Origin of the sequence: Kluyvera sp. CHPC 1.251, assembly GCF_036759945.1 — a bacterium.
In the GTDB taxonomy this organism is placed as follows: domain Bacteria; phylum Pseudomonadota; class Gammaproteobacteria; order Enterobacterales; family Enterobacteriaceae; genus Kluyvera; species Kluyvera sichuanensis.
In genome coordinates, this window is the sequence record NZ_JAPKIC010000003.1 from 114227 (window position 1) to 228542 (window position 114316).

The 114316-nt window shown below is 55.0% G+C and carries 105 protein-coding genes and 2 tRNA genes (1 of these 107 only partly in view); 49 read left to right on the forward strand and 58 right to left on the reverse strand.

Translation table 11 applies throughout. The annotated features are described in order from the left end of the window. The 4 genes from V6940_RS07345 to V6940_RS07360 form a co-directional block, all read right to left on the reverse strand. Positions 1-225, reverse strand: the beginning of a protein-coding gene (locus tag V6940_RS07345; RefSeq protein ID WP_333495395.1) for an efflux transporter outer membrane subunit. Its footprint begins 1140 nt before the window's first position; 225 of the gene's 1365 nt are visible here — the first part of the coding sequence; its start codon is at positions 223-225; its stop codon lies off the left edge, out of view. 3 nt (positions 226-228) lie between these two features. Further along, a complete protein-coding gene (locus tag V6940_RS07350) occupies positions 229-3336 on the reverse strand; it encodes an efflux RND transporter permease subunit (protein ID WP_333495396.1) in 3108 nt (1035 codons plus the stop codon). Beyond that, entirely contained in the window at positions 3336-4457 is a 1122-nt protein-coding gene (locus V6940_RS07355; protein ID WP_333495397.1) for an efflux RND transporter periplasmic adaptor subunit, read from the reverse strand. Before V6940_RS07355 ends, V6940_RS07350 begins: the two co-directional genes overlap by 1 nt. Before the next feature lie 136 nt (positions 4458-4593). Beyond that, positions 4594-5163 carry a TetR/AcrR family transcriptional regulator gene (locus V6940_RS07360; protein ID WP_333495398.1) on the reverse strand — a complete coding sequence of 190 codons (570 nt, stop codon included), beginning with the start codon at positions 5161-5163 and terminating at the stop codon, positions 4594-4596. Between the two features lie 193 nt (positions 5164-5356). Here V6940_RS07360 and V6940_RS07365 point away from each other — a divergent pair, with 193 nt between their 5' ends. Beyond that, entirely contained in the window at positions 5357-5773 is a 417-nt protein-coding gene (locus V6940_RS07365) for a GNAT family N-acetyltransferase (protein ID WP_333495399.1), read from the forward strand. Between the two features lie 81 nt (positions 5774-5854). Here V6940_RS07365 and V6940_RS07370 read toward each other — a convergent pair whose 3' ends face one another. Next, a complete protein-coding gene (locus V6940_RS07370; protein ID WP_333495619.1) occupies positions 5855-7369 on the reverse strand; it encodes an MDR family MFS transporter in 1515 nt (504 codons plus the stop codon). Positions 7370-7448: 79 nt separating this feature from the next. On the opposite strand from V6940_RS07370, the gene V6940_RS07375 reads away from it, so the two are divergent. Beyond that, complete coding sequence (locus V6940_RS07375; protein ID WP_333495400.1) at positions 7449-8099, forward strand: TetR/AcrR family transcriptional regulator; 651 nt, start codon at positions 7449-7451, stop codon at positions 8097-8099. Positions 8100-8171: 72 nt separating this feature from the next. On the opposite strand, the gene V6940_RS07380 is transcribed toward V6940_RS07375, so the two are convergent. The 4 genes from V6940_RS07380 to V6940_RS07395 all read right to left on the reverse strand — a co-directional run bounded on the left by V6940_RS07380 (position 8172) and on the right by V6940_RS07395 (position 14678). Further along, positions 8172-9566, reverse strand: a complete 1395-nt coding sequence (locus V6940_RS07380; RefSeq protein WP_333495401.1) for a glycoside hydrolase family 1 protein — start codon at positions 9564-9566, stop codon at positions 8172-8174. Positions 9567-9633: 67 nt separating this feature from the next. Continuing rightward, positions 9634-11826, reverse strand: coding sequence for a CBM35 domain-containing protein (locus V6940_RS07385; RefSeq protein WP_333495402.1), 2193 nt, complete (start codon positions 11824-11826; stop codon positions 9634-9636). A gap of 11 nt (positions 11827-11837) precedes the next feature. Then, positions 11838-13172, reverse strand: a complete 1335-nt coding sequence (locus V6940_RS07390) for a maltoporin (RefSeq protein ID WP_185667529.1) — start codon at positions 13170-13172, stop codon at positions 11838-11840. 246 nt (positions 13173-13418) lie between these two features. Beyond that, positions 13419-14678 (reverse strand): PTS sugar transporter subunit IIC, encoded by a 1260-nt coding sequence (locus V6940_RS07395; RefSeq protein ID WP_333495403.1) that lies wholly within the window; start codon positions 14676-14678, stop codon positions 13419-13421. A gap of 176 nt (positions 14679-14854) precedes the next feature. On the opposite strand from V6940_RS07395, the gene V6940_RS07400 reads away from it, so the two are divergent. The 7 genes from V6940_RS07400 (at position 14855) to V6940_RS07430 (ending at position 19971) form a co-directional block, all read left to right on the forward strand. Then, positions 14855-15169: a PTS sugar transporter subunit IIB gene (locus V6940_RS07400; protein ID WP_333495404.1), complete on the forward strand. Its 315-nt coding sequence runs from the start codon at positions 14855-14857 to the stop codon at positions 15167-15169. Positions 15170-15179: 10 nt separating this feature from the next. Beyond that, positions 15180-16505 carry a PTS sugar transporter subunit IIC gene (locus tag V6940_RS07405; protein ID WP_333495405.1) on the forward strand — a complete coding sequence of 442 codons (1326 nt, stop codon included), beginning with the start codon at positions 15180-15182 and terminating at the stop codon, positions 16503-16505. 22 nt (positions 16506-16527) lie between these two features. Continuing rightward, positions 16528-16833 (forward strand): PTS lactose/cellobiose transporter subunit IIA, encoded by a 306-nt coding sequence (locus tag V6940_RS07410; RefSeq protein WP_185667525.1) that lies wholly within the window; start codon positions 16528-16530, stop codon positions 16831-16833. Between the two features lie 96 nt (positions 16834-16929). Further along, positions 16930-17892, forward strand: a complete 963-nt coding sequence (locus V6940_RS07415) for a LacI family DNA-binding transcriptional regulator (RefSeq protein WP_333495406.1) — start codon at positions 16930-16932, stop codon at positions 17890-17892. 99 nt (positions 17893-17991) lie between these two features. Further along, positions 17992-18513, forward strand: coding sequence for a protein disulfide oxidoreductase (locus tag V6940_RS07420; RefSeq protein WP_333495407.1), 522 nt, complete (start codon positions 17992-17994; stop codon positions 18511-18513). Between the two features lie 129 nt (positions 18514-18642). Next, entirely contained in the window at positions 18643-18855 is a 213-nt protein-coding gene (locus tag V6940_RS07425) for a DUF1471 domain-containing protein (RefSeq protein WP_333495408.1), read from the forward strand. Between the two features lie 15 nt (positions 18856-18870). Beyond that, on the forward strand, positions 18871-19971 hold the full coding sequence (locus tag V6940_RS07430) for an alkene reductase (RefSeq protein ID WP_333495409.1): 1101 nt from the start codon (positions 18871-18873) through the stop codon (positions 19969-19971). A gap of 123 nt (positions 19972-20094) precedes the next feature. Here V6940_RS07430 and V6940_RS07435 read toward each other — a convergent pair whose 3' ends face one another. From V6940_RS07435 to V6940_RS07465, 7 genes are all read right to left on the reverse strand, one after another. Beyond that, positions 20095-20376, reverse strand: a complete 282-nt coding sequence (locus V6940_RS07435; RefSeq protein WP_333495410.1) for a hypothetical protein — start codon at positions 20374-20376, stop codon at positions 20095-20097. A gap of 101 nt (positions 20377-20477) precedes the next feature. Next, positions 20478-21398 carry a LysR substrate-binding domain-containing protein gene (locus tag V6940_RS07440; protein WP_333495411.1) on the reverse strand — a complete coding sequence of 307 codons (921 nt, stop codon included), beginning with the start codon at positions 21396-21398 and terminating at the stop codon, positions 20478-20480. A 56-nt stretch (positions 21399-21454) separates the two neighbouring features. Next, positions 21455-22426, reverse strand: coding sequence for a Csu type fimbrial protein (locus V6940_RS07445; protein WP_333495412.1), 972 nt, complete (start codon positions 22424-22426; stop codon positions 21455-21457). A 12-nt stretch (positions 22427-22438) separates the two neighbouring features. After that, entirely contained in the window at positions 22439-24709 is a 2271-nt protein-coding gene (locus tag V6940_RS07450; RefSeq protein WP_333495413.1) for a fimbria/pilus outer membrane usher protein, read from the reverse strand. 70 nt (positions 24710-24779) lie between these two features. Next, the gene (locus tag V6940_RS07455; RefSeq protein WP_333495414.1) at positions 24780-25487 is read right to left on the reverse strand and encodes a fimbrial biogenesis chaperone; all 708 of its coding nucleotides are present in this window, start codon (positions 25485-25487) and stop codon (positions 24780-24782) included. Positions 25488-25501: 14 nt separating this feature from the next. Next, positions 25502-25972 carry a Csu type fimbrial protein gene (locus V6940_RS07460; protein WP_333495415.1) on the reverse strand — a complete coding sequence of 157 codons (471 nt, stop codon included), beginning with the start codon at positions 25970-25972 and terminating at the stop codon, positions 25502-25504. A 513-nt stretch (positions 25973-26485) separates the two neighbouring features. Further along, complete coding sequence (locus V6940_RS07465; protein ID WP_333495416.1) at positions 26486-26776, reverse strand: SymE family type I addiction module toxin; 291 nt, start codon at positions 26774-26776, stop codon at positions 26486-26488. Between the two features lie 136 nt (positions 26777-26912). On the opposite strand from V6940_RS07465, the gene V6940_RS07470 reads away from it, so the two are divergent. After that, positions 26913-27104 (forward strand): toxin-antitoxin system HicB family antitoxin, encoded by a 192-nt coding sequence (locus V6940_RS07470; RefSeq protein WP_333495417.1) that lies wholly within the window; start codon positions 26913-26915, stop codon positions 27102-27104. A 9-nt stretch (positions 27105-27113) separates the two neighbouring features. Here the strand turns inward: V6940_RS07470 and V6940_RS07475 are convergent, their stop codons facing one another. From V6940_RS07475 to V6940_RS07485, 3 genes are all read right to left on the reverse strand, one after another. Further along, positions 27114-27677 (reverse strand): DUF6680 family protein, encoded by a 564-nt coding sequence (locus V6940_RS07475; protein ID WP_333495418.1) that lies wholly within the window; start codon positions 27675-27677, stop codon positions 27114-27116. An 87-nt stretch (positions 27678-27764) separates the two neighbouring features. After that, positions 27765-27859, reverse strand: a tRNA-Sec gene (locus V6940_RS07480). 385 nt (positions 27860-28244) lie between these two features. After that, positions 28245-28338, reverse strand: a tRNA-OTHER gene (locus V6940_RS07485). A gap of 290 nt (positions 28339-28628) precedes the next feature. On the opposite strand from V6940_RS07485, the gene V6940_RS07490 reads away from it, so the two are divergent. Beyond that, positions 28629-30023, forward strand: coding sequence for a glycoside-pentoside-hexuronide family transporter (locus V6940_RS07490; RefSeq protein ID WP_333495419.1), 1395 nt, complete (start codon positions 28629-28631; stop codon positions 30021-30023). A gap of 11 nt (positions 30024-30034) precedes the next feature. After that, positions 30035-32353, forward strand: a complete 2319-nt coding sequence (gene yicI / locus V6940_RS07495) for an alpha-xylosidase (RefSeq protein WP_333495420.1) — start codon at positions 30035-30037, stop codon at positions 32351-32353. Positions 32354-32651: 298 nt separating this feature from the next. Here yicI and V6940_RS07500 read toward each other — a convergent pair whose 3' ends face one another. Together V6940_RS07500 and V6940_RS07505 are read right to left on the reverse strand one after the other, a co-directional pair. After that, positions 32652-34328 carry an AsmA family protein gene (locus V6940_RS07500; protein WP_333495421.1) on the reverse strand — a complete coding sequence of 559 codons (1677 nt, stop codon included), beginning with the start codon at positions 34326-34328 and terminating at the stop codon, positions 32652-32654. A 119-nt stretch (positions 34329-34447) separates the two neighbouring features. Continuing rightward, complete coding sequence (locus V6940_RS07505; protein ID WP_333495422.1) at positions 34448-35839, reverse strand: nucleobase:cation symporter-2 family protein; 1392 nt, start codon at positions 35837-35839, stop codon at positions 34448-34450. Between the two features lie 284 nt (positions 35840-36123). Between V6940_RS07505 and gltS the strand changes: the two genes are divergently transcribed. Further along, a complete protein-coding gene (gene gltS / locus V6940_RS07510) occupies positions 36124-37326 on the forward strand; it encodes a sodium/glutamate symporter (RefSeq protein ID WP_333495423.1) in 1203 nt (400 codons plus the stop codon). 133 nt (positions 37327-37459) lie between these two features. On the opposite strand, the gene glpK is transcribed toward gltS, so the two are convergent. Further along, positions 37460-38968, reverse strand: a complete 1509-nt coding sequence (glpK, locus tag V6940_RS07515) for a glycerol kinase GlpK (RefSeq protein WP_333495424.1) — start codon at positions 38966-38968, stop codon at positions 37460-37462. A 21-nt stretch (positions 38969-38989) separates the two neighbouring features. After that, entirely contained in the window at positions 38990-39838 is an 849-nt protein-coding gene (locus V6940_RS07520) for an MIP/aquaporin family protein (protein ID WP_220440721.1), read from the reverse strand. 421 nt (positions 39839-40259) lie between these two features. Here V6940_RS07520 and zapB point away from each other — a divergent pair, with 421 nt between their 5' ends. From zapB to V6940_RS07540, 4 genes are all read left to right on the forward strand, one after another. Then, complete coding sequence (zapB, locus tag V6940_RS07525; RefSeq protein ID WP_115073675.1) at positions 40260-40505, forward strand: septal ring assembly protein ZapB; 246 nt, start codon at positions 40260-40262, stop codon at positions 40503-40505. Between the two features lie 207 nt (positions 40506-40712). After that, positions 40713-41702 carry a sulfate/thiosulfate ABC transporter substrate-binding protein Sbp gene (gene sbp / locus V6940_RS07530; RefSeq protein WP_220440720.1) on the forward strand — a complete coding sequence of 330 codons (990 nt, stop codon included), beginning with the start codon at positions 40713-40715 and terminating at the stop codon, positions 41700-41702. Between the two features lie 93 nt (positions 41703-41795). Next, positions 41796-42551, forward strand: coding sequence for a CDP-diacylglycerol diphosphatase (locus V6940_RS07535; protein ID WP_333495425.1), 756 nt, complete (start codon positions 41796-41798; stop codon positions 42549-42551). A 73-nt stretch (positions 42552-42624) separates the two neighbouring features. Further along, positions 42625-43929, forward strand: coding sequence for an SLC13 family permease (locus V6940_RS07540; protein WP_333495426.1), 1305 nt, complete (start codon positions 42625-42627; stop codon positions 43927-43929). A gap of 118 nt (positions 43930-44047) precedes the next feature. Here the strand turns inward: V6940_RS07540 and tpiA are convergent, their stop codons facing one another. After that, positions 44048-44815 (reverse strand): triose-phosphate isomerase, encoded by a 768-nt coding sequence (gene tpiA / locus V6940_RS07545; protein WP_035895862.1) that lies wholly within the window; start codon positions 44813-44815, stop codon positions 44048-44050. Positions 44816-44923: 108 nt separating this feature from the next. After that, complete coding sequence (locus V6940_RS07550; RefSeq protein ID WP_333495427.1) at positions 44924-45520, reverse strand: DUF1454 family protein; 597 nt, start codon at positions 45518-45520, stop codon at positions 44924-44926. 111 nt (positions 45521-45631) lie between these two features. Here V6940_RS07550 and V6940_RS07555 point away from each other — a divergent pair, with 111 nt between their 5' ends. After that, a complete protein-coding gene (locus V6940_RS07555) occupies positions 45632-46063 on the forward strand; it encodes a DUF805 domain-containing protein (protein WP_185667500.1) in 432 nt (143 codons plus the stop codon). Here the strand turns inward: V6940_RS07555 and fpr are convergent. From fpr to gmk, 7 genes are all read right to left on the reverse strand, one after another. After that, entirely contained in the window at positions 46054-46800 is a 747-nt protein-coding gene (gene fpr / locus V6940_RS07560; RefSeq protein WP_333495428.1) for a ferredoxin--NADP(+) reductase, read from the reverse strand. The two genes, V6940_RS07555 and fpr, sit on opposite strands and share 10 nt — an antisense overlap. 96 nt (positions 46801-46896) lie before the next feature. Next, complete coding sequence (glpX, locus tag V6940_RS07565) at positions 46897-47907, reverse strand: class II fructose-bisphosphatase (RefSeq protein WP_333495429.1); 1011 nt, start codon at positions 47905-47907, stop codon at positions 46897-46899. 68 nt (positions 47908-47975) lie between these two features. Next, the gene (gene recG, locus V6940_RS07570; RefSeq protein WP_333495430.1) at positions 47976-50057 is read right to left on the reverse strand and encodes an ATP-dependent DNA helicase RecG; all 2082 of its coding nucleotides are present in this window, start codon (positions 50055-50057) and stop codon (positions 47976-47978) included. A 5-nt stretch (positions 50058-50062) separates the two neighbouring features. Beyond that, entirely contained in the window at positions 50063-50749 is a 687-nt protein-coding gene (trmH, locus tag V6940_RS07575) for a tRNA (guanosine(18)-2'-O)-methyltransferase TrmH (protein ID WP_333495431.1), read from the reverse strand. A gap of 4 nt (positions 50750-50753) precedes the next feature. Continuing rightward, positions 50754-52868, reverse strand: a complete 2115-nt coding sequence (gene spoT / locus V6940_RS07580; protein ID WP_333495432.1) for a bifunctional GTP diphosphokinase/guanosine-3',5'-bis pyrophosphate 3'-pyrophosphohydrolase — start codon at positions 52866-52868, stop codon at positions 50754-50756. Positions 52869-52886: 18 nt separating this feature from the next. Then, positions 52887-53162, reverse strand: coding sequence for a DNA-directed RNA polymerase subunit omega (gene rpoZ, locus V6940_RS07585; protein ID WP_000135058.1), 276 nt, complete (start codon positions 53160-53162; stop codon positions 52887-52889). A 52-nt stretch (positions 53163-53214) separates the two neighbouring features. After that, complete coding sequence (gene gmk / locus V6940_RS07590) at positions 53215-53838, reverse strand: guanylate kinase (protein ID WP_035895845.1); 624 nt, start codon at positions 53836-53838, stop codon at positions 53215-53217. 256 nt (positions 53839-54094) lie between these two features. Between gmk and ligB the strand changes: the two genes are divergently transcribed. Further along, positions 54095-55771 (forward strand): NAD-dependent DNA ligase LigB, encoded by a 1677-nt coding sequence (gene ligB / locus V6940_RS07595; protein WP_333495433.1) that lies wholly within the window; start codon positions 54095-54097, stop codon positions 55769-55771. Here ligB and V6940_RS07600 read toward each other — a convergent pair. The 3 genes from V6940_RS07600 to V6940_RS07610 all read right to left on the reverse strand — a co-directional run bounded on the left by V6940_RS07600 (position 55768) and on the right by V6940_RS07610 (position 59511). Beyond that, the gene (locus V6940_RS07600; protein ID WP_333495434.1) at positions 55768-56385 is read right to left on the reverse strand and encodes a trimeric intracellular cation channel family protein; all 618 of its coding nucleotides are present in this window, start codon (positions 56383-56385) and stop codon (positions 55768-55770) included. The genes ligB and V6940_RS07600 overlap by 4 nt on opposite strands. 245 nt (positions 56386-56630) lie before the next feature. Further along, positions 56631-58364 carry a phosphoethanolamine transferase CptA gene (locus V6940_RS07605; protein WP_333495435.1) on the reverse strand — a complete coding sequence of 578 codons (1734 nt, stop codon included), beginning with the start codon at positions 58362-58364 and terminating at the stop codon, positions 56631-56633. A gap of 283 nt (positions 58365-58647) precedes the next feature. Beyond that, positions 58648-59511 carry a YicC/YloC family endoribonuclease gene (locus tag V6940_RS07610; protein ID WP_333495436.1) on the reverse strand — a complete coding sequence of 288 codons (864 nt, stop codon included), beginning with the start codon at positions 59509-59511 and terminating at the stop codon, positions 58648-58650. A 214-nt stretch (positions 59512-59725) separates the two neighbouring features. On the opposite strand from V6940_RS07610, the gene rph reads away from it, so the two are divergent. Further along, positions 59726-60442 (forward strand): ribonuclease PH, encoded by a 717-nt coding sequence (gene rph / locus V6940_RS07615; RefSeq protein ID WP_123651034.1) that lies wholly within the window; start codon positions 59726-59728, stop codon positions 60440-60442. A 63-nt stretch (positions 60443-60505) separates the two neighbouring features. Then, positions 60506-61147 (forward strand): orotate phosphoribosyltransferase, encoded by a 642-nt coding sequence (gene pyrE, locus V6940_RS07620; protein ID WP_185667491.1) that lies wholly within the window; start codon positions 60506-60508, stop codon positions 61145-61147. A 37-nt stretch (positions 61148-61184) separates the two neighbouring features. On the opposite strand, the gene slmA is transcribed toward pyrE, so the two are convergent. The 3 genes from slmA to coaBC form a co-directional block, all read right to left on the reverse strand. Continuing rightward, entirely contained in the window at positions 61185-61781 is a 597-nt protein-coding gene (gene slmA / locus V6940_RS07625) for a nucleoid occlusion factor SlmA (protein WP_064540962.1), read from the reverse strand. Positions 61782-61931: 150 nt separating this feature from the next. Further along, positions 61932-62390 (reverse strand): dUTP diphosphatase, encoded by a 459-nt coding sequence (gene dut, locus V6940_RS07630; RefSeq protein ID WP_035895829.1) that lies wholly within the window; start codon positions 62388-62390, stop codon positions 61932-61934. After that, positions 62368-63588 carry a bifunctional phosphopantothenoylcysteine decarboxylase/phosphopantothenate--cysteine ligase CoaBC gene (gene coaBC / locus V6940_RS07635; protein WP_333495620.1) on the reverse strand — a complete coding sequence of 407 codons (1221 nt, stop codon included), beginning with the start codon at positions 63586-63588 and terminating at the stop codon, positions 62368-62370. The genes dut and coaBC overlap by 23 nt, the downstream gene beginning before the upstream one ends. A 176-nt stretch (positions 63589-63764) precedes the next feature. Between coaBC and radC the strand changes: the two genes are divergently transcribed. The 4 genes from radC to mutM all read left to right on the forward strand — a co-directional run bounded on the left by radC (position 63765) and on the right by mutM (position 65984). Continuing rightward, positions 63765-64430 carry a RadC family protein gene (gene radC / locus V6940_RS07640; protein WP_333495437.1) on the forward strand — a complete coding sequence of 222 codons (666 nt, stop codon included), beginning with the start codon at positions 63765-63767 and terminating at the stop codon, positions 64428-64430. Positions 64431-64649: 219 nt separating this feature from the next. Beyond that, positions 64650-64886, forward strand: coding sequence for a 50S ribosomal protein L28 (rpmB, locus tag V6940_RS07645; protein WP_002436699.1), 237 nt, complete (start codon positions 64650-64652; stop codon positions 64884-64886). Positions 64887-64908: 22 nt separating this feature from the next. Then, positions 64909-65076 (forward strand): 50S ribosomal protein L33, encoded by a 168-nt coding sequence (gene rpmG, locus V6940_RS07650; RefSeq protein ID WP_003024094.1) that lies wholly within the window; start codon positions 64909-64911, stop codon positions 65074-65076. Between the two features lie 98 nt (positions 65077-65174). Continuing rightward, a complete protein-coding gene (gene mutM / locus V6940_RS07655) occupies positions 65175-65984 on the forward strand; it encodes a bifunctional DNA-formamidopyrimidine glycosylase/DNA-(apurinic or apyrimidinic site) lyase (RefSeq protein WP_333495438.1) in 810 nt (269 codons plus the stop codon). Positions 65985-66048: 64 nt separating this feature from the next. Here mutM and coaD read toward each other — a convergent pair whose 3' ends face one another. Both coaD and waaA read right to left on the reverse strand, forming a co-directional pair. Continuing rightward, positions 66049-66528 carry a pantetheine-phosphate adenylyltransferase gene (gene coaD / locus V6940_RS07660; protein WP_333495439.1) on the reverse strand — a complete coding sequence of 160 codons (480 nt, stop codon included), beginning with the start codon at positions 66526-66528 and terminating at the stop codon, positions 66049-66051. Between the two features lie 8 nt (positions 66529-66536). Beyond that, entirely contained in the window at positions 66537-67814 is a 1278-nt protein-coding gene (gene waaA, locus V6940_RS07665) for a lipid IV(A) 3-deoxy-D-manno-octulosonic acid transferase (RefSeq protein ID WP_333495440.1), read from the reverse strand. 402 nt (positions 67815-68216) lie between these two features. Here waaA and rfaQ point away from each other — a divergent pair, with 402 nt between their 5' ends. From rfaQ to V6940_RS07700, 7 genes are read left to right on the forward strand one after another with little or no spacing between them, the layout of a single operon-like run. Beyond that, entirely contained in the window at positions 68217-69287 is a 1071-nt protein-coding gene (gene rfaQ / locus V6940_RS07670; RefSeq protein WP_333495441.1) for a lipopolysaccharide core heptosyltransferase RfaQ, read from the forward strand. Beyond that, positions 69284-70399: a glycosyltransferase family 4 protein gene (locus V6940_RS07675; RefSeq protein WP_333495442.1), complete on the forward strand. Its 1116-nt coding sequence runs from the start codon at positions 69284-69286 to the stop codon at positions 70397-70399. Before rfaQ ends, V6940_RS07675 begins: the two co-directional genes overlap by 4 nt. 1 nt (position 70400) lies before the next feature. After that, entirely contained in the window at positions 70401-71198 is a 798-nt protein-coding gene (rfaP, locus tag V6940_RS07680) for a lipopolysaccharide core heptose(I) kinase RfaP (RefSeq protein WP_333495443.1), read from the forward strand. Between the two features lie 14 nt (positions 71199-71212). Then, complete coding sequence (waaO, locus tag V6940_RS07685) at positions 71213-72229, forward strand: lipopolysaccharide 3-alpha-galactosyltransferase (protein ID WP_333495444.1); 1017 nt, start codon at positions 71213-71215, stop codon at positions 72227-72229. A 16-nt stretch (positions 72230-72245) separates the two neighbouring features. Then, a complete protein-coding gene (locus V6940_RS07690) occupies positions 72246-73241 on the forward strand; it encodes a glycosyltransferase family 8 protein (protein WP_333495445.1) in 996 nt (331 codons plus the stop codon). Between the two features lie 49 nt (positions 73242-73290). Then, a complete protein-coding gene (locus V6940_RS07695; RefSeq protein WP_333495446.1) occupies positions 73291-74064 on the forward strand; it encodes a glycosyltransferase family 25 protein in 774 nt (257 codons plus the stop codon). Positions 74065-74089: 25 nt separating this feature from the next. Next, on the forward strand, positions 74090-75343 hold the full coding sequence (locus V6940_RS07700; RefSeq protein ID WP_333495447.1) for an O-antigen ligase family protein: 1254 nt from the start codon (positions 74090-74092) through the stop codon (positions 75341-75343). 37 nt (positions 75344-75380) lie between these two features. On the opposite strand, the gene rfaC is transcribed toward V6940_RS07700, so the two are convergent. The 3 genes from rfaC to rfaD are packed head-to-tail and all read right to left on the reverse strand — an operon-like array spanning position 75381 to position 78332. After that, complete coding sequence (rfaC, locus tag V6940_RS07705; protein ID WP_333495448.1) at positions 75381-76340, reverse strand: lipopolysaccharide heptosyltransferase RfaC; 960 nt, start codon at positions 76338-76340, stop codon at positions 75381-75383. 3 nt (positions 76341-76343) lie between these two features. Further along, complete coding sequence (rfaF, locus tag V6940_RS07710) at positions 76344-77390, reverse strand: ADP-heptose--LPS heptosyltransferase RfaF (protein WP_333495449.1); 1047 nt, start codon at positions 77388-77390, stop codon at positions 76344-76346. A gap of 9 nt (positions 77391-77399) precedes the next feature. Continuing rightward, positions 77400-78332 carry an ADP-glyceromanno-heptose 6-epimerase gene (gene rfaD, locus V6940_RS07715; protein WP_333495450.1) on the reverse strand — a complete coding sequence of 311 codons (933 nt, stop codon included), beginning with the start codon at positions 78330-78332 and terminating at the stop codon, positions 77400-77402. Positions 78333-78549: 217 nt separating this feature from the next. Here rfaD and kbl point away from each other — a divergent pair, with 217 nt between their 5' ends. The 3 genes from kbl (at position 78550) to V6940_RS07730 (ending at position 81975) form a co-directional block, all read left to right on the forward strand. Further along, complete coding sequence (gene kbl / locus V6940_RS07720; protein ID WP_333495451.1) at positions 78550-79746, forward strand: glycine C-acetyltransferase; 1197 nt, start codon at positions 78550-78552, stop codon at positions 79744-79746. A 9-nt stretch (positions 79747-79755) separates the two neighbouring features. After that, complete coding sequence (gene tdh, locus V6940_RS07725) at positions 79756-80781, forward strand: L-threonine 3-dehydrogenase (protein ID WP_333495452.1); 1026 nt, start codon at positions 79756-79758, stop codon at positions 80779-80781. Between the two features lie 156 nt (positions 80782-80937). Next, the gene (locus tag V6940_RS07730) at positions 80938-81975 is read left to right on the forward strand and encodes a glycosyltransferase (RefSeq protein ID WP_333495453.1); all 1038 of its coding nucleotides are present in this window, start codon (positions 80938-80940) and stop codon (positions 81973-81975) included. Here the strand turns inward: V6940_RS07730 and V6940_RS07735 are convergent, their stop codons facing one another. From V6940_RS07735 to gpmM, 3 genes are read right to left on the reverse strand one after another with little or no spacing between them, the layout of a single operon-like run. Then, the gene (locus tag V6940_RS07735) at positions 81976-82902 is read right to left on the reverse strand and encodes a divergent polysaccharide deacetylase family protein (protein ID WP_333495454.1); all 927 of its coding nucleotides are present in this window, start codon (positions 82900-82902) and stop codon (positions 81976-81978) included. It lies immediately after the preceding gene. A 3-nt stretch (positions 82903-82905) separates the two neighbouring features. Further along, positions 82906-84177: a murein hydrolase activator EnvC gene (gene envC, locus V6940_RS07740; RefSeq protein ID WP_333495455.1), complete on the reverse strand. Its 1272-nt coding sequence runs from the start codon at positions 84175-84177 to the stop codon at positions 82906-82908. 9 nt (positions 84178-84186) lie between these two features. Then, positions 84187-85734, reverse strand: a complete 1548-nt coding sequence (gpmM, locus tag V6940_RS07745) for a 2,3-bisphosphoglycerate-independent phosphoglycerate mutase (protein WP_333495456.1) — start codon at positions 85732-85734, stop codon at positions 84187-84189. Between the two features lie 248 nt (positions 85735-85982). Here gpmM and V6940_RS07750 point away from each other — a divergent pair, with 248 nt between their 5' ends. The 5 genes from V6940_RS07750 (at position 85983) to cysE (ending at position 89176) form a co-directional block, all read left to right on the forward strand. Continuing rightward, positions 85983-86414 carry a rhodanese-like domain-containing protein gene (locus V6940_RS07750; protein WP_220440697.1) on the forward strand — a complete coding sequence of 144 codons (432 nt, stop codon included), beginning with the start codon at positions 85983-85985 and terminating at the stop codon, positions 86412-86414. A 38-nt stretch (positions 86415-86452) separates the two neighbouring features. After that, complete coding sequence (gene grxC / locus V6940_RS07755) at positions 86453-86704, forward strand: glutaredoxin 3 (RefSeq protein WP_035894705.1); 252 nt, start codon at positions 86453-86455, stop codon at positions 86702-86704. A gap of 84 nt (positions 86705-86788) precedes the next feature. Then, on the forward strand, positions 86789-87256 hold the full coding sequence (gene secB / locus V6940_RS07760) for a protein-export chaperone SecB (RefSeq protein ID WP_064541041.1): 468 nt from the start codon (positions 86789-86791) through the stop codon (positions 87254-87256). Next, the gene (gpsA, locus tag V6940_RS07765) at positions 87256-88275 is read left to right on the forward strand and encodes an NAD(P)H-dependent glycerol-3-phosphate dehydrogenase (protein ID WP_333495457.1); all 1020 of its coding nucleotides are present in this window, start codon (positions 87256-87258) and stop codon (positions 88273-88275) included. Before secB ends, gpsA begins: the two co-directional genes overlap by 1 nt. Positions 88276-88354: 79 nt before the next feature. Continuing rightward, on the forward strand, positions 88355-89176 hold the full coding sequence (gene cysE, locus V6940_RS07770; RefSeq protein WP_185667467.1) for a serine O-acetyltransferase: 822 nt from the start codon (positions 88355-88357) through the stop codon (positions 89174-89176). A gap of 79 nt (positions 89177-89255) precedes the next feature. Here the strand turns inward: cysE and trmL are convergent, their stop codons facing one another. From trmL to V6940_RS07795, 5 genes are all read right to left on the reverse strand, one after another. Then, complete coding sequence (gene trmL, locus V6940_RS07775; protein ID WP_333495458.1) at positions 89256-89729, reverse strand: tRNA (uridine(34)/cytosine(34)/5-carboxymethylaminomethyluridine(34)-2'-O)-methyltransferase TrmL; 474 nt, start codon at positions 89727-89729, stop codon at positions 89256-89258. A gap of 174 nt (positions 89730-89903) precedes the next feature. Next, positions 89904-91088 (reverse strand): FMN-dependent L-lactate dehydrogenase LldD, encoded by a 1185-nt coding sequence (lldD, locus tag V6940_RS07780; protein ID WP_333011016.1) that lies wholly within the window; start codon positions 91086-91088, stop codon positions 89904-89906. After that, positions 91085-91861, reverse strand: a complete 777-nt coding sequence (lldR, locus tag V6940_RS07785) for a transcriptional regulator LldR (protein ID WP_333495459.1) — start codon at positions 91859-91861, stop codon at positions 91085-91087. Before lldR ends, lldD begins: the two co-directional genes overlap by 4 nt. Next, complete coding sequence (gene lldP, locus V6940_RS07790; RefSeq protein ID WP_333011013.1) at positions 91858-93513, reverse strand: L-lactate permease; 1656 nt, start codon at positions 93511-93513, stop codon at positions 91858-91860. The genes lldR and lldP overlap by 4 nt, the downstream gene beginning before the upstream one ends. A 283-nt stretch (positions 93514-93796) precedes the next feature. After that, positions 93797-94159 carry a YibL family ribosome-associated protein gene (locus tag V6940_RS07795; RefSeq protein WP_185667462.1) on the reverse strand — a complete coding sequence of 121 codons (363 nt, stop codon included), beginning with the start codon at positions 94157-94159 and terminating at the stop codon, positions 93797-93799. Between the two features lie 274 nt (positions 94160-94433). On the opposite strand from V6940_RS07795, the gene V6940_RS07800 reads away from it, so the two are divergent. From V6940_RS07800 to yiaY, 7 genes are all read left to right on the forward strand, one after another. Then, positions 94434-94646 carry a hypothetical protein gene (locus tag V6940_RS07800; protein WP_333011011.1) on the forward strand — a complete coding sequence of 71 codons (213 nt, stop codon included), beginning with the start codon at positions 94434-94436 and terminating at the stop codon, positions 94644-94646. Between the two features lie 198 nt (positions 94647-94844). Then, positions 94845-95210 (forward strand): DUF3302 domain-containing protein, encoded by a 366-nt coding sequence (locus V6940_RS07805; RefSeq protein WP_220440693.1) that lies wholly within the window; start codon positions 94845-94847, stop codon positions 95208-95210. Between the two features lie 2 nt (positions 95211-95212). Next, on the forward strand, positions 95213-96349 hold the full coding sequence (locus V6940_RS07810) for an HlyD family secretion protein (RefSeq protein ID WP_220440692.1): 1137 nt from the start codon (positions 95213-95215) through the stop codon (positions 96347-96349). A gap of 74 nt (positions 96350-96423) precedes the next feature. Beyond that, positions 96424-97032, forward strand: coding sequence for a glutathione S-transferase (locus V6940_RS07815; protein WP_333495621.1), 609 nt, complete (start codon positions 96424-96426; stop codon positions 97030-97032). A 99-nt stretch (positions 97033-97131) separates the two neighbouring features. After that, positions 97132-98523 carry an L-seryl-tRNA(Sec) selenium transferase gene (gene selA / locus V6940_RS07820; RefSeq protein WP_333495460.1) on the forward strand — a complete coding sequence of 464 codons (1392 nt, stop codon included), beginning with the start codon at positions 97132-97134 and terminating at the stop codon, positions 98521-98523. Beyond that, positions 98520-100370, forward strand: a complete 1851-nt coding sequence (gene selB / locus V6940_RS07825; protein WP_333495461.1) for a selenocysteine-specific translation elongation factor — start codon at positions 98520-98522, stop codon at positions 100368-100370. Before selA ends, selB begins: the two co-directional genes overlap by 4 nt. A 184-nt stretch (positions 100371-100554) precedes the next feature. Further along, positions 100555-101706 carry an L-threonine dehydrogenase gene (gene yiaY, locus V6940_RS07830; RefSeq protein ID WP_333495462.1) on the forward strand — a complete coding sequence of 384 codons (1152 nt, stop codon included), beginning with the start codon at positions 100555-100557 and terminating at the stop codon, positions 101704-101706. A 77-nt stretch (positions 101707-101783) separates the two neighbouring features. Here the strand turns inward: yiaY and V6940_RS07835 are convergent, their stop codons facing one another. The 3 genes from V6940_RS07835 to V6940_RS07845 form a co-directional block, all read right to left on the reverse strand. Beyond that, positions 101784-102110, reverse strand: a complete 327-nt coding sequence (locus V6940_RS07835; RefSeq protein ID WP_333495463.1) for a hypothetical protein — start codon at positions 102108-102110, stop codon at positions 101784-101786. 223 nt (positions 102111-102333) lie between these two features. Then, on the reverse strand, positions 102334-104301 hold the full coding sequence (locus tag V6940_RS07840) for a glycoside hydrolase family 127 protein (protein WP_333495464.1): 1968 nt from the start codon (positions 104299-104301) through the stop codon (positions 102334-102336). 10 nt (positions 104302-104311) lie between these two features. Further along, entirely contained in the window at positions 104312-105712 is a 1401-nt protein-coding gene (locus V6940_RS07845; protein ID WP_333495465.1) for an MFS transporter, read from the reverse strand. Positions 105713-105951: 239 nt separating this feature from the next. On the opposite strand from V6940_RS07845, the gene V6940_RS07850 reads away from it, so the two are divergent. Both V6940_RS07850 and V6940_RS07855 read left to right on the forward strand, forming a co-directional pair. After that, complete coding sequence (locus tag V6940_RS07850; RefSeq protein WP_333495466.1) at positions 105952-106770, forward strand: AraC family transcriptional regulator; 819 nt, start codon at positions 105952-105954, stop codon at positions 106768-106770. A gap of 121 nt (positions 106771-106891) precedes the next feature. Continuing rightward, complete coding sequence (locus V6940_RS07855) at positions 106892-107353, forward strand: 4Fe-4S dicluster domain-containing protein (RefSeq protein WP_333495467.1); 462 nt, start codon at positions 106892-106894, stop codon at positions 107351-107353. On the opposite strand, the gene V6940_RS07860 is transcribed toward V6940_RS07855, so the two are convergent. The 4 genes from V6940_RS07860 to V6940_RS07875 all read right to left on the reverse strand — a co-directional run bounded on the left by V6940_RS07860 (position 107345) and on the right by V6940_RS07875 (position 114083). Continuing rightward, on the reverse strand, positions 107345-109060 hold the full coding sequence (locus tag V6940_RS07860) for a ShlB/FhaC/HecB family hemolysin secretion/activation protein (protein ID WP_333495468.1): 1716 nt from the start codon (positions 109058-109060) through the stop codon (positions 107345-107347). The two genes, V6940_RS07855 and V6940_RS07860, sit on opposite strands and share 9 nt — an antisense overlap. A 104-nt stretch (positions 109061-109164) precedes the next feature. Beyond that, positions 109165-110253, reverse strand: coding sequence for a collagen-like triple helix repeat-containing protein (locus tag V6940_RS07865; protein WP_333495469.1), 1089 nt, complete (start codon positions 110251-110253; stop codon positions 109165-109167). Between the two features lie 366 nt (positions 110254-110619). Then, positions 110620-111873, reverse strand: coding sequence for a valine--pyruvate transaminase (gene avtA, locus V6940_RS07870; RefSeq protein WP_333495470.1), 1254 nt, complete (start codon positions 111871-111873; stop codon positions 110620-110622). 173 nt (positions 111874-112046) lie between these two features. Then, a complete protein-coding gene (locus V6940_RS07875; RefSeq protein WP_333495471.1) occupies positions 112047-114083 on the reverse strand; it encodes an alpha-amylase in 2037 nt (678 codons plus the stop codon). Positions 114084-114316 lie beyond the last annotated feature (233 nt).

Below are 114316 nucleotides of genomic sequence, written 5' to 3' on the forward strand. Positions count from 1 at the left end.
AATGGCTTTTTGCACATCGCGGTTGCTGCTGAGTGCCTGATTCACCAGCTTTTGCAGACGCACATCGTTCACCACCTGCTGCCAGTTACCGACAACCGCGGTGGCTTCACCGTGGCTACCCGGCAGGCTCGCCGGAATGGGCGCGTCCGGGCGCTGATAGTTGGGGTCCATCGACACGCAGCCGACGCTCAGGAACGCAATAAATAACAAAGACAAACGAAACATAACTTACTCCTGACGACCGCGTTTGCCGGAGAACAGACGTTTCACCAGCACAAAGAACAGAGGAACAAAGAAAATCGCCAGCAGGGTGGCCGTCAGCGTACCGCCGATAATCCCGGTACCGATGGCGACGCGGCTGTTAGCGCCCGCCCCGGTGGCGACCGCCAGCGGCATCACCCCGGCGATAAATGCCAGAGACGTCATGATGATTGGGCGCAGACGGGTTTGTGCTGCTCGCATGGCCGCGCGGGTCAGCGAGTAGCCCTGGGCCACAGAGGCTTCTGCGAATTCGACGATCAGAATGGCGTTTTTCGACGACAGCCCGATGGTGGTCAGCAGCGCCACCTGGAAATAAACGTCGTTGCTGAGCCCGCGCATCCACGCGGCCAGCGCCGCGCCGAGCAGGCCCAACGGGATAACCATGATGACCGAGAACGGCACCGACCAGCTCTCATAGAGTGCCGCCAGACAGAGGAACACCACCAGAATCGAGATGGCGTAAAGGCTCATCGCCTGACCGCTCGCCAGTTTTTCCTGTAGCGACAGGCCACTCCACGCCCAGGTGGTGCCGGCAGGCAGACTGTTGGCCAGCGCTTCCATCTTCGCCATGGCAACGCCGGAGCTAAAGCCATCGGCGTTCTCGCCCTGAATTTCATAGGCCGCGGAGCCGTTGTAGCGCACCAGGCTTTCCGGGCCGTACTCCCAGCGGGTGGTGGCGAACGCGGAGAACGGGGCCATGCTGTCATCACTGCCGCGCACGAACCATTTTCCGAGGTCGGACGGCACGCCGCGCGCGTCGCTATCGCCCTGAATGTAGACTTTTTTCACACGCCCACGGTCGATAAAGTCGTTTACGTAGGTGCCACCCCAGGCGCTGGAAAGCGTCGAGGTTACGTCGCTGAGCGACAGGCCCAGCGAGACGGCTTTGTTGTTGTCGATATCCACCTGAAGCTGAGGCATCTGCGGCAAATCGTTGGCGCGTACGGCGTGCAGCGATGGGTCCTGGTTGGCGGCCTGAATCAGCTGATTGCGCATTTTCAGCAGCGTATCGCGGTCGGTCGCGCCGTTGGCCATCAGTTCAAAGGTGAAGCCGTTGCTCTGCCCCAGGCCGTCAACGGCGGGCGGGGTCATGGCGAATAGCGTGGCGTCGCGAATGCTGCTGAGCTCTTTGGTGGCGCGCAGCGCAATGGCCTGCGCGCTATTTTCTTCACCCGGACGCAGCGACCAGTTTTTCAGCGCTACGAAGGCCATACCGGCGTTCTGCCCGCTGCCGCTAAAGCTGAAACCATCGACGGTGAAAATGACGTTGGTGTTGGCTTTCTCTTTGGTCAGGAACCAGTCGATCACCTGCTGGCGCACCTCGGCGGTGCGGGAAGCCGTGGCGCCTGCGGGCAGGGTGTACTGCACCATCACATCGCCCTGATCTTCTACCGGTAGGAAGCTGCCCGGCAGTTTCCACATCGCCAGCGCCATGCCGCCGCAGATGGCGAGATAAACCACCATCACCGTGCCAGAGCGACGCAGGACGTTCATGACGCGATGTTTATAGCCGTGTTCGGTGGCGCTGTAGAAGTGGTTAAATTTGCCGAAGAAACCCTTTTTATGCGGCGGCGTGTGGCGAAGGATGGAACCACACAGCGCCGGCGTCAGGGTCAGGGCCACCACCACCGACAGCATCATGGCGGAGATAATGGTGACCGAGAACTGACGGTAGATAACCCCGGTGGAGCCGCCGAAGAAGGCCATCGGCAGGAACACCGCCGACAGCACCAGCGCGATGGCAATCAGCGCGCCGGAGATTTCGCCCATCGATTTTTCGGTGGCTTCCCGGGCGGGCAGCCCTTCGTCGCGCATAATACGCTCGACGTTTTCCACCACCACGATGGCATCATCGACCAGCAAGCCTATCGCCAGCACCATCGCAAACAGCGTCAGGGTGTTGATGGAGTAGCCAAACAGTGCCAGCACACCGAAGGTACCCAGCAGCACCACCGGCACCGCTAGCGCCGGGATAAGCGTCGCGCGGATGTTTTGCAGGAACAGGTACATCACGCAGACCACCAGAGCGATGGCCTCAAACAGCGTTTTCACCACGTCTTCGACGGAGATCTTGATGAATTCGGTGCTGTCTTTCGGGAAGGCAACGTCGTAGCCCTGCGGCATATTGCGCTGGAACTCGGCAATTTTGTCCTTCACGCGGGTGGCGGTATCGAGCGCGTTGGCGCCCGGTGCCAGCATCACGGCCACCCCGGCGGCTGGGTGGCCGTTCAGCTTGGCGGTAGCGGTGTAGTCTTCGCTGCCCATTTCTACGCGCGCCACGTCGCCAATACGTACCACCGAACCGTTGGATTGGCTTTTAACAATAATATCTTTGAACTGCTCGACCGTTTGCAGACGCGACTGCGCGCGCACGGTGGCGGTAAGCTGCTGGGTGGTGGGTGACGGCAGCGCGCCGATTTTACCGGCAGAGACCTGCACGTTCTGCGCTTCAATCGCCGTTTCCACGTCTGACGGCATCAGCGAATAGGAGGCCAGTTTTGCCGGGTCCATCCAGATGCGCATGGCGTATTCCGCGCCGAATACCTGCAGGCTGCCGACGCCTTCAATACGCGCCATCGGATCCTGCATATTGCTGACCAGCCAGTCGGCGATGTCCGAGCTGGTGGCTTTGTCGGTGGTGTCGTAAACCGCCATGATCAGCAGGAAGCTGCTCTGGGATTTCACCACCGTCACGCCCGCCTGCTGAACCTCGCTCGGCAGTCGGGATTCCGCCTGCTGCACTTTGTTCTGCACCTGAACCTGTGCGGTATCCGGGTCGGTACCCTGCTCGAAGGTAACGTTGATACTCACCGTGCCGTCGGAGCTGCTGGTGGAGGAGAAGTAGAGCAGGTTATCGAGGCCGGTAAGCTGCTGCTCAATCACCTGGGTGACGCTATTTTCCAGCGTGTCGGCGGAGGCCCCGGTGTAGGAGGCGGAAATCTGGATGGTCGGCGGCGCCACGTCCGGGTACTGCGCCACCGGCAGCGTCTGGATTGCCAGCATCCCGGCGAGCATGATCAGAATAGCGATAACCCAGGCAAAGACCGGGCGACGCACGAAGAAGCGAGAGAACATCAGGCTTTGCCTCCGTTACGCTGCACGGCGACGGGTTTCACCGTCTGCCCAACCGTCACTTTATCGGTGCCTTCCACAATCAGCTGGTCGCCGTTTTTCAGGCCGCGTTGTACCAGCCATTTGTCGCCGTAGGTGCCGTCGGTTTCCAGCGTGCGCTGCTCAACCTTGTTATTGGCATCCACCACTAACGCGGTGGCGTTGCCCTTCACGTCGCGGGTGATGCCCTGCTGAGGGGCAAGAATCGCATCGCTCATCACCCCTTCGTCAATGCGGGCGCGCACGAACATGCCTGGTAGCAGTTGGTGCTGCGGGTTAGGGAACACGGCGCGAAGCGTGACCGAGCCGGTGGACTCATCCACAGCGACTTCAGTGAGCGCCAGGCGGCCTTTTTCACTGTAGGTGCTGCCATCTTCCAGGGTGAGCGTCACGCTGAGGGTATCGCTGTTGGTCGCCAGCGATTGCTTACGCAGGCGCAGCAGGTCGACGCTGGAGCGGGTGAGGTCAACGTAGATGGTGTCGAGGCCGCGAATGGTGGCCAGCGCGGTAGTCTGCTCGGCGGTGACCAGCGCCCCCGGCGTGACGGAAGATATGCCGATGCGCCCGGCAATCGGCGCGGTGACGGTGGTCCAGTCGAGGTTAATGCGCGCGCTCTCAAGTGCCGCTTTTTTCGACTCGACGCTGGCTTTGTCCTGCGCACAGGTGGACTGTGCGTCGTCGGCATCCTGACGCGATACGCCGTTATCTTTCACTAACTGCGCGTAACGCTGCGCTTTCTGACAGTCGGCGACGACCAGCGCCTGCGCCTGCTTCAGCGCGGCGGCAGCTTCGTTATAGGTGGCGCGGAAACTGGCCGGGTCAATCTGGTACAGCGGTTGGCCTGCTTTGACGTTATCGCCTTCATTAAAAAGCCGTTTCTGAACGATGCCGGAGACCTGCGGACGCACCTCGGCGCTTAGCGCGGCGGTGGTGCGCCCGGTCAGGTCGCTGACCACGGAAACGGGTTGGCTTTTTAATGTGACGATACCGACTTCCTGAGCGGGACGCTCCGGTGAGGCTGTGGGGGCATTATCGCATCCGCTCAGGAGAAATAATGCAGCGATGGTGGTTGTTATGTATTTCATATTTTTCTCAGGGTGAACGACACCCTCCTCGCCGAATAGGGGTGAGGATTTTGGGTGCGAAAAAGCCTGCGTCTCCGGTGGGCTGGAAACGACAAAAGGGGGATAAAAATATCCCCTGGTATCTAAATGGAATTAATTATTTTGCGGATACGAGCATATTAATAATTTCCTGATAGATTTTTTCCATCTCGTCAGAGGCCACCTGTTGGGGAACCTGACGACGATAAATGGTGCCTTCAACCATCACGGCCATCACTTCTACGCAGCAGCGAATGCGCGTTTCACTCAGCTCAGGATACGTTTGACGCAGGTGATCGCAGGCGTTGTTAAACATGCGTTCATCGGCAGCTTTCAGCCAGGCGGCGACCTGTGGATTGCGGGTGGCTTCGGCGGACATCTCCAGCATCAGCGCATCGTCGTCTTCGCTCAGCGTTTCGCGCCACGCCAGCATGTGCGGCATCAGATGGGTTTGGGTTTTGCCCTCCATCTCAGCGATGCGATGGTCGATAATCCGGCGGATCATCTCTTCGATAATGGCGTCTTTGTTGCTGAAATAACGGTAGATTTGCCCGACGCTGAGCTTCGCCTCGGCGGCAATCTGCGACATGCTGGCGGCATGAAAACCGCTCTGGCGGAAACAGCGCCGCGCGGCGGTAATGATGTCGTCCTGCCGGGCTTTTTGCCGGGCCTCCAGTTTGCTGCTCATTGCGAGTCTCCACCGTTTTGAAACGATGAGAACGATCGTTCTCATTTCGTGTTCATTATACGTAGGGAAAGCGTGATGAAAAGCATTTTCTGATACTGATTTTTTATTTTTTCCTTTGTGCAGAAAATAATGGAGAAAGAAAGAATTTTTTGTGAAATTACTGAGGACGGCCAATAAAAATAATGGAGAAAATATGCCTTTTGTTATTAAAGAAATTATTACGCAGGAAGATAAAGACGAATTGCTGACAGGGCTTCGGGCCTATAACCGCCAGTTTGTGGATACCGCGGACTGGTGCGATGTCTGCGTTTACCTGCGCGACGAACAGGACGTGATGCGCGGCGGCCTGATTGGTCAACGCAAAGGCGACTGGCTCAGTATCGATTATCTGTGGGTGTGTGAAACGGTACGCGGCGACGGGGTCGGCAGCGAACTTATCAAGCGCGCGGAGGCGCTGGCGCGGGAGAAAGGCTGCCGCCATGCGCTGGTGGATACCATCAGTTTTCAGGCGCTGCCGTTTTATCAGAAGCAGGGGTATACGCTGGTGAAAACGCTGGAGGATTTCCCGCTGGCGGGGATGGCGCGGCACTATCTGACTAAGGTCTTGTGAAGGTTGCCGGATGGCGCTGCGCTTATCCGGCCTACGCCAATCTGTAGGCCGGATAAGGCGGAGCCGCCATCCGGCGCTGTTTTACGCGTGCCGGGTTTTCAGCGGCGCCTCTTTCAACCACCACGACAGCAGAAACGCCACCACCATAATGCAGGCCGCCATAATAAACGCCGCGTGAATCGCCGAACCAAAGGCGCTGAGATAATCGCTGCGAATGGCCTCAGGAAGCTGGTGAATCGCCACCGGGTTCATCCCTTTTGGAATAGCCGCCCCTTCCGGTAACAGATTGGTCAGCCGTGATTGCAGCACCGAAGTAAACACCGCGCCAAACAGCGTCACGCCGATGGAACCGCCAATGGAGCGGAACAGCGTCACCCCAGAGGTCGCCACGCCATAAAGGTTCGCCGCCACGGTGTTTTGCACTGCCAGCACCAACACCTGCATCACCATCCCAAGCCCCATCCCCAGCACGCCGGTAAACAGATACAGCTGCCAGGTTGGCGAGGTAATGGTAATGCGCGTCAGCAGCAACATCCCAACAAAGCCCATCAGCGTCCCGATGATGGGGTAGATGCGGTATTTCCCGGTGCGGCTAATGGCGCGCCCGCTGATAATCGAGGTTAGCAGCAGCCCGCCCATCAGCGGGATCAGCTGCAGCCCGGCCTCCGTCGGCGTGGCGTTTTTCACTACCTGTAGATACAGCGGCAGGAAGGTCACCGAGCCAAACAGCGACATGCCGATGATAAAACCAATCAGGCTGCACAACAGGAAGCTGCGGTTTCGGAACAGCGAGAGCGGAATAATCGGCTCAAACGCCAGTCGCTCTTCATAGATAAACCCGGCGATACCAATCAGGCCAAAAGCCAGAATGCACCACAGCTGCGGGTCGCTCCACTCGCGCACCGTACCGCCTTCGGTGGTGAACAGGATGATGCACACCAGCGCCATGGTCAGGTAAATCGCCCCCAGCCAGTCAATCTGATGCTGGCGGCGTGTGTTGCTGGAGTGGAATACCGCACCGATTACAAACAGTGCGAACAGCCCCAACGGCAGGTTGATGTAGAAGATCCAGCGCCAGGAGGCGTGCTGCACGATAAAGCCGCCGATCAGCGGGCCGATAACCGTCGCCAGGCCAAACACGCCGCCGAACAGCCCCTGATAGCGCCCGCGTTCGGCAGGCGGGATCACGTCGGCTACTGCCGCCATGCTGATGACCATCAAACCGCCGCCGCCGAGCCCCTGGAGGGCGCGCATCAGCACCAGCTGCGTCATGTTCTGTGCCAGCCCGCACAGTGCCGACCCGGCGAGAAACAGCAGAATCGAGATTTGCAGCACCCGCTTGCGGCCAAACAGATCGCCGAACTTACCGTACAGCGGCACCACAATGGTGGAGGTGAGGATATAGGCCGTCACCACCCAGGAAAGCTTGTCGAGGCCGCCCAGCTCGCCGACAATGGTCGGCAGCGCGGTGGAGACTATCGTCTGGTCGAGCGCGGAGAGCAGCATCACCAGCAGGAGCGCGCTGAACAGCAGACGGACTGAAGTGACGCCCGCCTGTTGGGGCGGCTGGGCGTTCGTCGTCGTTTCAGATGCCATCATGTTCTCACTTGAAATTAATTAAATGCATAATTAATATTTATTGAAGATCATTCATAGGTCAAGAGATCCCGTTTCTATGCCAGCACAAAAAGACAATCTCAAACCGCGTAAGCCTGGTCGCCCGCGCGGCAGCAAGCCCGATGCGGCCAAGCGTGAACAGCTGATCGACATCGCGCTGCGGCTCTTTTCCCAACAGGGGATTGCGCGCACGTCGCTGAACGCCATCGCCCGTGAAGCCGGGGTGACGCCGGCGATGTTGCATTACTATTTCAATTCACGGGAGCAGCTGCTCGACGTGATGATTGAAGAGCGTTTTCTGCCGCTGCGCGCGCAGATAAGCGGCGTGTTTGGCGACTATCCCGATGAACCGGTAAAAGCGCTGACCGCGATGGTGAAAACCCTGTCGACGATTGCCGCCGAGCACGAATGGTTTGCCCCGCTGTGGATGCAGGAGGTGATTGGCGAAATGCCGGTGCTACGCCAGCATCTGCACACCCGCTTTGGCGACGACAAATATCACGCCACCCTGGCGATGGTGAAACGCTGGCAGGCCGAGGGGAAAATCAACCCGTACCTGAGCGCCGAGCTGCTGTTTACCACGCTGTTAAGCCTGGTGCTGGTGCCGTTTTCCCGGATGCGTAACGACGAGCGGCTGGCGATGCTGACGCCGGAGATCATCACCCATAACGTACTGGCGGTGATCCAGCAGGGGATTGGCCCAGTGTAGGCCCGATAAGCGTAGCGCCATCGGGCACGATACGGCACATTGCCGGATGGCGGCGTAAGCGCCTTATCCGACCTACCGGCTAAACTGATTACTCTCCGCTAACGCCTTAAACCACAGCCCGTTGCGCTTAATCTGCCGCTCACCGGTCTCAAGATCGAGACGATAAAATCCGTAGCGGCGCTTAAACGAGTTGAGCCATGACCAGTTGTCGATAAACGTCCACTGGTGCACGCCGAAGCAGTTCGCGCCGTCGGCGATGGCGCGGTGTAGCTGCACCAGATGTTCTTCCATCAGGCCAATGCGGAAACCATCTTCAATCACCCCATCTGCCTGTATCGGGCCTTCGGATTGCAGATCCATGGCGATGCCAATTTCGGCGAGATACCACTTAATATTGCCGTAATTGTCACGAATATTGGCGGCAATATCGTAGATAGCCTGCGGATGAATTTCGTTGTTATCGCGGTATGGGTTAAAGCGACCGTTCGGGTCGACGTAGTTTTCGAAGTAGTACTCCGGTGAGAAGTAGTCGAGGGTGTATGGGGTCTCACGAGCCTGCACGCGGCGCGGCACGTAGTAGTTCACGCCGAGGAAATCGATCCGCGAGTCGGTTATCAGCGACACTTCCTGCTTGGTGGTTTCCGGCAGGCAGTTATGCAGCGCCAGCAGCTCGCACAGCTCTTTCGGGAACTGGTGCTTCACCAGCGGGTCGAGGAAGCTGCGGTTAAATAACAGGTCGGCATACCACGCCGCTTTTTTATCTTCCGGCGAGTCGTTGCGGGTATAGGACGGCGTCAGGTTTAGCACCACGCCAATCTCGCCCAGCAGCTGCTGTTGGCGGTAGCACTCGACCGCTTTGGCGTGGGCCAGCATGATATTAAACGCCACCTGCGCGGCCAGTTTGCCGTCTTTTTTACACGGGTAGTGGAAGTCGTACAGGTAGCCGCCTTCTACCGGCACAATCGGTTCGTTGAAGGTAATCCAGTATTTGATTTTATGGCCAAACAGGCGGAATGCGGTGGCGGCAAAGCGGGCGAACAGGTCGGTGACGTGCTTTGACTCGAAGCCGCCGTAGCGATTTTGCAGTGCTTCCGGCATATCAAAATGGTAGAGGTTGACCATCGGTTCGATGCCGTTGGCGATCATTTCGTCGAAATAGTCGTTGTAGAAACGGACGGCGTCGGCGTTCGGTTCGCCGGTCTCCAGATCGTCGATCAGTCGTGACCACTGAATCGAGGTGCGGAATGAGTTGAAGCCGATGTGCTTCATCAGCGCCACATCTTCTTTGTAGCGATGCAGCGTGTTACAGACCGTCTCAGGTCCTATTCCCTGGAAAAAGCGTTCCGGCTGCGCGGCATGCCAGCTGTCCCAGATGGAGCGATGGGGCTTACCCTCGGCGCCTTCGGTTTGTGGGCCAGAGGCAGCAGCGCCCCAGAAGAAGTGGTTCGGAAACGCGTAAGTGGTCATTTAATCTCCTGAAAAATAGACAAAAAATCTGCGCCGTTAGCGGCGCAGCAAATTACGACTCTGCTTACTACTCAGCATTCACCTGAATGGATTTGATAAAGATATAGCCCCAGTCCCCCGCGTATTTCCCCAGGCTGATGGTGTTTTCACCCTGCTTGAGATGCACTGGAATGGTCATCCGTTGGCCCTGCTCATCGGTTTGCGGAAACTCAATTTGAATCGGCTTATCGCTATTCACCTGCACCGAGTTCTTCTTTCCGCCCCATTTGGCGTTAAAATCGAGATGCAGCAGATAGTTGCCGTCCCACGGAGCGGCAACCTGCCAGCTCACTTTATCGCCATCATTGGCAAACGGCCCGAGGAAGCCATCTTCGCCGGTTGCCAGTTCGTTTTCCGCGCTCTTGATCACCGTTTTCCGGCTTTGCTTCAGGTCCATTAGCGGACTTTCAAAGCGGCAGAAATCGTCGGGCGCTTTACCCGTCGCTTTGGTTACGTTTACCGTCATCGTTTTGCTGCTTTTCAGCAGGCCGTCGTTGGCGGTAAATGTCAGCTGATAGGTTCCCGTCGTGGGGAACCAGGCGCGAGTGGAAGCCTTGTCGGCATCACAGAAATGGGCCTGCTTGTTGCCGGTGCTGGTCCACTTTTCGCTCACCTGACGTGACGGCAGATTGTCGTCCTGCCATGTCGCGTTGAGGCTCAGGCCGCTGTTTTGCGCCGCGCTCGCTGTCTCCTCAAGCGTGATGACCGGGGCCTGATTTTTCTGGCTATGGGTGACGCTGATAATGTTGGACGGCGCAGACTGCCCGGATTCATTTTTCGCGATCACCCGGTAATAATAGGTTTTGCCCAGCGTGAGCGACGCATAATCATCGCGGAAGAGAGCCATGGATTGTGGATCCCACTCCTGCACACCGTCGGAGATATTTTTACCCACGACCTGCCATGGACCCTCTTTCGACTCCGCGCGTTCTACATCGTAACTTCGACCAACGGCGGCACCCATCCAGTTAATGGCGAAGGGAGAATTGGTCTCGCGTAGTTTTGGTGCTTCGGGTTTGGGCAGCGGTGCCATTTTTTCCTGGCCTGCCATTTGTGCGGCGGCGGTGCGCACCAGGTCGACGACCTTGGTTTCCTGGTTAGCATCGCCTTCCGGGAAGCCCGGAAGATGGTAGCTATAGTGGCCGGTATACTCTTTATGCCAGTAGAAACCGCCGTCGTGGCGATGACCACGAAAGCCCCAGATAAACCCGCCCGCAGCCTTCGCGCCGTTAACCTCGGTATGGACAATCGACTGCATGATGCTGTTCAGGTCGTTGCTATCGAGCAGGCCAAATTCGCCCACCAGGTACACTTTCTTCCCGCCGATGGCTTCCAGATCCTTCTTCACCTGATCCGGATGGTTGTTTCCTGCGTTGGTGTAGTAGTGATTACTGACGATATCAACGTTCGGATCGTTCACGGAGAAGGTGTTGATTTTCTTATAGGTCCCATCAACAACCAGCTGATGCGGCGCGAGTTTTTTAATCCAGGCCGCCGTCTGTTTCAGGAATTCGGCGTTGGTATCTTCCAGCTCGTTACCGGTCTCCCAGGCCATAATCGCCTTTTCGTCCGCGTAAGCGCGCCCGGTTATGGTGTTGGTCCGGGTGATCACCTGGCGAATCACATCGAGATACGCCTGATAGGTTTTACTGTCGGTCCGGTAAAAATCTTCCGGTTTTTCATGGTAGAAGGCCGCCAGCTGCTCGCGTCCACCCCACCACCACCAGTGATCGATAAATGGCAGAATCAAGCGCAGGCCTTGTTTATCGGCTTCGGCAATCATGTTGTCGTACACCACCATCGCTTTTTCATTCAGACGTGGCATACCGTCCGCGGTGGCCGGTGCCAGAATATGCGTTTCGCGCTCGCAGGCTTCATCGTTCTCCTGCTGGACCGAGAGCACGTAGACGCGCTGGGCTTTTGCCCCCGCCTGCACGATGGCTTTAATCCAGTTTTCCTGCTCTTCCGGCGTTGGCCACTTAAAGTACTGACCCCAGCCGCGCGGGTCGGCTTTACAGACACCACGGGCGTCGTTTTCGATCCGGTGCAATTCCGGCGCGTGGATCCCCGCGAAGCGGAATTCCTGTTTGCCGTCCATCAACTGCGCGCCCTGGCGAGTGATGAAGTGGTCAAAGTGCGACGGTTCTGCCGCCATCGCGCCAGCGCTGGTCAAGGCGGTCAGCACGGCTATCAGTAAGGATTTTTTTACGGGCTGTTTCATTGCGTCTCTCCTTAGAACCAGACTTCCGCCTGCACGCCAAAGTTAACGGTATCGGTGCTACCGCTGCGGCTGTAGCCACCGGCATCGATGGTGTTGGTGCTCCAGTTGTAGTTGCCGTCGAGCGCATCCGAGACGCCTTTATCCCACTTGGCGTAGGTCACAAAGAAGCGCAGCTGTGGACGGCTCCAGAAGCCGGAATCGAAGGTCAGCGTTGGCGCGATGGTGACTTTGGTCAGCCCACCTTTCCCTTTGCCGTTGACGCCCTTGTAGTTGTCATCGTCAAGGTACTCGTAACCCAGTTCATACTGCATGGCGAAGTTTTTGGTGATCTGGTGATAAGGGCGGATGCCGGCAACCCAACTGGTGCGTCCCCAGCCGCTGTCGTCGTTGCTCCACCAACGGTAATTTTTGTCTTTCTGCAGGTAGGCGAAGGTTGAGACTTCCACGTCGCCCATTGAGGCCAGGCTGTCGAGCACAATACGCCAGGATTGCGTGTCTTCGAGGTTAGCCCAACCCCAGCCGTTTTTACCCAGCGAATCACCCGCCGCCAGGCCGCGTCCGTACTGCATCACCACTTTGGAATAGCCACCGGTCAGGCCCCAGAACCCATCAAAGTTATAGACACCGGTCACGCCATAGCCTTTCTCAGCGGAGGTCGGGTGATTTTCGTTGCGGTTCATCCGGTGGCCGATCAGCTCCAGATCCAACCCGGTACCGGCAATCTTTTTAAACCACAGGTTGAGCGAGTAGTCGTCCGGGTAGCCCTGATCGCCTTTGTCGACCGGATAGGCTTTGGTTTCATCCGTTGGCGAGAAGGCGTATACCCCGGCGTCGAAGCGGGCGAAGCCCAGATCCATATTGTCGAAACCACCGCCGGTGCCGTTGTACTGAATGTACTCCCAGTCAAACTGGTGGCTGGAGGTGTTGGAGCTGCTGTAACGCTTACCGCCCCAGAAGGTGATGTCTGGTGCGAAGTCGAGGTTGCTGAGTTCGGCATATCCTTCGCGGAACTGCACATCGTGGCCGTCATCGTCCTGACAGTTCCAGTCTGAAGTGCATTTGCTCTGATGGGTGATGTTGGCCTGAATTTTTGCCACCGCACCGGAGTCGGACTTCAGCGTTACCGTTGGAATCAGCTCTATTTTGGTGTCTTCTTCGTTGCCCAGACGCCATTTGCCATCCGGCATCAGCCCCACGGAGTCCGCGCGGTTACCGTCGGAGTTCGCCAGGATCCCAGAACGCATGTAGCCGTGCAGCTGGAAGTCATATTTTTCTGCGTAGGCCAGGCCGCTTGTGGCGGCGCTGACTAATAGTGCCAGAGGTATCAATCGGTTAAGTTGTTTCATCTTTCGCTTTTCCCTTTTATTTTTTGTACGCAATAGCGCTTTTGTTAATGCGATGGGAAATTTACGGATCAAAGATGGAAATGTACATCCACATACGGAAAGCGCTTTCCATAATTGCCGGATCAAATCACAGATCCGAAGATTGTTCGTATAAAAGCGTGATATGGATCGTCTTTTTGTTTTGAGAGAATAAAAAAGCCAGCGTCTGAACGGCGCTGGCGAAAAATAAACTGTGAAGGCGATCGATTAGCGGATTTCAGAATCCGTGAGTTGCCGCTCGTAGACCTTGAAGAAAGGTCGGTAGATCATCCAGGCGTTGAAGAAGGCGAACAGGCACATAAACATATTTTTCCAACTACCATTTGCCGACCATGCGGCGCCCAGCGGTGCAGGCATAGACCACGGCAGCATTGCCACGGCGCGGTCGAGTACGCCGAGGTGCGTCAGGTACCAGGCAATACAGGCGTTAATCATCGGTACGCCAATAAAAGGGATTAAAAATAGTGGGTTAAGTATTATCGGGAAACCAAAAAGTATTGGTTCATTGATATTAAAGAGGGAAGGGATAAGGCCAATTTTGCCCACGCTTTTTAGCTGGCGAGAGCGACTGCGGAGCGCCATAAAGACCAGCGGCAGCGTGGAACCGATACCCCCAATCAGCAGATAGAAATCCCAGAATCCCTGCAGATAAATATGCGGCAACGGCGTGATGCCGTTCACCAGAGCCTGTTGGTTTTCAAACAGATAGGTCATCCAGAACGGGTTCATGATGCCGGTGATGATCAGCGCGCCGTGAATACCAATAAACCATAGTAAATTACAGATAAGTAAGGAAATTAGCAGTGCAGTTAGCGTATCGGAGGCGATGATCAGCGGCCGCAGCGCTTCACTGATAAGCTCTGGCAAAATCATCCCGGTGTTGAGCTTCAGCCCAGCGTTCATCGCCGTAATAGAAAGCATGATCACCAGCAGCGGCGTCAGCAGCTGAAAGCCGTTACGGGTCATGATCGGCACCTCGTCAGGCAAGCGAATACACCAGCCTTTCCGGTAGAAGAGCCGGATCACTTCAACAGAGTAAAAGCTTGAAATTAAAGCGCTAAATATCCCCATTCCACCCAGGAAGAGGTTGCTACCCGCATTTTCCTTAAAGCCGATGAACACCAGAAATGCCAGGCACCCCGTCAGCCCGGAAAGCCGTTCGGGTAGTTGGTACTGCTTACCTAAGCTGGCGCTGGCACCGAAGGCGATGATCAGCGCAATCAGGCCAATCGTCAGCTCAAAAGTAGGCAACAGCATGGGCCGAATAGCCAGATACCATGCGCCGCTGATAGCAAACGGCGGGAAGATCAACGGCACCATCAGGCTGCCAACAATGACGAACGGCATGGCCAGCGCAAAGCTGTCGCGCATGGCGGTGATGTGCTGGCTACGGGTCAGAAGATTGGCGAAAGGCGTAACGCGCTGCTCAATCAGCGTCACAGCAACATTCATAAACTGAATGTTCATGGCGAACCTTATATCGAACGGAGGTGCCAGGATCATCGCCTACATCCCAATAAAGTGAAAGCCTGCAACCGGTGATCGCGCTCACATTTAACGGATTCATGTGCGGAAAGCGCTTTCCGTTTTGTTTCCTCGTGATTATAGTCCGCTCATCGTTACTACTCAGTCAGGAGTTTTCCATGAAGAAAATTATGCTTTGTTGTTCCGCGGGGATGTCCACCAGTTTGCTGGTTAAAAAAATGGTGGCAGAGGCGGAAAAGCGCGGCCTGGAAGTGGATATCAAAGCCTTTGGTGTTGCCGAATTTGAACAGCAGGTGGGCCAGTATCAGGTGGTGCTTCTGGGGCCGCAGGTGAAGTACATGCAGAAAGATTTGCAGCAAAAAGCCAACGCCTACGGCATCAAGGTGGAGCCGATCAACATGATGGATTACGGCATGCAGAAAGGCGGTGCGGTTTTAGATTTTGCCCTGTCATTAATTGATAACAATAACTAAGGGATAAAAGATGAGCTCTCTGTACGCTAAATTAATCAATGTGATAGAACAAAAAATCACGCCAATGGCCGGAGCGGTTGGCCAGCAAAAATACGTGACCTCCATTCGTGACGGTTTTATCCTCGCGCTGCCGTTTATGATTGTCGGCTCGTTTATGCTGGTGTTTATCTTCCCGCCGTTTTCACCGGATACCAGTTGGGGTTTTGCTCGCGCCTGGCTGCAATTTTCGCTGGACCACCGTGAGAGCCTGATGCTGCCGTTTAATTTCAGCATGGGCATCATGACGCTCTTTATCTCCGTTGGGGTGGCTGCCAGTCTTGCGCGCCATCACGAACTGGACCCGCTGACGTCCGGGATGCTGTCGCTGATGGGCTTTTTGCTGGTTGCCGCGCCGCTGAAAGACGGACAGATCTCCGTGGCTTACTTCTCCGGGCAGGGTATCTTCACGGCGCTGCTGGTCGCGATATACACCACCGAGCTGTATGCTTTCCTACGTCGTCACAACATTACCATTCGCCTGCCACCAGAAGTGCCGACCGGCGTGGCGCGTTCCTTTGAGATTCTGATCCCCGTGCTGGCGGTGGCGCTGACGCTGCATCCGTTGAACCTGTTTATCGAAGCACAGCTGGGAATGATTATCCCGGAAGCCATTATGTCGCTGGTGAAACCACTGGTTGCCGCCTCCGATACGCTGCCAGCGATTCTGTTGTCGGTGCTGGTATGTCAGATTTTGTGGTTCGCCGGGATTCACGGCGCGCTGATTGTTACCGGCATTATGAACCCATTCTGGATGGCAAACCTGTCGGTTAACCAGGCTGCCATGGCCGCCGGTACCGCCATTCCACATATTTACGTGCAAGGATTCTGGGACCACTACCTGCTGATTGGTGGCGTGGGCTCCACGCTGCCGCTGGCCATTTTGTTGATGCGTAGCAAAGCGGTTCACCTGCGTACGATTGGCCGCATGGGCGTTGTGCCGGGGCTGTTTAACATCAATGAGCCGATTCTGTTCGGCGCGCCAATCATCATGAACCCGCTGTTCTTTATTCCGTTTGTTCTGGTGCCGATGGTGAACGCGACGCTGGCCTACTTTGCCCTCGACTTTGGCCTGGTCTCCCGCGTGGTGTCGATGACGCCGTGGACCACGCCAGCCCCTATCGGTGCATCCTGGGCGGCGAACTGGTCGTTCAGCCCTATCATTATGTGCCTGATTTGTATGGTAACGGCTGCCGTCATGTACTACCCGTTCCTGAAGGCTTACGAGAAACAGCTGCTGTCGCAAGAAAGCGGTGATGCGGAAACGGAAGGTCGCGTTGGGCAGTCTGAGGCCGCCTGATTTTGTTGATTGAGAGGACGTTATGGATTTAGAAGAACAAGTGATGGGCATTATTATTAATGCTGGCCAGTCGCGTAGCCTGTGCTACGAAGCGCTGAACAGCGCTAAAGCCGGTGATTTCGCCGATGCAGATGAAAAAATGGGGCAGGCGCAGCATTTTGCCCGCGAAGCGCATCGGGTACAGACTCAACTGATTGAGGCTGATGAAGGTGAGGGCAAAACCAAAATGACGCTGGTGATGGTGCACGCGCAGGACCATCTGATGACGTCGATTCTGGCCAAAGAACTGGTAGGCGAGCTGATTGAGCTCTATCGCACGCGTCATTAAGCCTCTGTCTCCCCGGCCGTTTCGCGCCGGGGAGTTGGCGAATACCTGAACGTATTTATGTTAGTATAGGGAGAAAACCGTAATACAGACGACACCATGCCTACTATTGATGATGTTTCAAAGTTAGCCAACGTTTCCCGTGCCACCGTTTCGCGCGTGCTGACGGGGACGCGTGGCGTTCGTGAAGAGAGCCGTGAGGCCGTATTACGCGCGGTGGAAGAGCTTAACTACCGCCCAAGCTTTGCCGCGCAGAACCTGGCGAGCAACACCTCGAGCTACGTCGGTATGGTGCTGCCCGCGAACGAAGCCGGGTTTAGCGCCGCGCTGCTGCCGCAGCTGTCGCAGGCCGTGAAATCGCTGAACAAATCGCTGATCATTCAGTATGTAAACGACGCGACTGAACAGCAGGCAGCGGTGGAAAACCTGCAGCATCAATGCGTTGCTGTCGTCACCCTGAGCCGCAACAGCGGTGATGTTGCCAGCAATGTGATCGCCTTCGATGCGTTTTCCGCGCAAGGCAGCGCCAGCCAGGGCTATAACTATGCGTTTGCCACCGAAAGCGCCTGCCGCTATGTGCTGGGCAAGGGGCATCGTAATATTGCGCTGCTGATGGATAATGAAAGCGACGTTGCCAGCAAGCAGATGCTCGACGGCTATCGTAGCGTGCTGCAAAACTACTCTCTGCCGTTCAATCGTCAACTGTTGGTGATGGCTGACAACAATATTGAGCAGGCGCTGCTGACGCTTATCAATAGCTTTACTAAATATACGGCGATTATCGCCAAACGTGACTGCTACGCCGCCGAAGCGATGCGTTTATTACGTGAATTCAATATTGCTATCCCGCAGGAAGTGTCGCTGGTGAGCCTTGAAGACTCTCCGCTGGCCTCGCTGGTTTATCCCCCTCTGACCTGTATCGCCTATCCGGTTGAACAACTACTGGAACACTGCGTTCAGCGTATTCGCGCGTTAATTGATGGGCATTCTGTGTTTGTACCGGAAGGCCGTGCATTTACCGGGCGTCTGGTGGCTCGCTCATCGGTTGCGGATATCAGTTAATCTACGCGGAGCCCCAAATGCCCGCGTGTTCGCAAGACACTTCTTTACAGCACTAAACTGGCGGGCTCGCTAAGATATGCCTCGTACTATGACGAGGTCATGATGAGCAAATTTTTCCAGCGCCGCCGCGTATACCGCTGGCTACGCGAAATGATAGTGCTGTTACTGTTGGCCGCGGCGCTGATGTGGGGCGTTGATCGCTTCCGTAGCCCGACGTTGCCCGACACCTTCTCCGGCACGACCATGCAGACAATAGATGGCCAGCAGTTGGATTTCACCGCGATGAGCGAAACCCGCCCGCTGCTGGTTTACGTCTGGGCGACCTGGTGCAGCATCTGCCGCTTTACCTCGCCGTCGGTTGAGAAGCTGAAGGAGCAGGGCGGCAACGTGGTGAGCATTGCCCTGCGTTCCGGCGATGATGCGCGGCTGGCGACGTGGATGCAGAAAAAACAGCTGACCATGCCGGTAGTGAACGACGCGCGCGGTGAGCTGGCCCAGCGCTGGCAGGTGAGCGTAACCCCGACGCTGGTGGTTATCGACAAAGGCAAACCGGTTAGCGCGACGACCGGCTGGACGAGCTACTGGGGCATGAAAATACGCCTGTGGTGGGCAGGCCTGTAACCTCTAAACTATTGCTATATTGATAATAGTCTATTGCGATTTATACCATTTATGTAATTAGTCCGCGGTCGTATCCTTCTTCGCATCACGTTACCGAGCGTAGCGTCCCTTACCGAACAGGATACGACCATGAAAACCCTTACTACGATTTTTACTGCTTCCCTTCTCTGTGTTGCTGCCTTTAGCGCCTCTGCGCAAAGCGTCACGGCGACTGCCTCTACGCTGGACTCCGCTGAAGCGGCTATCGCGCAGAAAGCCAAAGAGATGAACGCCTCCGACTACAAAATCACCAGCGCACGCATGGGCAACACCGTGACCATGAGCGCTGAACTGTATAAATAAGCGGAGGAAAACAGCATGTTATTCAATCAATATTCTCTGAACGACCTGTCGCTGGCTAACCGTATCGTGATGCCGCCGATGACCCGCTCCCGCGCTGGAACCGGCGATGTGGCGACCGATATGATGGCCGACTACTACGCTCAGCGCGCCAGCGCTGGGCTTATCATCAGCGAAGGCACGCAAATCAGCCAGCAAGGCCAGGGCTATGCCTGGACGCCGGGTATGTACTCTGAAGCACAGATTGCAGGCTGGAAAAAAGTGACCACCGCTGTGCATCAGGCGGGCGGCAAAATCTTCGCCCAACTGTGGCACGTCGGCCGCGTTTCCCACAACGTCCTGCAGCCGAACGGCGCGCAGCCGGTCTCCTCTTCCGCGATTCAGGCCGAAGGCGTGAAGGTGTTTGTCGATGTGGAAGGCCGTGGCCCGGAAAGCGGCGTCGGCGAGATGATGCAGCATGATATGCCGCGCGCACTGCGTACCGATGAGATCCCGGCTATCGTCAACGATTATGCCCAGGCGGCGCGTAACGCCATTGCTGCCGGTTTTGACGGCATTGAACTGCATGGGGCAAATGGCTACCTGATTAATCAGTTTATTGATTCGCAGGCCAACCTGCGCGACGACGAATACGGCGGCTCGCTGCAAAACCGTCTGCGCTTTATGAACGAGGTGGTGGCCGCAGTCTCTGAAGCGATTGGCAAAGAGCGCGTGGGGATTCGTCTCGCGCCGCTGACCACGCTGATGGGCTCTCGTGATGATACGCCGGAAGCGACCTACCTGGCAGCGGCTAGCGTGCTGAGCGAGATGGGCATTGCCTATATTCATATTGCCGAAGCTGACTGGGATGATGCACCGGTGATGCCCGCCGCGTTTAAAGAAGCGCTGCGGATTATCTTCCACGGCACGCTGATTTACTCCGGTAAATACACCAAAGCCCGTGCCGAAGAGGCGCTGGCAAAAGGCTGGGCGGATCTGATTGGTTTTGGTCGTCCGTTTATTGCTAACCCGGATCTGCCGTATCGTCTGGAGCATGATTTACCGCTGAATACGCCGGTGAAGGAGCAGTTCTTCGGTGGTGGGAAGGCGGGGTATCTGGATTATCCGACGGCGGAGTGATGGGCGCTGGCCCCCCTCACCCTAACCCTCTCCCCAGGGGGGAGAGGGGACCGATCGTGCAGTTAGCACGTTTGGTTTTCTCCCTCGCCCCTTTGGGGAGAGGGCCGGGGTGAGGGGAATCCCTTAAGCGACATCGTAAATACGCACGTCCGGTGCACTGTTCAGATACGGTTTCAGCGCTTCGACCACGTCCTGAGTGAACAGGTCGCTGCTGAGGTAAGCCTGCGCCTGCTCGCGGGTGTTAAAACCGTGCAGTACCTGCACGTCTTCGTCGCGGATAAGCAGCTCTTTGGCGGTTGCCCCGGCGATGGTGTTGAGGAACGGCGCTTTGTACTGCTGATAAACACCCGCAGCGGCGGGGCGGTTTGCGGGGCTAATATCGAGGGTGATTTGCAACCAGGCCATGATGTTCTCCTGTATTCATAGTGGCAGTTGGGTTGCCTGAATTATCAGAAGTCATGGCCGCTGCCACAAATCAGTTCTTCTAGCGAGGCTGGATAGTTTTTCTACGCGGCACCGTTTTCGACAGCAATGTCGGCAATCAACCAGTCATGGAAAATTTTCACTTCCGGGCGCATCACCGCGTGTTGCGGGGTCACAATGTAATAAGACCAGGTCAGCGGCCAGCGGTGATCCGGATGCAGTTGCGTGAGTTGCCCGCTGCCGATCAACGCTTTCACCAGCGCATGGCGCACGATCGCCACGCCGCGCCCGCTTAAGGCGGCGAGGATCACCGCCGAGGTGGAGTTGATATGCAAGCCACTCTCTTTTGCCGCTGGCGCGTTCAGTGTGCTGAGCACCTCATCCCAGTCAGGAAAATTAGCGCCGGGATGTGGGGTATCGTCATGGATTAGCTTCTGCTGCGAGAGCCAGTCCGCGCAGGCGGTTTTCTCCGGCGGCACCAGGCGCGGGCTACAGACCAGCACCGCTTCTTCGTCCATCAGCCAGGTTTTATCCACACCCGGCCAGTCTCCCTGCCCACAGCGGATGCCGACGTCGGCTTCGCCGTGGGAGACATCCATCAACTTTTCGGTGACGTTCAGGCGCAGGTCGATCGCATCATGCGCTTCAGAGAAGCGGTTCAGGCGATCCATTAGCCAGTTCATCATCAGCACCTGCGAGGCGGTCACCACCACCACCGAACGCGCCCGGCGGCCGCGCAGCTTGTTGAGCCCGGACTCGAGTTTATCCAGCCCCTGGGTGATGTCCTGCAAGGCTTCCTGCGCTTCGCTCACCAGCGTCAGCCGCTCTTTACCGGAGCGCGTGCGATGCAGCAGCGGATGCCCGACCCAATCTTCCAGCGCCCTGACCAATTGCCCAACGGCGGCGGGCGTCACGCCCAGTTCCTGCGCCGCGCCGGTAAAGCTGCCGTGACGGGCGGTGGCTTCAAAGGCGTGTAGCCATTTGAGGCGGTTGAGTGAGCGCATACGGATTCCTCTCGGGGGATGATGGCTTCAGTATACGCGAACGATAAAGATTTTCTTTAGTAGGTCACGGTGATAGTGACGGTATCGGCGTAGCTGTCTGCGCGATAGTTGGCGCTGGGAACCAGGGCGTAGACCGTTTTGTTGACGGAGGATCCTGTACCGGTATCGGCGACCAGGTTGGGAGATGCGTTACCCCATGTGAGACCAGAAACGCCTGCCGTTGATTTCAACTGATAGGGCACCAGGTCTGGGTTGGTTGAGGTCGTCGCGGTGCTTTTCATAACGCCACTCCCGGTAGTGTTACCGTTTGAGGGGGTAAGCCCGATGGTGTAGGCGGTACCGTTTGTGCATGCCATGGTGAAGTTGCTGTTGCTGGTAATATTGGTTTGGGTGTAGGCAACTGAACCCAGTGAAAGCGTGTTGGTGGCGGTGATCTGGCACTGTTTACTGACGGTGGCGGTGACGCCAAAAGCAAAGTTACCGACGACCGTGCTGCCACACGCTGCGCCCAGGTTGAGCGGGTTAATTATTGATGTAATCGAGGCGTTAATGGCGAGAAAGGTGTCCGAATAGTTTCCTGGGACTGCCGTACTTTGCCCTTTAGGTATAAGGGCATAGATGGTAAAGGAGCCGGTTAAATCATTGGTAGTAAGCATACGCCAGGCAACCCTCATGGGACTAAAACTTGCGTTGCTGTCCTGATTGCCTAATACGATGGTATGCCCGCTGTCCTGATAGAGCTGATAGTTAATTTTTGCCGTGCCTGAGGTCATTTGCCGGGGAAGAGTGGCTCCGTTTGTCGATGGGCCAAAGTTGAAACAGATGGTGGCGCCCAGCAGTGAGAGTACAGCCCCCGTGCAGGTGTAGTTGACGTTTACACTGATAACCGTATCACTTGTGTTGTTGAATGGGGACACGGCGCTGGTGAAGGCGACATTGGGGACGGGGGAAACGGTACAACTCACAGCAAAGCTTTTTAGCGGGAAAAAGCACAGCCCTACCAGTAAAATCATCACTCTTAACCACATGATCGCTGCTCCTTATTGGCACGTTAATGGCCCAATTTGTGGAATATCTCGTGCTTTTTCTGGGTAATCGAACTGTGCCGTACAGCGACCCGCGCTGGTGACCACGTTGAGGGTGTTATGCGCGTCCAGGGTGTCGAAATAGACCATGCCGTCAAAGCCGACCACGGCCCTCTGACTCTGCACGCCGTTCAGCGTGGCGGATGACCCTTCCGGTATCACTTCTCCCTGTGCATTTTTCAACACGATCAGCGCAGAACGTACGGTTTTTACCGTAAAGTTGACCATTGTGCCCGAGCGATCGGCAGGGATCGCCACGGTGTTAACCGGATCGATCCGCATATTGGCCGGGAGGTCCATCGGGTTAATGCTGATCTCGTTTTTCTGGTAGCTGTTGAGCGGCGTGACCAGCAGCAGGCCGCTGTCGTTGCTGGTGCCAATCGGGTTGTTTTGCAGCAGCACCGGTACGTTAGGCATACCCCCGGTGGAGACCACCGCAAAGCCGTTATTGATGGTCTGCGACGCAAACAGGCCGCCGCCCATCAGCACGAGCGCACCGTTGGCCCCGGCGTAACCGGACTGATTGCCCGACATATTGCTGTAGCCGCCGTACACTTTGCCGTAGCGCCCGAGATAGCCCAGCTCGCCCTGACCGCTTTGCTGAGCGTCCTGCTGGTTGAGCACCATGTTCCAGCCCAGGCCGCCATCAGACGGCTGGGTTTTACTGGCGTTTAACGAGTAGCTCATCTGGTTATTGCTGCTGCGCTGTACGGTGGCGCTGGTATTGATGTTGTTATCAAACGAGACGTTGACCACCAGGAATATGTTGCGGTCGCGGCTGCGATCAACGTTCTGATTCAGCCCGGCGGTGAGGTACACGCGGTTGGACACCGACTGGTACCAGTTGGCGTTGGTGTAGCGCTGGGTGGGCTGGCCGGGAGAGCGGTACTGTAAATAGCCAACGCTGAAGCTACCGAAAGACTCGGTGCTATAGCCGACCACGGTGCTCTGATTCAGCGATGGCGGTGGGCTCCCATAACGGGTGGCGACGTCGTGGTAGTCTCCGGTCGTGGCAATCGTCGTGGTGTTGAAGTTAAAGCGACTGTTGTTCCAACGATAGCCGATGCTGTAGAGGAAACCGTTTTCACCCGCGTCGGCGCTGGCTGCCAGCGCAGTGGAAATGGTTCCGCTGTTGCTGCCGGGGATCCAGTCGCTACTGAACCCGGCGTTAATCAGACTCTCGGTGGCCTCGGCGTGCCCGCCTGCGGTGAGGTTGTTGCTGAGGCCATGTCGCCAGGTGCCGCTAAAGGCGGGCGTGCTGGCGTAATCAAAGGATTCATAACCGTAGTTATTGCGCACCACGCCGACTTCCGCCGACCATTCTGATAACCCCTGACGCAGCAGCGACTGGTCGTTATAAAACGAGAAGCTCTGCACCGTGGTTTTACCCAGCGCATCGGTCATGGTGACCTGCGCCTCGCCTGCGCCGTTGATATTGGGCAGCGTATTCAGTTCGAAATTACCCGCCGGGACTTCGCCGTTGTAGTACTTCACGCCGTTCATATACAGCTCGACGCTGGAAGGCAGCGTGGCGGAGCCGAAAAACGAGGGCAGCGGCGTGGTAGGGGTATAGGGTTGAAGGCTGTAGTCGGTGCCTATCTGTATCCCGGCGATGCGCGTGGGGCGCGACCAGTTGACGGCGCTGGTAAGCATATCCCCCAGGTTGAGCGCGATGGCCTGTCTGGGAAACGAGGTGCGCCAGCTGGTGTCCAGACGGACCATACCATTGTTCTGGCTAACGTTATCGCTATTGCCGGTGTAGCGTGATATCTGCGTGGCGCTCAGCACGCCCATGTTACTGAAGGCGCGAAGCTCACTAAAGGCGCTGGCGTTGCTCTGCCCTTCTTGCCCCTGAGAGGCATAGAGATCGTAGTTGAGTAGCAGCCCGCGCGAGGAGGCGGCATCGGGATTCGGCGTGTCGTCCGGGTTCACCTGAGTGGTGGCCATATCCAGTTGTTGTAGCGGTGCCATTAGCGCCAGCGTTTGCTGATTTGCATCGTACTGCACGCGCAGCTGAGGGAGGTCGTTCAGACAGACCGGATCGGGCGTGTTTGCGGGTATCCGCAGGCCGATTTTACGCAGGCTATCGGCGCTGGCATAAAGCTTGTCGTGATCGTAGCCAAATCGCGCCAGGCCAATGGGATTCTGATTCAGGGTGACGTCGAGATAGAGCTCCGTCCCGGCCAGCGGTGTGCTATCGGCAATGACCCCATCCATGCTTTTCATTTCCGCAGAGGTGCTCCTCGCTATAAATAACACGTTGAATAGTAAAATAATTAATAGACGGCTTCGTCCGCTATAGCGTTTGTACCGTTTTTTGACCATTGACCGTTACTTCAAGCTTTTCTCCCTGACCGGCGCTGGCAGGAAGAGGCCAGCGCATCGTCGAACCGGGCAGTACATAGCCCAAAAGTCCAGGCGTAATATTTTTTCGGCTGCCTGATGCCGTAATCAACGTGACCTCTGCGAGCTGGGCATGGCCGTCGCCCTGGTTATTCACCTGTAACCAGGTTCGACCGTCGCTGTGTGCCACCTGCCATTGCAGTCTGGCGAACGTTTCTGTTGCCCCCGGCGGCTGGATGAACACCGGAACGGAATAGTGCATAACAAACTGCAGGCTGTTTTTTTTCGTTGTAGTCGTTGTAGAAGGCGGCAGTTCGTTAATCGATAGTCGATACGCATCTTCCACCTTCGTCGGTGGGCCGGTGCGAATCACGCGGATCAACTGCTTCCCACCGGGTGGGATGTTCAGCATGGGCGGGCTGATGACCAGGCCTTGCGAAGATGAAAGCTGGTCGCTGTAACCACTCTGGCTCCAGTGGAAAACGCGAACCTGGGCGTTAACCGGGCTGTCACCTGAGTTGCTCAACCAAAGGCCCTCGGCGCGCTGGTTTTGTTGCAGCGTTAAGCTGATAGGCGAGACCTGCAGACCGCTAGCGGCGATATCGCCGCTGAAAAGCGCGAGCGCGGTCAGGCAGGCAAGCGCTGACGAGTGTCGGAGCATAGGCCTTCCTTGAATCAATAGGTAAAGGTCACCGTCACGGTGTCGGAATAGTTATCTGGCGTAACGTTAGTATTGGTAACACCGGCGTACACGGGCACGGCCTGAAGAGCCCCCTGCCCGGAGCCCGCTAAAATGTTAGGGCCAGTGGTCGTATTGCTTCCCCAAACCGTTGAGCCGTTGAGGTCGGTATAGAGCTGGTAAGCCACTTTGTCCGTGTTGGTGCCGGTGCCGGACATGCTGCCTGCACCAGACTGGTTGCCATTAGAAGGCTGCAGACCAATAGTAAAGGGCGTGCCTTTAGAACAGGTTACGCTCAGGTTAGCGGTGGCCTTTGCAGGAACCACGTTCGCGACGACAGAGCCAAAGGAAACCGGCGAACCTGAGGTCATGGTGCACGTTTTGGTTATCGTAATCTGAACCTGAAAGGTACTGGTGATAGGGGTATCCAGTACGGCATAGGCCGATGGCATAAAAAATATGGACATCGGAACGAGAAGCATGAACTTAAAAGACGTGTTCATAGTATTGACCTCTACATAGGTATTCTTTTTCCCTAGTAAAACAATGACGTATGAAGCATTAATTCCTTATATAAAAATAGAGCAGATAGCATTATTCTGCCAATTTGCCTTAAGTATTTTTTATTAAAAATAGAACGTCCGTCACCTTATTGGGTGATAAGCGAGAGATATAAAATATATGATATATTTATAGGCTAAGTGATTATTTGAAATAAAATAATGACTATTGTGTGTGGGGAAAAACTGGTGGTTATTTTAATTTCTATAAAGTGATATGTAGCATTAATTAAATGGATGGCATAATTTCGGCGCTACGTTTTAGGATCTTTCCCTAAAAATAGTAGGGCTCGGGTGTCGTTTTTTTGCCGGGTGGCGCGATGCTTACCCGGCCTACAATTGCACTGTACCCGTAGGCCCGATAAGCGCAGCGCCATCGGGCGATGAACCTGTAAGCCGAACTTACAAGTTCATGTCTCGTCAATGCACTGCCGACACCGCCGCTTCAATCCCTTTCAGCTTCAACTGCGTCTCCTTCAACTCCGCCAGCAGCTTCTGCTCCTGTTCGCCATAGGCCATCAGGACGATGCAGCCTTCCATCACTTTTACGCTAACCTGTTGTCCGGTTTCGAACCCGGCCTCGCGCAGCCACTTCCCGGAAAGGGTGAGACTCGGTGTATTTTTGTTTGCACCCTGCGGGCGATATCCCACAATTATCGTGCGCTCGGTTTTTGCTGCGGGTAAGTCTGGGGTAGAATGCGGATCAGCCATAATCAACTCCTTGATAGTTGGTGAGGTTAGCTCTCGTCGAGTACTGAGAATACTGGGCGAGAGCGTTTAAATATCAGGTTACTTATTTTAAAGGTACGTACCTGATTGATGATAGATTGCTCTTGTAGGTACGTACATGTCAACGACGAAACGCGACCCTAACCCATCAAAGTCCGGAAAAGCACCGACTTTTCAGATTCGTATTACGCCGGAGTTGAAGGCGCAGTTTGAGGCTGCGGCGAAGGCAGAGGGGATGAGTTTGGGGAATTGGCTCAAAACCTTGGGAAGAAAAGAACTAAGTAGGTTGGGAATTGAGCCAGAAATATAAAGCGTATTGTTAATTATCTTCTCTGCGAGGTATACCTACGATTTCCATTTTTAATGGATGCTCGCCGGAAAAGACAGAAGCTAAACCCTTTCTGATTTTGCGGTTATCATTTTCAATTTCCCCATGTGCAACTGGAGAATAAATTGCTGTTTGAAGTTGCACTCGCTCAAAATTATAACCAATGTCTTTAGCTATTTCTGACAATAGATCTAAGAACATAGTGTTACTTTCTTGATTCCATATGGCAACTAATGCTTCATTGCTAGGATATGTACTATTTAAATGAGAAAAATATAAATTCCAGGCTGCGATTACTTTGCTCTCAGATTTACTTCTTTTTGCTTTTCCCTTTTTAATTTTTCCATAAAAAGCAAGGTCGATCATATTTAAAGCATTCACATGGTTACTTGATAGTCTTGCATTTTGAGATCTGGTTGACATCAACTGCCTGAAAATTTCTATTTTAAGAGATTTTACTTCAGTATATCGCTCTATCAATTTTTGAGATTGAACAGCTAATAATGGGCTAATTAAGGTTGCAGCAATTGCCACAATAGTCAGTGCTAAGTTCACTCATTTATCCTGCTTGCAAAGCTGGGATCATATAAAAATAAAAGAATGAAGTAGATATGCCAAATGGCTGGTTTTAGGTATGAATTTTGGCGGAAGATCACAGGAGTCGAACCTGCCCGGGACCGCTGGCGGCCCCAACTGGATTTGAAGTCCAGCCGCCTCACCGGAGACGACGATCTTCCGCGCCTACATTGCTACATGGAGGCGGGGCGCATTATAGCTACTTTCAATCATTTACCACATCCCCCCAGGGCACATTTTTCGCCCCGTAGCCCCGTCACTTTTGGACTTCCCAGATAAAACCCTGCCTTTTCCTATGGTTACATTTTCCCGCTAGAACACCGCAGACAATTTACCGCACTTCTTGCCCGATGAATGGCGTAAAAACCAGCGCCGTAACCGAATATTTGACCATTTCACGGCCATTTCGCGTTGTGTTTATCAACCGCTGGCCGCGCAGGCTTACGGCGTAAACGAGCCGGGACAGTATCAGTACGGAAAAGGACAACGCTAAGGGAGAGTATAGATAAAACGAGTAAATACTTTGGCGGAAAAGTGAGCTAATTTTGGCGGAGATCGCAGGAGTCGAACCTGCCGGGAGCCGCAGGCGGCTACCACTGGAAAAGATGTCCAATCGTCTCACCGGAGACGACGATCTTCCGCGCCTGCATTGCTACATGGAGGCGGGGCGCATTATAGCCACTTTCAATCAGTTACCACATCTTTACTTACATTTTTCGGCATCTTTTTTATATCTGCCGCACGGCATGGATAGAAATTCCTACAAAATCCGTAAGTTACACTTCGACACACTCTACCCGCCAACCCAGATCACATAAATCAAGAAACGTAATTTGATAACGAGATATCGCAATTCACCTTATACGGCGGATGGTTTAAAAAATATGTAACCGGTACCAACGTGGCTTCGGTGCGAAAAGGGTTTGAAAGATGAAGAGTGAAGTATTATCTGTCAAAGAGAAGATCGGCTACGGCATGGGCGACGCCGCCAGCCATATCATTTTCGATAACGTCATGTTGTACATGATGTTCTTCTATACCGATATCTTCGGTATACCCGCAGGTTTTGTTGGCACCATGTTCCTTCTGGCGCGCGCGCTGGATGCCATCTCCGACCCGTGCATGGGGCTGCTGGCCGACCGTACCCGCAGCCGCTGGGGCAAGTTCCGCCCGTGGGTGCTGTTTGGCGCGCTGCCGTTCGGCGTGGTCTGCGTGCTGGCCTACAGCACCCCGGACTTCAGCCATAACGGCAAACTGATTTATGCGGCCATCACCTACACGCTGCTGACCCTGTTCTACACCGTGGTCAACATCCCTTACTGCGCGCTTGGCGGGGTTATCACCAACGACCCGACGCAACGCATCTCGCTGCAGTCCTGGCGCTTCGTGCTGGCGACGGCGGGTGGCATGCTCTCTACCGTCTTAATGATGCCGCTGGTGAATCTTATTGGTGGCGATAATAAAGCGCTGGGCTTCCAGGGCGGTATCGCGGTGCTCTCCGTAGTGGCATTCCTGATGTTGGCCTTCTGCTTCTTCACCACTAAAGAGCGCGTGGAAGCGCCGCCAACCAATAACTCCATGCGTGAGGACCTGCGCGACATCTGGCACAACGACCAGTGGCGCATCGTCGGCCTGCTCACCATCCTCAACATCATGGCGGTCTGCGTACGCGGCGGCGCGATGATGTATTACGTCACCTGGATTATGGGCTCCCCGGCACTGTTTACCGCCTTCCTCACCACCTATTGCGTCGGCAACCTGATTGGCTCGGCATTGGCCAAACCGTTGACCGACTGGAAATGCAAAGTGAGCGTCTTCTGGTGGACCAACGCCATTCTGGCGGTCCTGAGCCTGGCGATGTTCTTTGTACCGATGAACGCGAGCGTCGTTATGTTTGCCTTTATCTTCGTGATTGGCGTTCTGCACCAGCTCGTGACCCCGATTCAGTGGGTCATGATGTCCGACACCGTTGACTACGGTGAATGGCGTAACGGTAAACGTCTCACCGGCATTAGCTTTGCGGGCACGCTGTTCGTGCTGAAGCTCGGCCTGGCGCTGGGCGGTGCGATGATTGGCTGGATGCTGGCTGGCGGCGGTTATGACGCTGCGGCCAAAGCGCAGAACCCCACCACCATCAGCATCATTATTGCTCTGTTCACTATCGTACCGGCTATTTGCTACCTGTTGAGCGCCGTTGTGGCGAAGCGCTTCTACACCCTGAAAACGCCATTCCTGGTCAAGATGATGGCTGAACTGGCGAGCGGTGCGCACCGCACTCAGCAGGATTTTGAAAACGTATCTATGAAACAATCTCTCGGGAATTAAGAGGACGAACTATGAAGATCAGTGATGGAAACTGGATGACCCAACCGGGTCTCAACTTGATTCATCCTGTCCAGGTGTTTGATGTTGAACAGCATGGGAATGAGTTGGTGGTGTATGTGGCGCCGCGCGATGTGCGGGAACGTACGTGGCAGCTGGACACGCCGATGTTCACCATTCGCTTTTTCTCTCCTCAGGAAGGGGTGGTCGGCGTGCGCATTGAGCACTTCCAGGGGGCGCTGGATAAAGGCCCGCACTACCCGCTGAACGTGCTGAAAGACGTGAAGGTGCAAATCCAGAACACCGCCGAGTTTGCCGAGCTGAAAAGCGGCAACCTGAGCGTGCGCGTCACCAAAGGTGAATTCTGGTCGCTGGACTTCCTGCGCAACGGCGTTCGCATTACCGGTAGCCAGCTGAAAAACAACGGCTACGTGCAGGACAGCAACGACGACCGCAACTACATGTTCGAGCGTCTGGACCTCGGCGTGGGTGAAACCGTTTACGGCCTGGGCGAGCGCTTTACCGCGCTGGTGCGCAACGGCCAGAACGTTGAAACCTGGAACCGCGACGGCGGCACCAGCACCGAACAGTCCTACAAGAATATTCCGTTCTACCTGACCAACCGCGGCTACGGCGTGCTGGTGAATCACCCGGAAAACGTCTCCTTCGAGATTGGTTCAGAGAAAGTCTCCAAGGTGCAGTTCAGCGTCGAAGGCGAGCATCTGGAATACTTCGTTATCGACGGCCCAACCCCGAAAGAGGTGCTGAACCGCTATACCCAGTTCACCGGCCGCCCGGCGCTGCCACCGGCCTGGTCCTTCGGCCTGTGGCTGACCACCTCGTTCACCACCAACTACGACGAAGCGACGGTGAACAGCTTTATCGACGGCATGGCGGAGCGCGACCTGCCGCTGCACGTCTTCCACTTCGACTGCTTCTGGATGAAAGCCTTCCAGTGGTGCGACTTCGAATGGGACCCGGTGACCTTCCCGGACCCGAAAGGCATGATCCAGCGCCTGAAAGACAAAGGGCTGAAGGTCTGCGTGTGGATTAACCCGTACATCGGCCAGAAATCCCCTATCTTCCAGGAGCTGAAAGAGAAGGGCTACCTGCTCAAACGCCCGGATGGTTCGGTCTGGCAGTGGGATAAATGGCAGCCGGGCCTGGCGATTTATGACTTCACCAACCCGGAAGCCTGCCAGTGGTACGCCGACAAGCTGAAAGGCCTGGTGGAGATGGGCGTCGACTGCTTCAAAACTGACTTTGGCGAGCGCATCCCGACCGACGTCCGTTGGTTCAACGATGCCGACCCGCAGAAAATGCACAACCACTACGCCTACATCTACAACGAGCTGGTGTGGAACGTGCTCAAAGAGAACCTCGGCGAGAAAGAAGCGGTGCTGTTTGCCCGTTCCGCCTCGGTGGGCGCGCAACAGTTCCCGGTGCACTGGGGCGGCGACTGCTACGCCAACTACGAATCGATGGCGGAGAGCCTGCGCGGCGGCCTGTCTATCGGCTTGTCCGGCTTTGGTTTCTGGAGCCACGACATTGGCGGCTTCGAAAACACTGCCCCGGCGGATGTCTACAAGCGCTGGTGTGCCTTTGGCCTGTTCTCCAGCCACAGCCGCCTGCACGGCAGCAAATCCTACCGTGTGCCATGGGCGTACGACGAAGAGTCCTGCGACGTGGTGCGCTACTTCACCGAAATGAAGTGCCGCATGATGCCGTACCTGTATCGTCAGGCGGCGCTGGCGAACGAACAGGGCACGCCAATGCTGCGCGCCATGATGCTGGAATTCCCGGACGATCCGGCGTGCGACTACCTCGACCGTCAGTACATGCTCGGCGACTCTCTGGCGGTGGCGCCGGTGTTCACCGAAGCGGGCGACGTGCAGTTCTACCTGCCGGAAGGCCTCTGGACGCACCTGTGGCACAACGACGAGGTGCAGGGCAGCCGCTGGCATAAACAGCAGCACGACTTTATGAGCCTGCCGGTGTACGTGCGCGACAACACGTTGCTGGCGCTGGGCAACAATAGCCAGGTACCGAACTACGCCTGGCATGAAGGGACGGCGTTCCAGTTGTTCCATCTGGAAGATGGTCGCCAGGCGGTTTGCGAAGTGCCAGCGCAGGACGGTTCGGTTATCTATACGCTGACCGCGAAGCGTCAGGGTAACGTGATTACCGTAACGGGCAACGGCAAGGCGAGCGGCTGGACGCTGTGCCTGCGCAACATCCAGCAGGTGGCTGGTGTGCAGGGCGGGGCGCAGGCGGGTAGTGAGCTCGGCGTGGTGGTGACGGCGCAGGGTAATGAGCTGGTAATTACGCTTTAGTACTGAGAGTGCCCCCTCACCCTAACCCTCTCCCCATAGGGGAGAGGGGACCGATGGTGCGGCTGGCATGGTTGGTTTTCTCCATCGCCCCTTTGGGGAGAGGGGACCGATGGTGTGGCTGGCATGGTTGGTTTTCTCCCTAACCCCTTTGGGGAGAGGGGACCGATGGTGTGGCTGGTATGGTTGGTTTTCTCCCTCGCCCCTTTGGGGAGAGGGGATCGATGGTGTGGCTGGCATGGTTGGTTTTCTCCCTCGCCCCTTTGGGGAGAGGGCCGGGGTGAGGGGAACCCCGCGCGAACTACTTCATCACCCCACCCTGCATCTGCTGGGTCACTTCCTGCTTATCCATATTCACCGCATGCAACTCCCCGTTTACCGTCGGTTTCAGCGGCGTATCCGCCTGCACATTCCCGCTCGCCGTCAGTTGAATATTCCCGTCGCCGGTAATCGGCAGCGCTGGCCATCCCCATTGCTCGAGTACGTTCAGTGGTACACCGCGGCCGTTCAGCGTCACGCGGGTCTGGCGCTGTGGTTGCTGGGCCACGGTGGCGGTGGCTTCCAGAATGCCTTTTTCGGTAAAGGCGCTCAGTTCGGTGATATTCACGTTCGAAGCATCGGCATTCAACGTCATGGATGGGCGACGTACGTCAACGCGGTTAAAGGTTGCCGCCGCTCCGTTCAGCGTCGCGCTGCCGCCCCAGATGCCCCACTGGCGGTTTTTCGCCAGCTGCAGGTTGGCCCCGTAGCCGTCCAGCGCGGTGACCTGCCACGGGAAGTCCGGGGTGATATCAATCACCAGGTTACGGCTGGCACCGAATTTCTTCAGGGTCACGCTTTGCAGCCACGGCGGTAGTTGCTCCATCCACAGCGTTTTCCAGTTCTCCGGCAGCGTATATTCCAGCCCGGCAAAGACCGCATCATCCAGCACCAGCGCGTTACCGGCGCGTAACCAGTTGCCGGAGCTGCGCACCATGCCGCCTTCCCAGCGTGAGGTGAACTGGCGCAGCGCAATCCCCTGCGGCGAGAATTCGGCGTTGAGGATCGGGTCGAGCAGATGCAGCGAGCCATAGATAAACTCACTCGCGTTCATCGAGATTTTGCCATCGTCGCTCTGCCAGCCGCCCTGGCTGAGGGTCAGATTGCGCAAGTTGAGGTCGAGGTCGGTGACCGCCCAGTCCGGCCCCTGCAGGTGGGCGTCGGTAATGTCCAGCCGACCAATCTGCAGCGATGGCACGGTAGTCAGCGGGGCAAGGAAATCGAGCAGCGACTTGTCGCTCTGCATGCGGATATCGTTAAGGCGCAAATTATCCACCACCCAGCTGCCGTCGCTGTTGCGCCGTGCATTGCCGGTGAGCGAGCCGCGTGCCATATCCGCACCGACGGTGGTTAAGGTAACTTCTCCGTTATTGAGCGAGCCTTCAATCAATGCGTTGGTGGCCGGTACGCCGTTAAGCGACAGCGAACCGGCGCTCATCTGAATCTGGGCTTTGGTACCTAGCACGTTGCCTGCCACTGGTGCCCACGGCATCACGCCGCCGGAGACGCGCTGGGCGCTTAGCTCCCAGCCGGTTTCCGGGCTGTTCAGCGCCATATTGCTTAGCTGTAGGCGGTCTGCGGCAAACGGCAGCGGCGCGGTAGAAGGGGACAGATTCAGCGTGCCGTCCTGCAATAGAATAGTGTCGACGTGCAGCGGGTCGGTTATCTGGCGTGAACTCAGACCGATATCTACCGCTTTGGCAACCAGCGTCGCGGGCTTCCCGTCACGGCCAAAGGTGACATTTTTCAGCAGGATATGAGAAGGCGAAGAGAAGCGATGGTCCATCGCGTCAAACGTGATGTGATAGGCGGTGTTATCGCTTACCCACTGGCTAACGTGACGGGCGCCCCAGCGCGTTTGCAGCAAGAAATAGAAGGCCAGGATCACCAGCAGCAGGGCGATCAACAGCCAGATAATGAGCTTTCCAAGAAATTTCATGATCTTCCGTCCTGAGAAGGGCACATAAACCTGTTATGCATGATTTATGCGCATTCCTCAAGGCGGGAATCGTATTATTCGATGTCAGCGGCAGTGGCGAAACCACTGCCGCGAAGGGATTACGCTTTTTCCGGCGGGAAGACCAGATTGAGGATAATCGCAGTGATACCCCCGGCGGCGATGCCGGAAGAGAGCAGGTTTTTCAGCCAGTCCGGCGCAAACTGCAGGATTTGCGGCTGCTGGGAAACGCCCAGGCCGACGGCCAGCGACAGCGCGATAATCAGAATTGCACGACGGTTCAGCGGCTCGCGGGAGACGATACGTACACCGGAAGCGGCGATGGTACCGAACATCACCAGCGTTGCGCCGCCGAGCACGGGCTCAGGAATGTGCTGTACAAAGCCGCTTACCGCCGGGAACAGGCCGAGCACGATCAGCATCAGCGCCACCACAAAGCCCACGTAACGGCTGGCCACGCCGGTCAACTGAATCACACCGTTGTTCTGCCCGAAGCAGGAGTTAGGGAAGGTGTTGAAGATGGCCGATACGCAAGAGTTGAGGCCGTTCGCCAGCACGCCGCCTTTCAGGCGCTTCATATAGACCGGGCCGGAAACCGGCTGCTCGGATACGTCCGAGGTGGCGGTGATATCACCGATGGTCTCGAGCGAGGTAATCATAAACACCAGCATCAGCGGCAGCAGCAGGCTCCAGTCGATGCCCAGGCCGTAGTACAGCGGCGTTGGAATGATAATCAGGCTGCCGTTTGTTGGCGCGGTGTTTTCCGGCAGCATGCCGAGGAACCACGCCATCAGGTAGCCTGCCGCCATGGCAATCACCAGAGAGGCGATACGCAGGTACGGGTTGCGCTGACGGTTAAGCAGAATAATGATCGCCAGTACAATCCCTGCCAGCAGCAGGTTTTTCGGCGCGCCGAAGGTGTGGTCAGCCATCGCCGCATAGCCGCCGCCGATGGAGGTCAGGCCCACCTGAATCAGCGACAGGCCGATAATCATCACCACCACGCCGGAAACCAGCGGCGTTATCACGCGGCGCGCCAGGTGCAGCACGCGAGAGATAACCATCTCGGTGCAGCTCGCCAGCATCAGGGTGCCGAACAGCGCCGCCATCATCGTTGGCACGTCGGCACCACCGGTTTTCAGCGCCGTGCCGCCCATAATCAGTGGCGCAACGAAGTTAAAGCTGGTGCCCTGAATCGACAGCAGGCCAGAACCCACCGGGCCCCAGGCTTTAATCTGGATGATGGACGCCACACCAGAGGCGAATAACGACATGCTGATAATGTGCTGAGTGTCTTCCGCTGGCAGGCCAAGCGCCTGACAGATGAGCAGCGCTGGTGTGATCACCGCGACAAACATCGCCAGCAGGTGCTGGAACGCCGCGAACAGCGTCTGCGGCAGCGGTGGGCGATCTTCCAGACGATAGATTAATTCGCTGTTTTGCGAATGCGCAATCGGTTGCGCATTGGCTTGATCGAGTGTGTTAGAAGACATCTCAGAGGTAATCCCGTGGTGGAAAAGTGGCGATTTTAGCGGACTGGTTGGTAAAAGCAATCGGTTGCTTTCATCGATGACAAATTATTGCGTAAGATAACCGCGCAAAACAAAGGGATTTGACGGGGTAAGTTAACGAAAATGATGACAAATAATACGTTTTTCTACCCTGATCACCTTTTTCTTGCTTACACTTTTGCCCAACGTCTCATGAGGAGGCGTGGACGACATGGGAAATTGGTCGCGTGTGAATGAATCATGCGTTTTAGTCAGGAGCTGTAATTATGTTTCATCTCGATACTTTATCGACGCTCGTTGCCGCAACGCTGGTGTTGCTGCTAGGACGAAAACTGGTTCAGAGCGTTCCCTTCCTTAAGAAATACACTATTCCCGAGCCCGTTGCGGGCGGCCTGCTGGTGGCGCTGGCACTGCTGGTGCTGAAAAAGAGCATGGGCTGGGAAATCGACTTCGATATGAGCCTGAAGGACCCGCTGATGCTGGCGTTCTTCGCCACCATCGGCCTTAACGCTAATATCGCTAGCCTGCGCGCAGGTGGCAAAGTGGTGGGGACGTTCCTGATTGTGGTGGTGGGGCTACTGCTGCTGCAAAACGCGTTGGGCATTGGTATGGCGAAGCTCTTAGGGCTCGACCCGCTGATGGGGCTGCTGGCGGGGTCGATTACGCTCTCCGGCGGTCACGGTACCGGGGCGGCGTGGAGCAAGCTGTTTATCGAACGTTATGGCTTTGAAAATGCAACAGAAGTAGCCATGGCCTGTGCCACCTTTGGACTGGTGCTCGGCGGCCTGATTGGTGGCCCGGTGGCGCGCTATCTGGTGAAACATTCGTCATCACCGGACGGTACGCCGGACGATCTGGAAGTGCCGACGGCGTTTGAAAAGCCGGATGTGGGGCGCAGCATTACCTCGCTGGTACTGATTGAGACCATCGCGCTTATCGCCATCTGTTTAACGCTGGGCAAAGTGATTGCGCAACTGCTCGCCGGTACCGCGCTGGAGCTGCCAACGTTTGTCTGCGTGTTGTTTGTCGGGGTGATCCTCAGCAACGGTCTGGCGCTGATGGGCTTCTATCGCGTGTTTGAACGGGCGGTGTCGGTGTTGGGTAACGTCAGCCTGTCACTGTTCCTGGCGATGGCGCTGATGAGCCTCAAGCTGTGGGAGTTAGCGGATCTGGCGCTGCCGATGATTGTGATTCTGGCGGTGCAGACCGTGGCAATGGGCCTGTACGCGATTTTTGTCACCTACCGTCTGATGGGCAAAAACTACGACGCGGCGGTGCTGGCGGCGGGTCACTGCGGTTTTGGCCTTGGCGCCACGCCAACGGCGATTGCCAATATGCAGGCCATTACCGAGCGTTTCGGGCCGTCACATATGGCGTTTCTGGTGGTGCCGATGGTGGGGGCGTTCTTTATTGATATCGTCAACGCGCTGGTGATTAAGCTGTATTTGATGTTGCCGATATTTGGCTGAAATAAAAAGGCCGGAGATTGTCTCCGGCCTTTTTTTGCCTGATGGCGCTACGCTTATCAGGCCTACAAACGGCACCTAACCGTAGGCCGGATAAGGCGCGCTCGCGCCGCCATCCGGCATCCTTGCTCGGTGCTTAGCTTTCGTGATCTTCCCACGCTAACGCGCGTTTCACCGCTTTCTGCCAGCCGCTGTAGCGGAAGTTACGCTCGGTGGTTTCAATCCCCGGACGGAACTCGCGCTCAATCACCGCTTTCTCCTGCAGCTCATCCAGGTTCTGCCAGAAGCCGACCGCCAGACCAGCCAGGTAGGCCGCGCCGAGCGCCGTCACTTCGCGCACTTCCGGGCGTTCCACGCGGGTGCCAAGAATGTCGGACTGGAACTGCATCAGGAAGTTGTTGGCTACCGCACCGCCGTCCACGCGCAGGGCGTGCAGACGAATGCCGGAGTCTGCCTGCATCGCTTCCAGCACGTCGCGGGTCTGGTAGGCGATGGATTCCAGCGTGGCGCGAATAATATGGTTCGAGTTCACGCCGCGAGTCAGGCCGAAAATAGCACCGCGCGCATACGGGTCCCAATATGGTGCGCCGAGGCCGGTAAAGGCTGGCACCACGTACACGCCGTTGGTGTCCTTCACTTTGGTGGCGAAGTATTCGGAGTCGAACGCGTCGCTAATCAGCTTCATTTCGTCGCGCAGCCACTGAATGGAGGCACCCGCCATGAAGACCGCACCTTCCAGCGCATAGTTCACTTCGCCGCGTGGGCCGCAGGCGATGGTGGTCAGCAGGCCGTGGCTGGAGGCCACCGCTTTCTCACCGGTGTTCATCAGCATAAAGCAGCCGGTACCGTAGGTGTTTTTCGCCATCCCTTCTTTCACGCACAGCTGACCGAACAGCGCCGCCTGCTGGTCGCCGGCAATCCCGGCGATAGGAATACGGGTACCGCCTTTACCACCGATGTTGGTCTGACCGTACACTTCGGAAGACTTGCGCACTTCCGGCAGTATGGCGCGCGGGATATCCAGCGCGTCCAGCATCTTGTCATCCCACTCCAGCGTGTTGATGTTGAACAGCATGGTACGTGAGGCGTTGGTGTAGTCGGTGACGTGAACGCGGCCCTGGGTCATTTTCCAGATAAGCCAGGTATCAACGGTACCAAACAGCAGTTCGCCGCGTTTCGCTCGCTCGCGGGAACCTTCGACGTGGTCGAGGATCCACTTCACCTTGGTACCGGAGAAATACGGGTCCACCACCAGACCGGTGGCTTTGCGTACGTACTCTTCCATACCGTCGCGTTTCAACTGCTCGCAGATATCCGCGGTACGGCGGCACTGCCAGACGATGGCGTTGTAAATTGGCTTACCGGTTTCGCGCTCCCACACCACGGTGGTTTCACGCTGGTTGGTGATACCGATAGCGGCAATCTGGTCAGAGCTAATGTCGGCTTTTGCCAGTACTTCAACCAGCGTGGAGCTTTGGGTTGCCCAGATTTCCATTGGGTCGTGCTCAACCCAGCCTGGCTTAGGGTAAATTTGTTCGAATTCGCGCTGTGACACGCTGACGATGTTGGCGTCATGATCCATAACGACGGCGCGGGAGCTGGTGGTGCCCTGGTCGAGCGCAACGATATATTTTTTGTCAGTCATAATGAACGTTCCGTAGTCAGTTTACAGCGAAGCATTTTGTTGGTTCTGGCTGGAGGCCGCCTTCGGCTCTTCAACCTCGCAGGTGTCGCACGGCAGGTGACGGCCAATCAGCTTGCGATAGCTGAACGCACCCAGCGCAGCACCTACTATTGGCGCACACAGCGGCACCAGGAAGTAAGGAATATCTTTGCCGCCGGTGAAGGCGACGTCGCCCCAGCCTGCCAGCCAGGCGAAGGTTTTCGGTCCAAGGTCACGCGCAGGGTTCATCGCAAACCCGGTCAGTGGACCCATTGACGCACCGATAACCGCAATCAGCAGGCCAATCAGCAGCGGTGCCAGCGGCCCACGTGGAACACCGTTACCGTCGTCGGTGAGTGCCAGGATTACGCCCATCAGGATAGCGGTAATCACCATTTCTACCGCGAAAGCCTGCACAAAATTGATATGTGGGTTCGGGTAAGTCGAGAAAATACCGGCCAGTTCAAGACTTTCGACGCTGCCGCGCACCATATTGTGCGTGTGTTCGAAGTCGAGGAAAAGGTTGTAATAAAGCCCGTAGACCAGCGCGGCGGCGCAGAACGCCCCGGCAAACTGAGCCACGATGAACGGAACGACTTTACGCCCGTCGAAGCAGGCGAACAGCCAAAGTGCAATGGTCACGGCCGGGTTAAGATGCGCACCGGAAACCCCCGCGGTCAGGTAAATGGCCATCGCCACGCCCAGACCCCAGATGATACTGATTTCCCACTGGCCGAAGGTCGCCCCGGCGACTTTCAACGCTGCGACACATCCCACGCCGAAGAAAATCAACAACCCGGTACCAAGAAACTCGGCAATGCACTGGCCTTTTAAGGTTGATGTCTGGCTCATAATCGGAATCCTAAAGACTAATTGATGATTATTGTGTTCATGAGCGCTCATAGCACTCATGTTGCCTTGTAGGCATAGTGTTAATTTATCGTTAACGAGCGTAAACGAGAAATATCGAAATCAAAATGTGTGTACCGCGTCAAGAAATGAGCGTTTTCGCGCCAATAAATGAACATTATCGGAACGAAAAGTGTGAGGAGCGAAACATTCTCGTGGCTAAACATTTAACAATTTAATGGGAAAGTGCGCTAACGCTCCAGGACCAGGCCGAAAATTGCGGACAACCGCAATCTACAGGCTCTGGCGCTGGACAGTCGCGACGGCGCTCCATACAATCGACTGCAAGCCGTGCGCTTATTTACGTTAAGGCGTCGCCGGGGTTCCGGGACGATATCAACGCCTTGCAAGATCAGGAGAGGTTATGACGATGTCATTAGAAGTGTTTGAGAAACTGGAAGCGAAAGTTCAGCAGGCGATTGATACCATCACGCTGTTGCAGATGGAAATCGAAGAGCTGAAAGAAAAGAACAACACCCTGGCGCAGGATGTACAGTCTGCACACCAGAGCCGTGAAGAGCTGGAGCGTGAAAACAACCAGCTGAAAGAACAGCAGAGCGGCTGGCAGGATCGTCTGCAGGCGCTGCTCGGCCGCATGGAAGAAGTCTAATTCCACTCCTCCCCGGGCAGTTTATGACGGCCTGGGGATGCTTCACCCCCGCGAATTTCCCCCGCTGAGTGATTTCGAACAAACGCGCATTGCGTGTGCCCGCTTATATTTCAAAACTGCATAATCAATCTTTTTTTATTCTTTAATCATCGGTTAGATTTCTGGCAGGCTAGCCTCATTACAACACAACAGATAAGAGAGCGGGCGATGAATAAGTGGGGCGTAGGGTTAACTCTTTTGCTGGCTACTACCAGCGTACTGGCTAAGGACATCCAATTACTCAACGTGTCGTACGATCCGACGCGTGAACTGTACGAACAATATAACAAGGCGTTCAGCGCGCACTGGAAAAAAGAGACCGGTGATAACGTGGTCATTCGCCAGTCGCACGGCGGTTCTGGCAAGCAGGCCACTTCCGTCATTAACGGGATTGATGCCGACGTCGTTACGCTGGCGCTGGCCTATGACGTTGATGCCATTGCTGAACGTGGCCGCATCGACAAAAACTGGATCAAGCGTCTGCCGGATAACTCCGCGCCGTACACCTCCACCATCGTGTTCCTGGTGCGTAAAGGCAACCCAAAACAGATTCATGACTGGAACGACCTGATTAAACCGGGCGTTTCCGTAATTACCCCGAACCCGAAAAGCTCCGGCGGCGCTCGCTGGAACTATCTGGCAGCCTGGGGCTACGCCCTGCATCACAACAATAACGATCAGGCCAAAGCGCAGGATTTCGTGAAGGCGCTCTATAAGAACGTGGAAGTGCTGGACTCTGGCGCTCGCGGTTCGACTAACACCTTCGTAGAACGCGGCATCGGCGACGTGCTGATTGCCTGGGAAAACGAAGCGTTGCTGGCGACGAACGAACTGGGTAAAGACAAGTTTGAAATCGTGACCCCAAGCGAATCTATCCTCGCCGAGCCGACCGTTTCCGTGGTCGACAAAGTGGCGGAGAAAAAAGGCACCACGGCGGTGGCAGAAGCTTACCTGAAGTACCTCTACTCGCCGGAAGGCCAGGAGATCGCGGCGAAGAACTACTATCGCCCACGCGACCCGGCGGTGGCGAAGAAGTATGAAAGCGAGTTCCCGAAACTGAAGCTCTTCACCATTGATGATGAGTTCGGTGGCTGGACGAAAGCGCAGAAAGACCACTTCTCTAACGGTGGGACTTTCGACCAGATTAGTAAGCGTTAATCTCCCTCTAACGCCCGGTGATTTTACCGGGCGTTTTCTTTTGGTCATCAAACTACGTTACTCTTCCCCCTTGATTTGATTAGGGGAGACAATATGACGCGCTTAAAATACTCGCTGGCAGCACTGCTGGTACTGGTGATCGCCGCCACTGCAGGCGGCTGGTACTGGCTGCATTCCGGCAACCCGGACGCGCTGCGCCACATTGTGCTAGAGCAGTGCGTGCCTAATCAGCTGAATCACCGCACCCCGGCACCCTGTGCCGATGTGAACCCGAAGGGCGGCTATGTGCTCTTTAAAGACCGCAACGGCCCGCTGCAGTATCTGCTGATGCCAACCTACCGGATTAACGGCACCGAAAGCCCGCTGTTGCTCAACCCGCAAACGCCAAACTTCTTCTGGCAGGCGTGGCAGCGTCGTATGATCATGAGCGATAAACGGGGTTCGGAAGTGCCGGATAGCGCCATCTCCCTGACCATCAACTCCCGTACCGGGCGGACGCAAAACCATTTCCATATCCATATTTCCTGCCTGCGCAAAGACGTTCGCGAGCAACTGGACGGCGATATCGCCGCCATTAGCAGCCGCTGGCTACCGCTGCCGGGCGGGCTGATGGGGCATGAATATCTGGCGCGTCGCGTCACCGAAAACGAGCTGGCGCAGCGCAGTCCGTTCCTGATGCTGGCGGAAGAAGTGCCGGAAGCGCGCGACCATATGGGGCGTTTCGCGCTGGCGCTGGTGAAGCAAAGCGATGACTCGCTGCTGCTGCTGGCGACCGAGCGTAATCTGCTGACCCTGAACCGTGCCTCCGCCGAGGAAATTCAGGATCATCGCTGCGCAATCCTGCAATAACCCCACCTAATCTGGCGTTTACCTGTCTACCCTGTCGTCGTATGCTTGCTGAAAAAAACGACAGGAGACAGGTATGTCGCTCTGGTTGTCCCACCCTCTGTTCCTTCCCTCTATCATCGTTGGCGTGACTATCCTGCTGTGGGCCACCTCGCTGCTGCCGGAGTTTATTACCGCGCTGCTGTTCTTCGCGGCGGCCATGACCGCGAAAATCGCACCGCCGGACGTTATCTTCGGTGGCTTTGCCTCGTCGGCCTTCTGGCTGGTGTTCAGCGGTTTTGTGCTCGGCATTGCCATTCGTAAAACCGGGCTGGCCGATCGCGCCGCACGGGCGCTCTCCTCAAGGCTCACCGACTCCTGGCTGCTGATGGTTGGTAGCGTGGTGCTGTTGAGCTACGCGCTGGCGTTTGTGATGCCGTCGAATATGGGGCGTATTGCGCTGCTGATGCCGATTGTGGCGGCCATGGCTAAACGCGCGGGTATTGAAGACGGCACCCGTGCCTGGTACGGGCTGGCGCTGGCCGTTGGCTTTGGTACCTTCCAGCTTTCAGCGACCATTCTGCCCGCCAACGTGCCTAATCTGGTGATGAGCGGCGCGGCGGAGGGTGCCTACGGTATTCACCTTAACTACGTGCCGTATCTGCTGCTGCACACGCCAGTACTGGGCTGGCTCAAGGGGGCCGCGCTGGTAGGGCTTATCTGCTGGCTGTTTCCTGGAAAACCGCACCCGCCGCGCGACCTGGAGCCATTGCCGCCAATGAGCGGGGATGAGAAGCGCCTGGCGTGGCTATTAGCGGTAGTATTAACGCTATGGGTGAGCGAGAGCTGGCACGGCATAGGGCCGGCCTGGACCGGGCTGGTGGCCGCGGTAATCACGTTGCTACCGCGCGTGGGGTTTATCAATGGCGACGAATTTGCTAGCGGAGTGAACATCCGCACCTGTATTTACGTGGCGGGGATTCTGGGGCTGGCGATCACCGTGACCCAAACCGGGATTGGCGCGGTGGTGGGCAATGCGTTGCTGCATGTTATGCCGCTTAGTGAGGATGCACCGTTTACCAGCTTCCTGGCGCTGACCGGCATTACCAGCGCGCTGAATTTTATTATGACCGCCAACGGTGTGCCTGCGCTGTATACGACTTTTGCCCAGAGTTTCTCCGATGCCACCGGTTTCCCGCTGCTCAGCGTGATTATGATTCAGGTGTTGGGTTACTCCACGCCGCTGCTGCCGTATCAGGCATCGCCGATCGTGGTGGCGATGGCGTTAGGGAAGGTGCCTGCGCGGGCCGGGATGCTGCTGTGTCTGGCGCTGGCGGCGGTGAGCTATTTGCTGCTGTTGCCGCTGGATTACGCGTGGTATCAGGTGCTGGGGAAATTATAAAAAAACCGGCCAAATGGCCGGTTTTTCCCGGCAAGCGCTACGCCTGGCCGGGCTACGGGGAACCTGGTCGCCCGGACGAGGCAAATGCCGAATCCGGAGGAGGTTCCGCGTGAATGTCTTACGCTTTTTTCGCCGCTTCTGCTGCTTTAACGATCACCGCGAAAGCGTCAGCTTTCAGGGATGCACCGCCAACCAGCGCGCCGTCGATGTCAGGCTGAGTGAACAGCTCTGCTGCGTTGCCCGCGTTTACGGAACCGCCGTACTGGATGATAACCTGTTCAGCGATTTTCGCGTCAGCTTTAGCAATGTGGTCACGGATGAATTTGTGAACAGCCTGAGCCTGCGCTGGGGTTGCAGATTTGCCGGTACCGATCGCCCATACTGGTTCGTATGCGATAACCGCGCCTTCGAAGGCTGCTGCGCCCTGAGTTTTCAGAACCGCGTCGATCTGACGTGCGCAAACTTCTTCAGTTTTGCCCGCTTCGTTTTCTGCTTCGGTTTCACCGATGCACAGTACTGGGATCAGACCCTGTTCTTTCAGAATCGCGAATTTCTTAGCGATCAGCTCGTCAGATTCTTTGTGGTAGGTACGACGCTCGGAGTGGCCGATGATGATGTAGGTTGCGCCAACATCTTTCAGCATTTCAGCGGAAGTTTCGCCGGTGAATGCGCCGGACAGGTTCAGGTCAACGTTCTGCGCGCCCAGGTGGATGTGGCTGCCCGCAGCGGCGTGTTTAGCCAGATCGATGTACATTTCTGGTGGCGCGATAGCAACGCCACAACCAGCAACGCCAGCCAGTTCGGTACGCAGATTAGCAATCAGCTCGTTTACCATGTGGCGGCTGCCGTTCAGTTTCCAGTTACCCATCACTAAAGGATGTCGCATTTCGATTCTCCACGCTTATCAGCGAATTAAGGAATATGGCCGCCCGTCAGGGCAGCATGGTCTGTGAAACAGTATAGAGATTGAATGTCATGAAGGCTTTGCTTTTTATCATTTATTCTCCCCTTCAAGATTCTCAGATAACGCCAGCTTAATCGGTTCAACGGCGAAGGTCAGCCCTTTTTCACCGTTATCTGCGACAACATAGCGCACGGCGCCTTCGGTGCTGGCGAAGTAATGTTTGCCTTTACCCAGCGCCAACAGTTTTTGCAGCTTTTGCAGGCTTTGCGGTTTGGTGAGCGTCGGGATCACGGCGCGCATCAGGGCGCTCATATATTCCTGCGCTTTATTTTTCGCAGCCTTCTGTTCTGGCCCCTGGATCGGCAGCCAGGTTATCTGGATAGATTTAATTTTCAGCGTACCGCGCTCCAGCGCCGTTGAGGCGTAGAGGTTTTCGTTAATCTTGCTGGCGGCTCGGGTAATATTGAGCTGATCGCGGCTGGACGCGATAGCGCGGAACTCATCGAGCGGCAGCGTCGGGTTATCGGTATTGAATTTTTCCCGGAACTGGCTGATGGAGAGGTCAAAGACCGGCGCGCCAGACAGCAGATACGGCGCAACGGCCGCAGGCGATTGCGCCGACAGCACGGACTGACCGGCGCCCAGGGCCACAAGCCCTACCAGACACAGCGTTATCCACTTTCTCATGCTTATCGTCCTCCTCTTTTCAGATGACGATTAAAACGGGAACCGCCTCGCTTGTCAAAATGTGGCCGCTTCAGGGTAAACTACGCGGCACAACGACAAAGGAAAGGGTACATGACTCTACAGCAATGGTTATTTTCCGGTAAAGGCCGTATTGGCCGCCGTGACTTCTGGATCTGGATCGCTATCTGGGCAGTGACGATGGTGGCGCTGTTCAGCCTTGCGGGCGGCGGGCTGGTTGACCTGCAAACGGCGGCATTTATGCTGGTCTGTCTGCTTTGGCCAACGGCGGCGGTGACGATTAAACGCTTACATGACCGGGGTAAATCCGGTATCTGGGCGCTGCTGATGATACTGGCGTGGATGCTGCTGGCTGGCAACTGGTCAATGCTGCCCGGCATGTGGCAGTGGGGCGTAGGGCGTTTTATCCCGACGCTGATCATTGTGATGATGCTTATCGACCTGGGCGCGTTTGTTGGCACCCAGGGCGAAAATAAATACGGCAAAGAGACTCAGGACGTGAAGTACCGCGCCGATCACCAGTAGTGTTCAGCGGTCATGTGGCCCGGCCGACGACGCAGGTGTTTGGTCATCTGTCGGGTCTCTTTCAGCAACTGTTGGGTATCGCGCACCATCTGCGGGTTACCGCATAACATGACGTGGCTGGTTTCGGCGTTCATCGGCAGGCCGACCGCCGCTTCCAGCGCACCGCTTTCAATAAGCGCGGGTACGCGCCCCGTTAGCATGCCCGGCGCGGTTTCCCGGCTGACGACCGTCTGAATACGCAGCTTACCAGCGTAACGCTCTTCCAGCGCCCGCATTTGCGGCAGATAGCTTAAGTCGGCGGCGTAGCGCGCGGCGTGAACCAGCACCAGATTCTTAAAGCGATCCAGATCCTTACCTTCTTCCAGAATCGACAGGTACGGGCCAATAGCGGTGCCGGTTGCCAGCATCCACAGGGTTTCGCAGTCGGGAATTTCGTCGAGTACAAAAAAGCCAGCCGCTTCGCTGACAACCAGCACTTCATCGCCGGGCTTCAGCGCCGCTAAACGTGGGCTTAGCTTGCCGTCAGGAACGGTAACCAGATAGAACTCGAGATTGGGGTTGTGCGGGGCGTTAACGTACGAGTAGGCGCGCTGAACGCGTTCGCCGTCGATATCCAGCCCTAGCTTGGCAAACTGCCCGGCGGTAAATGGTTTAACCGGTGCGTGGACGGTGAGGCTAAACAGTGCATTCGTCCAGTTCTGCACGTTAACAACTTTGCCTGTAACCCAGTCAGCCATGGCTTTTCTCCCCTCAATATCGTTAGTTTTATCATCACCGCGACGAGAGCAGATTTCCAGCCCGAAAGGGCCGGAAAGCTCTATTGATCAAATGATTTAGAGAATGTGACGCTGAATTTCAGTGTCTTTGCGATCGAGGTAGTGAATCGACTGAATGCGGCGAATGGTGCGTGATTTTCCGCGGATCAGCAGCGTCTCGGTGGTGGCGATATTGCCCTTGCGGGTAATACCGTCCAGCAGGTCGCCTTTGGTGATGCCGGTGGCGGAGAAAATCACGTTGTCGCTGCGAGCCATGTCGTCGAGCGTCAGTACGACGCCTGCTTCAATGCCCATCGCCTTGCAGCGCTCCAGCTCGTTTTCACCGATGCGGCGGTTCTCTTCGCTGTCGCCTTTGACATGGTGACGCGCCAGTAGACGGCCGTGCATATCGCCATCCAGCGCACGAATCACGGCGGCAGAGACGACGCCTTCTGGTGCGCCGCCAATGCCGTACATGACATCGACTTCGCTATCCGGCATACAGGTCAGGATGGACGCGGCCACGTCGCCATCAGGGATGGCAAAGACGCGAACGCCCAGTTTTTGCAGCTCAACGATAACCTGGTCGTGGCGCGGCTTGGCAAGAATGGTGACGGTTAATTCGGAAAGCGGCTTGTCCAGCGCGTGCGCGACGTTACGCAGGTTCTCTTCCAGCGGTTTATTGAGATCGATAGTGCCTTTTGCGCCTGGGCCGACAATCAGCTTTTCCATGTACATGTCAGGGGCGTTGAGGAAGCAACCTTTATCGCCCACCGCCAGCACCGCCAGCGCGTTTGCCTGGCCCATCGCCGTCATGCGGGTGCCTTCGATTGGGTCAACGGCGATATCCACTGCATCGCCATTCCCGGTACCAACGGACTCGCCAATGTAGAGCATTGGCGCTTCATCGATTTCGCCTTCGCCAATGACGATGGTGCCGTCAATGTTGACCTTGTTGAGCATAATACGCATGGCGTTGACCGCCGCGCCGTCGGCGGTGTTCTTATCGCCGCGACCCAGCCATTTATAGCCTGCCAGCGCCGCCGCTTCGGTGACGCGCGAAAATTCGATAGCCAGTTCTCGTCTCATTACAAACTCGTCCAGGGAAGTAAAATTGTGCGAAGTTTAGCACAGCCCCAGAGGGGCTGCGGGTATCGCTACGCGTTGGAATAACGTTCGGTTTCCGGCATCCAGCGTTCAATCAGGGCATTAGCCTGCTGTGGATAACGGTCGTGAATATGGCGCGCCAGGCGCTGAACGTCGGGGATCATTGCCTGATCGCGCATTAAGTCGGCGACTTTAAATTCGGCGTTGCCGGTCTGGCGAGTACCCAGCAGTTCGCCGGGGCCGCGGATCTCGAGGTCTTTTTGCGCAATCACGAAGCCATCATTGCTGTCGCGCAGCACCTGCAGGCGCATTTGTGCGGTTTTCGACAGCGGTGATTTGTAGAGCAGTACGCAGTGTGAAGCAACCGCGCCACGCCCTACGCGGCCCCTAAGCTGGTGTAGCTGCGCCAGACCCAGACGCTCCGGGTTTTCAATAATCATCAGGCTGGCGTTCGGTACGTCGACGCCCACTTCAATGACCGTGGTGGCAATCAGCAGATGTAGCTCGCCCTGTTTGAACGCCTGCATCACGGCCTGCTTCTCGGCGGGCTTCATGCGCCCGTGGACGAGGCCGATATTCAACTCCGGCAGCGCCAGCTTCAGCTCTTCGCAGGTGGCTTCCGCCGCCTGAGCCTCAAGCAGGTCAGACTCTTCAATCAGCGTACAGACCCAATAAGCCTGGCGGCCTTCGGTGGTGCAGGCGTTGCGCACGCGATCGATAATGTCATGGCGTCGGGTATCGGGGATTGCCACCGTCGTCACCGGGGTGCGGCCCGGCGGCAGTTCGTCAATCACCGAGGTATCCAGATCGGCATAGGCGGTCATTGCCAGGGTGCGTGGAATGGGGGTGGCGGTCATGATCAACTGATGCGGATGGAAGCCTTGCTGCTGGCCTTTCTCCCACAGCGCCAGACGCTGATGAACGCCAAAACGGTGCTGTTCATCGATGATCACCAGCGCCAGCCCGTTAAACTGCACCTGCTCCTGGAAGATGGCGTGGGTGCCGACAATCATCTGCACCTGACCGCTGGCAATAGCTTCCTGCTGCGCCTGACGGGCTTTGCCTTTCTGCTTGCCGGCTAACCAGCCGACTTCAATGCCGAGTGGTTCAAACCAGCTGCGGAAGTTGTTGGCGTGCTGTTCGGCGAGCAGTTCGGTCGGAGCCATCAGCGCCACCTGTTTGCCGTGGGCGATGGCGCGCAGCGCTGCCAGTGCGGCAACCAGCGTTTTACCGGAGCCAACGTCGCCCTGCACCAGGCGCATCATCGGTATATCCAGCGCCATATCATGTTCGATTTCAGCCGTCACCCGCGCTTGTGCACCGGTAGGCTTAAACGGCAGATTGGCCAGAAACTTATCTTTCAGCTCACGATTCTCGCTGAGAGGCTGAGCGTGAAAACGCTGCGCGCCCGCGCGGAGCGCCAGCATACTGAGATTGTGTGCCAGCAGTTCTTCGAGAATCAAACGCTGCTGTGCGGGGTGTTTACCGGTTTCTAAATCGGCGAGCTGTAGCGTCGGTGGCGGGCGATGCAGCGTGCGCAGCGCTTCCGGCAGGCTCATCATCCCCTGTGCCAGTTCCGGCGGCAGCAGTTCGCTGATGGCGCAGGTATCGAGCAAGTCCAGCGCCTGATCGGTGAGTTTGCGCAGCGTCGCCTGCTTGATGCCTTCGGTAGTGGGATAGACCGGCGTTAAGGTTTCCTGCAAATCCGGCGTGCTGAGGTCGCCCTGTACGCGGTATTCCGGGTGGATCATCTCCGCGCCGTACTTACCGCGCTTCGCTTCACCGTAGGCCAGCACGCGTCTCCCGGTGGCGAGGCTATTTTTCATCGCCGCGTTGAAGTTGAAAAAACGCATGGTCAGGATGCCAGTGCCGTCGCTAATCTGGCAGGTCATCATCCGGCGGCCGCCGAAAGTGATATTGCAGTTCAGGACTTCGCCTTCTACGGTCACGTAGATGCCGGGAAGCAGTTCACCGATAGGATAAAGTTGGGTGCGGTCTTCGTAGCGCAACGGCAGGTGCAGGAGCAAATCCTGCACCGTGTGCAGACCAATTTTCGCCAGCCGATTGCTCTGCGCGGCGCCTACGCCGGTCAATGTGTTGAGCGGAACGGCATCCAGCAGACGGCTTTGCATGGCGGTTACTCCGTAGCCTGCATAGTGGACCACCACGTGGCATCGGCTTCAATTTCGCCCTGCTCGTTAACGTGGGGATAAGGAAGGCCTTTGCGTTTGGCGACGTGTGCCAGCACCGGGTAACCGCCTTCAAACAGCAGACGCTGCTGCTCTTCGACGGGCAGCATGCTGTTTTCGCGGCGGTACATGCCAGCGTTCTGACGCTGGCGCTGGGCTTCATAAAGAATCAACGCAGAGGCGACGGAAACGTTGAGCGACTGCACCATGCCAATCATCGGGATGATGATGTCCTGGTCTGCGAGGGCTAACGCTTCCTGGGTGATACCGGTTTTTTCCTGCCCCATCAGAATGCAGGTTGGGCGGGTATAGTCGATTTCACGGAAATCGACCGATGTGTCTGACAGATTGGTGGCCAGGATTTGCATGCCCTGGCCCTTTAAATGGCCAACCGCATCGCCAATGGTGGGATGGGTTATTACCTGTACCCAGCTGTTACTGCCCGCCGCGGATGCCATAGGGCGCATTCGAGTGCTGGGCCAGACCGCATGAACTTCGTGTACGCCTACCGCGTCGGCGGTACGAACGATCGCCGAGACATTATGAGGTTTGTGAACCTCTTCCATGCAGACCGTCAGGTCAGGCTGACGCCTGGCGAGCATCTCACGGATACGCGCATAACGCTGTAAATTCATAAAGCTAGTTTCTGTTACGGGTGACTTTAATGACGTCCGGCATCACGCGGATTTTGCGCATGATATTCGCCAGGTGCACACGGTCACGTGCGGTCAGACGGATAAAGGCGCTATAAACGCGGCCGTCTTTCTCTTCCGTATTCAGGCTTTGAATATTGGACGCCGCGGTATTGATAGCTGCCGTCAGGTTGGCCAGCGCCCCCTGATGGTTGAACATATCGACCTTAATCTCGGTGATAAATTCCTGCGCCGTCTCTTTGTCCCACTCAACCGCCATGAACTTCTCAGGTTCTTTCTGATAGCCGCGAATATTGCGGCAAGATTCATGGTGAATAACCAGCCCTTTACCCGGGCTGACGTGGGCGATGATTGGGTCGCCAGGGATCGGACGACAGCATTTCGCGAAGGTGATCAGCACGCCGTCTGCGCCTTTAATCGGCAGATGGCTGTGCCCGGAGGCACCCGGTGCAGACGGAATCGCTTCACCCTGCTGGAGGTTTTTCGCCACCACCACGCTCATGGCGTTGCCCAGGCCAATTTCGGCCAGCAGGTCGTCAAGGGTGGCAAGACGCATGCGGTCGAGCTCGCGCTGAACATGATCCGGCGGAATTTCCGCAAGCTTGCGGCTACCGCCCAGCGCGTGGTTCAGCAGACGGCGGCCCAGGCTGACGGAGTCGTCGCGCTTGAGGTTTTTCAGCATCTGACGGATTTTGGCGCGCGCTTTTGAGCTGACGACAAAATTGAGCCATGCGGCGTTCGGACGTGCGCCCGGCGCGGTGATGATTTCTACCGTCTGGCCGCTGGAGAGCGGTTGCGACAGTGGGTAAGGCTGACGGTCGACGCGCGCGCCCACGCAGGCATGACCGATGTCGGTATGCACGGCGTAGGCAAAGTCCACCGGCGTAGCGCCAGCGGGCAGTTCGACAATGCGGCCTTCCGGGGTGAAAACGTAAATCTCATCCGGGAAGAGATCGGATTTAACGCTCTCGATAAATTCAAACGAGCTACCGGCGCTCTGCTGCAGTTCCAGCAGGCTTTGCATCCAGCGCTGGGCGCGGATTTGTGCGGTAGTACTGCTTTCGCCACCGTGTTCTTTGTAAGCCCAGTGCGCGGCAACACCCATCTCTGCCATTTGATCCATGTCTTCGGTACGGATCTGGACTTCGACCGGGACACCGTGTGGCCCAATCATCGAGGTGTGCAGGGACTGATATCCGTTGGCCTTTGGAATCGCGATGTAGTCTTTTACGCGACCCGGACGCGGCTTGTACAGGCTGTGCATCTGGCCCAGTACGCGGTAGCAGGTATCCAGATCGTGGACGATAACGCGGAAGGCGTAGATGTCCATGATCGAGTGAAAACGCTGCTCTTTCAGCACCATTTTGCAGTAGATAGAGTACAGATGTTTCTCGCGACCGCTGACGCGACACGGAATTCCCGCTTCCTGCAAACGCCCTTCGATTTCAGAAAGGATCTTCTGAATCATCTCTTTACGGTTACCGCGCGCGGCTTTCACCACTTCTTTAATCACGCGATAACGGTTTGGATACAGCGCTTCAAAGCCTAGCTCTTCGAGCTCGGTCTTGATGTGGTGGATACCTAAACGGTGGGCCAGTGGGCTGTAAATTTCGAGGGTTTCACGGGCGATGCGGCGACGCTTGTCCGGGCGTAATGAGCCCAGCGTGCGCATGTTGTGAGTGCGGTCGGCAAGCTTGATGAGGATGACGCGGATATCCTGCACCATCGCCATAATCATTTTGCGAAAGTTTTCAGCCTGGGCTTCTTTCTTATCGCGGAACTTGAGCTTATCAAGTTTAGAGACCCCCTCTACCAGTTCAGCAACGCTTTTACCAAAGAGTTGCTCCATGTCCTGGTAGGTGGCAGGGGTATCTTCAATCACGTCATGCAGCAGAGCAGCCATCAGCGTTTCATAGTCGAGTTTCATCTCGGCCAGAATGCAGGCCACCGCTACCGGGTGCGTGATATAGGGTTCACCGCTTGAACGTGTTTGCCCCTCGTGAGCGTCACGTGCAACGAGATAGGCCTGCCGAAGACGTTTAATCTGGTCTTCCGGCAGGTAATTTTGAATCAGCTGATTCAGGCTCTCAAACAGATACAAGGGCGACCCGCTATGTAATTAACGACGACCTTCAGCAATAGCGGTAACAGCTTGTAATTCAGCGGCTTCCTGCTCTTGCTGTTCCTGGCGCTCGCGCACGTCGAGGATCTGGTTGTTGATCAGACCTTCTTCGATTTCGCGCAGTGCGATAACGGTGGTTTTATCGTTTTCTTCTGGAACCAGCGGATCCTTTCCGCCTACCTGCATCTGACGAGCGCGACGCGCGGCGACCAGTACCAGGTCAAAACGGTTACCAATTTTCTCTACAGCGTCCTGAACAGTTACGCGTGCCATACTTTAATGCTCCACAGATAGTGATGGACTGGGCATGATACTGAAAGTGGGTTCAGTCTGCCAATAATTTGCTGATTAAAGCGTCATGTCGCTGCTTTTGGCGGCTCATACGCAGACGTTCTGCCCGGAGGATGGTTTTAAAATCACCCAGCGCGGTATCAAAATCATCATTGACGATAAGGTAATCATATTCCGCGTAATGACTCATTTCTGCAACTGCCTGAGCCATACGTTTTGCGATCACCTCTTCGCTGTCCTGGCCGCGGCCGCGCAGGCGACGATCCAGTTCAATTTTGGATGGCGGCAGAATAAAGATGCTGCGCGCACCCGGCATGCTTTTACGGATTTGCTGAGCGCCCTGCCAGTCGATATCGAGGAAGACATCAACGCCGGTCGCCAGTACCTGCTCAATCGCCTGACGCGAGGTGCCGTAATAGTTGCCAAAGACTTCAGCGTGTTCCAGGAATGCCCCTTCGCCAATCATCGTTCTGAAATCGTCGTGATTCACAAAGAAATAGTGTTCGCCGTGCACTTCACCCGGACGCGGCGCGCGCGTGGTATGTGAAACAGATACCTGGGAGTCGTACAACGGTTGGGTTTTCAATAAAGCCTGAATCAGGCTGGATTTACCCGCGCCGCTAGGGGCGGAAACAATATAGAGCGTGCCTTGAGCCATGAGTGTCTTTTGTATGTGATTATCGAAAGAGAACTTACATACGAGCCTATTATACACGGCGCTGCCACGCGACGTAGTCTTTGTCACACTTTTTGCGCCAGTTTCTTTCATTTTGCGTACCGTTTTCCTGATTTATCCTTGTGTTGCTGCAACAAACTTGTTTTCCCTGAATCCGGCTCGATAAACGCTAAATCCCTTCTCGCATGGCGATAACGACCGCGCTACAAACGGACTATTCGTTGGCGAGGGGAAGAACATGAAAGCATGGATGATTGGCGTGTGTTTGCTGTTCACGTTGCAGGTAGAGGCAGCTTGTCCTGCCTGGTCGCCCACCAGAGCGGAGCAGGAGATAGCGCGGCTCGAAGCCCAGATTAGAGGGTGGAATAAAGTCTACTGGCAGCAGGGGGAGAGCGAGGTTAGTGACGGCGTATATGATCAACTCTCTGCGCGTCTTTCCCAGTGGCAGCGCTGCTTTGGCATGGCCACCGTGGAGCAAACCAGCCTGTCGCCGCTCGGTAAAACGGTGAAGCATCCGGTGGCACATACGGGCGTGCGTAAGCTGGCGGATGCCAGGTCGATGGGGGAGTGGATGAAGGGCCGGGAAGGGATGTGGGTGCAGCCGAAAGTGGATGGCGTGGCGGTTACTCTGGTCTATCAGGACGGGCAGCTGAAACAAGCGATCAGCCGGGGAGATGGGCTAAATGGGGAGGACTGGACGGAAAAGGCCCGACGGATTCCCGATATTCCGCAAAATGTCAGTGGGACGCTGGCAAACAGCGTCCTGCAAGGCGAGATATTTTTACGTGCCGAAGGGCATGTACAGACAAAGATGGGGGGAATGAACGCGCGCTCAAAGGTGGCGGGAATGCTGATGCGTCAGAGCGATAGCCAGCCGCTTTCCGCGCTGTCTCTGTTTATCTGGGCGTGGCCCGATGGCCCGACCTCAATGCGTGAGCGGCTGGACCTTCTTGCCGCGTCCGGATTTGAACTTGCCGCGCGCTATAGCCACGCAGTATCGAGTGCCCGGGAGGTGGCAGAGTGGCGCTCGCGCTGGTTTAACGCGCCGCTACCCTTTGCAACGGATGGTGTGGTGGTTCGAATGGGAATAGAACCTGAAGGAAGCCGATGGATGCCAACGCAGGGCGATTGGGTTGTCGCCTGGAAGTATCAGCCGGTGTCGCAGGTGGCAGAAGTCAGCGGTATTCACTTTGCGATAGGCCGTACCGGTAAGATTGCAGTGGTGGCCGAATTGCAACCCATCATGCTCGACGATAAGCGGGTACAGCGGGTCAATATAGGTTCGGTGGCGCGCTGGCAGAGCCTGGATATTACCGCAGGCGATCAGCTGCTGATTAGTCTTGCCGGGCAAGGTATCCCGCGACTGGAAAGCGTGGTCTGGCGTGCGCTCGAACGAACAAAACCCGAGCCACCTGCGGCTGACTTTAACTCACTCACCTGTTTTTACCGTACGGTTGCGTGTCGGGAGCAGTTCTTAGCGCGCCTTGTCTGGCTCGGAGCGCCAGCGGTGCTCAATATCGAAGGCGTTGGAGAGGTGGCGTGGCAGCGGCTTGCGACGGCACATTCGTTTGAGCACATCTTCTCCTGGCTTGGGCTCACGCTAGCTCAGCTTCAGTCCACGCCTGGCATGACGACTGAGCGAGCGCAGCAGGTGTGGCACCGCTTTGATATGACGCGCCGGCAGCCCTTTCGCCGCTGGATTAAAGCAATAGGTGTACCGCTGCCGAACGCGGCCTTAAAGGCGCTTGACGATAGTACCTGGCAACAGCTACTCGCTCGCGATGAGCAACGCTGGCAAACGTTGCCGGGCATTGGCCGGGAGAAAGCGCGTAGCCTGGCAACGTTTCTTCATGACCCCGCGGTGAGCTCGCTTGTCGAAAAGCTGAGAAATCTTGGGGTGGCGGGGTTTAACTAGTGCGTTTCGTGCCGGTAGTGGAATACCGGAAGGCCAAGCTTGAGCCTGAGCGCCAGCATCCTTGCGGTAAAACCGAAGAGCAGCGTGGATATCACCACCACATCATGATTGCTGACGTACTGCTGAAGCGCTACGTACAGCACGGCGGCCGCAAACGAGATACCGGCATAAAGCTCTTTCTGGAAGACCAGCGGAATGCGTTTACAGAACATATCGCGCAGTACCCCGCCAAATACGCCGGTGATGACGGCGGCGATGACAGCGATAATGGGTCCTTCTCCCATATCCAGCGCGATTTGCGCACCAATGATTGAAAAGACAATCAGACCCACGGCATCGAGAACCAAAAACAGGCGGCGCAAATGCGGCATGACCGGAGCCACAATGGTGGTCAGTACTGCGGCAATGGCGACGGTGATGATGTATTCAGGGTGTTGCACCCAGCCTAAGGGATAGTGGCCAAGCAGCATGTCACGGACGGAACCCCCGCCCAGTGCGGTGGCGGTGGCAATGATGATGACCCCAAAGGTATCCATGCGGCGGCGCCCGGCGGCCAGGGCTCCAGTCATCGCCTCTGCGGTGATGCCGATAAGGTAAAGGATGTGCAGTAACATGTTCGCTCCCAACAAGAATGATAGGAGGGTAGCGATTTGTGCGCCATGTCACGATTGAGTTTTTCTAAGGTGAGCTCATTTGAATAAGAAAAACTAATTCATAAATTGAGTATGAATGCTGTGGTGGTGAGTTTTATAGAATTGGTTAATGGATTTTATGATTAGAAAATGTAAGTCATTACGTAAAAATGATGTGTGGGATAAAGCGTAAAAAAGCCGCTCCATACGGAGCGGCTTATGGGGCGTTACTGATTACCTTTCTGCTCGCCGTACGGCAGTTTGTCGTAATCGGTCAACGACTTCTTATCGTATGGGTTGCCAATCCAGCGTGTGGATTCAACAAACTGCGGGCTGGTCAACGCGCGGGTTGGCTCGAAACCGTCATAGCTTAATCCTGCCAGATCGGACCAGGTATGGATAAGCTCGGAGCTGCTGTATTTGCGGTTAACATCCTGAGAGAAATCGCGAGGATGCTCCTGATGCCATTTTTCTGACGTCCACAGCAGGAATGGAATGGTGTACATATGGCGCGTTGGCGCAAGCTCATTGCGGCCCTGCGTTTGGTGCGGCGGCGTGTCATAAACCTCTTCGCCGTGGTCAGAGAAGTACAGCAGGAAGCCATTTGGATCCGTTGCTTTGTAGTCCTTAATCAGGGTGGAAACGACGTAGTCGTTGTAAAGGTTGGCATTATCGTAGCTGTTGTAGGTGCTCTGCTCATCCTTACTTAACCCAGCTGGCATCGTGTCGGTTTTGCCCGAGAATTTATTCCAGTTTTCCGGGTAACGGTAATCGTAGTTAATATGCGTACCTAACAGGTGCACGATAATAAACTTCTTCGGTGCCGGGTCTGACAGAACCTGTTTAAACGGTGCCAGAACGTTAGAATCGTATTCACGGGCGCTCTGAGTGCGCTGCTGGTTCATATAGAACTGCTGGTCGGTCTGTTTTGAGAACACGGTCAGCATGGTGTTACGTGAGGTCATCGTCTGCTGGTTGGTGATCCAGAAGGTTTTATAGCCTGCCTGTTTCATCAGGTTCATCAGCGATGGTTTAGTCAGATACAGGTCTGGGTTCTGCTCGTTGGCAAAGGTCAGCGCTTGCTGCAGGATCTCAATGGTGTAAGGGCGCGAGGTCACGACATCATTGAAAACGGTGAAGTTAGGATCTGACTTGTGCAGTGCATCCAGCTCAGGCGTGGTTTCGCGCGGATAGCCATAAAGGCTCATACGCCCACGCTGCGTGGATTCACCAATGACCAGCACCAGCGTACGAGGAGCATTCCCTGAACTGTCTTTCAGGTTGGCTAGCGGCGGGAGCGCGTGGTTGTCGTTGAGCAACCGGGTCAGGCTGTCTAACTGATGGTGATACTGGTAGTAGCCAGTAATAAACTGCCAGGGAGCCGCAGGGGCAAGGCGGCCTGACATACCGTCCAACACGTCTGCAACGGGTTTGTCTTTCATCAGCACGCCGGTCGCCAGTGGGTTCAGAATCAGTCCATAAAGCAGGGCAAAGGAGACGAGCCAGCGCCAGGGTTTTGGGATATAAACCGGGCGCAGGCGTGTCCAGAGCAGCACGGCAACAATGGAGTAGACCACCGCCACCAGGACAATCTTAAGGCTAAAATACTGGCTTAAGAACTCACCGGCTTCATTGGTGTTGGTCTCAAACATCACAAATAAAACGCTTTGCGAAAACTCCTGACCGTAAATAACGTAATAGCTGATAGCCGCTAGCGACGCCGCCCAGAGCACAACGCCAATAATGGCGCCAATGATGCGAGTCTTCTTCGGGAACAGGAATACCGGCACCAGCCATAATAAGCTAAAGAGGATGGAATCCCTTACACCGGTAGAGCCGCTGTAGCCTGTGGCGTAGATTGCAAGCTGTAATGCCGTTGAAAAGAAACAAAAATACAATACGGCCCAGCCAAGGGCTTTCCAGCTAAAGGCTGGTGTACTCTGAGTAGTCGTGAATTGCATAGGTTTAACTTTATTTGTGATGGAGGCGGCCAGTCTAGCCACCAATGCTTAAGATATAATTAGTTCGATATCTGAACGCATAAGCAGATAGCCCTGGCATCTGAAAGGATATAGATGAAGGTGGAAAATATCTGGTTAAGAACGTCCTGTGTATCGCCTCATTCCATAATTGCCCTTTATATAAGGGTAAGTAATGATGCAATTTACTTGGGAAAAAAGAAACTACCTGAATTAAAAATGCCCGCGCAATGGCGGGCATAAATTTTCAAGTAACTGATTCAAATTATTCGATGTTCTGAATCTGCTCGCGCATTTGTTCGATCAGTACTTTCAATTCGATAGCAGAATTGGTCACGTCCGCATTGATTGACTTTGACGCCAGGGTGTTCGACTCGCGGTTGAACTCTTGCATCATGAAGTCCAGACGGCGGCCAACCGCTTCTTTTTTCTTCAGGATGTTATAGGTCTCTTTCACGTGCGCTTCGAGGCGATCCAGCTCTTCGGCAACGTCGATACGCTGGGCCATCAGCACCAGTTCCTGCTCCAGACGGTTATTTTCAAGCTGAACTTCCGCGTCTTCCAGTTTGGCGACCAGACGGTCGCGCTGCCACTGCAGGATTTCCGGCATATGGACGCGGACTTTGGTCACTTCGCCGCTGACGCCTTCCAGACGCTGCTCAATCAGGGCTTTCAGCGCCTGACCTTCGGTTTCACGAGCCACGATGAAGTCGTCCAGCGTACCGTCCAGCGCATTGAGGATCTCGGCGGCGATAGCGTCCAGATCCTGCTCTTGTGCGGCCATCACGCCAGGCCAGCGCAGAATGTCGACAGGGTTAACTTCCCCTTCATCGCTCTGCATTTTGACCCAGTTTGCGGCGCTAACCAGTTGTTTTGCCAATTTTTCATTGAGGATTAGTTCGCCTTGCGCGCTGGCATCCGGCTCAAAACGCAGGGTGCACTCTACTTTACCGCGCGTTAAGCGGGTACGCAGACGTTCACGAACAACGGGTTCAAGGCTGCGGAACTGCTCTGGGAGACGGAAATAGGTTTCGAGATAACGCTGGTTAACAGAGCGCAGTTCCCAAGCGGCGCTGCCCCAACTGCCCTTGATTTCACGGCGGGCATAGGCGGTCATGCTGCGGATCATAGACGTTCCTGTTTTTAAAGGAGAGATGAGGGGATTATAGCCTTCGGGGGCTTATGAGGATAGAAATAAGCGCCGTTAATCCGTATACGCTTCGTCCTTCAAGCTGTCTCTGTTTAGTACGCTCCGCGTGAGAGCGCCCTTGCCGCCTTGATACAGCTTGAATGATTTTGTGTATAATGCGCGCCACATTCGTTTCAAGCCGGAGATATCTATCATGCGTCCAGCAGGCCGTAGTGCTAACCAGGTGCGTCCCGTCACCCTGACCCGTAATTATACAAAACACGCTGAAGGCTCCGTGCTGGTCGAATTTGGTGATACCAAAGTGCTGTGTACTGCTTCTATCGATGAAGGCGTACCACGTTTCCTGAAAGGTCAGGGCCAGGGTTGGATCACCGCCGAGTACGGCATGCTGCCACGTGCTACCCACACGCGTAATGCGCGTGAAGCGGCGAAAGGCAAGCAGGGCGGTCGTACCATGGAAATTCAGCGTCTGATTGCTCGTGCGCTGCGCGCGGCGGTAGATCTGAAGGCGCTGGGTGAATTCACCATCACGCTGGACTGCGACGTTATCCAGGCCGATGGCGGCACGCGTACGGCGTCCATTACCGGTGCCTGTGTGGCGTTGGCCGATGCACTGGGCAAACTGGTTGCCGCGGGTAAGCTGAAAACCAACCCAATGAAAGGGATGGTAGCGGCGGTTTCCGTGGGTATCGTAAACGGCGAAGCGCTGTGCGACCTGGAATACGTTGAAGACTCGGCGGCGGAAACTGATATGAACGTGGTGATGACCGAAGACGGACGCATCATTGAAGTTCAGGGGACCGCCGAGGGCGAGCCGTTCAGCCACGAAGAGTTACTCACCCTGCTGGCGTTAGCCCGAGGGGGAATCGAATCTATTATCACGACGCAGAAAGCGGCGTTAGAAAATTGATGTTAAGGGCGACGTGGTCGCCCTTTTTTTTGTCCGTAATAAAGTGAGATGAGGAGCGAATCCATGAAACCGTATCAGCGCCAGTTTATTGAGTTTGCGCTTAACAAGCAGGTACTTAAGTTTGGCGAATTTACGCTGAAATCCGGGCGCAAGAGCCCCTATTTCTTCAACGCCGGGCTGTTTAATACCGGGCGCGATCTGGCACTGTTAGGCCGTTTTTATGCCGAAGCGCTGGTGGATTCCGGTATTGAGTTCGATCTGTTGTTTGGTCCTGCCTACAAAGGTATCCCGATTGCCACAACCACGGCAGTTGCGCTGGCGGAGCATCACGACCGTGATTATCCGTACTGTTTTAACCGCAAAGAAGCGAAAGACCACGGAGAAGGCGGTAATCTGGTGGGTAGCGCGCTGACCGGACGCGTGATGCTGGTGGACGATGTGATCACTGCGGGTACTGCGATCCGTGAATCGATGGAGATTATCCAGGCCAACGGTGCGAAGCTTGCTGGTGTGCTGATCTCTTTAGATCGTCAGGAGCGTGGACGCGGTGAAATTTCCGCAATCCAGGAAGTTGAACGTGACTATGGCTGCGAGGTTATCTCGATCATCACGCTGAAAGATCTGATTGCTTATCTGGAAGAAAAACCGGAGATGGCGGAGCATCTGGCATCGGTACGCGCTTACCGCGAGGCATACGGCGTATAAAAAAATAGCCCGGCGGATGCCGGGTTATTTGAACGTGTTACTGCAGTTGCGCAACGATCAGCGGCCAACGGGCGTCAAAATCGTCCGTTGGTCGGTATTTGAATTCGCTGCGTACAAAGCGCGACAGCATGCCCTCACAGAAGGCGAGCAGCTGACTTGCCAGCAGCGTTTCATCCGTTTCGTAGCCTTCACCTTCCCGCATTTTCCGCTCACGCAGCACCTGGCGCAGCTGAGCTTCAATACGTTCAAACAGTTGGTTGATACGTCCCTGTAGGCGATCCTGCTCAAACATGAGCGCATGGCCGGTCAGGATACGGGTCAGTCCTGGATTACGTTCGCCAAAACCAAGAATCAGCAGCACAATCAGGCGTAAACGTGCGGTGGTGTCCTTCTCGTCTTTGAGGATCAGGTTGATACGGGTAATCAGGCTATCTTCGATAAACTCAATAAGGCTATCGAACATGCGGGTCTTGCTAGGAAAATGCCGGTACAGCGCTGCTTCGGAAACGCCAACGGAGGCGGCCAATTTGGCCGTCGTGATGCGCTGGCTACCGTCGCTGGATTCAAGCATCAACGCCAGGGATTGAAGTATTTCCTCGCGACGATTCCTTTTCGCAGTTTGCTTTTCTGCCATGTTCTAAAATACCCCTGAAAATAAAACAATTGTCAGGCGAGCATCCACACGGTGACCGCAATCATAATTTGCAGTGATATATTCGCATTATGACACCGTGAGATACGTAAAAACGGGCGCACCGCGCTGGCGGGTGCGCCTTAGGGCGAGTTATTGGCGCCCGGAGTGGCCAAAACCACCTTCGCCACGATCGGTGGCTTCAAACGATTCGACCAGATTAAACTCGGCCTGTACGACAGGAACAAACACCATTTGCGCAACGCGTTCGCCCGGTTCAATGGTGAAGGTCGTTTGCCCACGGTTCCAGATGGAAACCATCAGCTGACCCTGGTAGTCGGAGTCAATCAGCCCGACCAGGTTGCCCAGCACGATACCGTGCTTGTGACCCAGGCCAGAGCGCGGCAGCATTACAGCGGCCAGGGAAGGGTCGGCAATGTGAATCGCCAGACCGGTTGGCAGTAAAGTGGTTTCGCCCGGCGCCAGCTCTACGGCGTCATCAAGACAGGCGCGCAGGTCAAGGCCTGCTGAGCCAGCAGTGGCATAGGTCGGCAGTGGGAACTGCTGACCAATACGCGAGTCCAGAATCTTAACGTCGATTTTTTTCATCATAACGGGTAACGATCTCGTCCAATAATAGTTGGCCCAGGAGTGACTTACTGGCGAGTGGTAAGCGCTTCTCGCCGTCCTGCCAGAAAAGATGCAATGCATTGTTGTCACTGTTAAAGCCTTGATTTGATTGAGAAACGTCGTTAGCACAAATCAGATCAAGGTTCTTGCGGCTACGCTTTTGCCGCGCATATTCTTCCACATTATTTGTTTCGGCAGCAAACCCTACGACGTAAGGTCGTGCTGTTTTTAGTGCAGCAACACCGGCTACGATATCAGGGTTTTTTACCATTTTTATTGTAAATTCATCACCCTGGGTGTCCTGCTTTTTAATTTTTTCGTCGGCAATCACGGCGGCGCGATAGTCCGCGACGGCGGCACAGCCGATGAAAATATGCTGCCCGGTGACGCCAGCCTGAACGGCCGTATTCATCTCTTCGGCGGTTGTCACGTCAACGCGCTGCACGAAGGCTGGGGTTGGCAGCGATACCGGGCCGCTGATCAGCGTGACGTTGGCGCCGCGCTGTGCGGCCGCTTCGGCAATCGCAAAGCCCATTTTCCCGGAACTATGGTTGGTGATGTAGCGTACGGGATCCAGTGGCTCACGAGTTGGGCCAGCGGTAATCATGATGTTCAGATGTTGCAAATCTTTGACGGGCGAAAAGTGCGCGGCCGCCATATCAACGATGGTCAGCGGGTCGAGCATGCGTCCCGGGCCGACATCACCGCAGGCCTGGCTACCGCTGTCCGGGCCCCAGATGAGCATATTCCGCGAGGCCAATACCTCAAGATTGTGCTGAGTGGCGGCAGCGCGGTACATCTGCTGATTCATGGCAGGCACTACGGCAACGGGAGACGGCGTGGCGAGACAGATAGTCGAGACCAGGTCGTTTGCCATCCCCGCGGTCACACGGGCGATAAGGTCTGCTGTTGCGGGCGCCAGAATAACGAGGTCAGCCCATTTCCCCAGCTCAATATGGCCCATCGCAGCTTCAGCGGCGGTATCAAGCAGGCTGTCGGAAACCGGATAGCCGGAGACGGCTTGCAGGCTCAGCGGGGTGATGAAAGCTTTTGCGGCTTCCGTCATGGCAACGCGTACATCTGCGCCGCGGTCGCGCAGGCGACGTACGAGCTCCGGCGTTTTGTAGGCAGCAATGCCGCCGCTGACGCCAAGAACAATTTTTTTACCGGCCAGGCTCATCATGATTCTTTCCTGTTAGAGGGACACCAGAATCCGCGTATTTTATCACAATCCTGCCAGGGTCGTGTGCTTGTGACATCGACACTTTGCGAGGCGCTACGCAAGCGCAAGATCTCAGTCGTGCGGCGCGATACGCGTTGTGACAGCATGGCGGCAGCTATCGGAAGGAGGCCGTTATGGAGAGTGCAGAAGCGATGATGCCGCGGGAAAAGATGCAGCGGTATGGCATTGAGACGCTGTCAGATACCGAATTGCTGGCGCTGTTTTTGCGTACGGGGACGCGTGAAAAAGGCGTGATGCGCTATTCCCACGACCTGCTTCGGCATTTTGGGTCGCTCTACCGGCTACTCTCTGCCAGCGAGGAGGAGATGACCCAGATTGATGGGATGGGGATTGCCAAATATGCTCAGCTCAAAGGTATTGCTGAACTGGCGCGTCGTTACTTCAGCGTGCGGGTGCTGGAAGAGGATTCCCTGTTGAGCCCGGAACTGGCGCGAGAATTTTTACAAAGCCAGTTGGCCGACGAAGAAAGGGAAATCTTTGTGGTCATCTTCCTCGATAACCGGCACAAGGTCCTGAAACATAGTCGACTTTTTTCCGGAACGTTGAATCATGTGGAGGTTCACCCGCGTGAAATTGTACGAGAAGCCATCAAAGTGAATGCCGCGGCGGTGATCCTCGCGCATAATCATCCATCAGGTAATGCCGAACCGAGTAAATCAGACAGACTTATCACCGAAAGGGTGGTAAAATGTTGCCAATTCATGGATGTACGTGTACTAGACCATCTGGTTATTGGCCGTGGTGAGTATGTTTCTTTTGCCGAACGAGGCTGGATTTAGCGGATAATTACGCGATCCACCGGGATCTTTGTCTGTTCGGGACTTGAGCATATCCTCGTGTCAGCGTATACTACGCCACCTTTGAGAATCTCGGGTTTGGCATTTGGGCCTGGCAATCGAGAGTTCACTTAGAACTACGCGATGACCGGGCTGTAAAGCCTGACGAGGCGCCGATACCCCATACGAAGCTCGAGCTAATTTGATTTTTGGAGAATAGACATGTCCCGAGTCTGCCAAGTTACTGGCAAGCGTCCGGTGACCGGTAACAACCGTTCCCACGCACTGAACGCGACTAAACGCCGTTTCCTGCCGAACCTGCACTCTCACCGTTTCTGGGTTGAGAGCGAGAAGCGTTTTGTCACCCTGCGTGTATCTGCTAAAGGTATGCGTGTTATTGATAAGAAAGGCATCGATACAGTTCTGTCCGAACTGCGTGCCCGTGGCGAAAAGTACTAAGTACTTAAAGAGGAAATAAATCATGGCTAAAGGTATTCGCGAGAAAATCAAGCTGGTTTCTTCTGCTGGTACTGGTCACTTCTATACCACCACGAAGAACAAACGTACTAAACCGGAAAAACTGGAACTGAAAAAGTTCGATCCAGTTGTCCGTCAGCACGTTCTGTACAAAGAAGCTAAAATCAAATAATTTTAGTTTCGATGTCACGAAAAACCTCGCCTCGGCGGGGTTTTTTGTTTTCTGCGCGTCCCCATAATAGAGAGATCTGTATTTGAGTCGGAGACGCTATGCCTGAATTACCTGAAGTTGAAACCAGCCGCCGGGGTATTGAACCACACCTGGTTGGTGCCACCATCCAGTACGCTGTGATTCGCAACGGTCGCCTGCGCTGGCCTGTCTCTGATGAAATCTACCGCCTGAGCGATAAGCCCGTCCTGAGCGTTCAGAGGCGCGCAAAGTACCTTCTGCTTGAACTGCCCGACGGTTGGATAATCATTCATCTGGGAATGTCTGGCAGCCTGCGTATCCTGTCTGAAGAACTCCCTGCAGAAAAACATGATCACGTCGACCTGGTGATGAGTAACGGCAAAGTGCTGCGCTATACCGACCCACGTCGCTTTGGCGCCTGGCTATGGACCACGGAGCTGGAAGGTCACAGTGTGCTCGCGCATCTTGGCCCAGAGCCGCTCAGCACGGAATTTAACGCCGATTATCTGCTGGCGAAGTGTGCTAAGAAGAAAACGGCGATCAAACCCTGGCTGATGGATAACAAGCTGGTCGTGGGCGTGGGGAATATCTATGCCAGCGAATCACTATTTGCCGCGCGGATCCACCCGGATCGGCTGGCGTCATCGCTCTCAAGAGAAGAGGGTGAACGGCTGGTAGACGCGATCAAAGCGGTGTTGGCGCGATCGATTGAGCAAGGCGGGACGACGCTAAAAGACTTCCTGCAGAGTGACGGTAAGCCGGGCTATTTTGCTCAGGAATTGCAGGTATATGGACGTAAAGGGGAAGCGTGTCGGGTATGTGGGACGCCGATTGTAGCGAGCAAGCATGCGCAGCGGGCGACGTTTTACTGCAAACAGTGTCAGAAGTAGTTTCCCGTGGCTGAGTTACCTGTAGCCCGGCCAGGCGAAGCGCCGCCGGGAACAACTACAAAGCCTACTTCAATTTCTCCATCAACGCCTGATGCACGTTTACCGGCAGGAAGTGGGTCACATCACCATTATGGCGCGCCACCTCTTTCACCAGCGAAGATGAGATAAACGACCACTCTTTGGACGGCATCAGGAAGACGCTTTCCAGCTCCGGCATCAGGTGGCGATTCATATGTGCCAACTGCATTTCATACTCGAAGTCAGCCACGGCGCGCAGGCCGCGAATTAGAATATTGGCCTGCTGCGTCCGCGCAAAGTTGGCCATCAGGTCGCTAAAACCCATTACCTCAACGTTATCAAGGTGCGCCGTTGCCTGCTGGGCCAGCGCCACGCGCTCGCTCAGATCGAACATCGGTTTCTTACTGGGGCTGGCGGCGATAGCGAGGATGACATGGTCAAACATGCAGGCGGCACGAGTCACGATATCAAGGTGACCGTTGGTGATAGGATCGAAGGTGCCCGGATAAATCGCCCGTTTTTGCATAGCCATCCTCAATGCGTTTTCGGTGGTAGGTAAGGCTCCAGAAGTTGTAGCAGACGCTGCAGTGCGCCCTGATTCTGGTAAAGCACTTCAACGGCATGACGACCATAGAAACTACGGTAGTCTTCATCGGCTAACAGCGAAGCCACTTCTTTCTCAAGACTGGCGGCATCGGTGACCGTGATAAGGCCGCTGGCCTGCTCCAGACGAGCACAGATATCTTTGAAGTTGAAAGTATGCGGCCCCATCAGCACCGGTATGGCGTGGGCAGCAGCTTCCAGCGGGTTGTGCCCGCCACGTTCAACCAGTGAACCGCCGACAAACGCCAGGTCGGCAATGCCATAAAGCAGCATCAGTTCACCCATCGTGTCACCAATCACCACCTGCGTGGTGGCAGAAGGGACTTCACCTGAAGAGCGAGTAGTATAGCTCAGGCTTGCCTGACGAGTGAGGTTGATGGCATCCGGGAAACGCTCAGGATGGCGAGGCACCAGGATTAACAGAAGATCGGGATATTGCTGAAGCAGCGCTTTATGCGCGGCAATGATGATGCTCTCTTCGCCATCATGAGTGCTGGTGGCAATCCATACCGGACGATGCGGGGCCCATTGGCGGCGCAGCGTGATGGCTCTGGCCGCCAGTTGAGGCGTCACCGAGATATCAAACTTCAGGCTGCCGGTAATCGTCACCTGGCTATTTTTGGCACCAAGCGCGACAAAGCGCTTACCGTCTTCTTCGTTCTGCGCCGCAATCAACGTAATGCGCTGCAGCAACGTGCGCACGAACGAGCCAAGCTTAGCGTAACCAGCGGCAGAACGCTCGGAAAGGCGGGCATTGGCGATAACCAGCGGAATATGACGGCGATGCAGTGCGGCAATCAGGTTCGGCCACAGCTCGGTCTCCATGATAAGCACCAGCTTAGGGTCAATCTTATCGAGGAAGCGGTTCAGAGCATCTGGTAAATCATAAGGTAGGTAGACATGCTGAACGTCTTTGCCAAAGGCCGACTGAACACGTTCAGACCCGGTTGGGGTCATGGTGGTCACCGTAATCGGCAAATCAGGATAACGATGGCGCAGCGCGCGAACCAGTGGGATGGCTGCCAGCGTTTCACCAACGGAAACGGAGTGCAGCATAATGCCACCGGGTTTAAGCGGCTGGCGATAGAAACCATAACGTTCACCCCAGCGTTTGCGATAGGCTGGAGCCTTACGTCCGCGCAGCCAAAGCCGTACCCAGATGAGAGGCTGGATAAGGTAGAGGAGAGCGGTGTAAAGCAATTCAAGCATAATAAATAGCTGAGTTATGAATGTGCTGTGGATTCTATGTATTTACCCTTGGCTTTACCATTACTTTTGCTTTTTTTGGTCTAAATTATCCACAGCGGTGTATCTGGCTGTAGATATTACTGCTAATCCTTCTTTTTAAGCCATTCGCTGCTATTTATCCCCCTTAGATTTTGGTGGCGAAGTTTCGATGTGTTCGTCGCTTTTCTTGCTTATCATAATGATTTTGAAGATAAAGATTGATTTGTAGTCCAAGGTGCTTGCCGTTCGGATTGCGACAAAAGAAGTGATACACTATCGCGTCAAAAATGAGTGCAATATCAGTAATCGGGTAACTGTTGAGCCTGGGGCGGTAGCGTGCTTTTTTCCTCTATTTACCGAAAAACCTCAACCAAAGAGTCGCTTGTGGAAAAGCCATTTAGAAAAATCCTGGTCATTAAAATGCGTTATCACGGGGATATGTTGCTAACAACTCCCGTTATTAGCACGCTTAAATGCCACTATCCTGATGCGAAGGTTGATGTCTTACTGTACGAAGAGACGATGCCGATTTTATCCGAGAATCCTGAAATAAACGCGCTGTATGGCATCAAAAATAAGAAAGCCAAGGTCTCGGAAAAGATAGCTAATTTCGTCAGTTTAATCAGAACGCTGCGAGCTAATCGATATGATCTTGTCGTCAATATGGCCGATCAATGGATGGTTGCCGTACTGGTGCGTTTACTGAATGTACCGATGAGCATTTCACAGGATTATCACCATCGTCAGTCGTCTTTCTGGCGTAACAGCTTTACGCATCTGGCGGCGCTGAAGGGGAAAAACGTCGTTGAGAGCAACCTGTCGGTGCTGGCGCCGCTGGGCTTTGATACGACGATTGCTAAAACGACGATGAGCTACCAGCCAGCATGCTGGGAACGTGTGCACGGTGAGCTGGAGAAAGCAGGCGTTAGCGCTCGCTACGTTGTGATTCAGCCAACGGCGCGACAGATTTTTAAATGCTGGGAGAACCAGAAGTTCTCTCAGACGATTGATGCCCTGCATGCGCGGGGCGTTGACGTTGTACTGACTTCTGGCCCTGGTGCGGAAGATTTAGCCTGCGTGAATGCGATAGCACAAGGCTGTCAACGCCCGCCAGTAACGGTACTGGCGGGGAAAATGACGTTTCCTGAACTGGGGGCACTAATTGACCATGCCGCGCTTTTCATCGGCGTTGACTCCGCACCTGGTCATATCGCCGCGGCGGTCAACACGCCGCTAATTTGTTTGTTTGGCGCCACCGACCATATTTTCTGGCGTCCTTGGTCGGACAATATGATTCAATTCTGGGCCGGCGATTATCGACCAATGCCGCCGCGTGAGCAGCGCGATCGCAATGAGATGTATCTTGCGGTAATTCCCGCTGAAGACGTCATTGCTGCCATTGATAAAATAATGCCCGCCGGTCAGGCTGAATCTGTAAAAGGTGAAACGCTATGATCGTTGCATTCTGTCTGTATAAGTATTTTCCCTTCGGCGGACTCCAGCGAGATTTTATGCGTATTGCGCAAACCGTGGCGGCTCGAGGGCATCAGGTGCGAATCTATACGCAATCCTGGGAAGGTGAATGTCCCGATGTCTTTGAGTTAATTGTGGTCCCGGTAAAATCTCACACTAACCATGGGCGTAATGCCGAATATTATGCGTGGGTGCAAAATCATTTACGTGAGCACCCGGTGACACGAGTCGTTGGCTTTAATAAGATGCCAGGGCTGGATATCTACTATGCCGCCGATGTTTGCTATGCCGAAAAAGTGGCGCAGGAAAAGGGGGTCTTTTATCGCCTGACGTCGCGCTATCGCCATTATGCCGCATTTGAACGGGCGACCTTCGAGCAGGGTAAGCCAACGCAACTCCTGATGCTGACCGATAAGCAAATTGCTGACTTTCAAAAGCACTATCAGACGGAGCCCGGCCGCTTTCATATCCTGCCGCCAGGAATCTACCCGGACAGAAAATACAGCCAGCAGATACCTGATGCCCGCCAGATCTATCGCGAAAAGAATGGCCTGACCGCGACACAAAACGTGCTGCTGCAGGTAGGGTCTGACTTTACGCGCAAAGGTGTGGATCGCACGCTAAATGCAGTTGCTGCGCTGTCGGAAAGCGTGCGGCAGAACACCCAACTGTTTATTGTCGGCCAGGATAAACCGGGAAAATTCGCGGCGTTGGCCGAGAAACTGGGGATTCGTCGTAACGTTCATTTCTTTGCTGGCCGCAACGATGTGGCGGAATTGATGGCGGCAGCCGATCTGTTGTTACACCCTGCTTATCAGGAAGCCGCGGGCATTGTGCTGCTGGAAGCGGTCACGGCGGGATTACCGGTCTTAACGACGAGCGTATGCGGCTATGCGCACTATATTGCTGACGCAAACTGTGGCGAAGTTATCGCCGAGCCGTTCCGGCAAGAAACCTTGAATGAGATTTTATTGAAGGCCCTAACCCAGCCAGCGCTGCGTGCTGCCTGGGCTGAAAATGCTCGCAATTATGCCGATACACAAGATTTGTACAGTCTGGCGGATAAAGCGGCAGATATCATTATAGGTGATTAAGATGGTTGAGCTGAATGAACCGCTTGCCACGTTGTGGCGTGGTAAAGATGCTTTTGAGGAAGTGAAGCACCTGGAAGGTGAGGTGTTTCGTGAACTGGAGACTCGTCGTACGCTGCGCTTTGAGATGGCGGGCACGAGCTATTTCCTGAAATGGCATCGCGGCACGTCGCTAAAAGAGATCGTAAAGAACCTGATATCGCTGCGTATGCCCGTGCTGGGTGCTGACCGGGAATGGAATGCGATTCATCGTCTGCGCGATGTCGGCGTTGATACCATGCAGGGGGTTGGCTTTGGTGAAAAAGGATTGAATCCGCTGACAAAAACGTCTTTTATCATTACTGAAGACCTCACGCCGACCATTAGCCTTGAAGATTACTGTGCCGATTGGGCAACGAACCCACCAAACGCGGCGGTTAAGCGTATGATCATCAAGCGCGTCGCGACGATGGTGCGCAAAATGCACCTGAGCGGGATTAACCACCGCGACTGCTATATTTGCCACTTCCTGCTGCATTTGCCGTTTAACGGTCGCGAAGATGAACTGAAGATCTCGGTTATCGATCTACATCGTGCGCAGATTCGCAATCAGGTTCCGCGCCGGTGGCGTGATAAGGATTTGATTGGACTTTATTTCTCATCGTTGAATATTGGTCTGACATCACGGGATATTTTGCGTTTTATGCGAGTCTATTTTGATAAGCCTATCCGTGATGTCTTGCGCGAAGAACAGGCGCTGCTGGCAAAAGCCGCAGAGAAGGCCAATAAAATTCAAGAAAGAACGATCAGAAAATCGTTGTAAATCTGAGGCAAAATATGGCGTATTCGTATTTAAATGCAGAAGGGATGCTCAAAGAGGCTCTCGTCTTTGACGAACGGGAGATGGCAGAGGGTGATTCATCGTTCCATATCGCCTACGGGATTGATAAGAATTTCCTCTTTGGTTGTGGTATCTCTATTGCCTCAGTGCTATTGCATAATCGGGATATGGATTTCGTCTTCCATCTCTTTATCGATACCGTACCAGAAGCGGAAAAACAGCTGTTTGCACAGCTGGCGAGAGACTACAAGACCTGTATCCAGATTCATATCGTCAACTGTGAGTGCCTGAAATCATTTCCGACGACGAAGAACTGGTCCGTAGCGATGTACTTCCGCTTCATAATTGGTGATTACTTTATTGGTAAGCAGTCTCGAGTGCTTTATCTGGATGCAGATATTGTGTGCCAGGGAAGTATAAACAACCTGCCGACATTGCCACTTGGCGACAGTGTTGCAGGCGTAGTGCCAGAACGGGATAAGACGTGGTGGATATCTCGCAGTAAAAGCCTTGAATGTCCGGCTATTGAAAACGGGTACTTTAACTCAGGAGTGCTGTTGCTGAATATCCCTGCATGGGCTAGCGAGTATGTTTCTGGGAAGGCTATGTCACTGCTATCCGATAAGAACATTACGGGTAAACTCAGCTATATGGACCAGGATATCCTGAATATTATTCTTAGTGGAAAAGTGACATTTATCCCAGGAAAATATAATACACAGTTCAGTCTTAATTATGAACTTAAAGATTCTTTTATAAATCCGATCAACAATAGCACTGTTTTGATTCACTACGTTGGACCAACCAAGCCGTGGCACAATTGGGCAATATACGCGAGCGCAGCCCCCTTCCTGAAAGCGAAAAGATCTTCACCCTGGCGAGATCTGGCATTACTAAAGCCTGTTAACTCGAATTATGCCCGATATTGTGCGAAACATAGCCTTAAACAAGGTAAGTATTATAAATGGTTAGTAAATAACATCTATTATTATTATTTAAAATTAGTTGGTTAATGATAAAGAGGCTTGGATGGACGAGTTCATTAAAAATACATATAGTTTTGGAACTATAAATAAAAATAATAACTTTCCAGAATTAAATATATCTTATGGAGTGGATAAGAATTTTCTATATGGCTCCGGAGTATCTATTTCTTCAGTATTGTTAAATAATAAAAGCATTAACTTTACTTTTCATGTATTTACCGATTATATCGACGAGGAATATCTAAATACCTTTAGAAATACTGCTGAGCAATTCGATACTTCAATAAAAGTATACCTTATTGACCCTCATTATTTTGTTGACCTGCCTACATCTGATGTCTGGTCATATGCAACCTATTTTAGAATTTATTCTTTTGATTATTTAAGTAATACGGTACCGACGCTGCTATATCTGGATGCCGATGTTGTATGTAAAGGGAGTCTCAAGCTTTTTACCGAAATAAATTTTAAAGATGAATTCGCAGCGGTAATACCGGATAGTAAAGCAACGCAAGAGGCATGTAGTAAGAGGTTAAATATTCCTGAGATTAATGGGTCATATTTCAATGCCGGTGTGATGTTTGTTAATCTGGATAAATGGAAAAAATCAAATTTAAAACCATATTTATTAAAGTTATTGAAGGGTGAGACATCTTATGGCCGTCTGAAGTATTTAGATCAGGATGCATTAAATATTTCATTTGAAATGAATAATATATATCTGCCAGCTAGCTATAATACTATATATTCATTGAAAAATGAGTTGTCCGATCGTAAGCATGTTGAGTATAAGAAAGTCATTAATGATGATACTATCCTTATTCATTATACAGGTATCACTAAACCATGGCATAGCTGGGCCAACTATCCTTCAGCCGTATTTTTCAAAACTGCGCGAGAAAATTCGCCATGGAAAATATATCCTCTGAAAGAGACTAGAACAATTTCTGAGATGCAAAAAAAATATAAACATCTCTTTGTTCATGGTTCTTATCTTCAAGGTATATTTGCACTGATTCAATATAAATTGAAAAAATAAGAATAATATTATAAATAACGCATTGGTTACATAAATATAAGGTCTTTTGATGCAAGTTTTAATCTATATTGTATCTCTCCTTAGAGATACTGAAAGAAGAGATAAGATACAGAGTGATTTTTCCAGACTCGGAATCGACTTTCAGTTCTTCGATGCAGTTGATGCAAAAGATCCCAAAAATAAAGCGTTGATTGAACAGGCACGGTTAAGTGGTGTCGGCCATGATATGACTGATGGAGAAATAGCTTGTACATTAAGCCATCAGTTCATTTATCAGAAAATGATATCCAGCAATAATGATTGGGTTATTATTCTTGAAGATGATGTTGAAGTAGATGAGCGGTTTAAAACGTTCTGTTTATCTTTTAATGAAAATGAGCAGAAAAAACTGCCTAAAGATAATTTGTATTTACTTGGCGGGCAGAAAGGATTACACAGCTATCCCGTTTTGGGAGTAAGTCGTTTTAGTGTAATCAAAGCTGGTAATCTCAAGCTTGGCCGTGTTAATTATAATAGAGAAAAACTGCGTCGAACTTGCTGTTATTTGATGAATAAAACGATGGCGAAGCAGCTTGTTAGTTTAACTGAAAACTATGGTACGTATCGCGCTGATAGTTGGGAGTTAATGTATCAGGAGAAAATAATTAAAGAATTTTATTTGAACGAAATCATATTTCATCCGATAGTTACTCCACTTAACAGCCATTTAGAGTTGGAACGTAGTTTAATTTCTGGGCAGAAAAAATCACGTGGAAATATTCAAGGGAAAATGAAATTTATCCGTTCCTGGCTTCGGGTTAGCTTCTTTTCATTTTTTAAATAGTTCAGTTTCTTTAGGATATTAAATCTTGAACTTGCATGCTGTTAAAAATTACATTTATTACCTTGTTGTATCCCTGTGTTTTATAGGAGGGATGTTAATCCCTATTGATACAGACTATGCTAACAAAATAGTTATTGTTGTAGGGTTTATTTCCTTCATCATGTTGATGTGTGAACGACAAGGTGGTATTGGCAAAGGCACTTTATTCTTTGCTCTGAGTCTATTCATCTTAGGAGCAATCGATTTATTGTGGTATGTGTCATATAAGACGGAGTATGTTATTTATAAAAATGCATACAGAGGATATTTAGAAGCAGGTAAAATGTTTGTGTTAAGTGCATTTACTTTAATCTATTTATCTAAAAATGCAAGAAAGGTGAGTTTTAATTTTCATCTTATAGCCAGTGTATTGATGCAAACGACAATCTATGTCGTATCGTTCTATCAGCATTATGGATTGGGTGCAAATAGAATTCCACTTTCAGCCATGGGCGGTGGAATTGATCAAATGGGAGCCGCAACGATTGCAGCCTACATGATTACTTTTTGCTCATTATATTCATCCCTTGTTTTTGTGAATATAACAACAAAGTATAAATGGTTTGTTTTTTATATAAACTTTTTACTTAGTTTTTCTGTGATAATCATGACCGGAACACGGGCAGCTATTTTTACCTACCCATTTATTGTCGCGATAATTTTAATTTCTCAATATTACAAGCATAGATTGTTACTAGCCAAATGTATTGGTGGGATGTTTATCTCACTAATTATTTGTGGCCTGATATTCCAAAAGTATGTAGATCACCGTATTGTAGATTTGCAGAATGATATTGCTGGGTACCAGGATACGGATAATAGTGTATCTTCTGTTGGCGCTCGTTTCTCTATGGTTATGGCAGGTTTTAAAAGTGCACCTGATGGGATGGAATGGCAATCCTTAGAACAGAGGGCAACCAAAATCATTGCTCTAAGTAAAGAGAATCCTATCTATGTGGGTGCAACGGATTTCCTTAACGTCCATATGCATAATGACGTGATAGAAGCTCTGTCCACAAAAGGAGTGTTAGGCGTAGCCACTCTTCTTTTATTTTATGTCGCTTTAATCGCATATTGTATTTCTGAAGGTCGGTACGTGTTATTAGTTTTTCCTGCGGCCATCATACTATTTGGTATAAGCGATGTTATTACTCATGACAAACCTATCCCTGCCTCCTGGATTATATGTTTACTCCTTTCAAGCTTGTTATTGAAAAATAAAGAAAAAGTGGAGAGCTAATTTATTAGTGGGTGTAAACCCACTAATAATTATTGCCCTATAGTGTTTTATATAGGGCAATAACACTTTCTGCTTTCAGATTTGATAAGTCCTGCGAAGGCGAACAACACGCCACCTGATTCTTCCCATACCCCCCAATCAACCCCGGATCCGTCGGCCCATAAAGCGTGATATTAGGGCGATCCAGCGCAGCGGTAAGGTGGCTGAGTCCGGTATCGACGGACACCACGAATTTAGCCCCCGCCAGCTCGTGCGCCACCGCCTCAAGGCTAAGGCGCGGCAGCACCTCAACATAATCAAACCCTTCCGCTAACCGTTTTGCGCGGGCTTCTTCGTGCGGCGCACCCCATGGCAGCTTAATGCGCAGGCCGCTCTCGCCGAGCAGGCTTATCAGCTCGCGCCAGTGGCTTTCGGGCCAGTGCTTGTCGTCGCGGGTCGTCGCATGCAGGAACACGCAGTAAGGTGCAGAGTCTGGCGTGAGATCGCGCAGGAAATGCTGGGCAATGGCGTAATCGCCTTGCGTTTCCGGTTTGGCATAACCCAGGCTTTTTGCGAATAGTTCGCGTGTACGTTCCACGGCATGCTGTGCTTTAGCGATGTGATGCTTACGGTTATAGAACAGGCTGGCCAGTGGTTCTCGTGCGGTACTCCAGTCCATACCATGCTTTACGCCATGGGCGAGTCGGGTGACCAATGCAGCGCTTTTTACCAGGCCCTGAGCGTCGATGACCGCATCGTAGTCGACGGCCTGAACCGCCTCTTTAAACGCTTTACGCTCAGCTTGGATAGGCGCAGAGAACCATGCTTTACGCCAGCGGCGAATCGCCACCGGTATCACGCGATCGACGGCTTCGTGCCAGGACGGGATCTGCGCGAAGCCCTCTTCGACGACCCAATCAAAGCGGATGCCCGGAATAGCGCGCATGGCATCAGTTAATGCGGGCAGCGTGTGCAGCACGTCGCCCATGGAGGATGTTTTTACTATCAGAACCCGCATGCGTCAGGCTTCCTCGCTCGACAGCAGAGCATTCAGCTCTTCCAGCACCCTGGCCGGAGTAATATCGATAAGGCTCTGGTGATAACCTTGAGCGGCGTCGCCTTTACGCACCTTGTGATAACCCGTGATAAGACGAATCACACGCGCCTTATTAGAGAGCGGCGGCGTAAAGTCCGGGCTGCTTGGGCCATAGAGTGCGACCAGCGGGCGATTAAGCGCGGCGGCAACGTGCATCAGACCAGAGTCATTGGTGACGACAGCCTTGCAGGCGGCAATCAGAATGACGGCCTGCTCCAGCTGGGTTTCCCCGGCCAGATTACGGCACCAGACTTTTTGTTCGTCACTCAGTGACGCGATGATCTCATTGCCGGCTTCGTTATCTTTTGCTGAGCCGAAAAGAACAATCTGATTGCCTTCATCAATGAGCTGTTTTGCCAGCGTCGCATAGTGATAGTGCGGCCAGCGTTTTGCCGGGCCAAACTCAGCGCCAGGGCAAAAGCCGATCATCGGGCGATCGTTTGAGAGAGAAAACGCATTACAGACCAGGGATTTCTCACCCTCGTTGACCTGCAACTGCGGCCACAGCAGCGGCTGCGGCAGATCTTTGGCGCAGCGCATCACGCCTTTGTCATAAGCTAGCGCGACGTAGCGCTCGACCATCAGCGGCCAGGCGCCTTTGTCCAGCACGCGCGCGTCGTTTAGCAGGCCGTAACGCATTTCTCCGCGCCAGCCGGTGCGCAGTGGAATACCCGCAAAGAACGGCACCAGCGCTGATTTAAACGAGTTAGGCAGGACGTACGCGCGGTCGTAACGCTTTTCACGCAGGCTATGACCGAGCTTGCGCCGTTCGCCAATTTCCAGCGCGCCGTGCCCAAGCGGCATGGCAATCGCGTCATTGACTTCCGGCATCCGCGATAACAGCGGACGGCACCACGCGGGTGCCATCACGTCGATTATCGCCTGGGGATAGCGCGCCTTGAGCGTGCGATAGAGACTTTGCGACATCATCATGTCGCCCACCCATGACGGGCCGACCACCAGTATTTTCATGCTTACTTCTTACGCGTCGCGGTTCAGCCAGGCCATATATTCCGCTACGCCTTCGGCGACGGTCTTGAATGGCTTATCGTAACCTGCAGCGCGCAGGTTGGTCAGATCGGCCTGAGTGAACGCCTGGTAGCGGCCTTTCAGTTTGTCCGGGAATGGGATGTATTCGATGCTGCCTTTCTTGTGGTACGCCAGGGTCGCGTCAGCCACAGCCTGGAAGGATTCTGCACGACCGGTACCGAGGTTAAAGATGCCGGATTTGCCGTTTTCCCAGAACCAAAGGTTCACTGCGGCAACGTCACCAACGTAGACGAAGTCACGCTTGAAGCCATCGCTGCCTTCGAACAGTTTCGGGCTTTCGCCATTGTTCAACTGGGTGTTCAGGTGGAACGCCACACTCGCCATGCTGCCTTTGTGGCCTTCACGTGGGCCATAGACGTTGAAGTAGCGGAAGCCAACGATAGGGGAGTCCACTTCTGGCATGATGCGACGTACGTATTCGTCGAACAGGAACTTAGAGTAGCCGTAGACGTTCAGCGGTTTTTCAAACTCGCGGGACTCGATGAAATCGCTAGTGCGGCCGCCGTAGGTGGCAGCTGAAGAGGCGTACAGGAACGGAATTTCACGCTCCAGGCAGTAGTGCAGCAGCTCCTTGGAGTACTGATAGTTGTTATCCATCACGTACTTACCGTCCCACTCGGTGGTGGAGGAGCAGGCGCCTTCGTGGAAGACCGCTTCGATTTCACCGAACTCTTCACCGGCCATTACCTGGATCAGAAAATCTTCTTTATCCATGTAGTCGGTGATGTCCAGATCGACCAGGTTCACAAACTTGGTGCCATCTTTCAGGTTATCCACCACCAGAATGTCGGTGATGCCTTTGTCATTGAGCGCTTTCACGATGTTGCTGCCAATGAAGCCAGCGCCGCCGGTAACGATAATCATAACTGTAACCTTTGAAATGAATAGGCCCTGGACAATCCCGGGCACGAATACCCTTTATCATATCATCACATTGCTAAGCCTTCAGCCTTTCGCCGTGCCGTGAACATCAGGCCACGTGATTTATGCTGCAAATAATTCATTCAGAGATGCATCATCTCGTATCAGCGTATAGCTTTGGGTAATATGTGCCAAATTTTACCGGATCTGGAGAGTTGCAATGCGTGGTGATTTCTACAAACAGTTAACGAACGACCTGGACACTGCTCGTGCGGAAGGGTTGTTTAAAGAAGAACGTATCATCACCTCCGCTCAGCAGGCGGATATCACCGTGGGCGACGGCAGCCACGTTATCAACTTTTGCGCCAACAACTACCTTGGCCTGGCGAACCATCCCGAGCTGATTAATGCCGCGAAAGCGGGCATGGACAGCCACGGGTTTGGTATGGCCTCCGTGCGTTTCATCTGCGGCACCCAGGACAGTCACAAGGTGCTGGAACAAAAGCTGGCCAGCTTCCTCGGTATGGAAGATGCGATTCTGTACTCCTCCTGCTTCGACGCCAACGGTGGCCTGTTTGAGACGCTGCTGGGCGCTGAAGACGCCATTATCTCCGATGCGCTGAACCATGCTTCTATTATCGACGGTGTGCGCCTGTGCAAAGCGAAACGCTTCCGTTATGCCAATAACGATATGGCTGAACTGGAAGAGCGTCTGAAAGAGGCGCGTTCTGCTGGTGCGCGTCACGTGCTGATTGCCACCGACGGCGTGTTCTCCATGGACGGCGTAATTGCCAACCTGAAAGGCGTGTGCGACCTGGCGGACAAATACGATGCGCTGGTGATGGTCGATGATTCCCACGCCGTCGGTTTTGTTGGCGAAAACGGTCGTGGTTCCCATGAATATTGCGATGTGATGGGCCGAGTAGACATCATCACCGGTACGCTGGGCAAAGCGCTCGGCGGCGCGTCCGGTGGCTATACCGCTGCGCGCAAAGAGGTGGTGGAGTGGCTGCGTCAGCGTTCTCGTCCGTATCTGTTCTCTAACTCTCTGGCGCCAGCCATTGTCGCCGCCTCTATCAAAGTACTAGAGATGGTCGAGTCTGGCGCTGAACTGCGCGATCGTCTGTGGGCTAACGCGCGTCTGTTCCGCGAAAAAATGACGGCCGCAGGTTTCACCCTGGCGGGTGCCGATCATGCCATTATCCCTGTCATGCTGGGCGATGCCGTGATTGCGCAGAACTTCGCCCGTGAGCTGCAAAAAGAAGGGATTTACGTGACCGGCTTCTTCTTCCCGGTCGTACCAAAAGGTCAGGCGCGTATCCGCACCCAGATGTCGGCGGCGCATACGACGGAACAAATTGAACGTGCGGTGGAAGCCTTTACCCGCATCGGTAAACAACTGGGCGTCATTGCCTAAGGGTGTGAGATGAAAGCGTTATCCAAACTGAAAGCGGAAGAAGGGATCTGGATGACCGATGTTCCTGAACCGGAACTCGGTCATAACGACCTGCTGATTAAAATTCGCAAAACCGCTATCTGCGGTACCGATGTGCATATCTACAACTGGGACGAATGGTCACAGAAGACCATCCCGGTTCCGATGGTTGTTGGTCACGAGTACGTTGGCGAAGTGGTGGGTATTGGTCAGGAAGTTCGTGGCTTTAAGGTCGGCGATCGCGTCTCCGGTGAAGGCCATATCACCTGCGGTCACTGCCGCAACTGCCGTGCCGGTCGTACGCACCTGTGCCGTAACACCATCGGCGTGGGCGTGAACCGCCCGGGCTGCTTCGCAGAGTATCTGGTGATCCCGGCGTTTAACGCCTTCAAAATTCCGGACAATATCTCTGACGATCTGGCGTCTATCTTCGACCCGTTCGGTAATGCGGTACACACGGCGCTCTCTTTCGACCTGGTAGGCGAAGATGTGCTGGTTTCCGGTGCAGGCCCAATCGGCGTGATGGCGGCGGCCGTGGCGAAGCACGTTGGCGCGCGTAACGTGGTTATCACTGACGTTAACGAATACCGTCTGGAGCTGGCGCGCAAAATGGGCGTTACCCGTGCGGTCAACGTCTCGAAAGAAAACCTCACCGACGTGATGGCTGAGCTGGGCATGACCGAAGGCTTCGATGTGGGCCTGGAGATGTCCGGCGCGCCGCCAGCGTTCCGCACCATGCTTGATACTATGAACCACGGCGGGCGTATCGCTATGCTGGGTATTCCACCGTCAGATATGTCTATCGACTGGACTAAAGTTATCTTTAAGGGGCTGTTTATTAAAGGTATCTACGGTCGTGAAATGTTTGAAACCTGGTACAAAATGGCGGCGCTGCTCCAGTCTGGTCTGGACCTGTCTCCGATCATTACCCACCGTTTCGGCATTGATGATTTCCAGAAAGGCTTTGACGCCATGCGTTCAGGGCAGTCAGGCAAAGTTATTCTGAGCTGGGATTAATCGCCCTCACGAAAGTTGTCCCCGGGTATTTATTAGCGTTAAATACCCGGGGATTTTTTTCCCCAACGCATCATAGGCCGCAACAACTTTCTCTGACCTTTTGCCGCCTAATATGTTAAATATTGCCGTTAATTACACTGTCTGGCAGGATTTTATATGACCTACACCCCTGGTCTCCTGAGCGTCATTATGCCGCTTTACAATACCGGCGAGCCGTTTATCGCCTGTATGGATTCGCTGATCGCGCAAACCTGGAAGAATATCGAGATCATCATCGTTAACGATGGTTCGACGGATAACTCGGCAGAACTTGCCCAATCCTATGCGGATCGCTATCCGCACGTTCACCTGCTGCATCAGCGTAATGGCGGCGTTTCTGCGGCGCGAAATACCGGGATGAAAGTCGCAAAGGGTGAGTACATTGCCTACGTTGACGGTGATGACATTGCCTATCCGGAAATGTACGAAACGCTGATGAATATGGCGCTCAAGGACAATCTGGACGTGGCGCAGTGCAACGCTGACTGGTGTATTGCTGAAACGGGAAAAACCTGGGCATCGATTCCCACCGACCGCATTCGCTCGACCGAGGTCATGACCGGGCCGGATTGGCTGCGTAAAGGGCTCGCGAGCCGTCGCTGGCGCCATGTGGTGTGGATGGGAATCTACCGCCATCAGACTATCAAAGATGCTGGCCTAACGTTTGTGCCAGGGCTGCATCATCAGGATATCGTCTGGACAACCGAATTTATGTTTAACGCCAAACGCGCGCGTTACACAGAAGTGCCGCTATACAAATATTTCCTGCACGGCGCATCCGTCAGCCGTCTGCCGCGTACCGGCCTGAAGAACCTGGCCTACCAACGTCATTACATCAAAATTATCCGCCTGCTCGACAAGATGAACCACGACTACGCTGGGCTCATTCCTATTTATCCAGAGTTTAAACAGCAGGTTATCTACGAAGGGCTACGTGTGTGTCACTGCATCCGCAAAGAGCCGGACCCGAAAATTCGCGAGCGGATGATTGGCGAAGTGGATGCTTCGGGGATGTTTAAACGGATGGTGAGCAACATTTGCAGCGTGAAGCTGGCGTATCAGGTGATGCTGTGGGCTATCCGCTTTGGAAAGTGGCGTGATAAGTCACTCACGCCGCGTCGTCTGGCCCACTTAACGTTGGATCTGAAAGACTAACTACTGCCACCCCTGCCACTGCAACTGCATATACTGCACCAGCGTGCTGTGGGTGATGCTCTCGCTCAACACGTTGAAGAAACGGCTGGCGTACACAGGCTCCAGCGGTTTTTTCGGCTTGCAGAGCGTTACGCCGCGGAACGGATTGCGCGGTGCGGTGGGTTGGCTTTGAGGCGGCAGGCTGTTGTTAGGCCTTGAGGTATCCACCTGCGGCTCGTTGAGCAGGCTGCTCGGGCGCACCAGGGTGATATCCGCTGGCAGGTTGTAGACCATCTGCTGTAGTACGCGGACGGTGGTCGGGTGCGGGTGGCCAATGGCGATAGCCGAACCGTTACGGCGCGCTAAATCGATGGCCCGATTAAACTGTACGCGGATATCCGCTTCATTCTGCGTATCGTCCAGGAAGACCCGACGTTTAATCACCCTCACGCCGGTACCATTGGCGGCGCGCATGGCCTGGCTGTTGCCGATGGTCATGCTATCAAGGAAATAGAGGTTATAGCGGCTAAGTGCTTGCATCACCTTTTGCATCCCGAACAGGCTGGAGGTCATCGCACTGCCCATATGGTTATTCAGCCCAACGGCATACGGTACCTTATCCACGGCTTCACGAATAATCCGTTCGATCTCATCGCTGCTCATATCCGGGCGAAGCGTGTCTTTCTCCAGCGGCTGCTTGCTGAGCGGCGCCATCGGCAGGTGAATCAGCACCTCGTGCCCGCTGTTATGGGCTTTGGTGGCCATTTCACGCGCGTGGGGAGCGTTGGGTAACACGGCGACGGAAATGGTGGATTGCATCGCCAGTACCTGATTTTCCGTCTGTGGACGATAACCAAAGTCATCGATAACGATTGATAATTTACCGGCGTAACTCGGTGCAGCTAATGCCAGCGCACTGAGCAGAACTACCCTGCGAAATTGAAGCAAAACTTATCTTCCCAACCACGGCAGTGGATTGACCGCCTGACCCTGACGGCGAATTTCGAAATAGAGTGACGGTCTGCCTTGACCACCACTGTTGCCCACCAGAGCGATAGGCTGACCGGCGCGCACCTGGGTGCCTACGCTGACCAGCGCGCTTTGGTTATAACCGTACAGGCTCATATCACCCTTACCGTGCTCGACCACGACCACAAGACCGTAGCCCTGGAGCCAGTCGGCAAGAATGACGCGCCCATCGGCGATGGCTTTCACTTCGGTGCCTTCCGATGCGCTGATAACCATCCCCTTCCAACGTAGCTCACCTTGCAGCTGTTCGCCATAACGGTGCAGCGTGGTCCCACGAACCGGCCAATAAGCCTGACCACGTGGCGCACCCAGGCCACCGGTACGGGCCATCAGCGAGCGTTCACTTTCGGAAGGCTTGTAGGTGGTGCCTTTACGGGTGGCTTCCTGCTGGCGGTCGCGCACGGCCTCGGCTTCACGCGCTTCGCGTTCGGCGCGGGCTTTGGCGGCGGCTTCCGCGCGGGCAATGCTGCTACGTAGACGGGATTCGTTCGCGCGCATTTCACCAAGCTGCTGTTGACCTGCCTGGATGGAGGATTCGAGCCCGGAAAGGGTTTTCTGGCGTTCATTACGCGCGGCTTCGAGTTTGGCCTGCTGGGCCTTCTGCTCGTACAGCAGCGTTTGCTGTTCGCTCTGTTTCTCTTCCAGCTCGGTTTTCTGCGCGGCGACTTCTTCGCGCGTCTGCTTAAGCTCAGCGATAGTCTCCTGGCGCGCCTGGTTCAGGTAGCCAAAATAGGCCTGCAGGCGCTGCCCACGCTGGCTCTCTTCACCGCTCAGAATAAGCTGAATACCCGTGTGCTCGCCCTGGCGGAACGCGGCATCAAGCTGCGCGGCCAGATTACGCTCCTGCGCCGCACGCTGCTTTTCCAGCTTAGCGATGGAGGCATTCATATTGGCGATTTGCGTGTTGAGCTGAGCCAGCGAGTTTTGCGTTTCGCGTAGCTGACGCGCGGCGGCGGCAATGGCCTGTTCCTGCGCTTGCAGTTGGGCGAGAAGCGTAGAGCGCTGCTGTTGCTGTTGGCGAACCGCGCGCTCTTTAGCGGCGATATCGGCCTGAATAGACTGGAGCTGTGAGCGGTCGTCCGCATGGGCGGGCGCGGCGCACAGCAATACGCCAGCGCTGAGTGCGCTGGCGTAGAACGTGGACCGAAGCGTCGCCTCGGCCCATTTAATGGAATAAATCGCCTTTCCCCTCATGGGGAAGGATTATTCCACGATGAACAGCGGCTTACCAGTCATCTGTTGCGGGATTTCCATCCCCATCAGCGTCAGCATGGTTGGCGCGATATCGGAGAGCTTACCGCCTTCCACCGCTTTCACGGATTTATCACCCACGTAAATCAGCGGAACTGGCAGGCTGGTGTGTGCGGTGTGCGCCTGGCCGGTAGCCGGGTCACGCATCTGCTCAGCGTTACCGTGGTCAGCGGTAACCAGCAGCTGGCCGCCCACTTTCTCAACGGCGCGAGTGACTTCATCCAGGCAGTGATCCAGCGCTTCAACCGCTTTCACCGCAGCTTCCATCACGCCGGTATGGCCAACCATATCGCCGTTCGGGTAGTTACAGATGATGGTGTCGTACTTACCGCTTTCGATAGCCGCAACCAGCTTCTCGGTCAGCTCAGCGGAGCTCATTTCCGGCTGCAGGTCGTAGGTTGCCACTTTCGGGGAGTTGATCAGGATGCGATCTTCGCCTTTGAACGGGTCTTCTACGCCGCCGTTGAAGAAGAAGGTGACGTGAGCGTATTTCTCGGTTTCGGAGATACGCAGCTGAGTTTTCTCATGCTTCGCCATCCACTCACCGAAGGTATTTTCCAGGGAGGCAGGTGGGTAAGCACATGGCGCTTTGATATCTGCTGCGTATTCGGTCAGCATGATGAAGTCGCCCAGCTTCACTTCTTTGTGGCGCTTGAAGCCGTCGAAATCGGCGTTAACGAATGCACGGGTGATTTCGCGCGCACGGTCAGCACGGAAGTTCATGAAGATCAGCGCATCACCATCTTCCATTGCGGCATCGGCCTGGCCGGCTGCACGGATAACGGTCGCTTTCACGAATTCGTCGTTTTCATCGCGCGCGTAGGCTGCTTCCAGCGCGGCAACCGCGGTGTCAGCCTGGAATTCGCCTTTGGCTTCAACCAGCAGGTTGTAAGCTTGCTCAACGCGATCCCAACGGTTATCACGGTCCATTGCATAGTAACGGCCGATGATGGAGGCAACGCGGCCTTTGCCCAGCGCGGCAAATTTCTCTTCAAACTTCTGCAGGGAGCCGTTTGCGCTGCGCGGCGGGGTGTCGCGACCGTCGAGGAAGGCGTGCAGGTAGATTTTTTCTGCGCCACGTTCAGCGGCCAGTTCTACCATCGCCATAATGTGGTCTTCATGGCTGTGTACGCCACCGGCGGACAGCAGGCCCATGATGTGTACCGCTTTACCCGCAGCAACCGCTTTGTCTACCGCACCGGACAGCACCGGGTTCGCGAAGAAAGTGCGCTCTTTGATTTCAACGTCAAGGCGGGTCAGGTCCTGATACACGATGCGGCCTGCGCCCAGGTTCACGTGACCGACTTCAGAGTTACCCATCTGACCGTCTGGCAGACCGACTTCCAGGCCAGAAGCGTGGATCAGGGTATGCGGACGTTTTGCCCACAGCGCGTCCATAACCGGCGTTTTTGCGCTGTAAATAGCGTTATCCTGATGCTCTTCGCGGTAGCCGTAGCCATCCAGAATCACCAGTACCATAGGTTTTTTAGTAACCGACATTGCGACAACCTCATGCTCTAAAGACAGAAAATTTGCGTAATTTTACTACAGCTGAATCGATAAAATAACAACGAGAGATCAAAGAAAGCGGGGAGATGCGCGTTGAAAAACGCACAATTCCTCCGTTTTTTCCGTAGCACTCCGCAGAAAACGCATTACATCGCGCGCCCTGGCTGTATTTGCGCCACGCCGCAGGTATACTCCATCCCTGGTTTTTAAACATTACACGTCGGGAGCTGTTACCCCCCATGCAAGAGATTATGCAATTTGTTGGTCGTCACCCTGTCCTGAGCATCGCGTGGATCGCGCTGCTGGCGGCCGTACTGGTCACCACCTTTAAAGGGCTGATGTCTAAAGTTAAGGTCATCAACCGTGGTGAAGCGACCCGTCTGATTAACAAAGAAGACGCGGTGGTCGTTGATCTGCGTCAGCGCGACGATTTCCGTAAAGGCCACATCGCGGGTTCTGTGAACCTGCTGCCGGCTGAAATCAAAGCCAACAACGTTGGCGAGCTGGATAAACACAAAGACAAGCCGGTTATCGTGACCGACGGTTCCGGTATGCAGGCGACTGAATCTGCTAGCGCGCTGCTGAAAGCCGGCTTTGAAAAAGTCTTCGTACTGAAAGAAGGTATCGCTGGCTGGAGCGGTGAAAACCTGCCTCTGGTTCGCGGCAAATAATACCGGCTCATTTATCGGGTAAAGTCAGGAGAGCTGTCATGGCTAAGATTGAGATCTACACCAAAGCGACATGTCCTTATTGCCATCGTGCAAAAGCGCTGCTGGCTGAAAAAGGCGTCACCTTCGAAGAACTGCCAATCGACGGCAACGCCGAAAAGCGCGAAGAGATGATTCAGCGCAGCGGCCGCACGACGGTTCCGCAGATTTTTATTGATGCACAGCACATTGGCGGCTGTGATGACTTGTACGCGCTTGATGCGCGTGGTGGACTCGATCCCCTGCTGCGCTAACGCTTTGCGAAGCGTTCACGCCTGACCTGGTCGGGCGTGAGGCATACCGCTTTTTTTAAGGACAACACGAAAGGGTTTTTACACATGTCAGAACAAAACAACGCAGAAATGGCTTTCCAGATTCAGCGCATCTACACCAAAGATGTTTCTTTCGAAGCACCAAATGCACCACACGTTTTCCAGAAAGATTGGCAGCCAGAGGTTAAACTTGATCTTGATACGGCTTCCAACCAACTGGCTGAAGGCGTGTATGAAGTGGTGCTGCGTGTCACCGTAACGGCGACCCTTGGCGAAGAAACTGCGTTCCTGTGCGAAACTCAGCAGGCGGGTATCTTCTCCATCGAAGGTATTGAAGGGACTCAGATGGCTCATTGCCTGGGTGCATACTGCCCGAACATCCTGTTCCCGTATGCGCGTGAATGCATCACCAGCCTGGTTTCCCGTGGGACTTTCCCACAGCTGAACCTTGCGCCGGTTAACTTTGATGCGCTGTTCATGAACTATCTGCAACAGCAGGCTGGCGAAGGTGCAGAACAACATCAGGATGCCTGATGAACGCACTTAATGCTTCAATGACTGTGATCGGTGCCGGCTCGTACGGCACCGCTCTTGCCATCACCGTGGCAAGGAACGGCCACCAGGTTGTACTCTGGGGCCACGATCCCAAACATGTCGCGACCTTACAGCACGATCGCTGCAATGCGGCATTCCTTCCCGACGTTCCGTTCCCTGATACCCTCCACCTGGAAAGCGACTTAGCGACCGCGCTGGCTGCCAGCCGCGATATTCTGGTGGTGGTGCCAAGCCACGTGTTTGGCGACGTATTGCGCCAGATGAAACCACTACTGCGTCCCGATGCGCGCCTGCTATGGGCGACGAAAGGTCTGGAGGCTGAAACCGGCCGCCTGCTGCAGGACGTGGCGCGTGAAGCGCTGGGCGACGAGATTCCACTGGCGGTGATTTCCGGCCCAACCTTTGCCAAAGAGCTGGCAGCAGGTTTGCCAACGGCGATTTCGCTGGCGGCGACGGACCCGGTCTTTGCCGACGATTTGCAGCAGTTACTGCACTGCGGCAAGAGCTTCCGCGTCTACAGCAACCCGGATTTCATCGGCGTCCAGTTGGGCGGTGCGGTGAAAAACGTGATTGCGATTGGCGCAGGCATCTCCGACGGTATCGGCTTTGGCGCGAATGCACGTACGGCGCTGATTACCCGTGGGCTGACCGAAATGTCGCGCCTCGGCGTGGCGCTGGGCGCTGATCCGGTGACCTTTATGGGTATGGCTGGGCTCGGCGATTTAGTGCTGACCTGTACTGACAACCAGTCGCGCAACCGTCGTTTCGGCATGGCGCTGGGGAAAGGCGCGCAGGTTCAGGAAGCGCAGGACAGTATTGGCCAGGTGGTCGAAGGTTACCGTAATACCAAAGAAGTCCGCGAGTTGGCGCACCGGGTAGGTGTCGAAATGCCAATAACCGAGGAAATTTATCAGGTATTATATTGCGGAAAAAACGCGCGCGAGGCAGCATTGACCTTACTAGGTCGTGCACGCAAGGATGAGCATAGCGGCAGCTAAAAACGCAGGAAACCTTTGTCATCCCGACGATCCGGCAAGCGCAGACTTGCCGATCGTTCCAATATGTCTGGAGTAAGCAATGTCGTGTGAAGAACTGGAAATTGTCTGGAACAATATTAAAGCGGAAGCCAGGGCTCTGGCGGACTGTGAGCCTATGCTCGCCAGTTTCTATCACGCGACGTTACTCAAGCACGAAAACCTCGGCAGCGCCTTAAGCTACATGCTCGCCAACAAGCTGGCTTCGCCAATTATGCCCGCCATCGCTATTCGCGAAGTGGTGGAAGAAGCCTACGCCGCAGACCCGGAAATGATTGCCGCCGCCGCCTGTGATATTCAGGCCGTGCGCACCCGTGACCCGGCAGTCGACAAATATTCTACGCCGCTGCTGTATCTGAAAGGCTTCCACGCCTTACAGGCTTACCGTATCGGCCATTGGCTGTGGGCGCAGGGGCGACGTGCGCTGGCCATTTTCCTGCAAAACCAGGTATCGGTGTCGTTCCAGGTGGATATCCACCCGGCGGCGAAGATTGGCCGCGGCATCATGCTCGACCACGCGACCGGTATTGTGGTGGGTGAAACCGCCGTTATTGAAAACGACGTCTCTATCCTGCAGTCCGTGACCCTTGGCGGTACCGGTAAAACCAGCGGCGACCGTCACCCGAAAATCCGCGAAGGCGTGATGATTGGGGCCGGGGCGAAAATCCTCGGCAATATTGAAGTAGGTCGCGGTGCGAAGATTGGCGCAGGTTCGGTGGTGCTTCAGCCGGTGCCACCACACACCACCGCTGCGGGCGTCCCGGCGCGTATCGTCGGCAAGCCGGAGTCGGATAAACCGGCGATGGATATGGACCAGCACTTCAACGGCATCAACCACGGATTTGAGTACGGCGACGGAATTTGATTCCTTGCCCGGTGGCGCTGCGCTTACCGGGCCTACCAAACCGTAGGCCGGATAAGGCGTAGCCGCCATCCGGCAAATATCAACTGCGCAATACCGCGCCCGGATACCCCAGCTGGCGCCACGCCTCATACACCACCACCGACACCGCATTCGACAGGTTCATGCTGCGGCTGTCCGGCATCATTGGTATACGGATTTTTTGCTCCGGCGGCAGCGCGTCCAGGATGGTCGCCGGTAGCCCGCGCGTTTCCGGACCAAACATCAGATAGTCGCCGTCCTGATAGCTCACCGCACTGTGTGCGGGCGTACCTTTGGTGGTCAGGGCAAACAGACGCTGCGGGTTTTCGCTCTCAACAAAGGCGGCGTAATTGGCATAGCGCGTGACGGCGGTGAACTCGTGGTAGTCCAACCCGGCACGGCGCAGACGCTTGTCATCCCAGGCAAAGCCCATCGGTTCGATGATATGCAGACGAAAGCCCGTGTTGGCGCACAGACGGATGATGTTCCCGGTATTAGGTGGGATTTCAGGTTCGAATAAAACGATGTTAAGCATGCTGCCCCCTTGGATTGCGGGGCAGGATAGCAGAATTTGGGGAAACCCTCACCCCGGCCCTCTCCCTGAAAGGGAGAGGGAGCAAAGCAGGTCTGCGGGCGAGCAAATGATACTGAACCGTCCCCTCGCCCCTACGGGGAGAGGGTTAGGGCGAGGGGGAAAAACCGCACGAACCTACGCCGCGCTACCCTGCTTAATCGCCCCGAACGCCTGCGCCACTTCTCCACTCTGCACCAGCGAATCACGACTAATCTCTTTAATTGATTTCGCCCCGGTCAGCGTCATCGCGACCTTCATCTCTTTTTCAACCAGATTCAGCAGGTTAGCCACACCCGCCTGGCCGTGCGTCGCCAGTGCATACAGATACGCGCGGCCTAACAGTACGCTGTCTGCGCCCAGCGCAATCATGCGCACTACGTCCAGACCGTTGCGGATACCGCTGTCGGCCAGGATCGTAATATCACCTTTCACCGCATCGGCAATCGCCGGCAGCGCGCGGGCGGAGGAGAGCACGCCGTCGAGCTGGCGACCGCCGTGGTTGGAGACGACGATCCCGTCGGCGCCGAAGCGTACCGCGTCGCGGGCATCTTCCGGATCGAGGATCCCTTTGATCACCATCGGGCCGTCCCAGAATTCGCGGATCCACTCCAGGTCTTTCCACGAAATAGACGGATCGAAGTTATTCGCCAGCCAGCCGATATAATCCTCCAGCCCGGTTGGCTTGCCGAGGTAGGTGGAGATATTGCCCAGGTCGTGCGGGCGACCGTTCAGGCCCACGTCCCACGCCCACTGTGGATGGGTGGCGGCCTGCCAGTAACGGCGCATGGCGGCATTCGGGCCACTCATGCCAGAGTGCGCATCGCGGTAGCGCGCGCCCGGGGTTGGCATATCAACGGTAAAGACCAGCGTTGAGCAGCCCGCCGCTTTGGCGCGCTCCAGCGCGTTGCGCATAAAGCCGCGATCGCGCAGCACGTACAGCTGGAACCACATCGGGCGCTTGATGGTTGGTGCAACTTCCTCAATCGGGCAGACCGAAACGGTGGAAAGCGTAAACGGAATACCTTTGGCATCAGCGGCTGCGGCAGCCTGCACCTCACCGCGGCGGGCGTACATACCGCACAGACCAACCGGTGCCAGGGCGACTGGCATAGAAAGCTGCTCTTTGAACAGCGTGGTCTCGAGGCTCAGGTCGGACATATTTCTTAGGATGCGCTGGCGCAGCGCCACATCTGACAGATCTTCCACGTTGCGCCGCAGGGTGTGTTCCGCATACGCGCCACCGTCAATATAGTGGAACAAGAACGGTGGCAGGATGCGCTGGGCGGCAGCGCGATAATCGCTCGCGGCGGAAATAATCATGCTTTTTTCTCCCTGGAAAGTTCAGTGTGGTCGTCGGGCAGGCGGGTGCTCCGCGCCTGGCGGGCCAGGTCTTCATCAAAACGTTTAATGGTGGTGTGAACAAAGCCGAGGTGCGCCATCATCGCCTGACGAGCGCTTTCGGCATCGCCAGCGGTAATGGCATTCAGCACGGCCAGATGCTGCTCGGTGAGCTTCGCAAAGACCGGTGGCACCAGATACATGCGTTCACGACTCTGAATCACCGATGATTGCAGCAGGTCAAAAAAGCCGCGCATGGTTTGCAGCAGCACCACGTTGTGAGATGCCTCGGCGATGGCCAGATGGAAACGCACGTCGGCCTGCGAGGCGAGGTCCGGATCGTCGCTCTGGGTGGCTTCAAAGCAGAGGCGGATTTTCTCTTTGTCGGCATCGGTCGCGCGCATCGCGGCGTACCATGCGGTGCTGGCTTCGATGGCATGGCGAGCTTCGAGGATATCGAAGCTGTAGTCCGGGTCATCGGCCAGCAGGGTTTTCAGCGGCTGCACAATATTCTGTTCAGACCAGCCCTCATGCTGCCAGCGCACGAAGGTGCCGCCGCCGCGACGGCTGAGCAGCAACCCTTCACTCACCAGCTTCGCCAGCGCTTCGCGCAGAGAGTTGCGCGAGACACCAAGCTGGGCTGCCAGCTTTCTTTCGGCGGGCAATCGCATGCCCGCCTCCAACTGCTGTTCTTCAATCAATGCCCGCACGCGGCAGGCGACATCGTCTGACAGACGTTTGGGCAGTATTATCACGGAATCATCCAGGTTAAGACGTAAGCCTGTAGCGTCGTTATCACGCCCACCATGCAGGTGAAGATCAGGCTGTGTTTCACGGTAAAGCGGAACAGGTCAGACTCTTTACCTACCAGGCCAACCGCCGCACAGGCAATGGCGATGGACTGCGGTGAAATCATCTTCCCGGTCACACCACCGGTGGTGTTGGCGGCAACCAGCAGCACATCCGACACGCCAATCTGCTGCGCGGCGGTCGCCTGAAGCGCGGCGAACAGGGCGTTGGAGGAGGTGTCTGAACCGGTCAGGAACACGCCGAGCCAACCCAGGAACGGTGAGAAGAAGGTGAACGCATGGCCGGTATGCGCCAGCGCCAGTGCCAGCGTTGACGACAGGCCGGAGTAGTTCGAGATAAAGGCGAATGCCAGCACCATGCCGATAGAGTAAATCGGTAACGCCAACTCTTTCAGCGTCGAGCCGAAGGTGCTGATGGCGTCCTTTGGCTTCATGCGCAGCCAGACGATAGAGAGCAGGGCTGCAAACAGAATCGCGGTGCCGGTTGCCGACAGCCAGTCGAACTTATAGACCGCCGCATAGGCCGTGGCCTGACTTACCACCGGAGGCATACGAGCAACCAGCTTGTCGAGGTACGGCACCGAAATGTTAATCACCAGGTCATACAATGCGCCACCCGGCGCGAACAGCGCTTTAAACGGTGGAATACTCCACAGGGTGACGGTAGCGGTCAGGAACAGGAACGGCGACCAGGCGCGAACCACTTGTCCTGCGGTGTAGTGGGTGCGTGACAGGTTCATATCGACCTGAGAAGCGCCCATATCGCCGAAGCGGAAAATACGTACCGGCTGCCAGCGCTTGAGGAACAGCGTTAAACAGACCAGAGAAACCAGTGAAGAGATGATGTCTGGCAGTTCCGGCCCGAGGAAGTTGGAGCTGAGGTACTGAGCGATAGCAAACGAACCACCCGCAACCATCACGGCAGGCCAGGTCTCTTTGACGCCGCGCCAGCCGTCCATAATCGCCATGATCCAGAACAGCACGATAATGGTCAGGAACGGCAGCTGGCGACCAACCATCTGGCCAATGTGGAAGCTATCGAGCCCGGTCACCTGGCCGGCAACCAGAATCGGGATCCCCATCGCACCGAACGCTACCGGCGCGGTGTTGACGATAAGGCACAGGCCTGCGGCATACAGCGGGTTAAACCCAAGGCCAACCAGCAGCGCGGCGGTAATCGCCACCGGTGCGCCAAAGCCTGCCGCCCCTTCGAGGAATGCACCGAAGGAGAAGCCAACAATCAGCATTTGCAGACGCTGGTCCGGGGTAATTGAGAGGATCGACGAACGAATAATGTCGAACTGCCCGGTCTTCACCGAGATTTTATAGACGAAGACGGCGGCGATAATAATCCAGGCAATCGGCCACAGGCCGTAGAAGAAGCCGTAAACCACCGACGCCAGCGCGCGGTCAACCGGCATCTTGTAGAACAACAGCGCCACGGCCAGCGCGATAAATACCGTCCAGCTTGCCGCAACATAGCCTTTCAGCTTGAGCTTAATCAGCGCGAAGAAGAAGAACAGGATCGGAAGTGATGCGATCAGACTGGACAGCCAGATATTCCCGGCCGGATCGTAGTTTTGTTGCCAGAGGCTCATGCAGGTCTCCAGGGGGCCACACGCGCCGGTTGCGGTGAGTCTATGCTCAGTTCTGCGTCACGGTTTGTGTAAAAGTGGCCCTGCCAATGTGGTGATGTAGGGGTAATGCCAATGAATGGTTAACTAAATGTTATGTTCTAGCAACGTGTTTGTGATTAGAAATAATGGAATTGTGAACCAATAGCGATTTGGCTGTTAAATTGGTTGGGCCAATTTCGAGGGATATTTGGGGGGGGAGGAAAGACAACCTTCTCCCGGCGGGAGAAGGTTCAGGAGAGATGACTTAGAACTCGCTTTTCGCGAACCCGGTCATCTCCTGCAGGCCCATTTCGCGGCCAAGCGCGCTCATTGGGTGAACAACCACCAGACCACGGACGCTTTTTTTCAGCTTGCCCATGTCGGCCTGTTCTTTTTTGGTAATCGCACGGCTGAACGGCAGTTTGGTCAACTGCTGTGCTTCTTTACTAAGCTTCTGAGTACGAACTTCACGCAGACGCGCGATTTCCGTTTCAAGCTTGGTTTTTTCAACCTCAAGCTCGGCATACTTCTCAGCGCCTTCCACCAGGGACAGCGCAGCCTGCTGGTGGCGGATCGCATCAAGCAGGTCGCTCAGGCGTTTAATTTCGTTTTTTTCGATTTCTTTCATGTTGCCGGTATCTGATAACAAATAGACGTAATAGCCTCTAGTATGCGCGTTGTCGCTCATTTCTGGTAGTTAATTATACAAAATGGAGAAGTTTCTTTGCGTGATAATAAGCATATTATTTAAATAACAATATGAATTATAAGATGATTTATGAAATGAGTTAGCGCGATCGCTTTTTTGAAAATAAGTGACAAAAATCCGCACATTTTCCTTAACCGGGTTGGCGTTGGTTATCCATTCTTAAAGTAAGGTTAATCGATGAGGAGGATGTGCGATGAGCAATAAAATGGGTGAAAACATTCCGCAGATTATCGATAAAGCGGTCGATTTTATGGCCTCCAGCCAGGCGTTTGTCGAGTACCTGCACAAAAAGCCGCATAACAATCGCGTGCCGGACGATATTCCGGAAGATAAAGCCGGGATGTACCTTGAGCGCCTGGACTACTATCGCAACCTGTACCGTCCGGTAGATTCACAGCACAAATAGCGTCGGTTTGGGCGGTTTCTCAAACGGGTAATGCACTGGGTATTACCCGAGATATGCTTGCCTCTCTCCAGAAATAAAAATTACCCCGCCGGGTGATGGCGAAAATAGCGTTTGAGCATTATTTTCAAAATATCGGTCAGTCGTGTCTTCGGCCGCCAGACATCTCAAAAACCCGAATAGCGTGAATCTGAGGCAGGTATGTTTCTAAACTATTTTGCGTTGGGTGTGCTCATCTTCGTCTTTCTGGTGCTGTTTTACGGAATCATCATGATTCATGATATTCCCTATAATATCGCGAAAAAACGCAACCATCCCCATGCCGATGCGATTCATACCGCCGGGTGGGTTAGTCTGTTTACTCTGCACGTGATATGGCCGTTTTTATGGATCTGGGCGACGCTCTACCAGCCCGACCGGGGGTGGGGCATGCAGTCGCATATTCCTGCGCCAGAGCCTCAGCCACCCGCTGACGATACGCTTGCCCGGTTAACCCAAAGGGTGACGGAGCTTGAGCAAAAGCTGGCGGAAATTCGCCCCTCGGCTGACACGACTGCGGAGCAATAAACATGGATCTGCTGATTGTTTTGACCTACGTCGCGCTCGCGTGGGCGGTATTTAAAATATTCCGTATTCCGGTGAATCAATGGACGCTGGCAACCGCGGCATTAGGCGGTGTCTTTTTAGTTAGCGGACTTATTTTATTAATGAACTATAACCACCCTTATACCTTTACGGCGCAGAAAGCGGTGATTTCCATTCCGATTACGCCACAGGTCACCGGCGTAGTCAGCGAAGTGACGGATAAAAATAACCAGCTGATTAAAAAAGGCGAGGTGTTATTTAAACTCGACCCGACCCGCTATCAGGCGCGGGTCGACCGCCTCCAGGCCGACCTCGTCACCGCCACGCACAACGTTGATACCCTGAAGGGCCAGCTTTCCGAAGCGCAGGCCAATACCACGCGGGTTTCCGCGGAGCGCGACCGCTTGTACAAAGACTATCAGCGCTATCTCAAGGGTAGTCAGGCGCGGGTGAACCCTTTCTCCGAAAGTGATATCGACAATGCCCGGCAGAACTATCTGGCCCAGGATGCGATGGTCAAAGGCTCGGTTGCCGAGCAGTCACAGATTAAGAGTCAACTGGACAGCATGGTCAACGGCGAGCAGTCGCAGATTGTCAGCCTGCGCGCGCAGCTGGCGGAAGCCAAATATAACCTTGACCAGACGGTGGTTCGCGCACCGAGCGACGGCTACGCCACGCAGGTGCTGATCCGCCCTGGCACCTACGCCGCCGCGCTGCCGCTGCGTCCGGTGATGGTGTTTATCCCGGAGCAGAAACGGCAGATAGTGGCGCAGTTCCGCCAGAACTCACTGCTGCGACTGGAAGCGGGTGATGATGCCGAAGTGGTGTTTAACGCGCTGCCCGGCCAGGTGTTCCACGGCAAGCTTGCCAGCATACTGCCGGTGGTGCCCGGCGGCTCTTATCAGGCGCAGGGGGCGCTGCAATCGTTGACGGTAGTGCCGGGGACGGACGGTGTAATGGCGTTGATTGATTTAGACCCTAATGAAGAGGTGGATTCGCTGCCGGACGGTATTTACGCGCAGGTTGCCGTTTACTCTGACCATTTCGCCCACGTCTCCGTGATGCGTAAAGTCCTGCTGCGCATGACCAGCTGGATGCATTATCTCTATCTGGATCACTAGACAGGTAAAAAGCAGAGGGCGAACGCAGCTGCCTGAGCCATACTGAACTCTTTGTTGGCGTAAAGGAGATGATGATGAAACTGGTCGGCAGCTACACCAGCCCATTTGTACGCAAAATATCGATCCTCTTACTGGAAAAGGGGATCGCCTTTGAGTTTGTTAACGAACAGCCCTACAACGCCGAAAACGGCGTGGCGCAGTACAACCCGTTGGGTAAAGTGCCTGCGCTGGTGACGGATGACGGCGAGTGCTGGTTCGACTCTCCGATTATCGCCGAGTACATTGAGCTGTTGGGCATTGCGCCGGAGATGGTGCCGCGCGATCCGAAGGCAGCGCTCCGGGTGCGTCAGCTTGAGTCGCTGGCCGACGGTATTATGGATGCGGGGCTGGCATCGGTCCGTGAACAGGCGCGCCCGGCGGCACAGCAGTCGGAAGCAGAAGTGCTGCGCCAGCGCGAGAAAATTCGTCGTAGCCTGGATGCGCTGGAAGGCTATCTGGCCGATGGTACGCTGAAAACCGACACCCTCAACCTGGCCACCATCGCGATTGCCTGTGCGATTGGCTACCTGAACTTCCGCCGCATTGCGCCGGGCTGGTGCGTGGATCGGCCGAATCTGGTGAAGCTCGCCGAAACGCTCTTCCTGCGAGAGAGTTTTGCGCGCACCGAACCGCCAAAGGCTTGATTGAACGCTATAACGCGGAGCCGCTGTACATTGTACAATCCCTCCCTTATGACTCCCTCTCCCGTCGGGAGGGGTAACATTTAACCGTCAGGCCTATTCATGACTACCGATACCCGTTCGCTCTACAGCCAGCTTCCTGCGACCGATCGCCTGCTTCGCGATCCCGCTTTTGCCCGTTTACTCGATACCCACGGCCACTCGCAGGTGGTGGAACAGCTTCGCCTGATGCAGGACGAGGCGCGCCTTTGCATTCGCGAGCAGCAGACGCTTCCCGCCTGGTGCGAAAATTGGGCGCAGGAGACGCAGCGCCGTTTGCACCGCGATGCACAAAGCGCGCTGCGCCCGGTGATTAACCTGACGGGTACCGTGCTGCACACCAACCTCGGGCGCGCGCAGCAGGCGCAGGCGGCAATTGACGCCGTGACCCAGGCGATGCGCGACCCGGTGACGCTGGAGTACGATCTCGACGGCGCAGGGCGAGGACACCGTGACCGTGCGCTGGCCGACCTGCTGTGCCGTTTAACCGGTGCGGAAGATGCCTGCATTGTGAATAACAACGCCGCGGCGGTGCTGCTGATGCTGGCGGCGACGGCGGCGGGAAAAGAAGTCGTGGTTTCACGCGGTGAGCTGGTGGAGATTGGCGGGGCGTTTCGCATTCCCGACGTGATGCGCCAGGCGGGTTGTGTACTGCATGAAGTCGGCACCACCAACCGCACTCACGCGAAAGATTACCGTCAGGCCTTCAACGATAACACCGGGCTGTTGATGAAGGTGCATACCAGCAACTACAGCATTGAAGGTTTTACCAAATCGGTAGAAGAAGCGGAGCTGGCGGAAATTGGCCGCGAGCTTGGTGTGCCGGTAGTCGCAGATCTCGGCAGCGGTTCGCTGGTTGATCTCAGCCGCTACGGCCTGCCGAAAGAACCTATGCCGCAGGAGATGATTGCCGCAGGCGTCAGCCTGGTCAGCTTCTCCGGCGACAAACTGCTCGGCGGCCCGCAGGCCGGGATTATCGTGGGTAAAAAGGCGCTGATAGCCCAGTTACAGCAGCACCCGCTTAAACGTGCGCTGCGCGCCGATAAAATGACGCTCGCCGCGCTGGAAGCCACGCTGCGACTCTATTTACACCCGGAAAAGCTGGCGGCAGAGCTGCCGACGCTGCGTCTGCTAAGCCGCCCGGCCGAAGAGATTCACCAGCAGGCTTTACGTCTGCGCGAGCCGCTACAGCAGCGCTATGGCGATGAATTCGCGGTGCAGGTCATGCCGTGCGCGTCGCAAATTGGTAGCGGTTCGCTGCCGTCTGAAAGCCTGCCGAGCACCGCGATTGCGCTGACGCCGCTGGATGGCAGAGGCAGCCGGCTGGAGGCACTTTCCAGCGCCTGGCGTAGCCTGTCCGTTCCGGTCATTGGCCGTATTTATGATGGGCGTCTGTGGCTCGATTTACGCTGCCTTGAAGATGAACCCCGATTCCTGGAGATGTTGCTGAAATGATTATTGCCACCGCCGGTCACGTTGACCACGGCAAAACCACCCTGCTGCAGGCGCTCACCGGCATTAACGCCGACCGCCTGCCGGAAGAGAAATCCCGCGGTATGACGATTGATCTCGGTTACGCCTACTGGCCGCAGCCGGATGGACGCGTGCTGGGCTTTATCGACGTCCCCGGGCATGAAAAATTCCTCTCCAATATGCTGGCAGGCGTTGGCGGCATTGACCATGCCCTGCTGGTGGTGGCATGCGATGACGGCGTGATGGCACAAACGCGCGAGCATCTGGCAATTCTTCAGTTGACCGGTAACCCAACGTTGACCGTCGCCTTAACCAAAGTCGACCGTGTTGATGCTGCACGTATTGACGAAGTTCGCCTTGAAATCGCCGATGTTCTGCGTGAATACGGCTTTGAACAGGCGACGCTTTTTGAAACCGCTGCGACGGAAAACCGCGGTATTGATGAGCTGCGCGACCATTTGCGCCAGCTGACTGCCCGAGAACACCCAGAAAACCAGCGTTTTCGTCTGGCGATTGACCGCGCGTTTACCGTTAAAGGCGCGGGGCTGGTGGTGACCGGCACGGCGCTGTCGGGCGATGTGCGCGTGGGCGACACGCTGTGGCTAACCGGTATGGACACGCCGATGCGCGTGCGCGGCCTGCATGCGCAGAATCAGCCGGTTGAAGAGGCCCACGGTGGCCAACGCATTGCGTTGAATATCGCCGGTGCCGCGCAAAAAGAAGATCTTAACCGCGGCGACTGGCTGCTGACCGAAGCACCGCCCGCGCCGTCTGAACGAGTGATTGTCGAGCTTCAAAGCCACGTGCCGCTGACCCAGTGGCAGCCGCTGCATATCCACCACGCGGCGAGCCATATCACCGGCCGCGTGTCGCTGCTGGAAGATAATCTGGCCGAATTGGTGCTCGATACACCGCTGTGGTTGGCGGATAACGACCGTCTGGTGCTGCGCGATATCTCGGCAAAACTGACGCTGGCAGGGGCTCGCGTGGTGACGCTTAATTCGCCGCGTCGCGGTAAGCGTAAACCTGAATATCTGGCGTGGATTGCCGCGCTGGCGCTGGCTAAAGAAGATGCGCAGGCGCTGGCGGTGCATCTCACCCGCGATGCCGTTAATTTGCGTGATTTTGCCTGGGCGCGTCAGTTGAGTACCCAGGGCCTTGAGAAGCTGATTGCTCAGCCGGGCTTTATTCTCGCGGGCGACAGCCTGCTGGATGCGCCGCTGGCGGCCCGCTGGCAGCGCAAACTGCTGGACGCGCTGGCGCTTTATCATGAGCAGCATAAAGATGAGCCGGGGCCGGGGCGCGAGCGCTTACGCCGCATTGCGCTGCCGATGGAAGACGAAGCGCTGGTGCTGACGCTTATCGAGCAAATGCGCGAAAGCGGTGTGATTGCCAGCCACCACGGCTGGCTGCACCTGCCGGACCATAAAGCGGGCTTTACCGATGAACAGCAGGCGGTATGGCAGAAAGCCGCGCCGTTGTTTGGCGATGAGCCGTGGTGGGTACGTGACCTGGCGGCGCAAACGGGTACCGATGAGAACACCATGCGCAGCGTGTTACGCCTGGCGGCGCAGCAGGGGATGATCACCGCGATTGTCAAAGACCGCTATTATCGCAACGACCGGATTGTGACCTTCGCGAGCATGATCCGCGAGCTCGATCAGGAAAAAGGTTCGACCTGCGCAGCGGATTTCCGCGACAAGCTCAACGTCGGCCGTAAGCTGGCAATTCAGATACTGGAATATTTTAACCGCATTGGTTTTACCCGTCGCCGTGGCAATGACCATTTATTACGCGATGCGCTTTTATTCCCGGATAATAAAAATTAACAAATCAATGCGAAAAGATATCAAATAAAATACATAGATATATAAAACTCTAAAAAGCACGCCATAAACAATAACATGGCGTGCTTTTTATTTTATCCATAGATAAAAATGCCAACTTGATCGGGTTTTCTCGATAAATATTGCTATAGCCTCGGGAGCCTGCTTATTAAATAAAGGAACTATCATGGCTGCATCGACTTTTTTCATTCCATCAGTGAATGTCATCGGTAATGGCGCGTTAAATGACGCAATGAACACAATGAAAGAGTACGGCTATCGCCGTGCGCTGATTGTCACCGATGCAGTGCTGAATAAGCTAGGTGTCGCGGGCGATATCCAGAAACGTCTGCAGGCATTCGACATTCTGAGCGTGGTGTTTGATGGCACCCATCCGAACCCGACGACGGTCAACGTTGAAGAAGGTCTGGAAATGTTGCGCGCCAATGATTGTGATTGCGTCATCTCCCTGGGCGGCGGTTCCCCGCACGACTGCGCGAAAGGGATCGCGCTGGTGGCAGCCAACGGTGGCGATATCCGTGATTACGAAGGCGTTGACCGCTCCGCGAAGCCGCAGCTGCCAATGATCGCGATTAATACCACCGCGGGTACGGCGTCGGAAATGACCCGCTTCTGCATCATCACCGATGTGACGCGTCATATCAAAATGGCGATTGTCGACAAACACGTGACGCCAGTGCTGTCCGTTAACGACTCCTCCCTGATGGAAGGCATGCCGAAAGGGCTGACCGCCGCAACCGGTATGGATGCGCTGACCCACGCCATTGAAGCCTACGTTTCTATCGCCGCAACACCTATCACCGACGCATGTGCGCTGAAAGCGATCACCATGATTGTCGAAAACCTGCCGACCGCCGTTGAACACGGCAGTAACAGCGAAGCGCGTGAAGCGATGGCCTATGCCCAGTTCCTGGCGGGCATGGCGTTCAACAACGCGTCCCTGGGCTACGTTCACGCGATGGCGCACCAGTTGGGCGGTTTCTACGACCTGCCGCACGGTGTCTGCAACGCGGTTCTGCTGCCGCACGTTCAGGTGTTCAACAGCAAAGTCGCGGCAGCACGTCTGCGTGATTGCGCGAAGGCGATGAATATCGACGTGAGCGCGATGAACGATGAGCAGGGCGCGGCGGCATGCGTTGATGCGATTCGTAAACTGGCGCGTCAGGTCAATATTCCTGCCGGCCTGCGTGACCTGAACGTGAAAGAAGAAGATATCCCGGTGCTGGCAACCAACGCGCTGAAAGACGCGTGCGGTTTCACCAACCCTATCCAGGCCACCCACGAAGAGATCATGGCGATTTTCCGCGCGGCGATGTAATTCGGACCCGGCGTTAAAAAAAGCAGAACGTTCGCGTTCTGCTTTTTTTGTGCCTGATGGCGCTGCGCTTATCAGGCCTACTGTTCTGGGTCGATGAGTGAGAGGCGTACTATCAGTGGGCGGAACTGGCTATAGAGCCATAGCCCTGCCCAGCTCAGGCTGCCGAGAACGCCGGTAAACATGAGTGCCATCAGTGCAAACAAGCAGGGGCTGATAACCAACGTGCTAGCGCCATGTATCACTTCCCCATTCCAGCGAACGGCAAACAGCGTAATGCCAATAGCGCCGAGAATACCGTTCAATATGCCGATCGGGACGAGTGAACAGAGCAGCCCAAGAAGGTAGATTTTATAAATGGAGCCTGCGCTGATTTTCTTTAAAGCGACCGTTTTGAATTCATCCATGTGATTGTGTTTACGCGTTATTTATTGAATGAGAACACTATAAATTATCTGGCGGTGGCTGTGGTGGGCAGGATTATCATTATGGGATGAACCTACAATTAATCGTAGCCCGGCCAAGCGTAGCGCCGCTGAGGCGAACCCGGAGCCGGCGTGTTCACGCCTCGTCCGGGCTACGGGCCGTAGGCCTGATAAGCGAAACGCCATCAGGCAACATATCGCACGATCACTCAGCCTGTTTCTCTTCGTTGACCCAAATTCGCATTTCTCCCTCGCCACGGTTCGCCCAGCTAAACCACGGAATAAAGGTCAGCGTCTGTGCCTGACGCCTGGCTGGCGCCGTGTCGTAATGCCACAGTGACTGTTTTTCTGGATGGTGTGCGGTGTATTTCACTCCCTGTGCCTGCAGCAGCACCTTGTGGGCGAAAATACCTTTGCCTTCCAGCTCGGTAAACACTGCGTTATCCGGCAACCATAAGTTATGCAGCTCTTCACCGTTATCGGCCTGCTCCAGGCAGTAGACCAGTGGCCCGCGCTGCAAGGCGACCTTACCGGCGACGTGGCGCACCAGCGGGTTTCCGTAGACGCGGCGCACCGGCATCGGCATTGTCAGGGTGAGCGTATCGCCTTCAACCCAGGCGCGGCTGATATGCAGATAGCCTTTTTTCACCGTCCCCACGACATCGCGGCCGTTCAGCGCCACCTGCGGCGCGCTGCACCAATCCGGCAGACGTAGAGCCAGCGTGTGGTTTAGCGGATCTGGTGAATCAATAGCGATCTTGACCTGATCCTGCCACGGGTAGTTACCGCTAATGCGCAGGCGCAGCGTTTTATCGCCTACTGGCACTTCCATGCTGTTACCAATGTAGAGGTTCACGTACAGCGCATCTTCGCGCGGGGTGTAGATATAGTGGCCGATGGAGGTCAGTACGCGGGCAATATTGGGTGGGCAGCAGGCGCAGCCGAACCAGCGCTGGCGCACGGGCTTCACGTGGTCGTAGATGTGGTTAAACTGCAGCGTTTTAGGGTGCACTTCCAGCGGGTTAACGTAGAAGAAGTGTTTCCCGTCCAGCGCCATGCCGCCGAGTACCGTGTTATACAGGGCGCGCTCCATGACATCGGCATACTGGCTGTCACCTTCCATCTCCAGCATGCGGCGAGCGAACATCATCAGGCCAATTGAGGCGCAGCTTTCGGCGTAGACCGTGTCGTTCGGCAGGTCGTAATCGCTACTAAAGGCTTCGCCACTACTTTGTGAACCGATGCCGCCGGTAATGTACAGCTGCCGCTGCGCCATGTTGTTCCACAGGCGCAGGCAGTCCTGACGTTTACGTTCGTCGTTGCTCAGCCGGGCAAGGTGCGCCACGCCGGTCATCAGGTAGACAAAGCGCACCGCGTGGCCGATGGCGGTCTGCTGCTCGGCAAGCGGCTGGTGCGCCTGGCTGTAGGCTTTGTCTTTAACCATCCAGGCCGGGCCGTAGGTATGCCAGTAGGAGGTATGACCGCGTTTTTCGTACTCGTCGTCATAGAAATGCGGCTGTTTGCCGCGTTCTTCGACGAAGTAGTTCACCAGCGCCATGTAGCGCGGTTCCTGAGTCACTTCATACAGGCGCATCAGCGCCAGTTCGATCTCTGGGTGGCCCGGATAGCCGTGGATCTGCTGCTCACCGGTACCGAAGACCTGATGGATATGGTCAGCCAGACGGCATACCACCTCGAGCAGGCGGCGCTTGCCGGTGGCCTGGAAGAAGGCCACGCCCGCTTCAATCATATGCCCGGCGCAGTAGAGTTCGTGGCATTCAGCCAGGTTGGTCCAGCGCTCGTCGGGCGCTTTTGCCGTAAAGTAGGTGTTGAGATAGCCGTCTTCGCACTGGGCGGCAGCAATCAGTTCGATGACTTCATCGGCGGTGCGTTCAAGCTCGGCATCCGGTTTCTGGCACAGCGACCAGGCGACGGCTTCCAGCCACTTCGCCACGTCGCTGTCCTGGAAAACCATACCGTAAAATTCCCCCTTCTGCTGCCCGGCGGCAATGCGGAAGTTTTCTATCGCGTGGCTCGGCTCAGCGTCGTCTACCCGGTCATTTAACGCATCCCATTGATACGGGATCACCACATCGCGCACCAACTGCTGGTACTGGGCGAAAAACGGGTCATTCACTTTCAACGTATGCAAATCGACTTCCATAGCGGACATGACAAACTCCTCAGGATGAAACGTGACTCGCGCGCAGGTCGGTAGCAATGCGCGACATCATTGGGTTATTGAGCTTGCAGGCGCGGATGGAGAACGCCAGCAGCAGGTGGAACAGCGCTGGTAATAGCGTCTCGGTGGCGGTGATCCCGGCAAGTGACGATGCGGTTTGGTTTCCCGCGCCCGGCTGATAGGCGACGTAGATAAACACCAGGCTGATGATGCCAGCGCTGGATGCCCAGGCGAGCTTGATACAAAACAGGTTGAAGGCGAAGTTCATGCCGGATGAACGCACGCCGGTTTTCCACTCGCCGTAATCATCAGAGAAGGCCATCAGGGAGAAGTGCAGCGGCAGCGTAAAGCCCAAAATGATGCCGTTGCCGAGGATAACGGCCAGCCATAGCATCTGGTAGGCGGCCCCGGTCGGTAAGAACCACATCAGCACGGCGAGCGCCGCCAGTACCAGGTTGGTGTGGTAGTACAGCTTGACGGTATCAAAGCGGCGCGACAGGAAGTTGATGATCACCGAACCGAAAATCGACGCGAAGGTCACCATGGTGAAGAACAGTGAGGTGTAGCCGGTAGAGCCGCCGAGGACGTAGGTGATGAAGTACATATAGCCGCCGCCGCGAATATTGAACACGTTGATCAGCAGGAAAGACATCAGCAGCATCAGCAGCAGTTGGTCGTTTTTACGCAGCCCTGCGATGTGTTGGCGCAGGGTGAATTTGCCCATCATGTCCAGCGAAACGCGCTCGCGAACCCAGAAGAAGCAGCACAGGAACATTACGGCGGCAATCGCGCAAAGGATGCCCACGCCATACTGATAGCCCTGAGCGCTGTCGCCCTGGCCCAGTACATTCACCAGCCACGGCAGGCCGACGGAGACTAAAAAGCCCGCCACGCCGCACAGTACAAAGCGCCAGGCCTGGCAGGAGATCACCTCGCTATGGCGCGTAGTCATGGTGTTAATCAGCGCGCAATAAGGGACGTTAATGGCGGTGTAGCTAATGGAGAGCAGCAGATAGGTACCGAAGGCCCAGGCAATTTTTACGCCCATGCTGGCGTCGGGCACGGTAAAGGTCAGCACGCCGACGATGGCAATCGGCACCGCGATCCATAGCTGCCACGGGCGAAAGCGCCCCCAGCGGCTGCGGGTGCGGTCTGCGACCACGCCCATAATTGGGTCGGAAATCGCATCAAAAACGCGAAGTACCATAAAGAGCGTACCCACGACCGCTGGCGTCAGGCCAAAAACGTCGGTGTAGAAAAAGGTGAGAAAGTTGCCGATGAGACAGGTAATGACGGTGCCGCCTGCATCGCCAAGGCCGTAGCCGATTTTCTCCCGGACGGTTAACTTCTCGTCCAGGGTACCCGGCACAACCTCGTTGGTGGAAATGGGTGTAGCGGTCATGGGATGCTCCTCGCAATGTGGAGATGTCTGCTTCAGTAGGGATATTGTTGTTGTGTCATGACCTGTTTAATTTTGCCTGGAAAACGAAGACCAACAAGGTCACAAAGAAGTATAAAAAGTGGGTAATTCCGACCTGATCGGAAAAGTGTGAAGGTGATCGAGCACAAACGGTTTTAATTGTTAATAATCAATTGGAAGGCGTATTTTTTTTCTACGAAAAAGCGGGATTATTAATATTTATGCTCAATCTATCCATAGCGCTTCCGATTAAGGTTCAAAACGGCGGGCTTTTTATCTCCCGGGGCGTGGGGCGGCACCCGGCCCGCAGGTTACGCTCATGGGAGGTGCTATTTGTTGAAAAAGGGACGTTAGCGATTCAGGAAGAGGAGCGAGTTTTTCACCTTTCTGCGGGGGATAGCCTGCTGCTCTGGCCCGGTCGCCGACATGTTGGCATCGAGGATTTCCCCGCCGACCTGAAATTTTACTGGCTCCATTTCGAAATTAACGCCTCGACGCCGCCCCACCCGCTGGTCACGCAGTTAGCTATCCCTCAGCAGACCACGCTACACGACCCTCAGTACCTGACATCGCTGTTTCGACAATTTCTCAACGAGCAGGAAAAAATTCAGCGCAACGCCTCGCTGGAGCTCATTTTACTGTTGATTCTGCAGCATATTTCGCTCTCTGCGCAGCAGGCGGAGCCAAAGGATGAAGGCGGCGCGGCGCTGGCATGGAAAGCGCAGCAGATGATCCACACGCGCTACCATCTCCCGCTGTCGACCTCAATGCTGGCGCGAGAACTGCACTGCAACGCGGACTATCTTGGACGCGTTTATCGTCGCGTTTTCCATCTCACCCTCACCGAAGCCATCCATCGCCAGCGGGTGAGGGCGGCGGAAAAGCTGCTGAGCAATCATGCGTGCTCACTGAAGGAGGTCGCCGAACAGTGCGGTTTCGCTGATGTGGGGTATTTCCGACAAATCTTTCGTAAGCACACCGGGCTGACGCCCGCCGCGTGGAAGCGGCGGTACTGTAAGGAACATATCAATTCGGCCTGAGGCAAACGACTGAATTGACTCTGGCATTTATCAAAAAACGCGCATTCCCCACGTCGGATCAAAGCGTATCGCCTCGCCGCTCTGGCACTCTTAGGGTTTATCTCTCGCAACGGAGTGGGGAATGAACCCGTTTATTGTCGCTGATTCCTTAAAGTGCATTGGCTGTCGAACCTGTGAAGTGGCCTGCGTAGTGGCGCACCAGGATGAACAGGCGTGTGCTAGCGTCTCGCGCGAGGCGTTTCTTCCCCGCATTCGGGTGGTGAAGGGCGGGACGTTTTCCACTGCGGTGGCCTGTCACCAGTGTGAAGATGCGCCGTGCAGTAACGTGTGTCCTACCGGTGCAATCCAGCGTGAAAACGGCGTGGTTGCTGTTCAGCAGACACTATGTATCGGCTGTAAGAGCTGTATGCTGGCGTGTCCTTTTGGGGCGATGAACGTCAGCGTGCAAGGGCGACGGCCGCAGGCGATAAAGTGCGATTTATGCCGTCACCGTGAAGAAGGCCCCGCCTGCGTGGCGGCCTGCCCGACGGGAGCGCTGGCCTGTGTTGACGTCAGCCAGCGCCCGGTGCCGGGATTAATGTAGGTTGTTGAAGTTCCAACTAAACGTCAGGCTGTAGCGCCAGTCACGATTGTGGCTGTCGGTTGGCACATCGCCCACCGGGCGCGCGGCCTCGACCGTCACGCTGTAGTGTTTGTTATCGGCAAACATCACCCCGGTAGCGACAGAAGCGAGCCGTTGATGCGGCAGCCCTGGCGCGTTGAACCAGGTCTGGGCGGTGTCGGTCAGTACATACGGCTGCACGGTGGCAACCCAGCTGTTCTCTTTTATCGGATGCACGTAGCGAAGCTCAACCTGCCCACCATAACCGTAGTCACCGCTGGCTTCTCCGTCCTGGTAGCCGCGGCCAAAGCGCTGGGCACCGAAGCTGACGCGTTCGGGTTCCGGCAAGTCGTTATCTGACCAGTCGCCTTCCATTGAAGTAGAGAGTCGCCATTTGTCGGTGATCATCCAGGCCGCATCAATGTTGCTTTTCCATAGCGTGAAGGAGAGATCGTTGCCGAAAGCCGGCGCGGCATCTGCCATAGATGAAATATCTACGCCCTGACGCAGCGTCAGCTTGCCGTTAATGCTGGCGCGGTCGAATGCCTGCAGGCCGTTGATGCCAAACTCAAATGCCGGGTAGCGAACGTGACTTTTGAGATCGATGCTATCGACCGTTTGCGTGTTCTCAATCTGACGGATGTGGTTGTCGTTCCGGCGGTCGGTGTAGTCGATGCCTCCATTAACGTTGAGCTGCTGCTTGCCGGTTAAGATAATCGGATAGCTGAACATCGCGCCGCCGTTATATTGCGTGGTTTCTTGCCGGGAATCTAAGTAGCCCCCCGAGTAGTACTGTAACGGCGTATAGTCCCGTGGGTTGTCGCGGTAGAAGCTACCTTTGAGCTGCATCATCAGCCCGTCGTCAGTCAGGAACTGTTGATAGTTCAGCCCTAAATAGGATTTCCGCGTTGAGCTGTCGAGCGGAATCAATGTCGCCAGCCCGAGCTGATCGCCATAGCTGGTTAAGTTGCTCAGTGACCCGGTGACGAACGCCATGTTCTGGCTGCGACGGGTATCGATGGTCGATGAAATATCCCAGATATGCGGCTGAATACTTTTAGCCTGCATGGCCGCGGCGCCATAGATGTTTTGCGGCAGCTGTGCGCTGGCATCAACGGTGACGCCGGGAGTACGGGTCATTAATTGGGTGTAGCGGTCGAAGGTTGCCTGCGTCAACGGCTTCTCGGCCATGATTTTGGCGGCAAGTCGTTTTAAGCGCTCTGCCAGATTGGGGTTATTACTTTGAATGTCGCTGTGCGCAACATAGCCTTCCACCAGAACGATTTTGATCGTGCCGTCATGAAAGTTGTCATCCGGAAGCCAGGCATAGGAGAGCGGGTAGCCGTCAGCACGGTAGCGTAGCGTAATATCATTAATAAGCCCGACCAGCGTTTTTAACGGAACCTGTTTGTGTGCGTAGGGAACAAAAGGCTGCAAGAGCTCTTTTAACGGATATACCGTGCCGCCAATAAATTGAATATGATCGACTTTAATAAGCGTTTCTGGCGTTAATTTATTTTTAGGAACGCTTACGGTTAAACTCGGGGCTGCAGTAGGGGGGGCTTGCGGCGTGCTGTTATGTTCCGCTTTTGCCGGGTTATTGGGGTCAATCAATGCGGGTAATGTGTCTGCTCTGGCTATATTAAGCAGAACAACCCCCGATAGCGCATAAGCCAGGGTCGTTTTCATGACGCGTTCCTTGTGTATTTTATTGTGCAAGGATGATTATTGTTATTCTGCTGAAAAACGTGCCCCCATTGCGGGGGCACGGAAAGCATTAATAAATATATAGCTTATTTTTTTAACGTTAACCCGCTGAGCAGACCACCCAAAGGAGTGGTCGTGGTAGTGGTTGAAGAGCTGCTGGCACTGGCGCTGGCGTTAGCAGAGGTGCTGACGTTGAGCGTATTAGTTAATGAACTGACCGTGCCTCCCAGTGAGGCGCTTGCCAGCAGGCCGCCGCCGCTAGTCTGGGTGCCGGTAGGTTTCACTAAGCCACCGGCATCCGTCACGATATTCCCGACGCTAGAGACCACCTGCCCGACGCCGCCCAGTGCCGGCGTTGAGGTGCTGACGTTGTTACCAAGCCCGCTTACGGTGGTGCCCACCTGGGTGAGCAGGCCGTTAACCGGAGTGCCTAAACCGGTCGTTGTCCCGACGCCTTGAGTGACGCCCTGGACCCCAGAAAGCGTGTTATTGACGACGGAAGTTACGCCGGTCGTGGCGGCGACGGCACCTGGGCTTTGCAGAGTGCTGGTTAAGCCCGTACCGGTGCTGCTGACAATCTGACCTGCGCTATTCACCACGTTGCCGACCAACCCGGTCACCCCGGCAACCGGTGTGCCAGAGGTGCTGGTGGACAGGTTGCTACCCACTCCGGATACCGTATTCCCCAGCACCGTAACGGTATTGGTGGTGCCCTGCAGCGTCGTCCCCACACCGTTAGGGTTTGATGAGTTCCCGACACCGTTGGTTACACCGGTTCCTAAGGTATCGACTGCGTTACCCACGCCGGTGACGGTAGTTGAAATGGTTGAGGTAACCGGGTTGTTGCCTGCCGTGCTGGTCAACTGACTACCCAGACCGCCCAACGTATCGCCCACGCCGGATACCGCTTTTCCGGTTTCACCCAGAATGCTGCTGCCAGCGGTTTGGCTACCGGTACCCGACCCATTGCCGTTGCCATTACCGTTCCCGCCGCCGCTACCATCGCCGCCGCCGGAGCCAGAGCCGTCTCCACCGCCAGAACCGCTACCCGTCGTGGTGCCGTTTTTGGCCGTTGAATGTGAACCTCCGCCGCTTCCGCTACAGGCAGAGAGTGAGAAAGCAAGAAGCACCGCCATAGCAATTATGCTTAATTGGCTAATTTTTTTAGAGGCCATGATCTTATCTCCACCAGTTAAAAACGCCGAGTGCGTATTAGTCAGTGTATGGTGAAAATTAAGCCTTGCATGGGGCGTTTCTTTTCATACGAAAGTATGGAAAACTCTGATTTAACTTAAGCATAAACAAAGTCTGCTATGTAAATAAATATGCTCTTGAGAAACATGCTGTTACTCCATATTTAACATATTAAGCAATAATGAATAATGGGTGTGAGTGTTTAGTGGTAATAAAATAGCAGGCTGAAATTGGGAGTAATCCGAGTAGAGTAGTAAGACTGTATTTCTATTTTCTTTTTCTAAAATAACAATGCGGATCACAGAAAAATATCAGCCTCCATTTTCCGGAGGCTGATATATCATATTTTAATGCTGTTCATTCCAGGCTAATTCAATTTCTTCAGCAAGAATTTTGACACCGGCTTCAATTTTATCCGGATCCGGCACATAGTTCATGCGCATACACTGGTGGGTGTGCGGCCAGGGTTTATCCAGCCCTGGGAAGAAGAAATCGCCGGGCACCATCAGAACGCCGCGTTTTTTCAGACGCTGATAGAGCACTTCGGTGGTAATCGGCAAATCTTTAAACCACAGCCACAGGAAGATGGCCCCTTCAGGCTTATGGATGAGGCAGCGTTCTTCCGGTAAATAACGGCGCAGGATGGCAATGGTTTCCTGAACTCGCTGATAGTAGAACGGTTTGATGACCGTTTCTGACAACCGCAGCAGATCGTGGCGCTTAATCATTTCGCACATAATCGCCGGCCCAATGCCGCCCGGCGCAAGGCTGATGATACCGTTCATATTGCTGATGGCGGTGATAATCGATTCGTTGGCAATGATGATGCCGCAGCGGCTACCCGGCAGACCGAGCTTGGACAGGCTCATGCACAGCACGGTGTTTGGGTTCCACAGCGGGCGCGCCTCGCTAAAGATGATTCCTGGGAAAGGAACGCCGTAAGCATTATCGATAACCAGCGGCACGCCGTGCTGGTTGGCTAGTGCATCGAGCTGTTTCAGCTCATCGTCGGTGATCACGTTACCCGTTGGGTTGGTCGGACGTGAAACGCAGATCATCCCGGTGTCTTCACCGATCGGTAAATTATCGAAATCGACGTGATACTTAAACTGCCCTTCCGGGAGCAGTTCAATGTGCGGACGGGTAGAGACAAATAGATCGTCTTCGAGGCCGGAATCCGCATAGCCAATGTACTCTGGCGTCAGCGGGAACAGCACCTTGCGAGTAGAACCGTCCGCACGTCGACCGGCGAACAGATTGAACAAGTAGAAAAATGCGCTTTGGCTGCCATTTGTCAGTGCAATATTCTGTGGGCCGATCTCCCAACCTAATTCATTACGCAGCATATCGGCCAGGGCGACGAGCAGTTCATTTTTGCCCTGAGGACCATCGTAATTACACAGCGCTTCAGAGACTTTGCCGCTTTCCAGCATCTCCGCCAGTAGATTATTGAAGTACGCGTTCATCTCAGGGATCTGCGCCGGGTTACCGCCGCCTAGCATAATGGCACCTGGAGTGCGTAAACCGTCGTTGAGGTCTTCCATCAGGCGGGTGATGCCCGAATGGCGGGTGAATTTGTCGCCAAAAAGTGAAAATGTCATAGCCGAGTTTCTATTGCTTGTTCTGTGAAGCCGATAACGATAACGCCACTGACGATAGGGTGCAAATGGCCTCGTGAAAGGGGTTTTAGCGAATAACGCGTGATATTTGTGTTTATGTAGTCATTTATTCTAAAGAAGCCCGTATGGTGAATACGGGCCGTGATAAGGATACGTTATGGCTTGCCTGCCCAGACGACCATCACTTTATCTCCACCCGTTTTACGAACAAAACCATAGCCTTGCGGGAGAGTAAGGGTAGTCTGCTTGCCTGCACCGATAGCGGGGTGACGGGCGCGGAACTGGCCTAGTGTTTGCCAGTGTGCGACCGTCGCGGCGGATTGACCGGTTACGTCCTGCCAGTTCATCTGCGAGCGGGTGCCCTGTAGCGGGTCAGAACCGGTTGGCCCAAAGGGACGGCTGGACTCATCGCCGTAGAAGATCTGCACGGCACCGGGAGCAAGCAGCAGCAGTTCAGCAGCGTTATTGCCTTTTTCGCGGAACAGGCGGGTATCGTGTGATGACAGGTAGCTTAAGACGTTAAAGCTTTGCAGCTTGTCGGCCATCTGCTGCCAGGTCATATCGATATTGGCCAGGCAGTCGGTGGCTTTCGCCGCCTGATCCTGGTAATCGAAGTTGATCATCGCGTCAAAGCCGTGGCGGTAGTACTCGCTCTCCATTACGCCGTGTCCCCAGGCTTCGCCAGTCATCCAGAACGGTGCGGCATCGAGTGCTTTTTGCGGGTTGGCTTTCTTCCATTCGGCTAGCGCCTCGATAGATTGCGCTTTGAGCTGCTGCCAGGCCGCCATCTCAACGTGTTTGGCGGTATCCACGCGGAAACCGTCAATACCGTAGTCACGCACCCATTGGCTGAGCCAGTGAGTCAGATAGTCGCGTGGCGTAAAGCCCTCGATAACGCTGGCGTGGGTATCCGGCTTGTTGTGGTAGAAATTCGGCAACCCACTCGGCGTGGTGGACTCGGTCTTGAGGTCCGGCAGGAATGCCAGTGACATGGTTAAATCATCAAAACCGGGGTTATCGTAATCGCCAATATCGGTGCGGACCCACGCTTTGCCCCACCATTTTTCCCACGCGGCTTTATCGCTAAAGTTGATGTAATCGTTAAAGCTATGCCAGGTCTGGCCGGGGCCTGGCTTCCAGTCCGTCCACTGCTGGCCCAGCGTTTTGGTGATGTCATCGCCTTTAAGATAGAGCGCGCCGAACTGATATTGCTGCATATCGGCAAGGGTAGCGTAGCCGGTGTGGTTCATCACCACGTCAAACAGAATGCGTATACCGCGCTGATGTGCGCCATCCACCAACGCGCGCAGATCGTCTTCGGTACCCATGTTGGCGTCCAGACGCGTCCAGTCCTGGGTGTAATAGCCGTGATAGGCGTAGTGCGGGAAGTCGCCTTTTGTGCCGCCGCCAACCCAGCCGTGGATCTGCTCGAGCGGAGAGCTAATCCACAGTGCATTCACCCCTAGCTTTTGCAGATAGTCGAGTTTGCTGGTCAGGCCTTTCAGATCGCCGCCGTGGAAGGTGCCAATCTCCTGCATGCCGTCGTTATGGCGACCATAGCTATGGTCGTTGCTTGGGTCGCCGTTGACGTAACGATCGGTCAGTACGAAATAGACCGTGGCGTTGTGCCAGCTAAACGGCGCAGTGCTGGAGACCTCTGCGCTTTCAAGCAACAGGAGTCCATTGCTGTTATCGGACGGGCGCAGCGTGATCTTTCCCTGCTTTACCGTTGCCGTCTGGCCGCTGTAAAAATCGCGTACGGCGCTGCCTTCCGGAAAGGTGTTGGTGACGTCCAGCGTTAGCGGTTTGCCGTCCCAGCGCGGGCACTGGCGGACTGCAACGGGGTTTGCACTGTCCTGGGCATCATTTTGTACCGCGATGGTGAGCGTTGGTGTTCCTGAACGTGTATCAACCTCCAGTACGTAACTGCCGTCACGAAAGAGACGCCACTGTGGCGCTTCGCCCTGGCACGGTTCCAGCGACAACATTTGGTTGAGGCGAATGGGTGAAGAGGGCTGCCAGCACTGTTGGTCAAAATTCAGTCTTAGCGGGCGAGTACCCTTAGCGAGCATTTTTTGGCTGCTGAACTTGCCGGTGCCTTCCGCAGAAAAAGCAGGAAAGCCCTCGCTGGACCAGCTAGCTGCGCCGGCAAAAGTGGGAATCAGTAGTGGTATCAGGGCGGCGAATTTCATTCCGGGATCCTTGTGCCAACGAATTTTTCCTTAGTGTGCCAGTCGCTTATCGCGCTGTACTCATCCTGGCAAAAGGAGGAGAAGCAGGGCTGAGTGATAGAGGTCAAAAAATGAACTAAAATGAGAGGTGGATGACATTTTGCCTGCGCAATTTGTCTTATGCTGAATCGCGTCCACATGCCGATTCGGAATAGGACTATTTCCTGAACGTGCGTTGGCGGGGTATTTTTGCT

What these genes read in the sequence shown, in the direction of transcription:
- V6940_RS07350 (WP_333495396.1), bottom strand. Translation starts at nt 3,336, where the DNA reads ATGTTCTCTCGCTTCTTCGTGCGTCGCCCGGTCTTTGCCTGGGTTATC.
- V6940_RS07355 (WP_333495397.1), bottom strand. Translation starts at nt 4,457, where the DNA reads ATGAAATACATAACAACCACCATCGCTGCATTATTTCTCCTGAGCGGA.
- V6940_RS07360 (WP_333495398.1), bottom strand. Translation starts at nt 5,163, where the DNA reads ATGAGCAGCAAACTGGAGGCCCGGCAAAAAGCCCGGCAGGACGACATC.
- V6940_RS07365 (WP_333495399.1), top strand. Translation starts at nt 5,357, where the DNA reads ATGCCTTTTGTTATTAAAGAAATTATTACGCAGGAAGATAAAGACGAA.
- V6940_RS07370 (WP_333495619.1), bottom strand. Translation starts at nt 7,369, where the DNA reads ATGGCATCTGAAACGACGACGAACGCCCAGCCGCCCCAACAGGCGGGC.
- V6940_RS07375 (WP_333495400.1), top strand. Translation starts at nt 7,449, where the DNA reads ATGCCAGCACAAAAAGACAATCTCAAACCGCGTAAGCCTGGTCGCCCG.
- V6940_RS07380 (WP_333495401.1), bottom strand. Translation starts at nt 9,566, where the DNA reads ATGACCACTTACGCGTTTCCGAACCACTTCTTCTGGGGCGCTGCTGCC.
- V6940_RS07385 (WP_333495402.1), bottom strand. Translation starts at nt 11,826, where the DNA reads ATGAAACAGCCCGTAAAAAAATCCTTACTGATAGCCGTGCTGACCGCC.
- V6940_RS07390 (WP_185667529.1), bottom strand. Translation starts at nt 13,172, where the DNA reads ATGAAACAACTTAACCGATTGATACCTCTGGCACTATTAGTCAGCGCC.
- V6940_RS07395 (WP_333495403.1), bottom strand. Translation starts at nt 14,678, where the DNA reads ATGAACATTCAGTTTATGAATGTTGCTGTGACGCTGATTGAGCAGCGC.
- V6940_RS07400 (WP_333495404.1), top strand. Translation starts at nt 14,855, where the DNA reads ATGAAGAAAATTATGCTTTGTTGTTCCGCGGGGATGTCCACCAGTTTG.
- V6940_RS07405 (WP_333495405.1), top strand. Translation starts at nt 15,180, where the DNA reads ATGAGCTCTCTGTACGCTAAATTAATCAATGTGATAGAACAAAAAATC.
- V6940_RS07410 (WP_185667525.1), top strand. Translation starts at nt 16,528, where the DNA reads ATGGATTTAGAAGAACAAGTGATGGGCATTATTATTAATGCTGGCCAG.
- V6940_RS07415 (WP_333495406.1), top strand. Translation starts at nt 16,930, where the DNA reads ATGCCTACTATTGATGATGTTTCAAAGTTAGCCAACGTTTCCCGTGCC.
- V6940_RS07420 (WP_333495407.1), top strand. Translation starts at nt 17,992, where the DNA reads ATGATGAGCAAATTTTTCCAGCGCCGCCGCGTATACCGCTGGCTACGC.
- V6940_RS07425 (WP_333495408.1), top strand. Translation starts at nt 18,643, where the DNA reads ATGAAAACCCTTACTACGATTTTTACTGCTTCCCTTCTCTGTGTTGCT.
- V6940_RS07430 (WP_333495409.1), top strand. Translation starts at nt 18,871, where the DNA reads ATGTTATTCAATCAATATTCTCTGAACGACCTGTCGCTGGCTAACCGT.
- V6940_RS07435 (WP_333495410.1), bottom strand. Translation starts at nt 20,376, where the DNA reads ATGGCCTGGTTGCAAATCACCCTCGATATTAGCCCCGCAAACCGCCCC.
- V6940_RS07440 (WP_333495411.1), bottom strand. Translation starts at nt 21,398, where the DNA reads ATGCGCTCACTCAACCGCCTCAAATGGCTACACGCCTTTGAAGCCACC.
- V6940_RS07445 (WP_333495412.1), bottom strand. Translation starts at nt 22,426, where the DNA reads ATGTGGTTAAGAGTGATGATTTTACTGGTAGGGCTGTGCTTTTTCCCG.
- V6940_RS07450 (WP_333495413.1), bottom strand. Translation starts at nt 24,709, where the DNA reads ATGAAAAGCATGGATGGGGTCATTGCCGATAGCACACCGCTGGCCGGG.
- V6940_RS07455 (WP_333495414.1), bottom strand. Translation starts at nt 25,487, where the DNA reads ATGCTCCGACACTCGTCAGCGCTTGCCTGCCTGACCGCGCTCGCGCTT.
- V6940_RS07460 (WP_333495415.1), bottom strand. Translation starts at nt 25,972, where the DNA reads ATGTCCATATTTTTTATGCCATCGGCCTATGCCGTACTGGATACCCCT.
- V6940_RS07465 (WP_333495416.1), bottom strand. Translation starts at nt 26,776, where the DNA reads ATGGCTGATCCGCATTCTACCCCAGACTTACCCGCAGCAAAAACCGAG.
- V6940_RS07470 (WP_333495417.1), top strand. Translation starts at nt 26,913, where the DNA reads ATGTCAACGACGAAACGCGACCCTAACCCATCAAAGTCCGGAAAAGCA.
- V6940_RS07490 (WP_333495419.1), top strand. Translation starts at nt 28,629, where the DNA reads ATGAAGAGTGAAGTATTATCTGTCAAAGAGAAGATCGGCTACGGCATG.
- yicI (WP_333495420.1), top strand. Translation starts at nt 30,035, where the DNA reads ATGAAGATCAGTGATGGAAACTGGATGACCCAACCGGGTCTCAACTTG.
- V6940_RS07500 (WP_333495421.1), bottom strand. Translation starts at nt 34,328, where the DNA reads ATGAAATTTCTTGGAAAGCTCATTATCTGGCTGTTGATCGCCCTGCTG.
- V6940_RS07505 (WP_333495422.1), bottom strand. Translation starts at nt 35,839, where the DNA reads ATGTCTTCTAACACACTCGATCAAGCCAATGCGCAACCGATTGCGCAT.
- gltS (WP_333495423.1), top strand. Translation starts at nt 36,124, where the DNA reads ATGTTTCATCTCGATACTTTATCGACGCTCGTTGCCGCAACGCTGGTG.
- glpK (WP_333495424.1), bottom strand. Translation starts at nt 38,968, where the DNA reads ATGACTGACAAAAAATATATCGTTGCGCTCGACCAGGGCACCACCAGC.
- V6940_RS07520 (WP_220440721.1), bottom strand. Translation starts at nt 39,838, where the DNA reads ATGAGCCAGACATCAACCTTAAAAGGCCAGTGCATTGCCGAGTTTCTT.
- zapB (WP_115073675.1), top strand. Translation starts at nt 40,260, where the DNA reads ATGACGATGTCATTAGAAGTGTTTGAGAAACTGGAAGCGAAAGTTCAG.
- sbp (WP_220440720.1), top strand. Translation starts at nt 40,713, where the DNA reads ATGAATAAGTGGGGCGTAGGGTTAACTCTTTTGCTGGCTACTACCAGC.
- V6940_RS07535 (WP_333495425.1), top strand. Translation starts at nt 41,796, where the DNA reads ATGACGCGCTTAAAATACTCGCTGGCAGCACTGCTGGTACTGGTGATC.
- V6940_RS07540 (WP_333495426.1), top strand. Translation starts at nt 42,625, where the DNA reads ATGTCGCTCTGGTTGTCCCACCCTCTGTTCCTTCCCTCTATCATCGTT.
- tpiA (WP_035895862.1), bottom strand. Translation starts at nt 44,815, where the DNA reads ATGCGACATCCTTTAGTGATGGGTAACTGGAAACTGAACGGCAGCCGC.
- V6940_RS07550 (WP_333495427.1), bottom strand. Translation starts at nt 45,520, where the DNA reads ATGAGAAAGTGGATAACGCTGTGTCTGGTAGGGCTTGTGGCCCTGGGC.
- V6940_RS07555 (WP_185667500.1), top strand. Translation starts at nt 45,632, where the DNA reads ATGACTCTACAGCAATGGTTATTTTCCGGTAAAGGCCGTATTGGCCGC.
- fpr (WP_333495428.1), bottom strand. Translation starts at nt 46,800, where the DNA reads ATGGCTGACTGGGTTACAGGCAAAGTTGTTAACGTGCAGAACTGGACG.
- glpX (WP_333495429.1), bottom strand. Translation starts at nt 47,907, where the DNA reads ATGAGACGAGAACTGGCTATCGAATTTTCGCGCGTCACCGAAGCGGCG.
- recG (WP_333495430.1), bottom strand. Translation starts at nt 50,057, where the DNA reads ATGCAAAGCCGTCTGCTGGATGCCGTTCCGCTCAACACATTGACCGGC.
- trmH (WP_333495431.1), bottom strand. Translation starts at nt 50,749, where the DNA reads ATGAATTTACAGCGTTATGCGCGTATCCGTGAGATGCTCGCCAGGCGT.
- rpoZ (WP_000135058.1), bottom strand. Translation starts at nt 53,162, where the DNA reads ATGGCACGCGTAACTGTTCAGGACGCTGTAGAGAAAATTGGTAACCGT.
- gmk (WP_035895845.1), bottom strand. Translation starts at nt 53,838, where the DNA reads ATGGCTCAAGGCACGCTCTATATTGTTTCCGCCCCTAGCGGCGCGGGT.
- ligB (WP_333495433.1), top strand. Translation starts at nt 54,095, where the DNA reads ATGAAAGCATGGATGATTGGCGTGTGTTTGCTGTTCACGTTGCAGGTA.
- V6940_RS07600 (WP_333495434.1), bottom strand. Translation starts at nt 56,385, where the DNA reads ATGTTACTGCACATCCTTTACCTTATCGGCATCACCGCAGAGGCGATG.
- V6940_RS07605 (WP_333495435.1), bottom strand. Translation starts at nt 58,364, where the DNA reads ATGCAATTCACGACTACTCAGAGTACACCAGCCTTTAGCTGGAAAGCC.
- V6940_RS07610 (WP_333495436.1), bottom strand. Translation starts at nt 59,511, where the DNA reads ATGATCCGCAGCATGACCGCCTATGCCCGCCGTGAAATCAAGGGCAGT.
- rph (WP_123651034.1), top strand. Translation starts at nt 59,726, where the DNA reads ATGCGTCCAGCAGGCCGTAGTGCTAACCAGGTGCGTCCCGTCACCCTG.
- pyrE (WP_185667491.1), top strand. Translation starts at nt 60,506, where the DNA reads ATGAAACCGTATCAGCGCCAGTTTATTGAGTTTGCGCTTAACAAGCAG.
- slmA (WP_064540962.1), bottom strand. Translation starts at nt 61,781, where the DNA reads ATGGCAGAAAAGCAAACTGCGAAAAGGAATCGTCGCGAGGAAATACTT.
- dut (WP_035895829.1), bottom strand. Translation starts at nt 62,390, where the DNA reads ATGATGAAAAAAATCGACGTTAAGATTCTGGACTCGCGTATTGGTCAG.
- coaBC (WP_333495620.1), bottom strand. Translation starts at nt 63,588, where the DNA reads ATGAGCCTGGCCGGTAAAAAAATTGTTCTTGGCGTCAGCGGCGGCATT.
- radC (WP_333495437.1), top strand. Translation starts at nt 63,765, where the DNA reads ATGGAGAGTGCAGAAGCGATGATGCCGCGGGAAAAGATGCAGCGGTAT.
- rpmB (WP_002436699.1), top strand. Translation starts at nt 64,650, where the DNA reads ATGTCCCGAGTCTGCCAAGTTACTGGCAAGCGTCCGGTGACCGGTAAC.
- rpmG (WP_003024094.1), top strand. Translation starts at nt 64,909, where the DNA reads ATGGCTAAAGGTATTCGCGAGAAAATCAAGCTGGTTTCTTCTGCTGGT.
- mutM (WP_333495438.1), top strand. Translation starts at nt 65,175, where the DNA reads ATGCCTGAATTACCTGAAGTTGAAACCAGCCGCCGGGGTATTGAACCA.
- coaD (WP_333495439.1), bottom strand. Translation starts at nt 66,528, where the DNA reads ATGCAAAAACGGGCGATTTATCCGGGCACCTTCGATCCTATCACCAAC.
- waaA (WP_333495440.1), bottom strand. Translation starts at nt 67,814, where the DNA reads ATGCTTGAATTGCTTTACACCGCTCTCCTCTACCTTATCCAGCCTCTC.
- V6940_RS07675 (WP_333495442.1), top strand. Translation starts at nt 69,284, where the DNA reads ATGATCGTTGCATTCTGTCTGTATAAGTATTTTCCCTTCGGCGGACTC.
- rfaP (WP_333495443.1), top strand. Translation starts at nt 70,401, where the DNA reads ATGGTTGAGCTGAATGAACCGCTTGCCACGTTGTGGCGTGGTAAAGAT.
- waaO (WP_333495444.1), top strand. Translation starts at nt 71,213, where the DNA reads ATGGCGTATTCGTATTTAAATGCAGAAGGGATGCTCAAAGAGGCTCTC.
- V6940_RS07690 (WP_333495445.1), top strand. Translation starts at nt 72,246, where the DNA reads ATGGACGAGTTCATTAAAAATACATATAGTTTTGGAACTATAAATAAA.
- V6940_RS07695 (WP_333495446.1), top strand. Translation starts at nt 73,291, where the DNA reads ATGCAAGTTTTAATCTATATTGTATCTCTCCTTAGAGATACTGAAAGA.
- rfaC (WP_333495448.1), bottom strand. Translation starts at nt 76,340, where the DNA reads ATGCGGGTTCTGATAGTAAAAACATCCTCCATGGGCGACGTGCTGCAC.
- rfaF (WP_333495449.1), bottom strand. Translation starts at nt 77,390, where the DNA reads ATGAAAATACTGGTGGTCGGCCCGTCATGGGTGGGCGACATGATGATG.
- rfaD (WP_333495450.1), bottom strand. Translation starts at nt 78,332, where the DNA reads ATGATTATCGTTACCGGCGGCGCTGGCTTCATTGGCAGCAACATCGTG.
- kbl (WP_333495451.1), top strand. Translation starts at nt 78,550, where the DNA reads ATGCGTGGTGATTTCTACAAACAGTTAACGAACGACCTGGACACTGCT.
- tdh (WP_333495452.1), top strand. Translation starts at nt 79,756, where the DNA reads ATGAAAGCGTTATCCAAACTGAAAGCGGAAGAAGGGATCTGGATGACC.
- V6940_RS07730 (WP_333495453.1), top strand. Translation starts at nt 80,938, where the DNA reads ATGACCTACACCCCTGGTCTCCTGAGCGTCATTATGCCGCTTTACAAT.
- envC (WP_333495455.1), bottom strand. Translation starts at nt 84,177, where the DNA reads ATGAGGGGAAAGGCGATTTATTCCATTAAATGGGCCGAGGCGACGCTT.
- gpmM (WP_333495456.1), bottom strand. Translation starts at nt 85,734, where the DNA reads ATGTCGGTTACTAAAAAACCTATGGTACTGGTGATTCTGGATGGCTAC.
- V6940_RS07750 (WP_220440697.1), top strand. Translation starts at nt 85,983, where the DNA reads ATGCAAGAGATTATGCAATTTGTTGGTCGTCACCCTGTCCTGAGCATC.
- grxC (WP_035894705.1), top strand. Translation starts at nt 86,453, where the DNA reads ATGGCTAAGATTGAGATCTACACCAAAGCGACATGTCCTTATTGCCAT.
- secB (WP_064541041.1), top strand. Translation starts at nt 86,789, where the DNA reads ATGTCAGAACAAAACAACGCAGAAATGGCTTTCCAGATTCAGCGCATC.
- gpsA (WP_333495457.1), top strand. Translation starts at nt 87,256, where the DNA reads ATGAACGCACTTAATGCTTCAATGACTGTGATCGGTGCCGGCTCGTAC.
- cysE (WP_185667467.1), top strand. Translation starts at nt 88,355, where the DNA reads ATGTCGTGTGAAGAACTGGAAATTGTCTGGAACAATATTAAAGCGGAA.
- trmL (WP_333495458.1), bottom strand. Translation starts at nt 89,729, where the DNA reads ATGCTTAACATCGTTTTATTCGAACCTGAAATCCCACCTAATACCGGG.
- lldD (WP_333011016.1), bottom strand. Translation starts at nt 91,088, where the DNA reads ATGATTATTTCCGCCGCGAGCGATTATCGCGCTGCCGCCCAGCGCATC.
- lldP (WP_333011013.1), bottom strand. Translation starts at nt 93,513, where the DNA reads ATGAGCCTCTGGCAACAAAACTACGATCCGGCCGGGAATATCTGGCTG.
- V6940_RS07795 (WP_185667462.1), bottom strand. Translation starts at nt 94,159, where the DNA reads ATGAAAGAAATCGAAAAAAACGAAATTAAACGCCTGAGCGACCTGCTT.
- V6940_RS07800 (WP_333011011.1), top strand. Translation starts at nt 94,434, where the DNA reads ATGAGCAATAAAATGGGTGAAAACATTCCGCAGATTATCGATAAAGCG.
- V6940_RS07805 (WP_220440693.1), top strand. Translation starts at nt 94,845, where the DNA reads ATGTTTCTAAACTATTTTGCGTTGGGTGTGCTCATCTTCGTCTTTCTG.
- V6940_RS07810 (WP_220440692.1), top strand. Translation starts at nt 95,213, where the DNA reads ATGGATCTGCTGATTGTTTTGACCTACGTCGCGCTCGCGTGGGCGGTA.
- V6940_RS07815 (WP_333495621.1), top strand. Translation starts at nt 96,424, where the DNA reads ATGAAACTGGTCGGCAGCTACACCAGCCCATTTGTACGCAAAATATCG.
- selA (WP_333495460.1), top strand. Translation starts at nt 97,132, where the DNA reads ATGACTACCGATACCCGTTCGCTCTACAGCCAGCTTCCTGCGACCGAT.
- selB (WP_333495461.1), top strand. Translation starts at nt 98,520, where the DNA reads ATGATTATTGCCACCGCCGGTCACGTTGACCACGGCAAAACCACCCTG.
- yiaY (WP_333495462.1), top strand. Translation starts at nt 100,555, where the DNA reads ATGGCTGCATCGACTTTTTTCATTCCATCAGTGAATGTCATCGGTAAT.
- V6940_RS07835 (WP_333495463.1), bottom strand. Translation starts at nt 102,110, where the DNA reads ATGGATGAATTCAAAACGGTCGCTTTAAAGAAAATCAGCGCAGGCTCC.
- V6940_RS07840 (WP_333495464.1), bottom strand. Translation starts at nt 104,301, where the DNA reads ATGTCCGCTATGGAAGTCGATTTGCATACGTTGAAAGTGAATGACCCG.
- V6940_RS07845 (WP_333495465.1), bottom strand. Translation starts at nt 105,712, where the DNA reads ATGACCGCTACACCCATTTCCACCAACGAGGTTGTGCCGGGTACCCTG.
- V6940_RS07850 (WP_333495466.1), top strand. Translation starts at nt 105,952, where the DNA reads ATGCTCAATCTATCCATAGCGCTTCCGATTAAGGTTCAAAACGGCGGG.
- V6940_RS07855 (WP_333495467.1), top strand. Translation starts at nt 106,892, where the DNA reads ATGAACCCGTTTATTGTCGCTGATTCCTTAAAGTGCATTGGCTGTCGA.
- V6940_RS07860 (WP_333495468.1), bottom strand. Translation starts at nt 109,060, where the DNA reads ATGAAAACGACCCTGGCTTATGCGCTATCGGGGGTTGTTCTGCTTAAT.
- V6940_RS07865 (WP_333495469.1), bottom strand. Translation starts at nt 110,253, where the DNA reads ATGGCCTCTAAAAAAATTAGCCAATTAAGCATAATTGCTATGGCGGTG.
- avtA (WP_333495470.1), bottom strand. Translation starts at nt 111,873, where the DNA reads ATGACATTTTCACTTTTTGGCGACAAATTCACCCGCCATTCGGGCATC.
- V6940_RS07875 (WP_333495471.1), bottom strand. Translation starts at nt 114,083, where the DNA reads ATGAAATTCGCCGCCCTGATACCACTACTGATTCCCACTTTTGCCGGC.